Source organism: Senegalimassilia faecalis (assembly GCF_004135645.1).
GTDB lineage: Bacteria > Actinomycetota > Coriobacteriia > Coriobacteriales > Eggerthellaceae > Senegalimassilia > Senegalimassilia faecalis.
Map to the genome: position 1 here is coordinate 2648617 of NZ_SDPW01000001.1, position 96429 is coordinate 2745045.

Annotated in this window: 85 protein-coding genes, 3 rRNA genes and 6 pseudogenes (1 of these 94 only partly in view); 52 read left to right on the forward strand and 42 right to left on the reverse strand. The window is 60.9% G+C overall.

The features are described 5' to 3' along the window. A protein-coding gene (locus ET524_RS11030) for a molybdopterin-dependent oxidoreductase (RefSeq protein ID WP_129425848.1) crosses the window boundary here: on the reverse strand, positions 1–2560 show its 5' portion. It extends 656 nt beyond the left edge of the window; only the first 2560 of its 3216 coding nucleotides appear in the window; its start codon is at positions 2558–2560; the stop codon falls past the left edge of the window. A 201-nt stretch (positions 2561–2761) separates the two neighbouring features. On the opposite strand from ET524_RS11030, the gene ET524_RS11035 reads away from it, so the two are divergent. Beyond that, positions 2762–2956, forward strand: a complete 195-nt coding sequence (locus ET524_RS11035) for a hypothetical protein (RefSeq protein WP_129425850.1) — start codon at positions 2762–2764, stop codon at positions 2954–2956. A gap of 849 nt (positions 2957–3805) precedes the next feature. Here ET524_RS11035 and ET524_RS11040 read toward each other — a convergent pair. Next, positions 3806–6934, reverse strand: coding sequence for an ATP-binding protein (locus ET524_RS11040; RefSeq protein WP_129425852.1), 3129 nt, complete (start codon positions 6932–6934; stop codon positions 3806–3808). A gap of 782 nt (positions 6935–7716) precedes the next feature. Between ET524_RS11040 and ET524_RS11045 the strand changes: the two genes are divergently transcribed. The 6 genes from ET524_RS11045 (at position 7717) to ET524_RS11070 (ending at position 12609) form a co-directional block, all read left to right on the forward strand. After that, complete coding sequence (locus tag ET524_RS11045; RefSeq protein ID WP_129425854.1) at positions 7717–8340, forward strand: hypothetical protein; 624 nt, start codon at positions 7717–7719, stop codon at positions 8338–8340. 368 nt (positions 8341–8708) lie between these two features. Beyond that, positions 8709–9251 carry an antiterminator LoaP gene (gene loaP, locus ET524_RS11050; protein ID WP_161566708.1) on the forward strand — a complete coding sequence of 181 codons (543 nt, stop codon included), beginning with the start codon at positions 8709–8711 and terminating at the stop codon, positions 9249–9251. A gap of 24 nt (positions 9252–9275) precedes the next feature. After that, positions 9276–9971 (forward strand): sugar transferase, encoded by a 696-nt coding sequence (locus ET524_RS11055; protein ID WP_201738793.1) that lies wholly within the window; start codon positions 9276–9278, stop codon positions 9969–9971. A gap of 504 nt (positions 9972–10475) precedes the next feature. Then, the gene (locus ET524_RS11060; protein ID WP_129425859.1) at positions 10476–10982 is read left to right on the forward strand and encodes a DUF6933 domain-containing protein; all 507 of its coding nucleotides are present in this window, start codon (positions 10476–10478) and stop codon (positions 10980–10982) included. 32 nt (positions 10983–11014) lie between these two features. Continuing rightward, positions 11015–11710 carry a hypothetical protein gene (locus ET524_RS11065; protein WP_129425861.1) on the forward strand — a complete coding sequence of 232 codons (696 nt, stop codon included), beginning with the start codon at positions 11015–11017 and terminating at the stop codon, positions 11708–11710. Between the two features lie 2 nt (positions 11711–11712). Beyond that, positions 11713–12609 carry a ComEC/Rec2 family competence protein gene (locus ET524_RS11070; protein ID WP_129425872.1) on the forward strand — a complete coding sequence of 299 codons (897 nt, stop codon included), beginning with the start codon at positions 11713–11715 and terminating at the stop codon, positions 12607–12609. Between the two features lie 63 nt (positions 12610–12672). Here the strand turns inward: ET524_RS11070 and ET524_RS11075 are convergent, their stop codons facing one another. The 3 genes from ET524_RS11075 to ET524_RS11840 form a co-directional block, all read right to left on the reverse strand. Beyond that, complete coding sequence (locus ET524_RS11075) at positions 12673–13584, reverse strand: abortive infection family protein (protein ID WP_201738794.1); 912 nt, start codon at positions 13582–13584, stop codon at positions 12673–12675. A 258-nt stretch (positions 13585–13842) separates the two neighbouring features. Continuing rightward, complete coding sequence (locus ET524_RS11080; RefSeq protein WP_129425874.1) at positions 13843–14808, reverse strand: Abi family protein; 966 nt, start codon at positions 14806–14808, stop codon at positions 13843–13845. A 198-nt stretch (positions 14809–15006) separates the two neighbouring features. After that, complete coding sequence (locus ET524_RS11840) at positions 15007–15216, reverse strand: hypothetical protein (protein WP_201738795.1); 210 nt, start codon at positions 15214–15216, stop codon at positions 15007–15009. Positions 15217–15451: 235 nt separating this feature from the next. Here ET524_RS11840 and ET524_RS11090 point away from each other — a divergent pair, with 235 nt between their 5' ends. The 3 genes from ET524_RS11090 (at position 15452) to ET524_RS11100 (ending at position 18301) form a co-directional block, all read left to right on the forward strand. Next, the gene (locus tag ET524_RS11090) at positions 15452–15676 is read left to right on the forward strand and encodes a glycosyltransferase family protein (protein ID WP_201738796.1); all 225 of its coding nucleotides are present in this window, start codon (positions 15452–15454) and stop codon (positions 15674–15676) included. A 63-nt stretch (positions 15677–15739) separates the two neighbouring features. Further along, positions 15740–16759 (forward strand): dTDP-glucose 4,6-dehydratase, encoded by a 1020-nt coding sequence (gene rfbB, locus ET524_RS11095; RefSeq protein WP_129425876.1) that lies wholly within the window; start codon positions 15740–15742, stop codon positions 16757–16759. A 129-nt stretch (positions 16760–16888) separates the two neighbouring features. Next, positions 16889–18301 carry a hypothetical protein gene (locus ET524_RS11100; protein WP_129425878.1) on the forward strand — a complete coding sequence of 471 codons (1413 nt, stop codon included), beginning with the start codon at positions 16889–16891 and terminating at the stop codon, positions 18299–18301. An 849-nt stretch (positions 18302–19150) separates the two neighbouring features. Here the strand turns inward: ET524_RS11100 and ET524_RS11105 are convergent. The 3 genes from ET524_RS11105 to ET524_RS11115 all read right to left on the reverse strand — a co-directional run bounded on the left by ET524_RS11105 (position 19151) and on the right by ET524_RS11115 (position 22867). Beyond that, a complete protein-coding gene (locus ET524_RS11105) occupies positions 19151–20737 on the reverse strand; it encodes a hypothetical protein (RefSeq protein ID WP_129425880.1) in 1587 nt (528 codons plus the stop codon). 122 nt (positions 20738–20859) lie between these two features. After that, positions 20860–22299 (reverse strand): RNA-binding domain-containing protein, encoded by a 1440-nt coding sequence (locus tag ET524_RS11110; protein ID WP_161566709.1) that lies wholly within the window; start codon positions 22297–22299, stop codon positions 20860–20862. 241 nt (positions 22300–22540) lie between these two features. Next, a complete protein-coding gene (locus tag ET524_RS11115; RefSeq protein WP_129425884.1) occupies positions 22541–22867 on the reverse strand; it encodes a type II toxin-antitoxin system RelB/DinJ family antitoxin in 327 nt (108 codons plus the stop codon). A gap of 171 nt (positions 22868–23038) precedes the next feature. On the opposite strand from ET524_RS11115, the gene istA (ET524_RS11120) reads away from it, so the two are divergent. Beyond that, a complete protein-coding gene (gene istA, locus ET524_RS11120; protein WP_118449093.1) occupies positions 23039–24277 on the forward strand; it encodes an IS21 family transposase in 1239 nt (412 codons plus the stop codon). Beyond that, on the forward strand, positions 24274–25062 hold the full coding sequence (istB, locus tag ET524_RS11125) for an IS21-like element helper ATPase IstB (RefSeq protein WP_129423107.1): 789 nt from the start codon (positions 24274–24276) through the stop codon (positions 25060–25062). The genes istA (ET524_RS11120) and istB (ET524_RS11125) overlap by 4 nt, the downstream gene beginning before the upstream one ends. A 129-nt stretch (positions 25063–25191) precedes the next feature. Here the strand turns inward: istB (ET524_RS11125) and ET524_RS11130 are convergent, their stop codons facing one another. Next, positions 25192–25461: a hypothetical protein gene (locus ET524_RS11130; RefSeq protein WP_129425886.1), complete on the reverse strand. Its 270-nt coding sequence runs from the start codon at positions 25459–25461 to the stop codon at positions 25192–25194. Between the two features lie 1593 nt (positions 25462–27054). Between ET524_RS11130 and ET524_RS11140 the strand changes: the two genes are divergently transcribed. The 7 genes and pseudogenes from ET524_RS11140 to ET524_RS11165 all read left to right on the forward strand — a co-directional run. Continuing rightward, positions 27055–27738, forward strand: coding sequence for an abortive infection family protein (locus ET524_RS11140; RefSeq protein ID WP_161566710.1), 684 nt, complete (start codon positions 27055–27057; stop codon positions 27736–27738). A gap of 144 nt (positions 27739–27882) precedes the next feature. Beyond that, positions 27883–29298 carry a hypothetical protein gene (locus tag ET524_RS11145; RefSeq protein ID WP_129425892.1) on the forward strand — a complete coding sequence of 472 codons (1416 nt, stop codon included), beginning with the start codon at positions 27883–27885 and terminating at the stop codon, positions 29296–29298. Positions 29299–29579: 281 nt separating this feature from the next. Continuing rightward, entirely contained in the window at positions 29580–30392 is an 813-nt protein-coding gene (locus ET524_RS11150; RefSeq protein ID WP_129425894.1) for a DUF6414 family protein, read from the forward strand. A gap of 6 nt (positions 30393–30398) precedes the next feature. After that, the gene (locus tag ET524_RS11155) at positions 30399–31541 is read left to right on the forward strand and encodes an AAA family ATPase (RefSeq protein WP_129425896.1); all 1143 of its coding nucleotides are present in this window, start codon (positions 30399–30401) and stop codon (positions 31539–31541) included. 1 nt (position 31542) lies between these two features. Beyond that, the gene (locus ET524_RS11160) at positions 31543–32223 is read left to right on the forward strand and encodes a hypothetical protein (RefSeq protein WP_129425898.1); all 681 of its coding nucleotides are present in this window, start codon (positions 31543–31545) and stop codon (positions 32221–32223) included. A 217-nt stretch (positions 32224–32440) separates the two neighbouring features. Continuing rightward, positions 32441–32575, forward strand: a complete 135-nt coding sequence (locus ET524_RS12080; protein WP_269089558.1) for a hypothetical protein — start codon at positions 32441–32443, stop codon at positions 32573–32575. 43 nt (positions 32576–32618) lie between these two features. Beyond that, positions 32619–33005: pseudogene (locus tag ET524_RS11165) on the forward strand (Abi family protein); the annotation flags it as partial. A 306-nt stretch (positions 33006–33311) separates the two neighbouring features. On the opposite strand, the gene ET524_RS11170 reads toward ET524_RS11165, so the two are convergent. Continuing rightward, positions 33312–33632: a hypothetical protein gene (locus ET524_RS11170; protein WP_129425902.1), complete on the reverse strand. Its 321-nt coding sequence runs from the start codon at positions 33630–33632 to the stop codon at positions 33312–33314. A gap of 222 nt (positions 33633–33854) precedes the next feature. Here ET524_RS11170 and ET524_RS11175 point away from each other — a divergent pair, with 222 nt between their 5' ends. Then, positions 33855–34940, forward strand: a complete 1086-nt coding sequence (locus ET524_RS11175) for a hypothetical protein (RefSeq protein WP_129425904.1) — start codon at positions 33855–33857, stop codon at positions 34938–34940. 16 nt (positions 34941–34956) lie between these two features. Here the strand turns inward: ET524_RS11175 and ET524_RS11180 are convergent, their stop codons facing one another. Then, entirely contained in the window at positions 34957–35529 is a 573-nt protein-coding gene (locus ET524_RS11180) for a hypothetical protein (protein WP_129425906.1), read from the reverse strand. A 778-nt stretch (positions 35530–36307) separates the two neighbouring features. On the opposite strand from ET524_RS11180, the gene ET524_RS11630 reads away from it, so the two are divergent. Further along, on the forward strand, positions 36308–36508 hold the full coding sequence (locus tag ET524_RS11630) for a hypothetical protein (RefSeq protein ID WP_236648314.1): 201 nt from the start codon (positions 36308–36310) through the stop codon (positions 36506–36508). A 260-nt stretch (positions 36509–36768) separates the two neighbouring features. Then, a pseudogene (locus tag ET524_RS12085) lies at positions 36769–36924 on the forward strand (sugar transferase); the annotation flags it as partial. 18 nt (positions 36925–36942) lie between these two features. Here the strand turns inward: ET524_RS12085 and ET524_RS11195 are convergent. After that, entirely contained in the window at positions 36943–37299 is a 357-nt protein-coding gene (locus ET524_RS11195; RefSeq protein ID WP_129425910.1) for an IS110 family transposase, read from the reverse strand. A gap of 1109 nt (positions 37300–38408) precedes the next feature. Here ET524_RS11195 and ET524_RS11200 point away from each other — a divergent pair. Together ET524_RS11200 and ET524_RS11205 are read left to right on the forward strand one after the other, a co-directional pair. Beyond that, positions 38409–38759 (forward strand): HNH endonuclease, encoded by a 351-nt coding sequence (locus tag ET524_RS11200; protein ID WP_227156057.1) that lies wholly within the window; start codon positions 38409–38411, stop codon positions 38757–38759. Positions 38760–38846: 87 nt separating this feature from the next. Next, a complete protein-coding gene (locus ET524_RS11205; RefSeq protein WP_129425912.1) occupies positions 38847–39635 on the forward strand; it encodes a hypothetical protein in 789 nt (262 codons plus the stop codon). 117 nt (positions 39636–39752) lie between these two features. Here ET524_RS11205 and ET524_RS11210 read toward each other — a convergent pair whose 3' ends face one another. The 4 genes from ET524_RS11210 to ET524_RS11225 all read right to left on the reverse strand — a co-directional run bounded on the left by ET524_RS11210 (position 39753) and on the right by ET524_RS11225 (position 43521). Beyond that, positions 39753–40748: a nucleotidyl transferase AbiEii/AbiGii toxin family protein gene (locus ET524_RS11210; RefSeq protein ID WP_201738797.1), complete on the reverse strand. Its 996-nt coding sequence runs from the start codon at positions 40746–40748 to the stop codon at positions 39753–39755. Further along, the gene (abiEi, locus tag ET524_RS11215; protein WP_114554762.1) at positions 40729–41268 is read right to left on the reverse strand and encodes a type IV toxin-antitoxin system AbiEi family antitoxin; all 540 of its coding nucleotides are present in this window, start codon (positions 41266–41268) and stop codon (positions 40729–40731) included. The genes ET524_RS11210 and abiEi overlap by 20 nt, the downstream gene beginning before the upstream one ends. A 197-nt stretch (positions 41269–41465) precedes the next feature. Beyond that, complete coding sequence (locus ET524_RS11220; RefSeq protein WP_129425914.1) at positions 41466–42185, reverse strand: hypothetical protein; 720 nt, start codon at positions 42183–42185, stop codon at positions 41466–41468. 10 nt (positions 42186–42195) lie between these two features. Continuing rightward, positions 42196–43521 carry a hypothetical protein gene (locus ET524_RS11225; protein ID WP_129425916.1) on the reverse strand — a complete coding sequence of 442 codons (1326 nt, stop codon included), beginning with the start codon at positions 43519–43521 and terminating at the stop codon, positions 42196–42198. Between the two features lie 150 nt (positions 43522–43671). On the opposite strand from ET524_RS11225, the gene ET524_RS11845 reads away from it, so the two are divergent. The 4 genes and pseudogenes from ET524_RS11845 to ET524_RS12090 all read left to right on the forward strand — a co-directional run bounded on the left by ET524_RS11845 (position 43672) and on the right by ET524_RS12090 (position 44377). Next, positions 43672–43947, forward strand: coding sequence for a hypothetical protein (locus ET524_RS11845; protein WP_201738798.1), 276 nt, complete (start codon positions 43672–43674; stop codon positions 43945–43947). Next, positions 43947–44123: a hypothetical protein gene (locus ET524_RS11850; protein WP_201738799.1), complete on the forward strand. Its 177-nt coding sequence runs from the start codon at positions 43947–43949 to the stop codon at positions 44121–44123. Before ET524_RS11845 ends, ET524_RS11850 begins: the two co-directional genes overlap by 1 nt. After that, positions 44111–44245, forward strand: a pseudogene (locus tag ET524_RS12210) (sugar transferase); the annotation flags it as partial. The gene ET524_RS11850 and the pseudogene ET524_RS12210, both read left to right, overlap by 13 nt. Positions 44246–44248: 3 nt before the next feature. Then, positions 44249–44377 (forward strand): hypothetical protein, encoded by a 129-nt coding sequence (locus ET524_RS12090; protein ID WP_269089560.1) that lies wholly within the window; start codon positions 44249–44251, stop codon positions 44375–44377. Between the two features lie 178 nt (positions 44378–44555). Here the strand turns inward: ET524_RS12090 and ET524_RS11240 are convergent, their stop codons facing one another. The 7 genes from ET524_RS11240 to ET524_RS11265 all read right to left on the reverse strand — a co-directional run bounded on the left by ET524_RS11240 (position 44556) and on the right by ET524_RS11265 (position 51208). Beyond that, positions 44556–45755, reverse strand: coding sequence for an IS110 family RNA-guided transposase (locus ET524_RS11240; protein WP_129425920.1), 1200 nt, complete (start codon positions 45753–45755; stop codon positions 44556–44558). 573 nt (positions 45756–46328) lie between these two features. Beyond that, entirely contained in the window at positions 46329–46934 is a 606-nt protein-coding gene (locus tag ET524_RS11245; protein WP_201738800.1) for a hypothetical protein, read from the reverse strand. A 118-nt stretch (positions 46935–47052) separates the two neighbouring features. Next, entirely contained in the window at positions 47053–47841 is a 789-nt protein-coding gene (gene istB, locus ET524_RS11250) for an IS21-like element helper ATPase IstB (RefSeq protein ID WP_129423107.1), read from the reverse strand. After that, positions 47838–49076: an IS21 family transposase gene (gene istA / locus ET524_RS11255; RefSeq protein WP_118449093.1), complete on the reverse strand. Its 1239-nt coding sequence runs from the start codon at positions 49074–49076 to the stop codon at positions 47838–47840. The genes istB (ET524_RS11250) and istA (ET524_RS11255) overlap by 4 nt, the downstream gene beginning before the upstream one ends. A 144-nt stretch (positions 49077–49220) precedes the next feature. After that, on the reverse strand, positions 49221–49373 hold the full coding sequence (locus tag ET524_RS11855) for a hypothetical protein (protein ID WP_201738716.1): 153 nt from the start codon (positions 49371–49373) through the stop codon (positions 49221–49223). Further along, a complete protein-coding gene (locus tag ET524_RS11260; protein ID WP_129424563.1) occupies positions 49357–50346 on the reverse strand; it encodes a hypothetical protein in 990 nt (329 codons plus the stop codon). Before ET524_RS11260 ends, ET524_RS11855 begins: the two co-directional genes overlap by 17 nt. Positions 50347–50608: 262 nt before the next feature. After that, entirely contained in the window at positions 50609–51208 is a 600-nt protein-coding gene (locus ET524_RS11265) for an ATP-binding protein (protein WP_161566628.1), read from the reverse strand. 233 nt (positions 51209–51441) lie between these two features. On the opposite strand from ET524_RS11265, the pseudogene ET524_RS12020 reads away from it, so the two are divergent. From ET524_RS12020 to ET524_RS11295, 7 genes and pseudogenes are all read left to right on the forward strand, one after another. Then, positions 51442–51546 (forward strand): annotated as a pseudogene (locus ET524_RS12020) (sugar transferase); the annotation flags it as partial. 56 nt (positions 51547–51602) lie between these two features. Then, positions 51603–51839: pseudogene (locus ET524_RS12025) on the forward strand (IS3 family transposase); the annotation flags it as partial. After that, complete coding sequence (locus ET524_RS11275) at positions 51791–52510, forward strand: FAD binding domain-containing protein (RefSeq protein WP_161566629.1); 720 nt, start codon at positions 51791–51793, stop codon at positions 52508–52510. The pseudogene ET524_RS12025 and the gene ET524_RS11275, both read left to right, overlap by 49 nt. Then, positions 52511–52984, forward strand: coding sequence for a (2Fe-2S)-binding protein (locus ET524_RS11280; protein WP_129424569.1), 474 nt, complete (start codon positions 52511–52513; stop codon positions 52982–52984). Next, positions 52977–54245, forward strand: a complete 1269-nt coding sequence (locus tag ET524_RS11285) for a xanthine dehydrogenase family protein molybdopterin-binding subunit (protein WP_201738718.1) — start codon at positions 52977–52979, stop codon at positions 54243–54245. Before ET524_RS11280 ends, ET524_RS11285 begins: the two co-directional genes overlap by 8 nt. Before the next feature lie 89 nt (positions 54246–54334). Then, a complete protein-coding gene (gene yqeC, locus ET524_RS11290) occupies positions 54335–54868 on the forward strand; it encodes a selenium cofactor biosynthesis protein YqeC (RefSeq protein ID WP_161566630.1) in 534 nt (177 codons plus the stop codon). A gap of 114 nt (positions 54869–54982) precedes the next feature. Continuing rightward, complete coding sequence (locus ET524_RS11295; protein ID WP_129424575.1) at positions 54983–55531, forward strand: hypothetical protein; 549 nt, start codon at positions 54983–54985, stop codon at positions 55529–55531. Positions 55532–55587: 56 nt separating this feature from the next. Here the strand turns inward: ET524_RS11295 and ET524_RS11300 are convergent, their stop codons facing one another. The 3 genes from ET524_RS11300 to ET524_RS11310 all read right to left on the reverse strand — a co-directional run bounded on the left by ET524_RS11300 (position 55588) and on the right by ET524_RS11310 (position 57587). Then, entirely contained in the window at positions 55588–56310 is a 723-nt protein-coding gene (locus ET524_RS11300) for a TetR/AcrR family transcriptional regulator (protein ID WP_201738719.1), read from the reverse strand. Between the two features lie 63 nt (positions 56311–56373). After that, complete coding sequence (locus ET524_RS11305; RefSeq protein WP_201738720.1) at positions 56374–56610, reverse strand: DUF5692 family protein; 237 nt, start codon at positions 56608–56610, stop codon at positions 56374–56376. Further along, positions 56565–57587 (reverse strand): DUF5692 family protein, encoded by a 1023-nt coding sequence (locus ET524_RS11310; protein WP_129424579.1) that lies wholly within the window; start codon positions 57585–57587, stop codon positions 56565–56567. Before ET524_RS11310 ends, ET524_RS11305 begins: the two co-directional genes overlap by 46 nt. A 489-nt stretch (positions 57588–58076) precedes the next feature. Between ET524_RS11310 and ET524_RS11315 the strand changes: the two genes are divergently transcribed. Both ET524_RS11315 and ET524_RS12215 read left to right on the forward strand, forming a co-directional pair. Beyond that, positions 58077–59342, forward strand: a complete 1266-nt coding sequence (locus tag ET524_RS11315) for a RidA family protein (protein ID WP_129424582.1) — start codon at positions 58077–58079, stop codon at positions 59340–59342. Positions 59343–59541: 199 nt separating this feature from the next. Next, positions 59542–59739 (forward strand): annotated as a pseudogene (locus ET524_RS12215) (substrate-binding domain-containing protein); the annotation flags it as partial. 40 nt (positions 59740–59779) lie between these two features. Here ET524_RS12215 and ET524_RS11325 read toward each other — a convergent pair. Beyond that, positions 59780–60004, reverse strand: coding sequence for an IS3 family transposase (locus tag ET524_RS11325; protein ID WP_129424584.1), 225 nt, complete (start codon positions 60002–60004; stop codon positions 59780–59782). Positions 60005–60012: 8 nt separating this feature from the next. Beyond that, the gene (locus tag ET524_RS11330) at positions 60013–61143 is read right to left on the reverse strand and encodes an IS3 family transposase (RefSeq protein ID WP_129425922.1); all 1131 of its coding nucleotides are present in this window, start codon (positions 61141–61143) and stop codon (positions 60013–60015) included. 161 nt (positions 61144–61304) lie between these two features. On the opposite strand from ET524_RS11330, the gene tsaA reads away from it, so the two are divergent. After that, on the forward strand, positions 61305–62186 hold the full coding sequence (gene tsaA / locus ET524_RS11335) for a tRNA (N6-threonylcarbamoyladenosine(37)-N6)-methyltransferase TrmO (protein ID WP_236648280.1): 882 nt from the start codon (positions 61305–61307) through the stop codon (positions 62184–62186). A 448-nt stretch (positions 62187–62634) separates the two neighbouring features. Here the strand turns inward: tsaA and ET524_RS11340 are convergent, their stop codons facing one another. The 10 genes from ET524_RS11340 to ET524_RS11385 all read right to left on the reverse strand — a co-directional run bounded on the left by ET524_RS11340 (position 62635) and on the right by ET524_RS11385 (position 73085). Continuing rightward, a complete protein-coding gene (locus ET524_RS11340; RefSeq protein ID WP_201738721.1) occupies positions 62635–63621 on the reverse strand; it encodes a DMT family transporter in 987 nt (328 codons plus the stop codon). Between the two features lie 627 nt (positions 63622–64248). Then, positions 64249–64614: a 3-hydroxyisobutyrate dehydrogenase gene (locus ET524_RS11345; protein ID WP_129424590.1), complete on the reverse strand. Its 366-nt coding sequence runs from the start codon at positions 64612–64614 to the stop codon at positions 64249–64251. A gap of 114 nt (positions 64615–64728) precedes the next feature. Beyond that, on the reverse strand, positions 64729–66102 hold the full coding sequence (locus ET524_RS11350; RefSeq protein ID WP_201738722.1) for an MFS transporter: 1374 nt from the start codon (positions 66100–66102) through the stop codon (positions 64729–64731). 254 nt (positions 66103–66356) lie between these two features. Continuing rightward, on the reverse strand, positions 66357–67472 hold the full coding sequence (locus tag ET524_RS11355) for a 5-methyltetrahydropteroyltriglutamate--homocysteine S-methyltransferase (protein WP_201738723.1): 1116 nt from the start codon (positions 67470–67472) through the stop codon (positions 66357–66359). 273 nt (positions 67473–67745) lie between these two features. Beyond that, on the reverse strand, positions 67746–68669 hold the full coding sequence (locus tag ET524_RS11360; RefSeq protein ID WP_129424596.1) for a LysR family transcriptional regulator: 924 nt from the start codon (positions 68667–68669) through the stop codon (positions 67746–67748). Between the two features lie 96 nt (positions 68670–68765). Then, positions 68766–69140: a fluoride efflux transporter FluC gene (locus ET524_RS11365; RefSeq protein WP_129424598.1), complete on the reverse strand. Its 375-nt coding sequence runs from the start codon at positions 69138–69140 to the stop codon at positions 68766–68768. Then, a complete protein-coding gene (locus tag ET524_RS11370) occupies positions 69137–69766 on the reverse strand; it encodes a fluoride efflux transporter FluC (RefSeq protein WP_129424600.1) in 630 nt (209 codons plus the stop codon). The genes ET524_RS11365 and ET524_RS11370 overlap by 4 nt, the downstream gene beginning before the upstream one ends. 29 nt (positions 69767–69795) lie before the next feature. Further along, positions 69796–70962, reverse strand: a complete 1167-nt coding sequence (locus ET524_RS11375; protein ID WP_129424602.1) for a toxic anion resistance protein — start codon at positions 70960–70962, stop codon at positions 69796–69798. A 303-nt stretch (positions 70963–71265) separates the two neighbouring features. Further along, positions 71266–72423 carry a 5-bromo-4-chloroindolyl phosphate hydrolysis family protein gene (locus tag ET524_RS11380; protein WP_129424604.1) on the reverse strand — a complete coding sequence of 386 codons (1158 nt, stop codon included), beginning with the start codon at positions 72421–72423 and terminating at the stop codon, positions 71266–71268. Positions 72424–72776: 353 nt separating this feature from the next. Beyond that, positions 72777–73085: a hypothetical protein gene (locus tag ET524_RS11385; RefSeq protein ID WP_129424606.1), complete on the reverse strand. Its 309-nt coding sequence runs from the start codon at positions 73083–73085 to the stop codon at positions 72777–72779. Between the two features lie 574 nt (positions 73086–73659). Here ET524_RS11385 and ET524_RS11390 point away from each other — a divergent pair. The 5 genes from ET524_RS11390 to ET524_RS11410 all read left to right on the forward strand — a co-directional run bounded on the left by ET524_RS11390 (position 73660) and on the right by ET524_RS11410 (position 81140). Further along, positions 73660–75172 (forward strand): 16S ribosomal RNA (locus tag ET524_RS11390). Between the two features lie 287 nt (positions 75173–75459). After that, positions 75460–78438: ribosomal RNA gene (locus tag ET524_RS11395) — 23S ribosomal RNA — on the forward strand. Positions 78439–78562: 124 nt separating this feature from the next. Continuing rightward, a 5S ribosomal RNA gene (gene rrf, locus ET524_RS11400) occupies positions 78563–78677 on the forward strand. Together the 16S, 23S and 5S rRNA genes form the textbook arrangement of a ribosomal RNA operon. A 314-nt stretch (positions 78678–78991) precedes the next feature. Next, complete coding sequence (locus tag ET524_RS11405) at positions 78992–79609, forward strand: uracil-DNA glycosylase (RefSeq protein ID WP_129424608.1); 618 nt, start codon at positions 78992–78994, stop codon at positions 79607–79609. A 106-nt stretch (positions 79610–79715) separates the two neighbouring features. Continuing rightward, positions 79716–81140 carry a bifunctional folylpolyglutamate synthase/dihydrofolate synthase gene (locus ET524_RS11410; RefSeq protein WP_129424610.1) on the forward strand — a complete coding sequence of 475 codons (1425 nt, stop codon included), beginning with the start codon at positions 79716–79718 and terminating at the stop codon, positions 81138–81140. 234 nt (positions 81141–81374) lie between these two features. Here ET524_RS11410 and ET524_RS11415 read toward each other — a convergent pair whose 3' ends face one another. Both ET524_RS11415 and hpf read right to left on the reverse strand, forming a co-directional pair. Next, on the reverse strand, positions 81375–81593 hold the full coding sequence (locus ET524_RS11415) for an acyl carrier protein (protein WP_129424612.1): 219 nt from the start codon (positions 81591–81593) through the stop codon (positions 81375–81377). 356 nt (positions 81594–81949) lie between these two features. Then, complete coding sequence (gene hpf, locus ET524_RS11420) at positions 81950–82507, reverse strand: ribosome hibernation-promoting factor, HPF/YfiA family (RefSeq protein ID WP_129424614.1); 558 nt, start codon at positions 82505–82507, stop codon at positions 81950–81952. 273 nt (positions 82508–82780) lie between these two features. Between hpf and nhaA the strand changes: the two genes are divergently transcribed. From nhaA to ET524_RS11465, 9 genes are all read left to right on the forward strand, one after another. Further along, positions 82781–84277, forward strand: coding sequence for a Na+/H+ antiporter NhaA (nhaA, locus tag ET524_RS11425; RefSeq protein WP_129425924.1), 1497 nt, complete (start codon positions 82781–82783; stop codon positions 84275–84277). Between the two features lie 292 nt (positions 84278–84569). Beyond that, on the forward strand, positions 84570–85952 hold the full coding sequence (glmU, locus tag ET524_RS11430) for a bifunctional UDP-N-acetylglucosamine diphosphorylase/glucosamine-1-phosphate N-acetyltransferase GlmU (protein ID WP_129424616.1): 1383 nt from the start codon (positions 84570–84572) through the stop codon (positions 85950–85952). 171 nt (positions 85953–86123) lie between these two features. Further along, a complete protein-coding gene (locus ET524_RS11435) occupies positions 86124–87101 on the forward strand; it encodes a ribose-phosphate diphosphokinase (RefSeq protein WP_236648281.1) in 978 nt (325 codons plus the stop codon). Between the two features lie 11 nt (positions 87102–87112). Next, complete coding sequence (gene pth / locus ET524_RS11440) at positions 87113–87670, forward strand: aminoacyl-tRNA hydrolase (protein ID WP_129424618.1); 558 nt, start codon at positions 87113–87115, stop codon at positions 87668–87670. Between the two features lie 84 nt (positions 87671–87754). Beyond that, positions 87755–89128, forward strand: coding sequence for a DHA2 family efflux MFS transporter permease subunit (locus ET524_RS11445; RefSeq protein ID WP_129424620.1), 1374 nt, complete (start codon positions 87755–87757; stop codon positions 89126–89128). Positions 89129–89521: 393 nt separating this feature from the next. Continuing rightward, the gene (locus ET524_RS11450) at positions 89522–90367 is read left to right on the forward strand and encodes a transporter substrate-binding domain-containing protein (RefSeq protein WP_129424622.1); all 846 of its coding nucleotides are present in this window, start codon (positions 89522–89524) and stop codon (positions 90365–90367) included. 183 nt (positions 90368–90550) lie between these two features. Further along, positions 90551–91204, forward strand: a complete 654-nt coding sequence (locus tag ET524_RS11455; protein ID WP_129424624.1) for an amino acid ABC transporter permease — start codon at positions 90551–90553, stop codon at positions 91202–91204. Between the two features lie 239 nt (positions 91205–91443). Further along, positions 91444–92208: an amino acid ABC transporter ATP-binding protein gene (locus ET524_RS11460; RefSeq protein ID WP_129424626.1), complete on the forward strand. Its 765-nt coding sequence runs from the start codon at positions 91444–91446 to the stop codon at positions 92206–92208. 1 nt (position 92209) lies between these two features. Next, positions 92210–92935 carry a histidine phosphatase family protein gene (locus ET524_RS11465; RefSeq protein ID WP_201738726.1) on the forward strand — a complete coding sequence of 242 codons (726 nt, stop codon included), beginning with the start codon at positions 92210–92212 and terminating at the stop codon, positions 92933–92935. 171 nt (positions 92936–93106) lie between these two features. Here ET524_RS11465 and ET524_RS11470 read toward each other — a convergent pair whose 3' ends face one another. Next, positions 93107–95206 (reverse strand): DUF4012 domain-containing protein, encoded by a 2100-nt coding sequence (locus ET524_RS11470; protein WP_129424630.1) that lies wholly within the window; start codon positions 95204–95206, stop codon positions 93107–93109. A 236-nt stretch (positions 95207–95442) separates the two neighbouring features. Then, the coding region (locus ET524_RS11475) for a helicase-related protein (protein WP_269089561.1) at positions 95443–96429 on the reverse strand (987 nt) is incomplete at its 5' end.

Below are 96429 nucleotides of genomic sequence, written 5' to 3' on the forward strand. Positions count from 1 at the left end.
CGCCGTTCCACGTGCACAGCGCCTTCTTCTCGTTCCACGGCTTGCCCTTCGTATCGGAAGACGCGCGGTTGTACAGGATGCGGCGGTTGTTCGGCCAGGCGTAGGACCACTTCGGGTACAGGCCCAGGCCCGTGGGGTCGGTCAGGTCGCGCGAAGCGCACGGCTGCTCGGCGGCGTCAAGCGGCGCCTTGTTGTTGTTCCAGAAGCCGGAGTACACCCACATGCCGCACGCGGTGGTGCCGTCGGCCTCAAGCTCGGAGTAGCCCGCAAGCAGGTCGGTCTTCGGGTTCTTCGAATCGCAGTTGCAATCGGTGTCGGCGATGCGGTAGCCGTTGAGCGCCCAGGCCACGGGGCACGGGTCCATCTTGCCATCGACGTAGTAATCCCACTTCGTGTTCAGGATGGGGTCGGGGTTCGCGCCGCCTTCCTTACGGTACAAATCGCAGATGGCGGTCCAGATGAGGTCGCACATCTCGTAGTCGGGCTTTGCCTGGTCCCACGGCTCGCACGCCTGGAAGCGGTACTGGATCCAGCGGCCGGAGTTCAAGATCATGCCCGGCTTCTCGTAAATAAGCGCGCACGGCAGGTAGTACACCTCGGTCTGGATTTCGGCCGGGTTCATGTCGGGCGCTTTCCAGAAGCACGCGGACTCGGTTTCCACTTGGTCGGCCACCACCAGCCAGTCAAGCTTGGCCATGGAGCGGCGCACGAAGCTGGCGTTCGGGGCGGAGTGGCACGGGTTCATACCCCAGTTGAAGTAGCCCTTCATGATGCCTTTGTCCATCAGCTCGAACGTGGAGATGTGCGTGAAGTCCTGCGCACCCTTGCCCGAGGGGACCTTCGGCCACCAGTCGAAGCCGTAGTCGTTTTCCACGGTTGCCGCGTCGCCGAACCACTCTTTCAGCGCGGAAACCATGAACTTCGGCTTGTTCGTGTAGTAACCGGCCGAGTACGTCTGCGACTCCAGCCACTTGCGCAGCGTGGAACGGTCGGTGGTGTTCGACCACTTCAGGTATCCGGGCTGCTCGTCCACCAGCATGGCCATGTCGGTTGCACCCTGAACGTTCGGCTCGCCGCGCAGCGCGTTCACGCCGCCGCCGGGGACGCCGATGTTGTTCAGCAGCAGCTGCAGGATGGACATGGCGCGCGTGTTCTGGCCGCCGTAGGAGTGCTGCGTCTGGCCCAGCGCGTACAGGATGGTGCCGGATTTGCCGGGCGCGCCGGATTCGCTGTACGTCTTGTACACCAGCTCAAGCGTGTCGTGGTCCATGCCGCAGATGCTGCACACGGTGTCGATGTCGTAGCGCTCGTACTGCTTCTTGAACAGCTGATACACGCAGTTGGGGTCCTGCAGCGTCATGTCGCGCTTCGGCTTGTTGAACGCCGGCGGCGTGAACTCGGGCGTGCCGGGCTTGTTCACCCACGCGTAATCGCCAGTTGCGGACGTGTCCCATTCCTCGACGGATTCCGTCTGGTAGTGCCACGTCTCGTTGTTGTACGTCTTCGTTTCCTCGTCCCAGCCGCTGAACAGGCCCGTTGCAGCGTCGAACTCGAAATCGGGGTTGATGAGGTAGCTGGCGTTCGTGTAGTTGACGAAGTACTCGAAGTTATAGTTCGCAGGGTTGACGCCCGTGCGGTTGTACTCGGCCAGGCCCGGCTCGATGAGGTTCTCGATGATGTAGTGGTACATGCCGCCGTAGAACGCGATGTCGGTGCCGCTGCGCAGCGGGCAGTAGATGTCGGCCTGCTCGGCGGTGCGGGTGTAGCGCGGGTCAACCACGATCCACTTCGCGCCGCGCTCGTGTGCGCGGTGCAGGTGCAAGCTGGAAGTGGGGTGGCTCTCGCAGCTGTTCGAGCCGCAGTGCAGGATGTAGTCGGCGTTGGCCATGTCGGTCCAGTGACTGGTCATCGAGCCGCGGCCGAACGTGGGGGCCAGGCCCACAACGGTGGAGCTGTGGCACACGCGCGCCTGGTTGTCGACGGCAACGATGCCCAGCGAGCGCATCATCTTGAGGATCAGGTACTGCTCTTCGGAGTTTTCCTGGCTGCCGCCCAAGCTGGCCATGGCCGGCGTGTAGTTCACGGTCAGGCCGTCTTCGTTCTTCTCGATGAACGTGGCATCGCGCGTGTTCTTGACGTGGCGCGCGATCTCGGCCACGGCGTCGTCCCAGGAGATGTCCTCCCACTCGCTGGCGCCGGGGCGGCGCACCATCGGGCGCGTGATGCGGTCGGGGTTCTTGATGACCTCGCGCGTTTCGGGGTCAACGATGTTGCGCAGCTGGAGCATCGTGGCGCCCTTCGGGCACAGGCCGCCTTCGTTGATGGGATGCTCGGGGTCGCCCTCAAGGTTGATCAGTTCGCCGTTGCGCGACGAGCACAGGCTGCCGCAACCGCCGGCGCAGTAGCAGCAGATGTTCGTGGCCTCTTCGGTCTTTTCGAGCTTCCATTCCTTTTTCGTCTCTTCGGCGAAGGCGGGAGTGGTTGCGGAAAGCTCGAACGCCAGCGTGGTGGCCAGCGCTCCTCCCGTTGCCTTGAAGAATCCTCTACGTGAAAGGTTCATGGTTGTCCCTCTCGTCTTGTTCCCAAACACGCCGGTGACCAGGCAGTTTGCAAGTGTGAAGGCCGCTTGCAGGTGAGGCGCCGCTGCAGGCCGCCCGTGCGGCCGTGTGCGTGAAGCGCGCGCAATACGCCAGGCTCTTCGCCTTTCCCGCTGCGCGCGCAGATTGCTTTTTGGGCGCAGGCAAAGGATGCAGCAGCGTGTATGGGTTTGTCTCGTTTCGCGTTTCTTAGGCGCGCTCGCCTTCGCGCCAAAGGTTTGCCCGCGCGCTCGTCCTTCGCGCTGGCAAAGTGCAGAATGCTGATGAATGCAAAGGGCTTCACGCAGATTGAAGTCGCCTACATTCAAATGCAGAAGGCGGATCCGGATTTCCGCCGTCCTAAACGTTACTACTGCTAAGCCATGTTTCCGTTTTGCTGCCAGCAAGGGAGTAAATTCTCCGACAAGCGGCATAACCCCAAAGAGGGTGTGCCACCTGAACTGGGCAAACGCCGAAAGTGGTTATATTCTGATACGCAAATGATGCGGAACAAGATGCGTTGAACAGCACCAACGAAAGCCCCCGCAACCCCACCTCGCAGTGTCGAGCGCAAACTCGACACCTACTAGGAAGCGCGAATCGCGCCGCATAATTCAGCACGCTGTATCGTTCTGTGGCAAGAAAAAGGCCTTTCTGTATGTGCACGTGCCTCAAGGGGTGCTCAATGGCAAGAATTGGGGATTCCTGTAGCCGGCGCGCTCCCTACACGGCTCGAATTGGCAAGAATCCGGTGTTTCTGTATCAAGAAGGGGGGTTTGCGCCTACAGAAAGCCCAGATTCTTGCCACGTGGCCGCTGAATTGTGCATGAAGATACAGAAATGGCAGATTCTTGCCATTGCGCAGGACGGGGAGGACCATTGCAAGATAAGAAGTCGGTTCCCAAGGGGGTCAAGGCGCCGCCGCCTTGACTGCAGCCTCGTAACGCTCGCAAGCCATGCGTCGCCACCTGCCGCGCAAATCGAGCCCCCTCGCGGGTCGCGCGTCTGCGCGCCGTCGCCCGCGCGCCCGCCCAACCGCCTGGGTTGTAGTCGAGTCGCAATACCGTCCCACATTGCCCAGGCTGCGACCGAACCGCAGCATCACGCGCCCGGTCGCCCGGCCCGCGGGGGCTCGCGCCGTCGCCCGGCCCGCAAGTCCCGCAAGTCCCGTCGCTCGCGTCCGCCTGGTCGCCCGGCCTGCGGGCCGCACCCAGCTCGTGGGCCGCCCTCTAGCGCCCGTACCTCTTCACGGCGTCGATGAGTGCTCGCATGTCGAGCGGCTTGGACAGGTGCGCGTTCATGCCGGCGGCCTTTGTGCGCTCGCGGTCTTCGTCGAACGCGTTCGCGGTCATGGCGATGATGGGCACGCTTGCCGCATCCGCGCGGTCAAGCGCGCGGATGGCGCGCGTGGCCTCAAGCCCGTCCATCACGGGCATCATCAGGTCCATCAGCACCAGCGAGATCGATCCCGGCGCCGACTTCTCGAACGCGGCCACCGCTTCCTTGCCGTTCCACGCCTTCATCACCACGGCGCCGGCGGCGTCGAGGTAGTATTCCGCAATCTCCATGTTCAGGTCGTTGTCCTCAACCAGCAGCACGCGCTTGCCTTCAAGCGACGCCATGTCCTGTGCCTTGTCCGACCCCGGGCCCTGTGCTTCGCCAGCGTCGTCGATGGTAAACGTCAGCCAGAACGTGATGGTGGTGCCCACGCCCTGCTGGCTTTGCACGTCGATGGTGCCTCCCAAGGCATCTACCAGCGACTTCACGATGGACATGCCCAAGCCCGTGCCGCGATAGTGCGTGCGCGCGCCCAGCTCCTCTTGCGTGAACGGCTTGAACAGCTGCTGGTCCATGAACTGCTGGCTCATGCCGATGCCCGTGTCCTCGATTTTGAACTCAAAGCGCGCCACGCCGCCCGTGCAGCCAAGCTCGGTGGCGTACGTGTTCACCGACCCGCCGGGCTTGTTGTACTTGATGGCGTTGCTGAACAGGTTGAGCATAATCTGCCGCAGCCGCAGGTCGCTGCCAATAAGGTGCGCGTGGCGAATGTTCACGTGATAGCTGCGGTGCGCAATGTTGCTTTCCTGCAGTTGCGCGTCCACCAACGACCGCACATCGGCCATCAGCGCTTCCAAATCGAAGCGCACCTGCTCAAGCACCATCTGCCCCGAGCTGAGCTTGCTCATATCCAGCACGTCGTTGACCAGGTCGAACAAGTGGTTTGCGGACAGCTGGATTTTCTCCAGGCACTCGCGGGTTTTCTCGGGGTCCTGGTTGCTCATACGGATGATTTCCAGCATGCCCAAGATGCCGTTGATGGGCGTGCGGAAGTCGTGGCTCATGCGGTTCATGAACTCGGTTTTCGCCTTGTTCTCCGAGTCGACGGTTTCGAGCGCCTGCTCAAGCCGCTGTTTCTCCTCTTCCTCGTGCTGGTGGAACGCCGAGGTGTTCTTGAGCAGGATGATGCCGCGCACCACGGGCCGGTCGCGCTGCGTTTCGGCGTCGTAGGCGGTGTCGCGCGACATGAGCACGCTTTTCTGCAGCCACATGGTTTGGCCGCCCTTCGTGCGCTCGCGGTACTCGATGGTCACCTCGCTGGCGCCGGCTTCGAAGCGCTTCAACAGCTTCTCGGACGTGTCGATCAGCCGGTAGCTTTGCGCCGTGTCGTCGGCGATAAGCTTCGAGCGGCGTCGGCAGTACGCGTCGTAGGAGCACGGCGGCTCGATGCCCAGGTCAAAGCGCTCTTCGGACGGCTGCGTGAACGCGCGCTCCAGCTCGTCGTCCGTCAGGTTCACCGAATAGGCCGTCTGCGCGGACTCTAGCAACGCGTCCACGTAGTGCGCGTTTTCCATGAACGACTGCTTCATCTGGTCGTAGTAGCGCGACAGCTGCTGCTTTTCCGTGGACTCGATGCTGTGGAACGGCTCGAACCCCACGACGAAGTGGTGCAGCGCGCCGCTTTCGCCGTCAAGGAACACCACGGTCAGCCGGCCGTGGTGCGTGTTCAGGTGATAGGGGGCGGTAAGCGTCGGCGTTTGCTCGCCCAGCGTTTGGCGAAGGTGCTCAAGCTGCAGAAGCTCGCGCAGCCGCGTCCGGTCGTTGTCGGCGGCCAGCTCGGCCGCAATCTGCACCGCCGCGCCCGTGTAGTTGCCGCTGTCGGCTAAAAACGCGTCCGACGAGGCGCGCAGCACGCGGTACTGGTCAAGCAGCGCGTCGCAGTACAGGCAATCGGAGAAACGGTAGCCCATGCTCTCGATGCGCTTGAGCGTCAGGCGGTCGTGCTGCTGCATCTCGGCGGCCTCAGCGCGCTTGGCCCGGTTCTTGTCGATGTACATATTCTTGTCGGCCTCGCGTAACAGCTCGCGCAGCGTAGGCGTGCCGAAATCGCTTGACAGCGCCCAGCCAGCGGCGTAGCTGATGGGCATGGCGGGGTTGGCCTGGGAATACTCCGCGCACAGTGCGCGCAACTTCGCCAGCTGCGCTTCTACGTCGGCATGGCTGGCGTTTTGCATCACGGCGATGAACTCGTCGCCGCCGTCGCGGCCCACGAAGCACGCCGGCCCCGCAATCTTGGCCAGCTGTTCGGCGAACGAGCGGATGTAGGCGTCGCCGGCCTCGTGCCCTAAGTTGTTGTTGATGGTGCGCAGGTTGTTCAGGTCGAACATGCACATGGCCACGGGCGCGTCGGGCGAGGTGGGCGTTTCCCGCCTCAGGATTTCCTCGCATTTGTTCTTGTTCGGCAGACCCGTGGCCTCGTCCAGGTACACCTTTTTTTGCAGCGCGCGGTTTTGCGCGGCTGTGCGGATGGCGCGCGCCAGTTCGATGGCCATGAGCGCGATAAGCCCGGCGATCACGGCGAACACCACGTTTTCCAGCTGGTTGAGCGCGGTGGCCCTTTCTTGCGAGTATTCCTCGGCCAGTTTCGTGGTCGTGTCGCAGATACCGAAGAACTCCTCGCTTTTCGCGATGATGTCGGTATTTTCGTAGCCTACGTCGCGTACGCGGTTGATTTCGTCGCGCAGCGTGGAGAAGTACGCGGCCAACTCGGTCATTTTCGCCTGGTACTCGTCGTCGTTCAGGCTGACCAGGTTCAGCTCGTCGCTGCCGAAACGCAGCCCGTTGATGTAAGAGTCCACGGCCTCAAGCAGCTTGTCCTGGGGCTGACCTGCGTCTTCAAGCTTCACGATACGCTGCGTGGTACCGCGCACCAGGCCGGCGTAGTTCACCACGCGCGCGGTGCCCTGGATGTCGGCCACCAACGACAGGATGTTGAAGAACAGCACGATAAGCACGACGGTAAGCGCCGTCATAAGAATGTGGATGATGCGGTTGCCGTTTTTAGCGGCGGGCTTAGACATTGTTCGGCCTTTTCGGTACGTTGTTTCCCTCGTTCACGCGGCCCGGGGCCACATGCGAAACATTATACCCGCGTCCAACTCCAAGTCAGCGACCAATAACGTCCCATATGCGGAACGCACCGCAATTCGCTTTGGCTTAGATCGTGCGATTGCCGAAGGCTCGCACCCCGCGTTTCGCCAGCACGCTGGGACGGTCTGCCACTTTTGACATGCGGTCGCCGAAGGCTCGTAAGCGCTTAAGCCTTGCAGCCCGATTCCGTAGGGCGAAGCGAAAGCTCCGCCCCAAACAGAAAGCGCCAAAGGCGCGTCACCAAATGAAACGTAACGCCAGCAATCAAGTAACTCGCACGCCCTGGGCCCAGGCACCGCACAAGCCCTGCAAAATCTGGAATACAACTCCAGATTTTACGAACAATGTCTCTCAGAAAGCTGGAAGGACGGCTTTTTGTGCGCATGCGAGCGTGGAGCCCCGCATGCAAAGTCATTTTTGCGTGAGGAGAACCACAAAATCATCAAATAGGTCGTTTCTCCAGGTGAAATGACATTTTTGGAAGGCAGAAAAGTACACTTTTTTGCCACTGGGTTATGAATTGCAAGATTCGCGTAATGAACGCTAACCGACCTGCGGTTATGCAAAAATCGATGTGTATAATGGGGCTAATTTCGAAGTGGCAAAAAAGCGTACTTTTCTGCAACTTGGCGAAGAGACCGCCGCGTCCCTGGTGACGCGGCGCCGTTGCCTTATGCCTGGTTGCAGGCGCGTTTCGGGAAAGGAAGGCGGCATGGCGGCGGCACGGCGAGCAGCGCAAAACGCTAGTGGAAACGCGGCGCGCGCGCAGCGTCAGTCGGCAGCTGCGCCGTTTCCCGCCGGCCGCCGCGTGCCGAAGGGCACGCTGCGCTGGTATCCCGTGCGTGTGCCGGAAGGCCGCGAGGCCGCTGCCGCCGAGCGCCTGCGCAAGCTGGCGTCGGCGGGCGCGCTCGACGACGCCGTCGTCGTGTCGCGCGAGCGCTGGTTCAAGCGCGCCGGCGTGTGGAGCGTGCAAACGCAGCCGCTGTACCGCGGCTACGTGTTCGTCGTGTCGCGCGACGCGGCGGCGCTCGGGCGCGAGCTGGATCGCCTGGGGCTGCACGGCGACGCGCGGCAGGAGGGCGGCCGCCCGGTGCCGCTGGCCGACGACGTGCGGCAGTGGATCGTCGCGTCCATGGACGGCGCGGGCGTGCTGCGCGCCAGCGAGGGCGTCATCGAGGGCGGCAGCCTGCGCGTGACGAAAGGCCCGCTTGCCGGCCAAGAGGCGCGCGTGGCCAAGGTCGACCGGCATCGCCGCGTGTGCGAGGTGCGCGTGGGCCGCGAAGGCGGGCGCGACGTGGTGGAGCGTATGGCGCTCAACGTGCCGGAGAAAAGCTAGCGGCCGGGTTGCTGCCTGCGGTCAGGCCGCGCTTCGGCCGCGAAGGCGGGCGCGGGGCCGGGTGCTCAAGGGCGCGCGGCACCAAGCAGCCGCCACTTGCCGGCCGGCCGCTTCGCCACCCGCAACGCGGCGGCACGCAGCTTCGAAATCGCAGCTTGTTGCGCCGCGGGCGCGCGGGCGGGGCAACCTCCCGTCAGCGCCCGCGGCGCAGGAAACTGCAGTGTTTGGGTTATGAGGACCCGCAGGTGTAAAGCGATGCCGCGTTCGGCGTTCGTACAAGCCTGCGGGAATGAATGCGTTTTCGTTTCGCCATTCCTTGCGGGGGCAGGGGCGAAGCCGTGTCGAGAGGCGAAAGGCGGGTGCGGGCCGTGTGGTACGTGATCCAAGTGATGGCAGGCCGCGAGGAAGCGGTGGCCAAAAAGATCAAGCGCGCGGCCGCGGACTTCGCCGAAGAGCGCGGCATGGCGGCGGCCGACGTGCTGCAAGAGTGCTTCAGCCCGCGCTTCAAGACGAAGGTCCGCCAAGACGGCAAGTGGGTGGACAGCGAGCGTCCGCTGCTGCCGGGCTACCTGGTGGCCGTGACCGGCAGCGCCGCCGTGCTCGACACGGCGCTCAAGCGCGTGCCCGAGCTCACCCGGATCCTGGGAAACGACAACGCATTCATTCCGCTGAAAGACGACGAAGCCGCCTGGATCGACGCGTTCACGCGCAAGGGATACCGGGTGGTGGAGATGTCCGAGGGCTTCAAAGAAGGCGGCAAGGTGACCGTGACCTCCGGCCCGCTGGTGGGCTACGAGGGCGCCATCACCAAGATCGACCGCCGCAAGCACGAGGCATACCTGCAGCTTGAAATCATGGGAAGGAAAAAGGAAGTAAAGGTTGGCTTTAACCTCGTCAGAAAAGCACGATGAACTGGGATTGGGCGTGACGCCGTAGTGGCTAGCGAAGCTGTTGCAGCCAAGGCCGCCGAAGAGCGTGCCGAGCAGGCCGACGCGAAGGTGGTCGACTTCGAGTCCATCGCGCCGAAGAACGCCGCCGCGCGCAACACCGTGCGAAGCGGCGCGGCGTGCGACCTTGACGCCCAGGAGCGCCGCCGCCAGGGCGTCGAGCGCGCAGGGCGGCTGCGCGAGGAGCTGGGCGAGGGGCCGGTGGCCGGCATCGAGGGCCGCCTGGCCTACCGCTTCGCCAAGCGCGCGTTCGACGTGGCGTTCTCGGCCGCGGTGCTGGTGGCGTTCTGCTGGCTGTTCGCGATCATCGCCGCGCTCATCAAGGCCGACGACCCGAAGGCCCCGGTGCTCTTCAAGCAGCGGCGCGTGGGCAAGGGCGGCGAGACGTTTCAGATGTACAAGTTCCGCAGCATGTGCGTGGACGCCGAGGAGCGCCTGGCCGAGCTGCGCGAGCTCAACGAGAAGACCGGACCGGTGTTCAAGATGGCCGAGGACCCGCGCGTCACCCGCGTTGGCAGGTGGCTGCGCAGGCTCAGCCTCGACGAGCTGCCCCAGTTCATCAACGTGCTGGCCGGCGACATGTCCACGGTGGGCCCGCGCCCGGCGCTGCCCGCCGAGGTGGCGACCTACAACGACTACCAGCGCCAGCGCCTGCTGGTCAAGCCCGGCCTGACCTGCTACTGACAGACCCGTCGCAACCGAGACTCTATCACCTTCGACGAGTGGGTCGACCTCGACCTGTGGGCAGGAGCGCAATCCCGCGCTCCCTGACCCAGGGGAGGAAACATGCCCTCATCGCGAGGCTGCCGCAGCAGCTACGACTGCATTGTCAAGATCAAGGGCGTCACCACGCGCCCGATACTGTTCAGCCAGCTCATGTGAAGTGACGGGGAGGGGGTGATGAACCCCGAGGAGCTGTTCGCGGACGATCGCAGCCCCGCCTCCGAGCAGGAGCGCGTCCATGAGGATGAGCTGCATTTGTTAGCGTCAATGCAGTTTTCACCATTTGGGGATGCTGACTTTTTCCGTACGAAAGTGCTCATATCCTCTCCGCGATACCCGAACCGATTCGGTCCAACTATTTGTCCGCATCCCCTACCTCAAAGTGCGCAAATATTTTTCGTTGCCCGAGCACCGGCAGATACCGCGTACAATTCGGTTAAAGGCAATTGCGGATGGGGAAGCATCATGGAGATCGGATTGACTGAGGTCGTCAGGAAGATGGCGTCTGCCGGAACCCTGCCGGCCGCGCAGGAGGGCGAACTGCTCTTCTACTGGGACCTCGCGCGTGTCGATTTCGGGCAGCGCAAGCTGCTCGTCGCGTCGAATGCAGCCACGCGGCTGTGCGCCATCACCAGGATGGCCGCGGCCGACTGGAGGCATATCGACGAAGTAGCCCTCCGGCTCGTCGAGGATGCCGTCAGCTGCGCCGGCCTCGACGCCGCGCGCTACCTCGAGCTCGCAGGGGAGGCGCGCCTCAGCAAGACCCACGGCAGGCGGGCGCTGGGCTGCGTGAACGACCTGTCGCGCATGCTCGACCCCGCCCGCATCGACATGGCCGAGAAGCTGCAGTGGCGCGAGATGGAGCTGCTCAACTGCAAGCTCATATCCAAGTGCGCCGGTCACGAGGGCTACGGTGTCCCCGCCGAGCGCTTCGCCGAGGACCTGCGGGCGCTGATCGATCGCGTAGAATAGCGGCTACTTGTGAAGAAGGTGGACCAAAAGACATGAAAGAAGGCTATAGCGATGAATACAAGTGCACTTGTCTTGCTATTTCGCTGGTCGTCGTGTTGTTCTCGCCGAGGCTAGTGTCTGTCTTGAGCCTTTGGATGCCGCAGTCGGGGTCGCCGCTCGAATCGGTCGCCTGCTACGCTGCATTTCTGGCGCTGTCCTACGTCGTCGGGATTTTGGTTGAAAACACGATTCCCTATTCGATAAAGGACTGGCTTCTGTATCCCGAGATTTGCAGGTGGTCCTTGCAGCGTCCCGGGTGTACGATTTTCACCGAGATCCAGAATGGGGAGCCCGGGGATTTCCGCTTTGACGTGAGCGAGGCTCGCAAGCGATACAGTGTTCAGATTCAAAACGCTCAGGGTAAGGATTCTCGCGAAGCCTCGCGGTATCAGAATGCTGAGTGGTACAAGCTCTATCGAAAGCACAGTTCAAGCGCTTCGGTCAGGTCGAACAACTTGGGGCATCTGTACAGCCGCGATGCTTTCGCGCTCGGCTTTTCAACGTTTTTACTATCCGTTGTATGCAATGTGGCGGGCATGGTGCTTTGCGGGGAGGCCCTTGTTTCATTAACGTCCCTTGCGATAGTGGGGGTATTTGCGGCGGCAAGTTGGCTTTCTGCCCGTTGGAAGGCTAAGCGTCTCGTAACGACGGTCATCGCTTGCGATATCGCAAGCGATGGGAGGGAGTGAACATGGGCAGCGTAATCAAGTCGTTCTCAGTGGGGAATGGCGACACCTGCTACATAAAGCATGGCAGCGACAACTTCAGCATCATCGACTGCAACTTGGTCGATGGTCGCAAGGAGGAAATCGTCGACGAGCTTGAAAGGGAATCCAGAGAAAAGGCCATCACGAGGTTCATCTCGACCCATCCGGACGAGGATCATATTCACGGGCTGCCTTACCTCGATGATCGATTGCGGATAGTGAACTTCTACTGCGTGAAAAACGAGGCGACGGAAGCCGAAGAGACGGAGTCGTTCAGGAGGTATTGCGAGCTCAGGGATTCCGACAAGGCGTTCTACTTGACCGAAGGGTGCTCTCGTCGCTGGATGAACCGAGACGACGACGAGAAGAAGTACGGCAGCTCTGGAATCAATATTTTATGGCCGAAGCCAGGGAATGCGCATTTCAAGGAGGCTCTCAAAAAAGCCTCCGAAGGGTCGTCTCCGAACAACATCTCGCCGATCGTGACCTATTCGCTTGAGAACGGGGTAAGAGCTGTTTGGATGGGCGATTTGGAGAGCGACTTCATGTCCAAGATCGAGGATGATGTCGCGCTGAAGCCCTTCGACATCCTCTTTGCTCCTCATCACGGTCGCTCGTCTGGCAGGCCTCCGAAAAGCTGGATGGAGAAGATGGATCCGGGGCTTGTCGTAATCGGCGAAGCGGATAGCGACGTGCTCGACTACTACAGGGGCTATGTCCACATATGCCAGAACACCGCAAAAGACATAGCCTTCCAATGTGAGGCTGGCTATGTCCACGTGTATGCGGAGAACCCATATGCTATTGATGGGCTGGATGATCTAGGCAGGGGACCTTTCATGGACCTGAGCTATGTTGGAAGCTTGAGAACGAAGGGATGACCCGCCTTTGCCGCGCCAAGGGCAGTATGGAACATTTCACGCTCGAGGAACGGTTTGCTGTTTTCAGGGTTGACCGGTTTTCTCTTCCCGCCGGACCCTGTTCGCCACCGAGAGCATGAAGTCCGCGACGTTGGCCGCAGCGTTCACGGCGAGGCGGGCATGGTAATCCTCGATTCTGACTCTTGCCGCGCCGACTCCGTGCGCGTCACCCTGTTTGTTCCTCATCTGCCCGATGGAATCGACTATCTTGTTGAGGCCGTTGACGAGGTCGCAGATGCGGCGATCCATGGTTGCGTCGGCGTGGATGTTGTAGAGCTTCTTGGCTTGCGCGAACAGTTTTCCCATATCGCCGCTGGTCGAGGGAATCTCTCCTTTGCGCTCTATGACCTGGCAGAAGGTCTCTTCGAGCAGCGTCCTCGCTTTGGTGAGGGCGCTGTCGCAATCGCCTTGCTCGATGTCGCGGTGGGCTCTGTCCGCCATATCCTTTATGTAGGGGCGGTCGATGACCTTGATGGAAGGGGTGTCCATCGTTGGCGAGGCGTCTATCGGGGAAACTGCATATGCGTTTCCGATCCGCCTCAACTCGTGACGCCCGAAAATAAGCTCGCCGTTGATAGCCTCGATCGCGGCTTCGACAATAGCCTCGTGCCGACGTTCGATTTCGTCTGCGCTGAACCCTTGAAGGTCGTCGCGAAAGCGGGAGAGGTCGAAGAAACAGGCAAACATGTCCGAGACCCTGTCGTTGGCGATGCAGTGGTCGAGCAGCTTCTCAACGTATTGCCAACGGCTGCATCCCCCGTAATCGCTGGGTTTGCCGAAGGCGTTCAGGGTTTGTACGAGTTTCGGTCCCGACTGGTAAGGCAGGCTGACTTCTTCGTCGAGCTTACTGGATTTGAAATGCGTGTCCCCATCGAGAATCTCGTAGATGCTTTTTACCCTTAAAAAAGAAAAGGGACTGTTGCTCATTTCCGGCATGGAATATTCCTCTCATGCGGCCCAATGCGATGAGACGATTCTATCAGACTGCTTCTTGCAGCGTTCGAGCTTGTGTAGCTGAACTGGAGTATGGAATCCGTTGCGTGCACCTTGCTTAGGCTTGTCTGTTGTTCCACTATCGGGGGGCATGGTCCTGAAGTAGCGAGGTATCGTTCCTAGATAAAAAACTAGGCGGAACCGCTTTCGCAACTCCGCCTTACAAAACCTGTGGGTTTTTTTATCTGAATCCATTATGCCTTACCGGAACCAGTTGTCAATCAGCTTCGCCAAAAAAGCCACAGTCGACCGGACGACGTCATTGGCGGGCGCAAAGTCGCTCATTTCGAGCAGCCTCTTCTCGAGGCCCGCTAGATTCGATGCCGCGTTTTTCTTTCCGGACCCCTCGGGCACCAGCTGCGCATGCAGGTACATCAACGTGGTGATCTGCCTGATGCGGGGGTTCTTCATCTTGGCCGTCCTGACGCGGTGCGACAGCCCGGCCTCCGCCAAGGCCCTCGTGACGGCCGCGTCGGCGCCGATCCTAGCGTCGACGACGGCGACGCCGTTCAGGACGTCGGACGAGTGGGCGCAGGCGTTCCTCACGGACTTCGCCTGGCGCAGCATGTAGTGCTCGTGGACCATCTCCCGGTCGCCCCAGCGCTCGGCGCAGAAGAGGTAGAGGTCTATGAAGCTCCCAAACGAGAAGAGCTCCATGAGGACCCAGATGGGCATTTCGGCCGGGCCGCCGCCGTACTTCCTGACGAGGTCGCCGCAGAACAGGTCGTTGCCCATCATGTTGACCTCGCCCTCGCGGCGCCGGCGCTCGTTGTGGTTGAGGCCCGCCATGTAGTCGCGCGAGAGGGCGTAGCCGTCCTCGCCATCGCGCTCGGTCGCGATCCGCACCAGCTTCGTGCGCGCCGCGTGCTCCACGTCGAGCGTCAGCGGCAGCAGCGCGTAGCGCAGGTCGCGGTCGAGCGAGGCGAGCGCCCTCAGGTGGCCGAAGTCGAGGTCGATGTACTGGCCGTCGCGCGGCCCGCCGACGCGCTTCTCGAAGAGGGAGCGGTACGCGGCGACCTTGAAGAAGTAGGTTCGCTCGGAGAGGTACTCGGCGGCGTCCTCCTCGGAGCACAGCTCGAACGTGACGCCCTTCGACTTGAGGTGCTCGATCTGCTGCTCGACCGTGAGCAGGGGCTTGTGGTCTTTGATCAGGACAGTCTCCTCCATACGGGCCTCCTTTTGGTTTTGGCGCTCGCTTGATTATACAGGCGCCGCATACCTTCATCTCATCTCGGCAGTTTGCGCGGCCGATTTGCCGGGCGCGCGAGTCGTCGACCCTGTTAGCTCGGCAGGGCCGGAATCGCCCCTGGTTTTCCGTCCGCGCCCTTGGGAGCGGGCGGTGCGATTCGAGGTGGCGCGCTCCCCTCAGTCGTCGAACGGCACGCGCAGCTCGAAGACGACCTGCCCCAGGAACGTGTGCACGAGGCCGTTGGGCGTCACGCACATGTCGGAGCAGTACCACCTCATCTCGCGCTTGAACTCCGGCTCCATCTTCACCACCATGCCGGTGGGGACGCCGGTCTTGGCGGGTGCCTCCTTGTCGATGCCGCACCGCTTCGCCAGGCCGTCGCTCATGCCCGCCCCGGCCACGACCGCCGCTACGCCATCGACTCCACCAAGCTGCAGACGGAGCTCGGCTGGCGCCCGATGCACAACGACTTCGCCGAGGGGCTTCGAGCCACTATCGAGTGGTACCGCGAAAACGAGGCCTGGTGGCGCCCGGCCAAGGTGGCCACCGAGGCAAGGTATAAGGCACAGGGGCGGTAGTACTGTTTTTTGCTTTGAGATGGCGCTAGCGAGGAGAAACGTTGTGGGCGATGACACGGGCACGCCCGAGGGGCTCTTGAAGGCCGCCGAGTACGTGGAGGCTGTGCAGAGTCGCCAGGGCTACTACATCGCCTGCCTCGAGGAGATCGCCTATCGCCGCGGCTTCATCGACGCAGTCGAACTGTGCAAGCTCGGCGAGGGCCTGAAGAAGACGGCCTACGGCAGGTACCTGCTCTCGGTCGCCGCCGAGGCGGGCGGGGAAGGCTAGGGGCCGGGGCTCGGCCGAGCCCTCATTTTGCACATTGGCAGTTTCGACAGGGAGATAAAAGGCATGGAGCAGGTTTTCGAGCCTAGGAACATCATCGTCACGGGCGGCTGCGGCTTCATAGGCAGCAACTTCGTGCACTACGTGGTCGAGAACCACCCCGAGGTGCACGTGACCGTGCTGGACAAGCTGACCTACGCGGGCAACCGCGAGAACATCGCGGGGCTTCCCGCCAACCGCGTCGAGCTCGTGGTCGGTGACATCTGCGACGCGGAGCTGCTAGACAGGATCGTCCCCGGCCACGACGCCATCGTGCAGTACGCGGCGGAGTCCCACAACGACAACTCCATCGCTGACCCCGAGCCGTTCCTCAAGACCAACGTGGAGGGCACCTTCCGGCTGCTGGAGGCCGTGCGCAAGTTCGGCGTCCGCTACCACCACGTCTCGACCGACGAAGTCTACGGCGACCTGGCGCTCGACGACCCGGCGCGCTTCACCGAGGAGACGCCGTACCGCCCGAGCTCTCCGCACTCGTCCACCAAGGCGGCCTCCGACATGCTCGTGCGCGCCTGGACGCGCACCTACGGCCTGCGCACCACGATATCGACCTGCTCGAACAACTACGGCCCCTACCAGCACGTGGAGAAGTTCATCCCCAGGCAGATCACGAACGTAATCGACGGCGTGCGCCCCAAGCTCTACGGCACCGGCGAGAACGTGCGCGACTGGATCCACACCGAGGACCACTCGAGCGCCGTGTGGACGATCCTCACCAAGGGCCGCATCGGCGAGACTTACCTCATCGGCGCCGACGGCGAGAAGGACAACATCGCGGTGCTGCGCATGATCCTCGAGATGATGGGGAAGGACCCCGAGGATTTCGACTGGGTGCGCGACCGCCTCGGCCACGACCGCCGCTACGCCATCGACCCGACCAAGCTGCGCGACGAGCTCGGCTGGCGCCCACAGCACAACGACTTCGCCGAGGGCCTGCGCAAGACCATCGAGTGGTACCGCAAAAATGAGCTCTGGTGGCGCCCGGCCAAGGCGGCCACTGAGGCTAGGTATAAGGAGCAAGGGCGGTAACAAGAAACATTAGAATATATTGTTGCTTTTCAAGACCCGCTGCCAAGCGGGTCTTGTTGTTAGAATGGCTAACAAAGGGATGCGAATTCGTGTTCCGCTTCTACGAAACACTAGCGTGCGAGGTGCGAGTTGACGTTTGATTTAATATGCTTTATTGCATATTTTGCAATTGCCTTGGTTGCTTTACCCGTTGTGAGGAAATTAGGCCCCGTTGCAATTACAAGCTATAAGCTGGAAGAGCGGTATGATTCGGACAATGGGCCCTCGAATGTGATATACCGAGTAGTATCTCCGGTGCTATGTTGCAGCTTCCTGTCACTAGCATTTTCAGCTATTTCATGCTTTTTCTTGCACGTGCAGCCTGAATACCGTTGGCTTCCCGTGCTAATGTATTGGGTGCTGATTGCTGTTAAGAAAAGCGGACTCGGCAAGCTTTCGTATCAAATAAAAATTCTTTTTCTCGAGGCGTTGCTGTCAATTACCTTGGCATTTGCCGTTGACTATTACGTTATGGGAAAGTTTGTTAACTCAGGCGTTGCCGTTTTCGACCAGTCAAATCTCGCATTTCAGCTGGAAGTTGCGCTGTTCTACGTGATTGTCCAGGTCATCGTTTCTTTAACTACACGTCGCAAATATAGGATTTGGCTAACCAACTACCAGCTCCCCAAGGACAAACGCTCTAATTCCTTCGCTTCGTATGCAAAGGTTGATATGAGCGAGAAGAACTTATTTTCTTACGAAAAGCGATTCGGACACTGCCTTCCGGAGCGTTATCAAAACGATATTCTTTTGCGGGCGGTCTTTTTCTCGATAATGGCTATTGAGGACTTTAATCGCCCGGCGGGCGTGCGCATTTTAGAAAGAATCGCTTTCCCTCTTGGCTTAGCGAAAACAACGGGCATTATGCAGCAGCAATCCGACAAAGCGCTGTCGGATGAAGGCAGTGTCGTCTTGGCAGTGAAATACATATCGAAAATGTGGGACGCGTTTCTAATAAAATATGCGCAATCCGAGAAATGCGCCCATGACGAAAGTGGAGTTTGTTTTGCTGGAGAATATTACACGTATGGCTATAAAAAACTTCGCGCCGCAATAAGCAACTCTTTTTCATTTCTGTATGGTGATTATTGCGGAACGTATGTTTTGAATGCAAACAGAGTGTTTAATGCTGTGCTTGCATTCGAAGAGCGTCGTGAATATGGACTCACGCCTGCTGTCGCTGTGGCGCAAGGAAGTCTTTGCTCGCAGCAATTAGCGTGGCTTTCTTCGGCATCTTGCTATTGGGTCGATTCAGTCACAATCGCGGCGGTTGAAAAACCGGTTGGGCAATTTACCAAGATAGCCTATGAAGCAGAAGGGGATGTTGCCAGCGCAGAGGCGATACGGAGGCTGACTGTTCGGCTGAAGAATAGCCATTTGCTCGTATATCAAGTTAGATATATAGAGCACGTCTTTGCTTCGATTGAGTGCTACGGGAGAAAAGGCTGCGAGTGCCCCACATTTGAAAGCTTCGAAATCCGTGGTAGGGGGTTGCGCGACTAATCGAGATGCCGCCGAAGTCGCTATTGAACTTTGCCATTCATCTCCGCACGAATAGGGGGTCGTTCTAATGCTGCGGCCTGTCTTTGCTGTGGGAGACAAACCCAGGGAAGACGAACGATCTTGTTGCGCCTCTTCCAAGGAAGGCATGCGTTTACGCTTTAGACCAGATTCCAGAAAACCAAAGATTCAGGCGGACGTACGATGCCTCTTCGCCATGGATTACCTTGGAGAGCGACGCCCGGTTCTCGAATGATCATCCACATCGTTGGTATTAGTTTGGCATGAGGGCCTGTGACACGTTGTATTGAAAGCTGAGTGCCTACAACGATGGAGGCTAAAATACACGTGGGGGATTCGATAGCACGGTTCCATCGGATTGACTTTAGGGAACCATCCTATCGCACTTTGTATCTGGTTCCTGCAAGGTTGCGGCATACTCTTGCTTAGTGGCGCGCCATCTCCTCGTACTTGTCGGCCATGGCGGTTTCCTTTCCGTTGACGGCGTTTACCGGCATCTTGGGGTTTGTTGCAAAGCGTATGGGCCTATGCGTTGCAATTGTACGAATATTTCAGACATTCGCTACAGCGGATGTGCCTCAAGCGTCAACGACGCGGCATCTTGCTGCGACGGAACAGGGCCTAACAATAACCGTAATTGACTCTTTGTCGATTGAACGAGGCGGCTACATAGCGGCAAGCCAGGCGTCGGGACGTCCGGAGGGGAAGAGTCGGAGAGACGCGCGGGTGGCCTCAAAGATTGATTCTCGTCGGCGATGGGTTCTCGCAACGTAAGCCCTTCTCGCGCGGCGCTGGTCGACTGCGCCAAGAGAGAACAGCGGCGAGATGCCGTCATCCGTTGGCGTGGATTAAGGGAGAGCACAGGGTGGCGATCGCCACGACCAACGATATCAGCGCAACGATTATGGCGACCCTGCTCAAGCGCTCACTTGCAATGTCGGCGCCGATGGAACTCGCGGTGGCGAGAATGTCTCTGTACGTTGAATCCCTCTCCAACAAAAGCTTGAAATTTCTGTTTGCCACGTTCTTAAACTTTCTGAGCAAGTCGACTTCCGAGTTTGATTGGTTGCCATTCTTTGAACGAAGCTCGGGGGATTCGGCCAACCTCAAGTCCTCCAGACCGTTCCATTGTCTCCAAGTTATTTCCCACAGCATGGCGGCATCATGAGACGCCTCTTTTATATCCAGGCTGTCGGTGAGCATTTCGAAGCGAAGCCCCTCTGTTTTCTTGAGGCTGTGACGCTTGTACTCCCTGCAGGCAACGTCTCTGCGCTTGGCATATAACTCCAGCATGTATTTTGAGTAATTGACCATGCAGATTTGAAGCAGGATATCCTGAACATGCTTAGCGTAGTGGTAGGCGATGGCGCGCTCCTCGTTATTCCCGTACAGTGACAGATGCTTTGCAATTGGCTTTATTGCATTTTCTATGTTTCCGACTATGCCGATAAAATCGAAATCGCTATGACGATCATCAAGGGGAATAGCTGCCAAATTTGGCATTTCTGTAGATATCCAATGGAACGTGCTGTCAAGCCCCAACGCTCGGCCAGCATCTCGATAGTCTTTGCCCATTGTCTCTTCTGTGGGGTCAAATCCTTCAAACAGGAGCAAGTCGGCAGCTGGCGTCTTGAGCTCGTTCCTCGAAAAGAACCCTTTGCAGCGCCTCTCTAGCCAATTGCGTGCCTTCTCGTACGCCTCGTTGCGTGCGAGCTGGGTAGCGTGTATGTCGCTTTCCCTGCGGCTTAATGCTCGCGGTCTCTTACCCCGCTGTTTTAGCAGGATAGGCTCGTGCTCTGCGTGCCATTCGGCATCGAGCTTTGTTCTCATCTCTTCGGTTGGCGAGAAAAAAGCCGAGATGACAGTCAGGCTCGAGCCAATCTGTATGGCATTGTATTCAACCGATTCGAACCCATGCGGGAGATCGAGGAATACGGCGTTTGGCGCAAAGCCACGGAATCCCTTGTCGACGTCATGACCCAGACGCCACCACCCGATGTTTTCTTTTGTCCGAGCCTCACGTGCCTTTTCCGAGTTGGGATTTCTGTTTAGTGCGTAAGCGTGGACGCCGTCCCAACCGCTTTTATCAAGTTGCTTAAGGAGGGTATCGCTCAGACTTGATGGGAAGAGCTCTACCAGCCAAAGACCGCCCATGCGTACCCGACAGCCGTCTGGGATTTTTATGTTCTGCTCGAATGGGGACGTATCGGAGCTGATCTGCCGCTCGTGTTCTTCGCAACTTAATACGTCATTGGCCCTTTTCCAGATTGCGTTGCTGACGGGTTTGGGTAGGATTTTCTTTCTCCATGAGCTCCCTAGCCAGAACAGGACCTTTTTCTGAGCATGGAGTCTACGACTGCGCATCATTCTCGATCCATTCCTTTTCTGCATACTCAGCTTTATGATAAAGACGTTCATGAGTGCGTCTCGTTTTCGGCCGGGTGCTGGTGATGGTGCCGTGCTTGCTTGGTCGAAAACGCTTCGAGCGGATTTAGCTACTCCGAAGAACTTCGGAGTAGCTACGAAGAACTTCGGAGTAGCTACGAAGCAGGATGGTCGTCACTTGGAATGCGGTAAAACTGCTTTGGGTCGCGGGCGCTCTTGCCCACCCATTCGAGCAGGCCCCGCTCGGCGAGCCTCTTCAGAGCCGCCGACGAGGCGCGCTTGGTAATCTGCGCACCCTCGGCCAGGACGCTCGTCGACACCGACCCGTTGGCGGCAGCGAGCTCCATGGCCTTGCGTTCGCTTTTTCCCAGGCTGTCAAGCATTGTGCCCCACGAGCCATCGTTAGTGGCGCATGCTGTTTTACCTTCGGAGTTATGGTCATCCCCCGCAACCGTGACCTGCGATCCGGGGCGCCCGAAGACGACGACGGTGCTGTTGACGGTCTGCTCGAAGCGGAACCTCACGCCGGCGGCCTTGCAGGCCTCCTTGATGCGCGGTATGCCCGTGCCGTACTGCTCGATGACGCCGGCGCGGAACAGGGTGCGCGCGATGGCGGGGTTGCGCAGGCCGAACTCGCTGGCGATGCCCGCAAGGTGCCTCTCCGGCGAGTCTCCCTCGGGAAACAGGCCTGGGCTCACGATCTGGACGGTGTCCATGAACACGTTCACCTCGACGGCCGTGCCGGTCGTGTAGTCGCGGTGGCACAGCGCGTTGGCCACCGCCTCTCGAATGGCCTCGGCTGGGATTTCGGGGATCTCCTTGCGGTACATGCCCGTCTCGCCGATGACGAACTCGCGCCTGATGTTCGACGTCACGAAGTACTCGGCGAAGTCGAGCAGCTTGAGCATGGTGCCGCACTCGCGGCGCAAATCGAGGATCTTGGCCTTGGTGTTGCCGCCCAGAAGCCCCAGCTTCATCCTGGGGTAGGTGTCGGACCCCTCGCAGAACAGCTCCACCGCGGCGTTTCTGAGGCTGCCGTCGGGCGCGACGAGGTCGAGCTTGGCCAAGGCGTCCTCCACGCCGGCGAACCCGCCTCCGACGCGCCCGGCCCTGCCGCCGCGCTCGACGAAGTCGCGCACCGCCCGCTCGTCGGCGTCGGAGACGGGCCTGCCGGACGGCTGCGAGTCCCACGGGCTGCGGGCGCGCTCGCGCTTTATGACCATGGCGCTCAGCTCCGAGGCCGACAGCGCTTTGTTCGAAGTCCCCACGCGGGTGAAATAGCGCCCGTCTGCTGAGTAGGGGGCGTCGGCGCCCGAGAAGGCAACTTTGATGTAGCGCAGCTCGTCATCGGCGTCGAGGCGCTCGACTGTCGGGAACACCGCGGGCTCGATCTTGTCGGACACCCACGACGTCACCTGGCGCAGCGTTGCGTCGCTGACATCCTGGCCGATGACATTGCCGTCGTCCTTCACGCCGAAGTAGAGCTCGCCGCGGCCGTGCTTGTTCAGCATGGCGCTGATGGCTTGCAGTGCCTCTTTATGCTCGCCAGTGGACTTCTTGAACTCGACGGTCTCGCTCTCGCTGCCTAGGTTCATTCGGGCTGCCTTCCTATTTCGCGTTCGATGATTCGAATTATACCTTGCCGGGCTTGGGGCCTCGACGTTGCGGCGCCGTCTGTTGCCGCCCTCCACTTCACGCATAATTTTGTTTCCGTTTCGGCAAAAGGGATGCTTGCGTGACGTCCGCACCAGCGCCCTGCCCGCCTCGGGGTGCCGAAGCGGGCAGGGCGCCTCGCCTAGAAAAGGCGCCCAGGGCCTTCCGGGAAGCCGGCGCCCCTCAACTCGCCTCCCGGGGGATGCCGGCGGCGAACGGCATCCCTCCCAGCGCGGTCGTCTGCAGCGCGAGCAGCCTCACGGCCTGCGAGAAGTTCGTGCCCAGGCCCTTGAGCACGGACTCCATCTCGCCGGCGACGTCCTCCGGGATCTTGACCGACGTCACCGCGGTCTTTCCGCCCGCCTCGAAGCCGGCGTCGACGGGGTCGAAGGGGATGCTCCCCTCGAGCACGATCTGGAAGGCGAAGCTCCTCATCGCGCAGGTGGGGTCGACGCCGATGCCCCGCAGCGTGCCCTCGAAGGCCGCCTTCAGGTCGGCGTCGATCCTCACAGACAGCTTCTGTTAGCGCTACTGTAAAAACAACCATTTTGACCAACGCTCAATAACCAATCATGCCAACGCAATCCCGCCATTTGCGCCAACGCATTTTCACCATTTCCACCAACGCCGGGACTTACGCTTCGATCGACGAGCGAACGATGCTTTCGGGAGGAGCGGGCCGTGGCGGAGAAGAACCTGATCGGAGAGTTGGACATGTACAGGGAAGCGGGCATAAAGCCCAACTTCAGCGACATAGCGAAGCGCTACGGCAAGGACAGGCACACCGTGGCGTCGTACTGGAGGGCCGAGGGCGGGCGGCCCCACGACGGGCGCGGCGACAGGGCGGGCTCGTTCGACGCGCACATCGAGGAGGTGGCAGCCAAGGCGCAACTGCCGGGAGTCACCAAGAAGGGCATCCACGAGTGGCTGCTGCACAGGTATCCCGGCGAGGACCTGGCCGGCTACAACGCCTTCACCCAGTTCATGCGCAAGAACGGCATCGCCGTCGGGGCCTCCGGGGGCCCGGAGCCGCACCCGCGCTTCGAGACGCCGCCCGGACTGCAGCTGCAGTTCGACTGGAAGGAGTCCGTCAAGATGGCAAACCGCGACGGCGAGCTGTTCGAGTTCAACGTGTTCGCGGCGACGCTGGGCCATTCCCGCAGGCACATATTCATCCGGTCGAGGACCAGGACGACCGACGACCTGGTCAGGTGCATGTACGCCACGATCGCGAGGCTCGGCGGCGTGCCGCGCGAGTGGGTCACGGACAACATGTCCGCCCTGGTGACGATCAAGGGCGGCAGGCGCCTCAAGGTCCAGCGCGCATACGAGTTCGCCAAGGCCGCCGGCTTCGAGCTGAAGCTGTGCCGCCCGCGCAGCCCCCAGACGAAGGGCAAGGTCGAGTCGTCGAACCGCTTCCTGTCGCGGCTCATGGCCTACCAGGGCGACTTCGACGGCTGGGACGATATCGACGAGATCGTCGCGCGGATCGAGGACGCCAGCAACTCCGAGCCCAACGAGACCACGGGGCTGCCGCCCTCCGCGCTGTTCATGGAGGAGAAGGACGCGCTGCTGCCCGTCGGCAACCTGCGCGCCCTCGAGGAGGCGATGGGCGACGTGGTGCGCGTGGCCAGGGTGCCGGCCACGATGCTGGTGAGCGCGCACGGCGAGCCCATGTCGGTGCCCAGGCGCTGCATCGGCAGGCCCGCCCGCATCGTCTGCATGCCCGGCGGCGCGATGGACTGCTACGTCGGCGGCGAGCTGGTGGCGACGCACGTGGCGGGCGGGCCGGCCTACGACCCGGCGCACTACGCCGAGGCCATGGCCGGCAAGCGGTGGTTCGGCGACGCCGCCGGCGACATCGAGGCGGCCGCCGCGGCCAACCTCGGCCTGCTCGACTCGATAGGGGGCTCGCTGTGAGCGCCGCCGTGCAGGCCAGCCCCCTCAACCGCCTGGCGGCCAACCTCGAGGAGCTGGGGCTCGAGGGCATGGCGTCGTCGGTGCCCGAGTACGTCAGGCTCGTCGCCGACGGGAGGAAGAGCCTGGTCGACGCCATGCTCGAGCTCACCGACGCCCAGATAGCCCTCAAGCGGCGCGCCGACGACGAGCGCCGCACGAGGATGGCCAACTTCCCCTACATAAAGACGCTGGCCGACTTCGACTGGGGCTTCCAGCCGAGCGTGCCGCGCGGGCTGGTCGAGCAGCTGGCCACGCTCGAGTTCATCGACCGCGGCGACAACGTCGTGCTCGTCGGCAGCCCGGGCGTCGGCAAGACCCACCTGTCGATAGCCATAGGCCACGAGGCGGTGATGGCCCGCAAGCAGGTGTACTTCGCCGACTGCTCGAGGCTGGTCGAGGACCTCAAGCACGCCTCGGCGAAGGAGGCGCTGGCGCGCAGGATGCGGTTCTACGAGCACTGCAGCCTGCTGATAATAGACGAGCTCGGCTACCTCGACATCGGCAAGGAGGGCGCCGACCTGCTGTTCCAGCTGGTCAACAGGCGCTACGCGCTCAAGCGGTCGACCATCGTCACGACCAACGTGCCGGTGGGCAGGTGGGGCGACGTGTTCGGCAGCAACGTCACGGCCTCGGCGGTGGCCGACAGGCTTTGCCACCATTGCGCGATGATCAAGATAACGGGACGGTCATATCGCCTGAAGGACGTATCCATCGGCGGTGAGGACGGGAAGGAGGAGGGCGCCTAGACGCCGGAAGCGGCGCATCAGCGTTGGCGAATCCGGCGCATCCGCGTTGGCGCGATTGGCGAAAATACGTTGGTGAAAATGGTGAAAAATATATTGACGCTAACAGCTTCCTCATCTTCGCGCTGCAGCTCATCTTGCGCCCCCTTCCCCAGGGCGCTCGCCTTCCTCGCCGGCCCCGAGGCCGCTCTCCATGAAGGCCTCGAACCGGATCCTCATGGTGTTGACCTTCGCCTCGCGGCTCGCCCTCATGGGCGGCCCGCCCCGGTAGACGAGCTCGTCCATGTACTCCTCGAACGCCTCCGTCGGGGTCATCCCGTGCAGCGCGAGCAGCTCCCTGCTCCTGCGCTTCATGGTCGCGTCAAGCCTGAGCAACGTCGTCTCCTTGGGGTTCGCGTACATCCCCGCCTCCTTTCCTGCGGCGCCTCCGGTGCCGCATTGCTCTCGGCGCACTTGCGTCGGCGCAGCTGCCCGTCCCAAGGCCGTTTTCGGGGCCTTTTGGACAAGCGCGGCCGCGGGCGTGCGGCATGCTCGCCGCGATCTGCCGGCGCGAGTCCTCTGCTCTCGCAAAAGCTTCCGCGAAGCCTTGCAACGCTGCGGGCTTTTGCCTGGGTTCCCCGATCGGCCGCCGATGCAAGGCCCCCTTGCTCGGCTTGTCGGCCGGTATGCCCGGGACGCGGCGCGCAGCGCCGGATTCGCGAAGGCCCGCGAGGGCCGGCATCCCCACCGAATTACCGGCGACGAGCCGATGCCGCCCGGAATTCTGTGGGGATGTCGCGCGTGCGGGGCGCAGCGGCGTGTCCCGGGCAACAGCCCCGCGGCGCTTGAGCGGGCATGCGGCCGGTGGGGTCCCAAGGGGAGGAGGCGGGGAGCGCTCCCCTTGGCCGCCTCGGCGGGTCCAGCCACCTCTGCGCTGGGGGCACGGGAGGCGGCTCGATAACGCCAACGTCCAAGGTGGGCCCTTCCCGGCGGGCTGGCCGGATGGCGCTTTGGGGATGCTCGAGACCTAACGAGGAGCCGTGGCTTTGCGGCGGCCGATCCTGGCGCAAGGCTGCATTTGCCGGCTTCGGTTGTCGAAGTTCATGTAGCCGCGCGTCGCTTGCGGAGAATCATCCCATTGGGAATTCGCCCCAATGGGATGATTCGGCTTAGGGGAGAGAGGCCGTCCTCGGGCTCGACCCGACCCTTCGAATTGTCGTCGGGCGTTTTTATTATGCGCAAAGCGGTAGCTGCGATTCGCCGGCGCAATATGAGCGGCTTGAAGAAGAATTCCGCGAGCGCGTTGTCCCATGGGTTGCTCGGCCGCGACATGGATCGGGCGATCCCATGGGACTCGAGGCAGCACTGGAACGCCCGGAATACATGCTGGCGGTTCTGGTCGGAGCTAGACTGACTTCCGCTTAGCTGTGACCGCGTATTCGCGTTCTGGACGCGTGAATGCCGAACCGTAGCCGTCAACGGCGGTGCGTGAGGCGATCGACTTGGCACGCTGGCGGAGAATGGGAGCTGGTCTTTGACCTGCTTTGCCTCGATTTCTCTACTACCTTTGCTTTTTCGTGGCAGGAGATGGTAATGCCGGTGTCTATCCATTATGCATTGGGTACGAGCAGAAGGCATCAATTCCGTTACCATAAAAGCGTTCGACGATAACAGGCTTGGGATGGCTTTGTTGCCAGGTTGCGGTGATTTAAGGATCGCAAAAGGATTCCGCGAGCTTTATCGCATCCTGAGCAATGAAGCTATAGGGGAAGTCGTTTTGCAGGGAGATTCGGCCAAGCTGGTGTTATAAGCCTTTCTCGGAGGCTTGGCCCTTCAACGGAATAGATGCAGCACAGGAGGAAGATGTTTTCGAAGTTAGAAATGGGCGCGTTCGCACAGCTTTTCAACCGTAGTGGTTATGTCCTCGACTTCAGTACTGCGGACTTTAATGCTTTCACGATGAACAGCATCGGGGTGCCTCTCTGTGGGCATTATGGTCTATCAAAAGGAAAATCAATGCTCGCTTATCTTGATGAAGCCGATCCTATAGATGCGACACGGCTGCTGCTAGATCTCTTTGGGTACTATGAGTTTCATTTCAGGCCGGAGTTCGATTCTGCTGCAGCGGATGAATTCAATTCCTATAAGCATGAGAAAGGCAAGAGGGGCCTGTATGCCAAATGTAAGGAGATTGCAGATTGGGAACGTGCCGGGGCGAGTTACTTGCAACCATCGGTGCGCTATCTCCAAAAGGAATTCTCGAGCGAATTCATGAACGACCGCATCTCCTTGCTCATGGAAATGAGGGAAAGCGACCCGACGGAAGCCATTGGCAAGTCGAAGGAGCTTATCGAGAGTTGCTGCAAAACGATACTTGGGAAGATACAGATATCCGCGGATAAGAATTGGGACCTAAATAAACTCGTAAAAGAGACGATGAAAGCTCTTTCCATTACTACCGAAACCGTTACTGGAAACAATAGGGAGGCCGGTATCGTCAAGCAGATACTTGGAAGCCTCAGCGGTCTTGCGACGGGAGTTGCCGAGTTCCGAAACGAGTACGGGTGCGGTCACGGCAGGGAGGCGGGTTTTCTTGCTTTGCCCGTCAGGCATGCCAAGCTCGCAGTGGGTAGCAGCATCACATTAGTCGAATACCTCTGGGAAACCTACAACTGGCGCTCGGGCGGCAATCAAAGCTGAGTAGTTCACGTGCGTAGACAAACAAGCCCCTAATTGCCGTTTTCATGAGTGATGAATACAGCCATTGTTGCACAAATCGATTAGACTTGTAAGCGTCTTTCAAAGAGATGGCTGCTTCGAGTTTGAGTGTGAAGCAATGTATATTTGGAGGAAGCAATGTTGATGTATTCCACAGTGTTGGATATTGACGAGTCTCTTACTCGCGATGATTTCATACGTCTTGTGATTGAGTGGAATCAGTCGAGCCCACATCAAGATTGCGTGATTCCAGACCTGAAATGGAGCGGGCAGGGCAACATCCGATATGGTGATGGGTCGCTTTGGCTTGGTATTGAGGAATATCGTAACCATAATACCGTTGCAATTCGTTATGAGATGACGAATGCAGAGGGTGTTGTCTGGGATACCGATTTCATCATGAACTTCGATGAAATGAGAATGGCAATTCAGCTCGACCGAAGCCTTACTGAAGGAGCTCAGGTCGAGGACTATCGTTTTTCTGTGCCTTTTTTTGTGACGATGTTAATCAAAGAGGGATATCTAAAAGATGATAACGGTCTCCCTGTTTTGAGAGATCCTATTGATATCACAAGTGACAATGTTGATTTGATTGCTTCAATTGTTAACCATGAGAGACAGTATAGCCTTCCGGTTGTCTATATCTCAAAGACATCAACGAATCATGCTCTGGTGAATGTAAGCAAGCTTTGCAACAGCTTGAAGGGGGTTGCTCATGTTTTGTTGGAACAGGGTTGCCAGCTTGATTTGGCCATAAGAAATGCATGCGGCGACCAGAACGAATACTTAGGCGCAGTTGGCGTTTATTTTCCGAACGGTGACCACAAAAGGCTCCTGCCAAAAAGATATTGCAATGATAGTGGCCTATTCGCTAATAGAATTATTCGAATAGTCCTGCAGTATGCAAATGCGCAAAAGACGGATTTATCGTATACATGGGCTGGCGTGACATATTCTCTTTTGAACGATCGCAAAAGTGCGGCGGATTACGCACGTCAAGTGGCTGAGAATCAGAGGGAAGAGTACGTAGATGCATTTGATCAGGAAAATAAAGAACTCCATCAAAAGGTTGATGAACTGACAGCGAAGAATGCATCATTAGAAGCGGAGGTTCGTGGGCTTAGAAGAAAGCTGAATAATGCTGAAGGGACCCCGCTTCTTGTTTACGGTGAGGAAGAAGAATTCTTTCCAGATGAAATTAAGGAAATGATTCTTGAAGAGCTAGAAAAGCGTGCTAACAACCTTAGCTCTGGGACGCGAAGGTCCGATGTTCTGAATGATGTTTTGGAAGCTAATCCTGTTCAGGGCAGAAGCGATCAGAGGAGATCGAATCTGCGAAACGCACTGACGGATTACAGTAAGATGTTGCCTTCCAAGAAGCGCCAGCTTCAGGATCTTGGATTCGAGATTGACGAAGATGGGAAACACTATAGTCTGTCATATTACGGAGATAGCAGGTACTTCACTACTCTCCCAAAGTCTGGCAGCGATTGGAGGGGAGGCAGAAATTCCGTATCGGAAATCATCCAGAAGCTGATGTAGCCTTCTATGGTGAGGGCCGCTTCCTTTCAAAGCCGTCTTGATTTGTCTTGCTTGCACCAACTTTCCCAAGGCTACTCACTCGGACGCCGCGCGGCGGTAGTGAGCCGGTTGTTGATGGATGCCGTCTCGTTTGAATATCGCCGAAGACGGGGCGGGCGGTGGTTCGCGCCCCGGTGTCATGTATGCGCTCGGGCCGCGGGCGCATGTTTGTTAATGGGCTCGGGCGGATTGCCTCTTCGCCTGAGCGCGCTTTTGCTGGTTAAATCTAAGGAGGTTTGAGCATGGCTGACGAGACGGACTCCGAGAGGAAACTATGCAAAATTGTCTACTTTGACGAGGGGTCTGCCACAGACTTCGTGCAAATTGTACATGGTGGTGGTCTCACGACCACGACTGAATTGTTCGAATCCGGTGAGGACAAGGGCTCTGCCGCTGTTGGTGCCGAGGCGAAAGATGGCCTAAGCGCTTTGCTTCACGGTCTTCTTGGCGCTAAGGCATCGGTTGGCGTGGACGCTTCTCTTTCCGCGTCGTTTGATTCGGGCGAGATGGCGAAGAGCATCATTACGAACACGTTGTTGACGGACTTTCTTGCTTGCGTTTCTCCTTCCGATGATTCGTCGATCCATATTTTCGAGGGCTATGACATTGGTCCCGTCAGCAATTCGATGTCGAGCTTCATGCTCTTGACTCCGTATTTGGGCATGCTGCGCAGCGGGAGTTCGGTCTCGGCCGGGGACTTTGCCATATCTTTGGACCGGATAGACGACGCCATCAAGAAGGGGAAGGGCTACTATGAGTTTCTTGCCGTCAGCAAGAACAATAAGAAGGACAGACGGCTTCTCAGGTTCAACGGATCGGCGCTGAAGAACAATTACAAGCTTCCCGATTTAACTAAGATGGACCTGCTCTTTTACGCCGTAAAGGTGGGGAAGACGCGCATCGCCGATTTGGACGTTGAAAGCGAGCTCGAGTTTGTCGGAAGTTCGGGCATGCCGAAGAATCCGGATTACCCGGTATCGACGCGGCGGCTGACGACGATTCGGCGTCCGATGATGAGGATCTTGACATGTATGATGTTATTTTGGCGGGCGTGAAGAGCGATGATTGATGGAGCCATTCACGTATTCACAGGTAGCGACAAAGATTTTGAGCATTTCATCGGAGAGGGAATCGGCGAGGACGAGGTCACGATTACCTATCTTGAGCTTATCGGCGATTACAACGCGAAGATTCGTGCCGCGTCGGAATATGCGACGAGCGATCTTTCGCATATTCACGATCGGGTCGACAACGTGGTGGTTAGATCCGCCGATTTCGGTTCGGTTGTGAGTCATGTCATCAGCAATTTTGCGCAAATTGCCTCTATGGGATGCGACTTTGGTACCATGTATATCCAGAACCCGCCCCGCCAGACCCTCAAATCGCTTGAGGCGATGTACCCTGGTATGATTGACTACTCGGGGACTGAGTACGTGAAGCTAGGGAAGAATACCGTTCTTGAGGTGCACGATAAGCTTAAGGAGGCTGTGTTCGGGCAGGAGGACTGCAAGGTTGAGCTCGACCTAAGCCTGTATCGGCTTTCCGTGATGGGGGACGAGAAGCCAGTGGTCCTGTTGTTCTACGGCCCTTCCAGCGTTGGCAAGACCGAGACGGCGAAACAGTTGAGCGACGCCATGGGTGGGGGTTTGACTAGAATCCAGTTCTCGATGTTCCAAAACCAGGAGGCGTTCGACTACGTCTTCGGATCGGAGCACTCCAAGGGCAGTTTTGCCCGAGACCTCCTAGGCAGGGAAACGAATGTCGTCCTTCTAGACGAATTCGACAAAGTGAATCACGGATTGTACAACGCCTTCTACGAGCTCTTCGACGAGGGCGTGCTGACCGACACGTACTACAGGGTGGAGATGGGCAATGCACTTTTTGTTCTGACAACGAATTTCGAGTCCGAGAAAGAAATCAAACAAGCATTGGGCCCCGCAATGTTCTCGCGCATAAGTGCGTGCATAAAGTTCAACGATCTGACTGTTGATGAAAAGAGGGCGATTGTTGACAGACACTTCGACTACGTTATCGGCCTTCTCGACGATGACGATGCCAAGGTGGTTAGCGACAGGGATGTACGGGGGTGGTTTCTCCGCAACGCCGCTCACTATGACAACGTGAGAATCATGAAGAACAAGATTGAGCGGGCGGTTTTCGGGGTGCTCACTGAACGGCTCATCAATGGTTTGGGGGATGAGTAGCATGCAGATGTTGAAACCTCTGCGAACAACCGATGGTATCAACAAGGGCAAGCGAGGCCTAGGAAAGGTGTGGCTTGCGAAGGACAAGGCCCACCGTGAGCTTCTGCTCGATTGCGTTCTGAAAGTTAACTACAGTGTCCAGGACTTCAACAAGACTATTGAGAACGGTTTTAGCGCTTCGCCTAAGGACGTTGTCTACCTGATTGTGCTTGCGGATTGGATCAGGGACTCCTATCGACGAATCAAGGATTGTTTGCGCGATGATGTCGCAAACGGGTTCGCTTTCTCTGACGCAGCTCAACTTGGCTGCTATTGGAAATTCTTCAAAGCGATACGTTCTGCGGTTGTGGCGCACCCTGTGGGCTCCAGCCAGCACCGTGACTACGGATTCGATGGTAGTCGCATTTGCGTCGATATCCGTAGTAAGTCGTTTATGGATGCTTTTCCGATGGCGAAATTGTCCCGTCTGCGTATAGACGGAATCGAGGACGCCGAGTACGTACGAGATGAAGATGTCGTGCTGGCGACGTACTCAACCGATTTTGCCGAGGAAGGCAAGCTGCATTTTCAAAGAGTCTGCCTAGATATGGCTGACGTTCGCGATGCTGCGGAACTTTACATTGATGCCCTTTATGAGCTTGACCAATATGTCGCCGGACTGAAGATGAGGGATTTCCAGTAAAACGTCTGTTGCGGTATCGGCAAGATGATTGAAAAGATAGCGTGTCTTAACAAGCCGTGTCCGTTGCCCAATGCTTATCACGAACGTTTTCCGACGCCTTGACGGGGCGCAAGTTTGCGGATAGTATCCTGACGGTGATTAGGGTCCAGAAACTTTCGATGCCTGGAACCGGAGGGGAGCCTGCAGGTTCCCCTTTTGCTTTTCGGGAAGAACGAAGATGCCCAAAGAATTCCTTACCTACCAGCAGCAGATGGAGAAGCTCAGAAGCTCCGGCCTCACAATCGAGGACGAAGGGGCTTGCTGCAGGGTCCTTGCGGACATCGGCTATTTCCCGGTCGTGAACGGATGCTAGTCGTTTTTCCGCGACCCGAGTACCCGGGTATACCGCGAAGGCGAGGATCGCTAAGAGGTTCGGGATCGGAAACCCGAAGGAGCTCTCGTCGTTTATCCGCGTGCTCGCCCTCTACAGGAACGTTTGCGCGCATGGCGAGCGCCTCTTCTCCCACAGGTGCTACGTCGAGATCCCCGATACGGCCCTGCACGCCAAGCTCGGCATCGAGAAGATCGGGCCGGATTACGCTTGCGGCAAGGTGGATGTCTTCTCGGCAGTGATCGCCCTTCGATACCTTCTGCGCGACGACGAGTTCAAGGCATTCAAGGCGAAGCTCGTCAAGTGCGTTAACGGTTATCTGTCATCGGACGAGAGCATCGGCGAGGAGCGTCTCCTTGAAGCCATGGGCTTCCCGGCCGAATGGAAGAAGATAACCAGATATAAATTGTGAGCTCGATTTGCCTAGAACGAGTCGCTGGCTTTGGCAGATTGTTGGCGACGGAGTCGAACGTCAAGCCCTTGGTGCGGACGCGTCGTGGTTTTCGGGGGCTATGCTGGATACGAGGCCGGGGCTCGCCTGGCTCGGGCGCATCCTTAAGAGGAATCAGCGGATTCTTCTTGGCCATGGGCATGGCTAGCGCTGCGATAATGACGGACTTTCTCGTTAGAGGGATTGGTCTAGCGGCTGGGGCGCCTCGGTTCCCGGGGGCACTGCTCATCCAACAGCTACCTATTCCCAGCAGGGCTTCGTGAACGGCTAATCGCAAAGCCTTGCTACCTCGGCTCCGCATTTCGCGCAGCAACCCTCGACGAGCACGCGGCCGTGACGCATGCGCAGCGTGTAGCCGGGCGCGAACTCCGTCGTGCCGCAGCTATAGCAGAACGCGTTGGCGAGCAGCGGCTTGCGGATATGCTCGGGGATCTTCTTCCGCTCCCGCAACGCCTCGATCTCGGTGACGCCCTTGCTGCGGCGGAACTCGTCTTCCTCCATCTCCTCGGCGACGAACCTTGCGATCATCTCCTCGCTGACGCCGTCGGCTCTCATCTGTCGGGCCATCTCCTCGTATTTTGGCTCCATTAATTGCCCTCGTTTCTCGCATGGCTGCCGGTTGGGGGCGGTCAGCTTGCGGTTGGCTACGGTCAGTTCGCTTTAACAGATATTGTTGAATGATATTCCAAATTGGGCGTGCTCCCAGCCGGGGTATTGTTTAGAGTTTGGAGGATTGCCTGGCTGCTTATCTTGTACCAAGGTTAAGCTAGGGCTTCTGTCCGATTGGAAAGAGGGTATCTGAGGTGCAAGATGGAGAGCTCAAATAACAACGGGGCGGGTCTTCTGTCGCTCTTTTTGTACACAATGCAGGAATACGATGGTATTGTATCGAGTGTGCCTTTGCGCACACGTGACGATTTGTGTTCGGACGTGGTTCATTGCACTTCGCGCGACTACGGTTTTGAATATGAAGAAGTAAGCTGGGCGGCAGTAAGCATTCGCATGATGCTTCAGCGAAAGTACTACTCCAACGGAGAAAGCGTGCAACTGAAGAGGCTGCTTGCCATTGCGGAGCGCGATCAAAGGTTTGATGGTGTCAAAGTAGCCGAGATTCGACGAAGGTTAAAGTCGCTTAAACACAGGGAAGTGGAGCTGTCGCTCCCAAACGGTAAGGTTGTATCGGGTCATTTTAAAAATATCGAGGATGTTGTATACGGTGGCCTTCTGCACGCAGATTACGATAAAGCGTTACGCCTGCGTTCCTTTCCGAAGGATGTGAGGTTCTATGCTCTTGCGCCATTTGTCATAGAGCGTGAGCGGCTTATTGTTGATTTTAAGGAGCTGTGCCTTTCTTCAGGGGTGTGCGAAATTGGAACGATTGAAGGTGACAGAGCCCCTATTGCTGGCCTTGATGTTTTACGAGGCGAAGATAGGTTAATTGCGAAATCGCCATATTGGGCGAACGTGGCGGGCCATGATGCAATGGATGAGGAGATCGAAAAGACCGTAGATGCTCTATCGGAAGACGATAAGAACGCCCTATTAGTAGCGATGGACTTTGTGGAAATGCTAAAAAGTGAGCCACTTGATTTAAAAGCGTTAAGAAGTGTTGTGTTGCGTGACTATTGGGCTGATTGGGACGATTTCGGGCAGGCATCGGAGATGATTAAATCGATTCCAGCCCCAGGTGCTTCAACGCATGTGATGCATGAAGGAGGCGCCGAATACGCCCAAGTGAAAATATTACCGAAAGTTTCCCATGCCTGGGTGACGAATACGCCTCAAGTGCTCACGGGTATGTATTTGGTGCTCCTCACAAAACGTTTTGGAATGTGGAAGGTTAACGGGATTATGAATTCTTGTGTCGAGAATGGCGAGGTGGAACGGCGGTCATGATGTTATATATTGGGAACTAGCGGCTCATGAGGCCCACGGAGCGTATGAGGTGCGCCTTTGGAAAGCAAGGGTTGTATTGGGAAAGGCGGATAATCTCGTCCCATGCATTGATGCACTGATCTATCATGCATGTGAAGAAGCCGTCGGAGTCGTCATTTTCGATGTCCGTTAGCTGCAGCAGGAAAGCATAAGAGACCTCGAAGGTTTCCATAAGCGTTTGTGGCCGGAAGAGCGGACTCATGACATTCCGGAAGGCCTCGTTCAAGTCCTGCTCGAACTTGAACGCATCGTGATAGCCAATGTCGCCGTTGCGCTTGTGCCGGTACCAGATGGCGTCGATTTCGGCATTCAGGGCGACTCGTGCGCGGCTGGCGTCGGGCGTGCCGAATCGGCTGGTTATGCGGTGGCGCACGCGTTCGTCCTCATCGATTAGGGCCAGAAGGAACTCGCGTATCTCGCGCTTGGTGAGGTTGCAGATGAACTGTTTGGCCTTGGCTCCTTCGGAGGTTCGGCCGTACCTGCCTGCTTCCGTGCTGGCCTGACGCGCGGGGAAGGGCTCGTGGCGCGAACTCCGTCGTGCCGCAGCCATAGCAGAACGCGTTGGCGAGCAGCAGCCTGCGGATATGCTCGGGGATCTTCTTCCACTCCCGCAACGCCTCGATCTCCGTAACGCCCTTGCCGCGGCGGAATTCGTCTTCCTCCATCTCCTCGTATTTTGACTCCATGAATTGCCCTCGTTTCTCGCGTGGCTGCCGGTTGGGGCGTCCGGCTTGCAGTTAGCTACGGCCAGTTTGAGGTCACCTGAATTACTTGGTGGCGAGCACGGACTCGCCATGCAGGTAGGCCCCGCCGCCCACGAGCGCCACGGCCTCGGCGTAGGCGTCGTAGGGCGTGGGCACCCAGCGCGCGAGCTTGTGCACGCCGCGCCGGCTTCTCGAGCCTGCGCGGCGGTGATTATTCCGTACCCGTCGGCTGCGATGTCGTATATGTCGTCGAAATGTGCCATGTCAAAACCTTGACGCATTCGTAAAGCTTTTGACAGCGTTCGTGGCATTGTCGGGATAGGGGCTTGGCTGCGCGTTGGCTCTCTTTTGCGTCGCTTCCTTTTCTGCTGAATATATGCCTGCTCCGTAGAAATGCGGACTAGCTATATATTTCTACGGAGCAGGCACGCGAGTGGCCATACGGGCTTCCAACGCCTCAAAGGGTCGGTCAGGGGCGTTCCAAACAGCGATGAGCAGACGGTTGCCGAGAAGATGCGGTCTCTGCTGCGCTTCGGCGCCGGATCGATGCGGCATAGGGACGTATTCGACGTCTATTACCACCTTCGAATCAAAGGAATCGACGTCGGGGTTCTGGGTTCCTGCATGGCCAAGGACATCTTCGGAGACGAGTCGATGCGTGAAGAGGGTTGGGCTGATGTGTTCGCTCGTCTTGAAAAGGGCTTCTCGGACAGGCGTTGCGTCCGCCAGCTTTCCAGGGCGAAGGACAATTGGCTGGAGTTTCCCGTTGGAAAGGTGACGGCCGGTATCCTTTCCGAGGCGAAGAAATTTATGACGAAGCGCTAGGGCCCCCTGGTTGAGCGGCGCCATTTGGCTTGATCTGGTTAGGGTTTGTGTAGCTGCAAGCTGTTCGCAAAGAATCGTCCCATTGGGAAAATGCCCCAATGGGACGATTTGCTATCCGATTTAGAGGCAGCTTTTCGGAGCCGGTTCATTGCCAATGAAGGTGGGCATGAGCTGTAAAAGTCTTGAGGCCCAAACTCCAGAAGACAAATAGTTCAACTACCTAGCCGGAGCATTTCTGCAGGTAGGCATGTTTTTTCGTCTTGACAAAAGGGATGAGCGTCGTGGGCCCGCGACCCGCGCTGCCGAACGAGGTGGCAACCTACAACGATTACCAGCGTCAAAGGCTGCTGGTGAAGCCCGGCATGACCTGCTACTGGCAAACCCGTCGCAACCGCGACTCGATTACCTTCGACGAGTGGGTTGACCTTGGCAATTTAGGGCATTTTGGCGAGAACCTGCCGCGCCGCCACCTCGGCGTCGGCCGAATCGCTCTTCGGACGGCCCGGCTTGCGCCTCGCCCTTCCCGGCACCATCACCTCGTACACGCAGTACCCAAGCTCAAGGAGCCTTCGCGTCAAGCCGGCGCCGTACGAGCCGGTCCCCTCGACGCCGACGCCGACGCACGTTGCCGGGCCTCCTATCTTGCCTGCGAGGGCGTCGTAGCCTTTCGCGTCCGCGGCGAACCTGAACGTCCCGATCGCCCTCCCCATGTGGTCGAGGAGGCAGAGGGTGTGGGTGTCTTTGTGGGTGTCGACGCCGGCAAAGACGAGGTCTTTCTCCAACTCGCTCATACGCAGCCCTTCAGATCAACGCTTGCGATACGGTCCGAACCGAAGGCTGGCTAGACAGAACACTGATGGGGGCTGTACCATGCGGGTTGCTAGGTCCACGCGCTCGAGCCCATGCTCCTATTAGGTCATTGGCCGGCCTTGGTCGGGGCCGACGCGAGGCTCTTCGAGTTGAGGCCAGTCGCTGGAATCGACGGCAGTTCTTTAATGGGCCATCGCGTCGGCTCATGCGCATTTTCGCCGATAACCCTCGTCGATAGCGCGATTCCCATTATCAGTGTCCTACCGCACAGATACCCTGGCGATTTCCGACGCGCCCCTCGATATCCGAAAGGCGTGGCCCCTTTACGCCGACCTAGTCGACATCGAAAGACCGTCGACGCGGCCTGTCATCGATCATCGCCTGAAAGGCGAGGGGAACGGGTTCATCAGGTTTCTCACCTTGCTCGAGACGAAACAGCCCGACGGTACCGACCGCAAAGGCCGCCCGGAAGAGGACAGATGGTGCTATCTGGTCGTAAGTTCAGATATCGGCGTCAAGCCCGTGAAAGATCAGATGCGGATAGCGAACCGACTGCTACAGGCATTTGACGGAAGGCTCTTTCGCCCGCGCGTCGCATATTCCGGTGTGAAGATGGCCGAGATCGCGCCCGAGCAAAAGCCTAGAAACATAATGGATGCCATGTGGTTACTTGCCAGAGACCATCCCGACCGCTACCTCCTGACTTGCAGGAGATGTATGCGGACCGTGCTCTCGGGAACCCAGGGCGGCGAGCGTTCATTTTGCAGCAACTCATGCCGTGCGACCTGGAGCAAGGAGCACTCGGCTAAAAAGCGATAGCGGCAGTATCGCAGCTCCGCCGGAAATCGGCGGGGCTCACAACCAAATCGACCCTAGAAAGGCACCCGGACACCGGGTGCCTTTCTAGGGTCGATAAACCTCCAGCTCAACGATTAAATCTTCTCCCCTCCGGGTACAAGATGGGCAATTGTGCACCTGATGGATAGGGGAGGAAATCTATCGTTTCCTCCGCGACCGACAGCCACAGCGCCCGGACACCGGGCGCAACCCGCACGAATAACCGCCACGAAAAGAGAAAGAGGCATCGCAAATGGATGCAATGGTAGAGGCCATGAAGCCGTACATCGGCATGATTTTCGCTATCTGGTTCATATCGGAGGTGATCACCGCCATGTTCCGCCTGCACCGCAAGAAGTCATACCAAGACCGCCGTATGGCCAACGACGCCGAGCATGCCAAGGTGACCCGCGCGATGCACTACGACGTTCTTCACCGCGACGGCTTCCACTGCGTCCGTTGCGGCCGAGGCCGCGAGGATGGCGTGAAGCTCCACGTCGACCATATCGTTCCCGTATCGCGCGGCGGCAAGTCGGTGATGGGCAACCTCCAGACCCTATGTGAGGTCTGCAACTGCGGCAAGGGAAACCGCTACCTGGAATAAACACGCGATAGAATGGCAGAAATACAAGAACTCTATCAATAACTCCATCAATAACTGGCAATTGACTCCCTAGGAAAAGGCAACTCAATGCAAACAGACAAATACGATCGAGAACTCATAGACGCGATTGACAAACGGGAACCCAAATTAGTTGAACAGGTAAAAACGATAGAAAATGAGTGCGGCTTTCCCACTGTAATATACCGTTCGCCAAGCAGGCTCATTAAAGAATGCGAAGATGCGTACGATTGCGGGTGTGTCATAGCTGCCCTTACCTTGGTTTTAACGATTCCGGATGTATGCTCGAGATTGGATGGCACTGATTATCGAACCTGGAGTGCAAGATATCTCCAGCTGAAAAGACCTAAAGGTTCCAAAGAGAAAGAGCGCGCACCGGAGAAAACGCAAAAAGAGGTTGCAGAAGATTTTAAATGCATCGAGAGTGAAGGCATATTCACGGCAGCAGATTTATATCAACTCAGATGCTCGATAGTCCATGCAGGTTCGTCGGTCATAGGCAAAGAAGAAACCAAAGATAAAGACAAAGATAAAGACAAAAAGAAAAAGAAAGATGGAGCCAAATTCAGCCCATACAGAACGATAGGGGTGGGCTTGACGGGAAACCCTGAAAACCTCCTTATCAGTTATGGGCATGATGGAGTAGGCATAGATGAGATGACAAACTGCTCCTATAGTTGCACAGTCAATCTTGAAGGCTTGATTCGTCGAATGGCAAAAGGTGTCGAGAAATTCATTTTGGAAGATCCGACAAGAGATGATGAATACTCATTTGAGAAAGCTGAAAGCATAGAAGATAAGGAAACGCCAGTAACCACCCGTAAAGGAATAGTCGACTATAGAACAATCAGCAATTAAATCGGAAAGTTCCCCGAAAACCGCCCGAACCCCGACGAAAGTAACCCGGCGGCAACCAGAACCGTCTTGGCTACTGGGTTGCACCCGACGAAGTGCGGAAAGCCTCCACCCATCTCTTTAGGAAAGCACAAGATTCCTTTTCGGCATGCCGGCGGCCGAAATCGATCCCGACGATATCTCGGTTGCGAGCCTGCGCCTTGCATGCTCGACCTGATCCGAGATGCCGAGTGAGGCGGCGACGCGGCCGTAGCACCTTTCGACGATAGCGTTGAGGGCATCGCAGTGGTTATCGAAATCGTGCGTACGGTCGAGAACGGCAGGGGATAGGAAACGCTGCATCTGCCCGGTGAATGACCCGTCGGCATAGCAGACGTGCGCTCGTTGCATGCCGATGGCGATCATTCTGGCAAGGGGCACGGGACAGCGGTAGTCATCGTGCTTTGCCGCGACGAGTGCGGCTACGGCAGAAAAGTCGATTTCCTGCGCACGGACGATCCAGGGAATGTCCCAGAGGTCGCGGTGCCTGATATGCGTATCGGTGGCGGAGAATGAGATCAGCTTATCGGCCAAGATTTCCTCGAGTGTCTGGCACCGGATTGTAAGGTCGTCATACATTCCGGCGAGCTCGGAATAATTGACCGCGACGCGGCGGACCGTGGATGTATGCGCCGGAACGGACGCGATCTCGAGCTTGATTCGCTGTTTTGGCAAATCGGGGCGTGCGATGTTGGTGTTTACCGAGACCGTCCATCTCCGCATCCCGACGCCATCGAGATCGTTGACGACCTTTGGTTCCCTGACGCTCACTTCGGTATCGTAGGATTTCAGCAGGTCGCAGCGCAAAGTCCTTGAGAAATCGTCCAAGGGAAGCGAATCGAACTTATCGCCGGCGACAAAATCGAGGTCTTCGCTATATCGTTGCGATCCGTAGCAGAGGCGCAGTGAAGTCCCTCCCTGAAAGGTGATGTCTTGAAGCAGACCGTTCCTCCCGAGGGACCGGATGATCTCGTAATGGACGATTTCTTTTTCGATGACGGGCGTGAGCCCGGCGCCATCGACCTTGCTGGCGATCTCCCCGGCAAGTTTTTCAAGGTCAATCAGCATCCACTTCATCCCAATCGATAAGCTCCAGGCTGCGCTTCCTCGAGACGAGGTCGTGCAGGCAGCGCTCCTCGGTCGCGATCGGCAGCCGATTCCTCGGCATACGGTCGAGTATTCCCCGTTTGACGTCGTTCAAACCATCGTTCGTGTGAACGAACTCGATGGCACCGAAGCGGGTATCGACGAGACCTTCCGCGCCCGTCGTCACGCATGAGATGCGTCCGAGCGGGATCTGCGAGATGAAGCCCCACTGCGATGCTGCGGACTCGAGGCTTTCATAGGTGACCTCGCCGGGGCGCAAGAACGCCGCGATATGGCCGAGCAGGTCGCAGCCGTTGGGGTGGAAAAGCAGGTAGAGGTACGCGTCATGGGCGATGCGCTCGAGGATGCCGTCCGCGGTGAGCCTCTTGATGGTCGAGCGGAGCGTATCGCCGGACTCACCGAAAAGGGCTCCCAGCTCGCGGCTGCGGAAAAGGATCCGGCCCTCCAGGTCGCACCCATGCAGAATCTTGATTGCCTCGACGCTTTTCACAGAAACCCTCCTGTCTCCCTACCGACAACTATACCAATGTGGTCTAAATATAAACCACTCACCCCGAAAATACCATTCCATAAAACCCAACACGATAGCGCCCGCCGGAAACCGGCGGGCGCTGCGCATCACATCGCCACGACCCCGAAAGCGAAAGAAGGCGCCCTCGGAAACCGAGGGCGCCTTACCGACCGCACCTATTGTACCGCACGCCGATTACGCTGAATACCGAGCTCGCGGTAATCGGTACCCGGAGCGCTATTCCCCGCGGCGACCTTTGCTGCGGCAGCTATCGCCGCAGGGCTCTTGCCGCCTTTGACCTTCGCCGGCTTGAAGAACTCCGGCGCAGGTTTCGGCTCGTCGCCATGGTAGAAATGGAGCCCGTTTACGGGCGATCCGTAGCGGACGGCCTGGCTGATCGCGGCGGGCGATACATGCAGAGGGCGGGCCGCGGCCGAGTTGCCCATGAAGGTCTCGCCGGTTTCCAGGCAGACGATGGGGCGGGTCTTCGAATGACGCTCCCTGAAGAACTCGGGCGCGGGTTTCGGCTCGTCGCCGTAATAGAAGTGCAGCCCGCCGCGCTCGACGCCCGTGCTGGCCGATGTGCGCACGCCTCCGGGCGTGATGCCGAACGCGCGGCCCGCCTGGAATGCCGATTCGAACGTCTCCCCGGTATCGAGGCACACCACGGGGCGCGGCGCCCTGTTGGGCGGGATGAAGAACTCCGGTGCCGGCTTGGGCTCGTCGGCATAGTAGAAGTGCAGCCCTTGGGTGCAGGTGCCGCGCTGGATGGAGCGGAAGATGTTGCGCGAGTCGGCGAAGCCGAGCTCCTTGGCCGCCCGGTAGGCGGAGTCGTAGGTCACCCCGGACTCCAGGCACGTGATGGGCCTCTTGCGTTTGGCGTCCCGATTGTCCACGGCGGCACCCCTACTGCTTGATCCCGGCGCCGCGCGCACGGCCGCCGGCGGTCGAGCTGGCCGCGACTGAGGCGCGGTGACCCAGTTCGACGGGATCGGGCTTCACCGCGACGACGGCCTTGGGTTTCTTCTCGGAATGCCCGATGCGCCCTCCGAAGGGATCGGAGAATCCGAAGCAGTCCTGGGGGGTGTACAGGTCGATGCGGTCGGACTTCCACTCGCCGCGCGCGGGTTCCATCATCGTGTACGAGATGTCGTGCGGGTCGATCTCGAAATCCCTGTCGAGCACGGTGCCCATGGTGCCGCCGCACCCGCCGACGGGGTCGTAGATACCGAAGATGGGTTCATGCGTTCCGGGCTTGACCGTGAACGTGCCGGCGCTTTCGCCCTCGCCGCGGCAGATCATCGACAGGCTGGCATCCAGGAACGCGTCGAGCGGCAGCGTCGCGAGGACCGCGAGCCCGACAGGGCGATTCTGCGGCATATTGAAGATATCCTCGCGGAAGCTGCGCTCGAAAGGCGTAACGGGGTCGTTGACGACCTTCTCGATGGTCGTGCCCTGCGAGGCGCACAGCTTATCGAAGATGCTCTCGGGGATGTCAGCGGGACGCGTGAAGGGCCTGTAGTCCTCGGCGGGCTCGTACTCCCACCTGTCGTCCTCGCCCTGGCCGCCCCTATGGCAGACGCATGGGAGGTAATCTTCCTGCCAGTCGCTCGCCGTGTCGATGACGTCGCCCTCGGAATACAGGCCGTTGACGGACAGTATGAGCGAGGTCTTGAAGGAGAGCCCGCTGAAATCGATGTCGTAGGAGAACCCGAACTTATCGGCCAGGTCGTCGCGGAGGCAATCGCCGTCGACGTAGAGTTCGCGCCCGAGGCGCCCCGAGCCGAGCCGCGATTCGATTGCCTGGGCGAACTCATCGGCGATATTCTTGCAATCCGCAAGTCTCGCCTCATCGAGCCCGTCGTTGAACCTGTCCGTGAGCACGCAGGTGACGGCATGCGACAGGTCGCCGGCGGTCAGACCCTTGTGCGTCTTGATCTTATCCGGGTCGATGAGGCCATCGGCCCATGCAAGCGAGGTGTCCGCGAGCAGTTCGCCGCAGATGCGCGCGGCATAGCCGTACTCCCCGTATTCGGGCCAGTAGTCGAGGTGGATATCCCCTCCGTTCCGGATGGCCTTCAAGATTTCCTGCCGGTTGAAACGGTTGCCGACGACATCCGCGAGCATCGCGGCGGCCTCGTCGGCGCCGAACAGGTTCACGACGTCATCGTAGCTGTCGATCTCGAGGTCATCGGTAAGGGTCGCGCTGTCATTAGGGTTGATATCGGCCATGTCGGCACCTCCAGTGAAACGGTTGTCCCCATCGATGCTACCCGCCGAAAACCCGCACGGAAACGCCCCTTCCCGAACGGGAAGGGGCGCCCCTCCATCACCGCACCGAGGGTATCCTTTTGCAAAAAGAGCCGTCAGTTCGGAGCGGACATGACCGTAGAGCGAAAGTTCGATGCGAAGTCGATGCTGGGGATGCTGAGGAGATACGAGGCCACGGTCGGCGACCTTTTCGTCGTCGCGCCTCCCCTGATGTCCCGGGACAGCGTGAAGACCGCCGACATCGACGGGGTGACCCTTAGGCGCATCTCGGTGAAAGACCTGATGGAAGGCATCCTGATGCCGGAGGACAAGGTGGAGGGGGTCGAGCTCATCCGGGTCGATGCGGCCGAGCTGACCGTTACCGCCTGCGTGCGGGCGATATCCTGATGCCGAGGATGCTGCCCAGGCACAAGTACGCGGACTACATGGTGGTGAACGCGGAGCATGCGGAGCAGGACCTTGCCTCGTTCCACAACATGATAACCATACGCCCGCGGGCCGTGGATATGGCCGAAGGGGAGCGCATAGCGTATTCCGAGATGATGGCGACATGGCGCTTATAGGCCCAAGGCCTGAACGCCCGGCTTTTTGCGCCGAGTTCGAGAAGCGCATTCACGGCTGGAACTATCGCGCTCTAGTGAAGCCAGGGCTCAGCGGCCTCGCGCAGGTGAGGGGCGGCTATGGCCTTTTGCCGAAGGAGAAAGTTGCACTCGACTTGTGGCGCGTGGGGCATCCCAGCCTGCGCATCGCGCGCGTCACCGATCCGCCGCACTCCTCGATCATATCGACGGCCCTGCGCTTCTGCTCGTCCGTGTAGCTCGGCATTCGCGAACTCCTAACCGGACCGATTCGGTCCAACTATTTGTCAACCTACCCGTATTTTTTCTCTGAGGAAACAGGGTCCGCTCTGTCACGGGGCGGAATTTGGGCACGCTTACTCCGGCCCCTTGCTACAATGGGGTCGCATCTAACGGCTGGCAGCGGGTGGAATCGGGCTAGCCGTTTTGCTTTTCGTATGCCGTGCCGTCGCGCAGCATCGCGTACATGACATTCAGCCTTCTTCTCGCCAAGGCCATCATGCAGGAACCGTAACTATGCCCCTCGGATCTCTTCCTCTCGTAATAGGCTCTGGACTCCTCGCAGAATTGGACGGATTTGCCCGCCGACAGGACCAGGACCCTCTTGAGGCGTCGGTTCCCCCCGCGCGGCTTGGTCACCGAATGGATGGTCTTGCCCGATTGCCTGACCTTCGGGGCAAGCCCCGCATACGATGCGAGCTTCGACGCGTTGGGGAACCTGGAGATATCCCCGACCTCCGCCAGAAACGTTGCGCAAGTGACCGCCCCGAGCCCAGGGAGGGACATGAGCAGCCTAGCCTCGGGCATCTGGGAGAGCAGCTCGTCCCTGCTCTCCGCGACTTTCTTCCGGGATGCCAGAACGGTCAGCAGGAATGACGCCTCCTGTTTGATGAGTTCCTCGACGTACTCGGATCCCGCGATCGTCACGCTCTGACGCCCGATGGCCTCGAACAGGTCGTCGAGCCTTCTCAGCGCGGCTTCGCCCATGCCCTTCCTGGATCTGAGCCATCGCCTGACGTTTCCCCTTCCTGCCTTCTTGAGCCCCGCCGGCCCGCCGTACCTCGAGAGTACCATCAGGCTGAAATTGCTCTGGACCCTCTTTCCCTCGAGGTGCGTCTCCAGGGCCGGACTGACGGAAAGCAGCAGGTCATGCAGCCTGTTTGTTGCCCGCGTCGACTCCAGGGTGAGCTCCCTGTCGTATGACATGAGCGCTGAGAGCCGCAAGTACAGCGCGCTCTTCTCGCTGACTGGCTTCACGAGTTTCGGAAGGCTCGACGACACCTCCGCTATGACGAGGGCGTTATGGGCGTCCGTCTTGATGTCGCCGCCGTACATCTCAATCGCCTTGGACATGGCCCTCGGGGTGATGAACCCCTTAGCGATGCCCATGTCGTCGCATACGGCGAACAGCAGGGCGGCCATGTTTCCCGGCTGGTCGACGACGACAACCGGGCTCCCGAAGAGGGAGACGCTCAAGAGGGCGTCCCTGATCCCGCTCTCCGACTGCTCGACCTTTCCGTCGAAAACAAGCTCTCCTGTTGCCGGGATGATCGCGGCAAAGTGATGGGACGACTTCCCCACATCGACGCCGCAGCACACGGAATAGGTTCTCTCCATGCTTCGCCTTTCTCTGTTGAGGAGCTGGCATGAGCCGCGGCGCTGACGTTGGCATTACTTTGAGGGAGAGGGCACATCGGAACGCGCCTCGACATCAACCTATCGGCTATGATCGGCGCCTGCGAGCCCGGCGGCATGACATTTTGGATTATCGCAACATCCGCACCTGGCCATACCGGGCTCGTTGGCAACCAGCATCGGACGCATCCTCGGATCAGTTGCCCGATAACCCGATTGTAAGAGTCATCGGGCCGACACCTTGTAAGTAACCCTGTCCGGAGCCGCCGGCGCACAGCGCTGGAGCGTTCCTCGCGATTGGAGCTCCAGCATCACTGATATTAGGATGAAAAGCAATCAAAGTCCGCATCCCCATTTGTCTCGAATGCAACGACGCGATGTCCAGCTATGGCTCAGCCTTCGCAACCTGCCGGACTGCTCAGTAGTGCGCAGTAACTACTTGGTAGATACCCAGTAGCTCCGGTGTGGCGCAGGTAGTCGGCGATGAAAGGCGCGGGGCGCGCCTTGCCGCCCGTCCTAGATGACGCCGCACGGTAGCGCTATCGGGCAGCTGCGCTACCGCAGGTAGACGCTCTTGAGCACCTCGACGACCTGCTGCGCCCCGACGCCCTTGATCTTGAGCGCCTTGGGGTCGACGGGGTCCGACTCGTAGGCCTCCAGGAAGCGTCGCATGTCGGCGCGGACCCCCTCGCTCATGGCGGGGCGCTCGCCGCCCGCGAGCAGCGTGGCGAGGCGGCAAACGTCGTTTCGGTGCTTCTTCACGCTCTTCTCGTCGACGCCCTGGCCGCCCGCCCGCCTGGCGGAAAGGTCGAGCCACGCCTTGGCCTTGAAGGGGATCAGCCCCTCGACCGACAGGACGGCGACGCCGCCGGCCGACGCTCTGTTCTCGACGAGCAGCCGGTAGTACTCTTCGTCAAGCAGAATCGCCGAAAGGCTCGAGACCTCGTCGTCGATGTGGATCGGCATGAGGCCGGACTCCGCGTCGCGCAGGTCGACGTCGGTGCGCGCGAACAGCTCCAGCATGGCGGGGAAGGCCGGGTCCTCCGGCCTGGAGAACCGGTAGAACTGAGGCTTTCCGCCGCTCTTCTGCCGGTTCTCGTACCCGCCTTCCCGGACGAAGTCCCAGAAGACCTGGCCGAACTCGGGCGTCAGCGCCTCCACCAGAAGGACCAGGTGTTAGCGTCAATATATTTTTCACCATTTTCACCAACGTATTTTCGCCAATCGCGCCAACGCGGATGCGCCGGATTCGCCAACGCTGATGCGCCGCTTCCGGCGTCTAGGCGCCCTCCTCCTTCCCGTCCTCACCGCCGATGGATACGTCCTTCAGGCGATATGACCGTCCCGTTATCTTGATCATCGCGCAATGGTGGCAAAGCCTGTCGGCCACCGCCGAGGCCGTGACGTTGCTGCCGAACACGTCGCCCCACCTGCCCACCGGCACGTTGGTCGTGACGATGGTCGACCGCTTGAGCGCGTAGCGCCTGTTGACCAGCTGGAACAGCAGGTCGGCGCCCTCCTTGCCGATGTCGAGGTAGCCGAGCTCGTCTATTATCAGCAGGCTGCAGTGCTCGTAGAACCGCATCCTGCGCGCCAGCGCCTCCTTCGCCGAGGCGTGCTTGAGGTCCTCGACCAGCCTCGAGCAGTCGGCGAAGTACACCTGCTTGCGGGCCATCACCGCCTCGTGGCCTATGGCTATCGACAGGTGGGTCTTGCCGACGCCCGGGCTGCCGACGAGCACGACGTTGTCGCCGCGGTCGATGAACTCGAGCGTGGCCAGCTGCTCGACCAGCCCGCGCGGCACGCTCGGCTGGAAGCCCCAGTCGAAGTCGGCCAGCGTCTTTATGTAGGGGAAGTTGGCCATCCTCGTGCGGCGCTCGTCGTCGGCGCGCCGCTTGAGGGCTATCTGGGCGTCGGTGAGCTCGAGCATGGCGTCGACCAGGCTCTTCCTCCCGTCGGCGACGAGCCTGACGTACTCGGGCACCGACGACGCCATGCCCTCGAGCCCCAGCTCCTCGAGGTTGGCCGCCAGGCGGTTGAGGGGGCTGGCCTGCACGGCGGCGCTCACAGCGAGCCCCCTATCGAGTCGAGCAGGCCGAGGTTGGCCGCGGCGGCCGCCTCGATGTCGCCGGCGGCGTCGCCGAACCACCGCTTGCCGGCCATGGCCTCGGCGTAGTGCGCCGGGTCGTAGGCCGGCCCGCCCGCCACGTGCGTCGCCACCAGCTCGCCGCCGACGTAGCAGTCCATCGCGCCGCCGGGCATGCAGACGATGCGGGCGGGCCTGCCGATGCAGCGCCTGGGCACCGACATGGGCTCGCCGTGCGCGCTCACCAGCATCGTGGCCGGCACCCTGGCCACGCGCACCACGTCGCCCATCGCCTCCTCGAGGGCGCGCAGGTTGCCGACGGGCAGCAGCGCGTCCTTCTCCTCCATGAACAGCGCGGAGGGCGGCAGCCCCGTGGTCTCGTTGGGCTCGGAGTTGCTGGCGTCCTCGATCCGCGCGACGATCTCGTCGATATCGTCCCAGCCGTCGAAGTCGCCCTGGTAGGCCATGAGCCGCGACAGGAAGCGGTTCGACGACTCGACCTTGCCCTTCGTCTGGGGGCTGCGCGGGCGGCACAGCTTCAGCTCGAAGCCGGCGGCCTTGGCGAACTCGTATGCGCGCTGGACCTTGAGGCGCCTGCCGCCCTTGATCGTCACCAGGGCGGACATGTTGTCCGTGACCCACTCGCGCGGCACGCCGCCGAGCCTCGCGATCGTGGCGTACATGCACCTGACCAGGTCGTCGGTCGTCCTGGTCCTCGACCGGATGAATATGTGCCTGCGGGAATGGCCCAGCGTCGCCGCGAACACGTTGAACTCGAACAGCTCGCCGTCGCGGTTTGCCATCTTGACGGACTCCTTCCAGTCGAACTGCAGCTGCAGTCCGGGCGGCGTCTCGAAGCGCGGGTGCGGCTCCGGGCCCCCGGAGGCCCCGACGGCGATGCCGTTCTTGCGCATGAACTGGGTGAAGGCGTTGTAGCCGGCCAGGTCCTCGCCGGGATACCTGTGCAGCAGCCACTCGTGGATGCCCTTCTTGGTGACTCCCGGCAGTTGCGCCTTGGCTGCCACCTCCTCGATGTGCGCGTCGAACGAGCCCGCCCTGTCGCCGCGCCCGTCGTGGGGCCGCCCGCCCTCGGCCCTCCAGTACGACGCCACGGTGTGCCTGTCCTTGCCGTAGCGCTTCGCTATGTCGCTGAAGTTGGGCTTTATGCCCGCTTCCCTGTACATGTCCAACTCTCCGATCAGGTTCTTCTCCGCCACGGCCCGCTCCTCCCGAAAGCATCGTTCGCTCGTCGATCGAAGCGTAAGTCCCGGCGTTGGTGGAAATGGTGAAAATGCGTTGGCGCAAATGGCGGGATTGCGTTGGCATGATTGGTTATTGAGCGTTGGTCAAAATGGTTGTTTTTACAGTAGCGCTAACACCAGGTCGAGGTCCTTGGTGGCCCTGAAGTCCTGCCCGGCCTCGCCGAACAGCAGGTCGCAGGCGCCGCCGCCGATCAGGACGTACTCGCCGTCGTGGCCCGCGAAGCGCTCCTTGAACTTATCGATTCCCCTCATGATCGCCTCCAAGCACCCGGGTCAAAACGTTCTCGATCTCGCCCGCGACGCGCGGGTCGTCCCTCTCGTCGGCGGGAAGGGACAGGATGGCCGAAAGCGGGTCGACCGCGCATCCCGGCGCCGGCACGGGCTCGTAGCGCAGCACCTGCACCACGCACGCGGGATTCTCTGGCTCGTCGAGGCCGGCGTCGCGCGCGCCGGCCGCCAGCCCCAGGGCGCGCTCCTGCGCTTTGGTCGCGGCGAAAGTCGGCCAGGGGTCGTCCTGCAGCATCGAGAGCCCGCACAGCGCCGAGATCCCTCCCAGCGGGAGATCCATGTCGGGCACGCGGCCCAGGCGGTGCTCCCTCGCGACCGGGCTCGACATGCGCGGCTCCAAGCGACGCCACATCGCCATCTTGTCCCTGCCGGGGCGCAGCACCCGCCGCCGACCCTCGGCGGCGACGATCGAGGGGTCGGCGGCCGCGAGCTCGTCGAATGCGCGAGAGGCGGTCATCTTCGCCGCGCCGAGGAGGCCTGCCGCCTGGGTGACGCTGGCGCCGTCGAGGTCGCCGTAGAGCGCCATGAGCGCGAGGCGCTGCGCCTGGGGCGAGAACGTGCCGACGTCTGTCTGCCGCCTGTCGCGCGCGTGGCTGCTTCCGCTGCTCAGCGCGATTCCCAGGAACGGCAGGTACACCTGCTTGTCCGGGGCGATGAAGGGCAGGCCCGCCTCGAGCATCCGCCCGACCCTGTAGCCCGTGGCGTCCTCGAGGGCGAAGGCCACGGGGGTCCCCAGGGCCGCCTCCAGGGCGTCGCGGTGCTTCGCCATGGTCTTCACCGTCGGGCTTTCAGCGGGGGAGGCCACGGCGAACGGCACGCCGAAGGCGGTCCACCGCTCCAGGGAGTACAGCCCCCTCAGGTAGAGGGGGAGCCCCGAGGCGTCGACGGGCTCGCAATCGACTCTCGTGTGCAGCGTCTTCTCAACGTGTTCCCTCATGCTCCGCCTCCTCATGTAACTAAACAATTATCAATGTACCATTATGAATGGTACATAGCAAATCAATTAGTTACATTTAATGACGCCTTGCGGGCCCTCGTGGTCTTTCGGAATCGCGATGCGTCTAGCAGGGCGCTCCGCTCGTTTTTCCCTGCGTTTTCGTCTCGACAAAAGAGATATCTGCTCATGCCCGCGGCATTCGGCAGGCTTGTCGAATGCCGCGGGCAGTAGCGGGCAGTAGCGGGCAGTAGCGGGCAGGCACTTACCTCCCGCTTGCTCGATAGTACCGCCTTGGGTCGTGCTGGTTTGATCCGACCCATTCGAGAAGTCCTTTTTCGGCAAGGCGCTTCAGGGTCTCCGTCGCCTTTACCCTCCCGACCCCCGTTTGCTCCATGAGCTCTTTTCTCGCCACGCAACCCGAGTCGTGCGCAATCTGCATGGCGACCTTCTCGGTTTCGCTGAGTTTTTCGAGGGAACCGGGGGAGGCGGCGTCTGTTGAACTGATGGCCGCGGCGTCACTCGTCTGTGCCCCGGGACGCTCGAAGCGTATTACGGTTGGGTTGACGTCCTGGCGGTAGCTGAATGCCACGCCAGCGGCGTCGCGCGCCCTCTTGATGCGCGGTATGCCGGTGCCGTACTGCTCGATCATGCCCGATCTGAAGAGCACCTGCGCGATGTTCGGGTTGCGCTGCTTGGAGTCGCCGCCCGATCCCTCGAGGTGCCTGTCGGGGGAGTCGCCCTCGGGGAACAGCCCGGGGCTCACTATCTCGATGAAGTCCATGTAGACGTTTACCTGAACGGACGTGCCGGTCGTGTAGTCGCGGTGGCAAAGCGCGTTTGCTTGCCCCTTCCACGTTTTCATGCGCCTTAATGCCCTTTGTGAAGAATCGTCCCATTGGGAAACGGGTCCCAATGGGACGATTTTGGCATCAGGCATAGGGGAAATCGGTGCGTGCCGTGCGTTTGAAGCTATGTGCTATTCCGATTCTCTAATGCGTCCCAGGCGGCTCGAAATGCTCCATCGAAATTGCTGGCAATCCTCTCCACCTGCGCAAAATCCCCGTCCTGCCTTGCGTTTTCGTCTTGGCAAAAGGGATGTCCGTAGTCGGACCGCGCCCCGCGCTGCCTTCTGAGGTTGCAACCTATAACGACTACCAACATCAGCGCTTACTGGTTAAGCCTGGTTTGACTTGCTACTGGCAGACTCGTCGCAATCGCGACTCCATCACCTTCGATGAGTGGGTCGAACTCGACCTTTGGCCAGGTCGATGTCGAAGAAGGGGTGCAGCCCGGACGACTCGGCGATGGAGGGATTCTTCGGCAGGCTCAAGAATGAATTCTTCCACCGTCGGGACTGACCGGGCGCGACGGTACCCGAGTTCTGCCGAATGCTCGACGCCTATCTGAGATGCTGCAACGAGGAGCGGCCGAAAGAGAAGCTGGGATGGCTGAGCCCGATGCAGTACCGCAGAAGCTTAGGGCTGGCCGCATAGCCGGTCCAAAGAAACGTCCGCATCCCCTTACCTTGGACGCTATCGAGGAGACCGACGAGGAATTCCGCATCGGCGCCATGGCCGCCCTGCGCCAGATGGAAACCCACGCCGGCCTTGACGCCTATTCCTGCGGCGCCATCAAGGCGGCGTTCCAAGACATCGTTGGCGTGCAGTTCCGCAACGGCGCTACGCCCGGCGGGAGCCTGTGGCGTCGCATGGGCTTCTCCGACATCGTCACGGCATTTCTTGCCATGGACAGCTACGTCGAGTTGCACGAAGGCGGCATCGTGCCTCTGGAATGGTTTGTGAACATGCCCTACGACAAGGACATCCTCGTGCGCCTCATCGTCAAGAAGCGCGCCGGCGCGTTCGCGTACCGGGCCGTGCGCAAGCAGCGCACCGACCTTCTCACGCTCAACTGCATGGCGGCGAAGCTGGGCGACGAATACCGCGTGACGATGGGCGCTCGCCCGGGTCGTGCCGTGCTTCTGCGCGACGACCAGGACATCCTTGCCGACGGCATCAGCGAGGCAAGCACCGCGGCGTTCGCCGAGCATGCCGCGGGAAGCATCCGCGTTTCCGGGAACATGTGGGGCAGCGTCGAGTATCGCCGCGCGCTCGCGCCCGTGCTCGTGCGCCGCGCCCTGCTGATGTTGGGGGAGGTGCGTTAGATGGAGGTCAAGATCAAGCTGAACAGCAAAACGGTGGTCGACGACGTCTCCGCCGACATGCTGTTCATCGATTTCGTGCGCGCTCACGGGTGCAAAAGCGTCAAGCGCGGCTGCGAGACGTCCGCGTGCGGCTTGTGCACGGTGATGCTCGACGACGTGCCCGCGCTGTCCTGCTCCACGTTAGCCGCCCGCGCCGACGGCCGCAGCGTCTACGCGCTGGAAGGCCTGCAGGCCGAGGCGTCGGAGTTCGTGGGCTTCATCGCCGATCAGGGCACCGAGCAGTGCGGTTTCTGCAACCCCGGCTTCGTTATGAACACCATCGCGCTGCTGCGCGAGAACCCCGATCCCACCGACGACGAGATCTTGGCGTACCTGAGCGGCAACCTGTGCCGTTGCTCGGACTACGTGGGCCAACTGCGCGGCATCCGCGCCTTCTTGGATGAAAAGCACGGCAAGGAGGTCGAGCGTGGATAAGCCTGAATACCGCTCCGTGGGCAAGTCGGTCCGCAAGAAGGACTCGCTGCAGCTTCTGCTGGGCAAGCCCGTCTACACTGAGGACATCGCGCCCGACGCGCTGGTGGTCAAGCTCCTGCGAAGCCCCCATGCCAACGCCATGGCGAAGGCCATCGACACGTCCAAGGCGAAGAAGGTGCCTGGCGTGGTGGACGCGTACACCTGGGAGGACGTGCCCGACCAGCGCTTCTCCAACGCCGGGCAGACCTACCCCGAAACCAGCCCCTACGATCGTCTGGTCATCGATCGGCACGTGCGTTTCGTGGGCGACGTGGTGGCCATCGTGGCAGCCGAGAGCGAGAAGGCGGCGCAAACGGCCCTTTCGCGCATCAAGGTGGAATATGACGTGCTGGAGCCCGTCCTGGATTTCCGCACCGCGAAGGACAACCCCGTGTTGGTGCATCCCGCGTTCGTCACCATGAAGACGGGGCGTCCGGCCCTGTGCGTGTTCTCGCGCAAGGAATCGCAAACCTGCGGGTCGCCGCGCCACGAGATGGAGGTCAAGGTCCGCCTGGGCGCCAACGAAGACGGCCGCATCCGCGCGCTCGAGGTTACCACGCTGTCGAACTCGGGCGCCTACGGCGAGCACGGCTGGGCCACGGTCGGCCTGACCGGCCACAAGTCCATCCCGCTCTACCCCGGCTCGCTCGAGGCGTTCAAGTTCGACGCGAACGTGGTGTACACGAACATGCAGCCGTCCGGCGCGTGCCGCGGCTTCGGTGCCACGCAGGGCCAGTTCGCCGTGGAGAGCGCCGTCAACGAGCTGGCGGCGAAGCTGGGTCGCGACCCGGTGGAGCTGCGCGAGCAGAACATGGTGCGCGAGGGCATGGCGATGCCCGCCTACTTCGGCGAGGTGGCCAACGCCTGCGCCCTGGACCGCCGCATGCAGCATTGCAGCGACATGTTCGGGTGGAAGGAGAAGTTCCCCGTACGCGACATGGGCAACGGCAAGGTGCGCGCCGCCGGCATCGCCATGTCCATGCAAGGTTCGGGTATCTCCGGCATCGACGTGGGCTCGGTCACCGTCAAGCTCAACGACGACGGGGGATACATGCTGCTCATCGCCGCGGCCGACATGGGCACGGGTTGCGACACCATCCTGGCCCAGATGGTCGCCGAGCATATGGAATGCCCCGTGGAGGCCGTGAGCGTGTTCGGTGCGAAGTCCATTAGCGAGATCGTCATGAACACGCCGGCTCCGGCGTTGGCGCAGGCCATCTAACGGGCAACGGGCGTGTGGCATCGCGAGCTGCCCATCCTTCCCGAGCGCATTTTGTTGGCGAAACCTGAGGAGTAAGCATTCTAAGCAGCTTGCTACATATCCAGCGTGGGCTTACGGCCATCATCGGCAGTGGCGGCAAGTCCACGCTTTTGCGCGCCTTGGCCGAGGAGCTGTCGCGCGATGCGCGCGTGATCGTGGCCACCAGCACGAAGATGCACGTGCCCGACTGGTGCCCCGTGGTGCTGGGCGCGTCGCTCGATGACGTGCGGATGGCGCTTTGCGAAGCCTCCATCGTGTGCGCGGGCTCCATCCATCTGCCCATGGGGAAGCTGGCCGAGCCGCGGGCGGCGTTTTCCGACCTGGTCTGTTCGGCGGACTATGTGCTGGTGGAGGCGGACGGGGCGAAAACGCTCCCGCTGAAGGCGCATGCCGAGCACGAGCCGGTCATCCCCGCGTGCGCAGGGCGGACGGTGTGCGTGGTCGGGGTCGACGGCTTAGGCGCCCCCCGTCTTGCAGACGTGCCACCGTCCGCAGCGATTCGCGCAGCTGGCCGGCGTTTCCGTCGACGATGCGGTCACGCCCGAGGCGGTGGCGGCGGTGCTGCGCGCCGAGGGGCTTCATGACGTGGTTTTGATCAACAAGGTGGAGACCGCCGCCGACTGGCGGGCGGCGCAGCGCATCGCGGCGCTATGCGAGACGCCGGTGGTGGCGGGAAACCTTTGGAGGGACGATCTTCGATGTTTGCGGTGATCCGCGGCGCCGGCGATATCGCCGGCGCCATCGCGCCGCGCCTTGTGCGATGCGGCGCTTCCGTGCTTATGACCGAGATAGAGCAGCCTTTGACGGTACGCCGCACCGTTGCCTTCAGCGAAGCTGTTCGCGTGGGGAAAGCCCAGGTGGAAGGTGCGACGGCCGTGCGGGCGCAGGACGTTTCCCATGCCTTGGGGCTGCTTTCCGGCGAAGGGGTCGTCCCCGTTCTGGTGGACCCCGCGTGCGCGTGCGTCAAGGACGTGGCGCCCGACGCGGTGGTCGATGCCGTGTTGGCCAAGCGCAACCTGGGCACTTCCATGGATATGGCGCCCATCGTCGTCGGGGTCGGCCCGGGCTTCACCGCGGGCGTGGATTGCCATGTCGTGGTGGAAATCGTGCGCGGGCATACCCTGGGCCGCACGCATTACGAGGGGTCGGCGTTGTCGAACACCGCGGTCCCCGGCCTTGTGGGCGGCTTTGCGGGTGGCGTGCTTGAGACCATCCTTCATGTAGGCGGAACGTTTTCGGCTCGATAGGGCGTGAGGCGTTAAGCTGCTGCGATGGCCTGCCACAATCTGGCGAAGGCGTCGCGCTAAGCCGCGCCATCGGGAGATGGCGTCGGGCGCGAAGGCGCATCAGGGTGTTCCGGCCATGGCGGCGGATCGATCACCGTCATGTCAAGGCGAAGCGTTTGGGCGATAAGCGTTGCAAGCTCGTCGTCGGTGATGTCGGGCTTGGCCTTCATCATCCCCGCTAACCCGAATATGAGCAGGCCGAACGTTTCGGGGATCAGCTGGATCTCGATGGTTCGGTACGCCATGTACTCGGACACGATGTAGTTCTGGATGCATGTCACCACCTCGCGGACGGCCTGCGTGGCGAAGCGGTCGCGCAGGCCGAGCTCCTCGAGCACGGAGAACATCGGGCGAGGGTCGCCCGATGCGGTGTAGAGCGCGCGTCGCAGCATGGACACGCAGTTTTTCAGTTCCGAGGGGGTTTCGCCGAACGCGCGCAGCTCGTTCCAGGTGGACACGCTTTCGACCAGATCCTCAAGATAGTCCTCGATCACGGCGTCGGTGACGGCTTGCTTGTCGGGGAAGTAATAGTACAGAAGGCTGCGCGCCACGCCGGCCTTGCGTGCGATGGCGGCCATGCTGGTGGCGGCGACCCCTTCGGTTTCGTAAAGCTCGCGCGCCGCCAACATGATGTCGCCGGCGGTGCCTTCAAGTCGTGCGCTTTGCCTGACCTGCCGCGTGACGGGGTGCGGCAGGTCAGGATCGAATCCGGGTAACGGCTTGCTGTCCAGTGCAGACACGGGGCTCCTTCGCATGTTGGGAAGCCGCCGCGCTGCGTGCGCTAAGGCGCGGTTCGCTGTAGATCAGCGGTTTTCCTCGACGACCTCTCGATAGCTCTTCGTGTCATTATAGAGCTCGTCTTTAAGCGGGTTAAGGCGCCGTGCGCGGATTCGGCGTAGCTGGTAGGCGGCAAGGGCCGCATTGGCGATGAGCGCCACCAGGCTGACGGCGAAGAACGCGTTCGGGTTGTGGGTCGTGGGGATCTCGGCGAATGTTACGGGCGCTCCACCAGGGTTTTGACGCGGCCCTTCTCGTCCCATGCGGCCGCGTAGCCGAACTCCTCCAGGTTAGCCAGCGCTGCCTCGCGTTGACCCTCGGGAACGTCGATGCTCTCGAGGTACACCCTGCGGAAGCGCGGGTTGTCGATGTAGAGCTCCTGCTTGAAGGGGTTGCGCTTCTTGCCGAAGATCGTGTAGGCCTGGTAGATGAACACGCCCGCGTTGAAGATGAGCGCGATGACCGAGATGGTCATGTGGGCTGCAGGGTTGTTGGTGGAATGGACCACGAACGCCGGATGCAGGAAGAACCAGGGGATGGTCATGGTGACGATCATGTTCACGGCAAGCGTGCGGACGCGGTGCTGTGCGTAGGCGCCGCGCTTGATGAAGAACGCCGGGATGGTGCAGGCTGCCAGAAGCACCAGGCCGCAGTACATGGAGCGGTCGGAGACGCTGTTGTAGGTGTAGGCGAAGTTCCACAGGTCGTAGCCGATGATCCAGAACCACAGCTGATCGGGCCAGACGTAGTCCTTCTTCTTACCGCGGCTGACGATGATGCCGAAGAAGCCGCAGATGCAGATGGCGTTCAAGATGCCGGCGATGCCGTTCATGACGTTCCACGGGCCGCCGACCACCATGTAGCCGTCAACGATGCCGTTGACGCCCGTGAGCTGGAAGTCGCGGATACATGCCTCAAGGATGTTGATGGCGAAGATGATGGGCGGTATGCAGACGATGTACTTCTTCTGGAAGGCGGGGAAGTAGACGATCAGCCAGCCCAAGACCGCTCCGGCTAAGCACGAGTAGGTCTTCACCCACTGGAACCAGGTGCCGGCGCCCGTGCCCTCGACCGCGGTATGGGGCCAGACGAAGACGGTCAGAACGACCGGTAGCGCGATGAATATGACCGCGCCGACCCATTTGTTCAAGCGCGATAGCTCGTTCATGCCGATCAGAAATGCCAGGTACAGCAAAACGCTCACGCACGCCGTTGCCGATAGCGGCTCGTAGAAAAACATGGTGAATCCCTCCTCCTTGTATGCTTGCAGGCCGTCCGGGGCGCCGTTCGGCACTCTTGCGATGGCGTGCATCCGGCTTCGGCCCGCTCCCTTCGGTGAGAGTGTAGCAAGGGCTTTTTCCGTTGGTTTGACGGTTCGCTCTTGATTCGTCAGGGATGGGCTTCGACGGCAAGCGGCTGTTTTTCGCCGGGAAACGTGATTGACGGAACGGTAACGGTTGGAAAAATCTGTGCAGAAAAAGGCATTGATTGGTATGCGGAATGAACAGGGTTTCGCTGGAAAATACGCGCGAAACATAAGGATTATGGGATCGGGCAATCATTTTTCCGCTTAGATTCCCGGGATTCAACCGATAGAAGCCGGCAACGAATTTGCTGAAAATCGATTGACAATGACAATCGTCGTCACGTTTAATGCGCTGAGACGCAAGTCGTGGGAAAACGTATTTGCGCAACCTCATTGAAGGCTGTCAACAGAAAGGGTATTGCCATGGCGGATAACGTGGTAGTGGCAAGGAACACCGAGAACGCACCGAAGTGCCCGATGTGCTCTCAGACCGTCGCTTTCTCCCATTACAACAACCTCTCGGCCCAGCTGCCCGTCGATCCTAGGACCGGCGCTATCGTCGAGGGCGGTGTCAAGGAGCAGGCAGAGCAGTGCTTCCGCAACATCGCAGCCATCGTTGCGAGCATTGATCATGACCTGAACGACGTCGTTCGTGTCACCATCTTCGTCAAGGACATCATGGACCTCGACGCTGTGGAGAGGGCTTACAAGTCCTTCTTCACCACCTACGTGCCCGCCCGCACCATCGTTGCCGTCAACGATCTGCCCATGGGCGCCCTGGTCCAGGTTGAGGCTCTGCTCACCAACGGCGAAGGCACCATCCCGAACGAGCCTCAGGCCGGCGATCTGGTCAAGTACGCCAACAACACCCACAACGCCCCGTTCGACGCAATGTCCACGCAGTCCGTGGCGTTCTCCCACTACAACAACATCACCGCTCAGCTGCCGATCGATCCGGTTTCCAACCAGATCGTCATGGGCGGCGTGCAGGAGCAGACCGCTCAGTGCCTGAAGAACATCAAGGCCGTCCTGACCGCCATGGATGTTCCGTTCGACGATATCGTCAAGGTCACCGTCTTCCTGAAGGACCTCGGCGACGTCGAGGCCATGAACGAGATCTACAAGCGCTTCTTCCCGGATTCGGGCATCGCCCGCGCCGTCAACTACCTGCCGGCCCGCACCGTGGTCGAGGTCGCCGACCTGCCGCAGCATGCGCTCGTGCAGATCGAGGCCGTGTGCTCCCACGGCGACGGCACCCCGCCGCAGGCCGTCGAGGCCCGTCATGGCCTGATCATCGAGGCCAACAACATCGCCGACGCTCCGAAGGACGAGCTGTCCTCCCAGACCGTGGCGTTCTCCCACTACAACAACATCTCCGCCCAGCTCGGCATCGACCCGGCTACGGGCGCGCTGGTCGCCGGCGGCGTGAAGGCCGAGACCGAGCAGGCTCTCAAGAACATCAAGGCCATCATCGAGAGCGTCGACCATGCCCTGGAGGACTGCGTCAAGGTGAACATCTTCGTGAAGGACATGAACGACATGGACGCCGTCAACGAGGTGTACGCTCGGTTCTTCCCCGAGGGAACCCCCGCTCGTCGCGTGGTCGGCGTTGCGAACCTGCCCATGGGTGCCGCCATCCAGATCGACGCCATCTTCGGCAACTTCGAGGGCACCCCGCCGATCGCCTAACGAATCATCTGCGGATCCTTGTCGATCATCGGTCAACCGATGGTTTTGGAAAGGGAACGGGTTTTCGCCCGTTCCCTTTCTTGCATTTGGGGAAGGTTTGAGCGCGGGCGCGCGTTGCGGCTATGGATGGCTGATAGCTTGAGCGTACGGTGGGGGTGGGGCGGGCGCGGCCGCCTCGGGCGCCGTGCTCGCCTGCGGCGTGCTGGCAGGGTGCTCCTCCGACAAGGGCGAGCAAAAGGCCGAGCAGCCGGAGCAGACCGCTGCAGCCAGCCTTGAGGGCAAAAGCCTCAACATCTATTGCGGCGCCGGCATGACCAAGCCGTTCCAGGAGATTGCGGACGCTTTCAAGGCCGAAACCGGCTGCGAGATGAACATCGCCTTCGCCAACGCCGCGCAGATTCAGACGCAGAGGGGATGCGGACGTTTCTTTGGACCGGCTATGCGGCCAGCCCAAGGCTCCTCCGGTACCGCATCGGGCTCAGCCATCCCAGCTTCTCCTTCGGCCGCTCCTCGTTGTAGTATCTCGGATAGGCGCCGAGCATTCGGCAGAACCCGGGCATCGTCACGCCCGACCAGTCCCGATGGTGGAAGAATTCATTCTTGAGCCTGCCGAAGAATCCCTCCATCGCCGAGTCGTCCGGGCTGCACCCCTTCTTCGACATCGACCTGGTCAGGCGGTTCTTCTCGCAGATCGCGATCCATCCGGGCCAGCGGTAATGGCACCCGCGATCTGAGTGCGCGCGGGGCGCTGCCCTTTGGAAAGGGCGCCGCACGCGGCTTCGAGGCTGCTGTTGGCGAGCTCCGCGTTCGAGCCCGTGCCGACCGACCAGGCGGGCAGGCCGCCGTCGAAGCAGTCGAGGATCGGGGACGGGTGCACCTTGCCGCCCGGCAGCCCGAACTTCGCGATGTCGGTGAGCCGCAGCTCGTTGGGCGCCGCGGCTCGGAAGGCGCGGTTGACCAGGTTCTCGGGCGCATCGGATATCTCGCCCTTGTACGAGCTGTACCTCGCCCTCCTCTTAGCGTACGCGACCGCCAGCCCCTCTTCGCGCATGATGCGGCGCACCGCCTTCTCGGACACCGCGACCGGGTCGTCCCCCGACCGCAGCGCGTGCGTGACGTAGCGGTAGCCGCGCGAGGCGCTCGCGCCCTCGAGCGCCTCGCGCACGCGCGCCCGCAGCCCGGCGCGCTTGTCTGGCCTGCAGAGCGCCGCTCGCTTGTACTCATAGGAGCTCTTCGATATCCTCAAGGAACCGGTGAGCTCTCTCAAGCTTCTCCCCGTCGTCGCCCGCAGCTCGTTTACGGCCAGGGCCTTCTCCCTGTCCGTCATCGCGCTGGGGCTTTCGGCTTTTAAAACCTTCGTCGCCGCCCTCAGGATGTCGTTCTCGAGCTCGAGCTGGCGCACGCGCTCCTCGAGGCTCCCCTCGAAGCCGTCGTACGCCCTGTCCTCGGAGTCTCCCATGGGCTCTATGGGGCCCCTGTCCGCCGCCGGGCTCGGGCCTTCTGCGGCTCTCGCCCAATTGCAGGCCGCCGCGGCGCTCGATACCCCCAGCATCTCGGCGACGTCCTTGCCGGCCATGCCCGACCTCACGAACGCCACGGCCTGCGCCTTCGGCGCCGGATCGTGATGGCTCCAGGGCCTGCCGGATTTCCTTTCGTGCGACGCGTCGCGCCGATTCAGCCAGTGATACAGCGTTTGGCGCGTGGGGTATCCCAGCCTGCGCATCGCGCGCGTCACCGACCCGCCGCACTCCTCGACCGTTTCGACGGCCCTGCGCTTCTGCTCTTCCGCGTAGCTTGGCATTCGCGAACTCCTAACCGGACCGATTCGGTCCAACTATTTGTCCGCATCCCCCAACCCGGCGAGATGGCGAAGAATCGAATCGCGAAAGCGGCGGTGCCGCATTCGCTGACTGTACCGCCGGCTTCTGCGTTGTTCGTGGGCGCGTGGTAGGCCGCGGTACAATGTCGAGTATGGAACCTATCGCACACATTCACACCGACATGCCGCAGAAGTTCGGCATCCCGCGCAACAGCCTTGTTGCCCCGCATCTGCACGGGCGCATCGTGTTCGAACCGGAGTTCTCGTCGAACCTGGCGGTCACGGGCCTGGACGGGTTTTCCCACATCTGGCTTTTGTGGCAGTTCGAGAACCGCGTCCCCGGTGGCACGGCAGGCGACATCGCCGCCGATGCCGCAGCCGCGTCCGTCCCCGACGCAGCTGCGGATTCTAACGCCGCCGCCGATGCCGATGCTGCGGCTGCCCTCGACGCGGCTGCAGCATCTAGCGCCGCGGTCGATGCTGGCGCTCCCAACAGCGCCACAGCTCCCGGCGCTCACCGCCACCCGGCGGCCGACACGTGGTCGCCGACGGTGCGCCCGCCGCGCCTCGGCGGCTCGAAGCGCATGGGCGTGTTCGCCACGCGCAGCCCGTTTCGACCGAACCCCATTGGCCTTTCGTGTGTGAAGCTCGACCGCGTCGAGCTGACCGACGCCGGCCCCATCATCCACGTGTTCGGCGCCGACCTGCGCGACGGCACGCCCATCTACGACATCAAACCCTACATTCCGTTCGCCGATTGCCATCCGGACGCCGCCGCTGGCTTCGTCGACGAGGTGCCGTGGCACGAGCTTTCGGTCGATTTCCCCGATGACCTGGCGAAACAAATCACGCCGGGCAAGCTTGACGGGCTTGTGGAGGTGCTGCGCCAAGACCCGCGCCGCGCCGGCAGCAAGCACGAGCCCAAGCGCGTGTACCGCCTTGCCTACGCGGGTCAAGACATCGGCTTCACTGTCGACGGCGACACGCTCCACGTTGTAGAAATCCGCGAAGGCCGTAACTGGTAGCGCAAATACTTCCGAAGAAGGGCTAACGCGCCAAATTAGGCCCAGTGGCCCTTCTTTCTTGCGTGCGGGCGCGAGCGCCAAAGGCTATACTGCGTTTCCCCAGGTCACCGACGCTGCGAGAATCGGTCTGACCGGTCTTTCATCTGCAGACCTTCAAGCTTTGGGCTTCAACGCCCAAAGCTTTACGAACCCGTTTTCGTTAGAGAGCTTCTCGAGCCCGCCGTTGCACGAAGCGCTGCACCCTTACCGCTTGAGGCAGAGATATCGCGAAAAATCGCTCATGTATGTGATTTGCTGACAGCAGGCGGGCTATTGTCACTAATGGCGTGGCTGTGAACTGGGGAAACGTAACCGTGAATGAAGCGTTTGCTTGCGTCGCCGAGTTAAATCACATACATGAGCGATTTTTCGCGACGCGCGCCCGTCGGCCGCAACTGGTAGTTCGGTCCTACTTTCCCCGTTTCGGCAAAAACTGCAGTTGCGACACGCACACGCCTGCCAGGATGATGCCCACGCCGGCCCACTCCACTGGCCCAATGGGAGAGCCCAGCACCAGCATGGCCACGAACAGCCCCGCTGGCAGTTCGGACGCCGCAAGCACCGTGGACAGGCCCGTGGGCAGATGCGGCGTCCCGATGCTGAACAACAGCACGGGCAGGAAGAACCCGCACGCGCCCGCGATCAGGCCCAACGGCGCGATGCCCTGCACCAGCACGCCGGACACGATGAAGTCGGGGCAAATGAGGTGCGACATCACCACCGCGCCGCCGCAGATGAGAAACCCGCGCTGCGCCTGCGAGCATTCCGGCTGCACATGGCCCGAAAGCGCCATGAACGCCGCGCAACTTACGGCGGCAACCAGCCCCGCGGCAATGCCCCACGGGTTGCAGCTGGAAAGATCGGCGGCGTACAGCCCGCTTGCGAATACCGTTCCGAACACGATGATCAGCGCCGACACCACCTGGCTTGCAGCGGGCGGGCGGCGCGTGATGGCAACCTGGATTACCGTGCCGATCCACGTGAACTGGAACAGCAGCGTCAACGCCAGCGGCACGGGCAGCACGCTCATGGCGTACGTGTAGAAGATGGAGGTGATGCACGTCACGGCGCCGATGCCCACCAGCTTGGCCGTGTTCGCGCGCCCGATGGCGCTCCACCTGCGTCCGCGGGCAAAATCGATGCCTAGCAGCACGGCGAACAGGGCAAACGCAAACCACATCTGCGCGGCAGCAATCTGCGCCGAGCTGAATCCGGCAGCATAGGAGAGCTTGTAGCACGTGGCGTTGAATCCGTAGCACGCGCCGCCGAAGAACACGAGCGCCACAGCGCGCGCACGGGCAGCGGCACCTTCGGTGCGGGTGGTGGCAGAAAGGCCACGCTCCGCTCGCGAATTTGCGCCTGCTGGCCAGTTTGCGCCAGCGAGCCCCTCGGCCATCGCGTCGGCAACCGGTTTACACCGTTCAGCTGGTATAGCCGCTGCATTTTCGCCAGCGCTCGTTGCGAGCGTCACGGGCGATCCTTTTACGCGAGTTTGCCATGTAGGTTGCATTTCTGCGGAACGCAGGGAGGGGGATTGGGCGACAGAAGTTCCTGCAGCAGCAGGGGACAGGGCATGGTTCGACATACGTATGCACGCTCCTTCATGCAATCGGGAAGCTGCGTGGGCGAAAACCCGGCAGCAAAGCGGTTGCGTGGCGAAAAGAAGACGCACAAAGTCTGGAAAAGTCCACGCGCAGTTTATCAGACCTATATTGTATCAACGAAGTCAAGCACAGCGTTGACCTGCGAATTTACCCCTCAAGCGCAAAACACCGCGCGCCCTCGGTTTCCCGAACGCGCGCGGCGCACCATGCAAACCAGCAAGTCCCGCAAACCCGCTAATCCGCAAGCCTCGTGAACCCCACAAAGCCCACGAGCTCGCAAACCCGCGAACCCCGCAAAGCCCACGAACCCACAAGTCCTGCAAACCCGCAAAACTCCGCGACAAGCGCAACAAAAGACTCGTCCGCGATTCGCAAACCCGCAAACCCGCAAACCCCGCAAACCCGCAAAACCCTACGAACTACAGCTCGCAGCGGTCGAACTTCGCCAGAATCTCGGAAGCGGCGGTGCAAGACGGGCAGCCGCACCATTTCGCGCCCTGCTCCTTGCGCTGCTTCTGCTCGGCGGCCATGGCGGCGGCTGTCTCTTCGCCCATCAGCTGCTTCGCCGGGCCCTCGGCAAAGGCGATCACGGCATCGATGGTGTTCGGGCGGCCGTCCAGGTAGTCCACCAGCGTTTTCGTGGCGGCCTCAACGGCGGTATCGTCGGCGCCTTCGACGGCCTGTTTCCACGCGGCAGCGGCGTCCTTGGTCTCCTGCTTGCTCGAATCGGCGGTGGCCAGCACCTCGGCGCGCTCGGCAACGTAATCAAACAGCTCCTTGTCCATGGGGACAGCTCCTTTCACATCGATTTCTTCCGAAACCAAATTATAAGCCGCCCCCGCAGCGCGCCAAGTGCTTACCTTCAAGTAAGCGCCTGCAAACGCCCGCGCCTGCGCCCGTCACTTCGCGCGATACGCCAGCATGCATACCAGCGACACCAGGCAGAACCCGGCCGCACACACCAGCATCTGGAAGAACCCCGCGGCCCCCGGCGAGGCCGTTACGAACCCCAGCAGCACAGCCGGCGCCACCGTCGTGCCCACTTGCCGCACCAGCGCGATCGTGGCAATGGCCGACCCGCTTTCGGCGGGGCTCGTGTTCTCCAGAATCATGTAGTTCGTCGGCGCACCCATCGCAAAACCCATGCCCAGGCCCATGACGGCAAGCCCCGCAATCAGCAGCACGGCGTTCGCGCTGCCCAAGCTTGCCAGCGCCAGCATGAAAAAGCCCACGGTCGCAATGGCCAGGCCGCTCATCAGCACCGGCTTCGGCCCGAACTTGTCGATGAGCTTGCCGCCCAGCGGCGGTCCGAACATGCACATCACGCCCACGGGCAGGATATACAGCCCGCCCGAGCCCACCGGTGCGTCCATGATGAACTCGGCCACCTCGGGGATCAATGTCATGGTGATGGTGACGCAGCCCACGAAAAAGCTCACCACCATCGTCACCACAATGGCGCGGTTGCCCAAATACTCCAGGTGGAACACCGGGCTTTTCGCACGCCGCTCCACCAGCACGAACGCCACCAGGAACACGGCGAAGCCCGCCGCCGGCCCCAGCACAGCTGCCGAGCCAAGCGACGCGGCCAGGTTACCCACGTCGATGCCCTGCAGCGCCAGCAACAGCAGCAGCACGGTTATCACCATCAGCACCGATCCGGCCGCATCAAGCGGCTCGCGGTTATCGACGGTGCGGTTCGGCAGCACGCGCACCCCGGCAATCACCAGCGCTGCGCACACGGGCAGCGCGAAGAAGAACAGCGCCGACCAGTTCTCGTTGCCCACCAGGCCCATGATCAGGCTTCCCGCGGCGGCGCCCAGCACGTTGGCGATGCCTGCCACGGCGGCGGCGATACCCAGCGCCATGCCCTTCTTCTCCTGCGGAAACGTTGAGCCGATTTCCGCATTTGCCACGGGAATGACGCCGCACGCGCCCACGGCTTGCACCAAACGGCCCGCCAGCAGCACCTCGAAACTGCCGGCCATCTGCGACAATCCGCATATCAGCGACCCTGCGCCGAACGTGATCAGGCACCCCAGAAACACCGGCTTGCGCCCGCGCATGTCGGCCAGCTTGCCCACCACAGGGATGCACGCCGCGTAAAACAACGTGTAGATGTTGATCATCCAGATGCCCGTGGCGTCATCGAGGACGAACTGCTCCTGGATGACCAGGCGCACCGGCGCCACCATGCCCACGTACAGCCCGCCTAGCAAAAGCCCCAGCAGGTACACGACGAATATCGACTTCAAATTGTTTTTGCTGCTCAAAACACGCCTCGTCCTTCGCGAATGATTTCGCCATACCATAGCACTCCCGGCGCCCCGCCCGGGCCATCGCCACGCAATCAGGCCATTCGGCAGGGCTCGTGGCAGCCTAGCGTGTGCGTGGGGAAGGGGTTGTGGTTGCCCGCCGCATGGGCAAAGCCATAGTCACTTGCATTTCCCCAAAACAAAAGGTGCCAAGCCATTCCGCTTGGCACCTTCCTCGGCATGTTATGCGTACGTCTCGCGCCCTGCGCGCACTACCCCCACACGCGCTCGGCGATGCGCTTGACCAGCGCGATCTTCGCCCACTGGTCGTCCTCGGTCAGCACGTTGCCTTCCTCGGTGGAGGAGAACCCGCACTGCGTGGACAGGCGCAGCTGCTCAAGCGGCACGTACTGCGCGGCCTCGTGGATGCGCGCGATAACGTCGTCCTCGTTTTCTAGCTCAGGGAACTTCGACGTGATCAGGCCCAACACTACTTTCTGGTCCTTGATGTGCGCAAGCGGTGCGAAGTCGCCCGAGCGGTCGGAATCGTACTCCAGGAAGAACCCGTCGTAGTTCGCGCCGCCGAACAGCACCTCGGCCACCGGCTCGTAGCCGCCCGAAGAGAACCACGTGGAGCGGAAGTTGCCGCGGCAAATGTGCGTGGTGATGGTCATGTCGGCGGGCTTCACCTCAAGGATGCGGTTGATCATGTCAACATAGTTGCGCGCAACCTCGTCAACGTCGATGCCCTCGGCGGCGTACGCCTCGCGCTTGGCCGCATCGCAGAACTCGCCCCAGCTTGTGTCGTCGAACTGCAGGTAGCGGCAGCCGCGGTCGTAGAACGCGCGCACGGCGTCGCGGTACACTTCCACGATGTCGTCGAACAGCACGCGCTCGTCCTGGTAGCGCTCGGTGGGGCGATACGTCGCCTTGCCGCGCACGCACGGGATCAGGTGCAGCATCGACGGGGCGGGGATGGTCAGCTTCGTGGGGTAGTCGCCGGCAATGTCGCGCAGCGCGTCGAAATGGGCCAGGAACGGATGGTCGCCGAACGCGATCTTCCCGCGGAACACCAGCTGCGCGCCCTTGGGCTTGGGGCCCTTGAACTCCACCGACCACGTGTCGGCGTCAACGTGCTCCACGTTCTCAAGCGCCTCAAGGAAGTCGAGGTGCCACATGGCGCGGCGGAACTCGCCGTCGGTGACGGCCTTCAGGCCCGCCTGCTTCTCCTTTTTCACCAGCTCGGCGATGGCCTTGTTCTCGGCGGCGGTCAGCGCCTCGCGCGTGATGGTGCCGGCGGCGAAATCGGCGCGCGCCTGTTTCAGCGCCTCGGGGCGCAGGAAGCTGCCGACGATGTCATAGCTGTAAGGAGGGTTCGTTGCGGTCATGGAGGCCATCCTTTCGTTCGATGTTGCGTACCTCAAGGATGTCACACTGGGCTAAGATAGAAAACTATCCGTTCGTTAGCATTAACCATATCTAAAAGCTATGGAAAGCGAAAGCACCGCACCTGCCGCGTTCAAGTCGCTTGCTCCATGAAGCGCTTCCTCGGCAATCGGCAACGGCAACGGTAAAACCACGTGCCCGACGCCCCGCGCTTGCGCTCGGCAAGGCGCCACGTACCGGCACTTCGCGCGGCCGCCCCCCGTGCGAAGCTTTCGCTATACGCCCTGCTCGTTTTGGTATTCGCGCACGTAATCGCGCAAAAGCTGCAGGTAGCGCTCGGCAATCGACGAAAGCGGCCGGTCGGCGCGCTTCACGTACCCCAGCTCCATGTGCTCGCTGCTTTCAAGCGGAATGGACACGATTTGGCTGCCGTTCAAATCCTCGGACAGGATGCCGCTTGAGATGGTGTACCCGTTCAGGCCAATGACCAGGTTGAACAGCGTGGCGCGATCGGTCACCACAATGCTTTTGTCCACCGCTTCGGCAATGTGCAACTCTTCGGCGAAGTACAGCGAATTGCGAACACCCTGGTCATAGCTCAGTCGCGGGTACGGCGCCAAGTCGGCAAGCGTCACGCTTGGGCGCGCCGCCAGCGGGTTGTCGCGGCTGACGAACACGTGCGGCGAGGCGCAAAACAGCGGCTCGAAATGCAGGTCGGCTGACTTCACGGCGTTCGTGATGACGCTGCCGTTGAAATCGCAGCGGTACAGCACGCCCAGCTCGCTGCGCTGCACGCGCACGTCGTCGATGATGCCGGCCGTGGACGTTTCACGCAGCGAAAACTCGTAGCGGTTCTGGTCGAATTCGCGCACCAGCGACACGAACGCGTTCACCACGAACGCGTAATGCTGCGTGGAGATGCCGAACACGCGTCGCGGCCGGTCCGTGCCCTTGTACTCGCTTTCCAAAAGCTCGGCCTGCTCAACCACCTGCCGCGCGCGCGACAAAAAGCGCATGCCCTCCTCGGTGGGCACCACGCCGGTGCGCGACCGCGTGAAGATGGTGATGTCCATCTCGCGCTCCAGTTCGGATACGGCCTTCGACAAGCTGGGCTGCGCGATGAACAGCCGCTCGGCCGCCGCAGTCAGCGACTCCGACTCGGCAACCTGGATGACGTATTTCAATTGCTGCAGTTTCATAGCCGCTATTCTACCAGCCGGCCCTGCTCCGGCAACTGCCCTTTCGGCACAAGAAACAGGATCGAAGCGGCCCGCCCGCGAACTCCGACGCCGCCCCTACAATAATGCGGATACGCCTGCGAACCCTGCGCCCGCCGCCCCAAGCGTCAACGCGTACGTGGCGGCAACGTAGGCTGCCGCCATGCCGCGCCGCCCTTCGCCCGCCAGGTCAACGGCCTCGCAGTTCATGGTGGAAAGCGTGGAGAACCCGCCAAGAAAACCCATGGTCAGCGCGGTATACGCCATCTGCCCCATGGCAAGGCACCCCGCAAGCGCCGCGCCGGCGATGGTACAGGAAACCAGGTTCACCAGCAGCGTTGACCACGGGAACGGCCCGGCGGCTTTCGGCTTCAAAAACGTCAGAGCCTTGTGTCGGCACAGCGCCCCGCAAGCACCGCCAAGCCCCACCAGCAGAAACGTCGTCAGGCTCATCGTGCATCGCCTACGCTTTCCCCGCGCCCGCGCTCGGGTCCTCCGCTCCGCGTTCGGCCACCATCCCGCTTCGTCACCGAGGCCTCTGGCGCGTTCACCCCTACAGCGTCTTGTTTGCGGTCGTCAGAAAGACAGCGGGAATCGGCCCCGATTTCCGTCTCGCAGCAAGCATGGCGCCCCGGCGCTCCGCCCCTTTCGTGCCGCTTTGCAAGTTTGTCGGCAACCGCCTTTCCCGCCAGCGCGGCCCCGAACGTGGTGGCAACGGTGATTCCCAGATACGCGGCGAACATCCCATAGCGCCCGCTCTGCAAAAACGCCAAGTTCTCGGTCGAAAGCGCGGCGATGGTGGTGAACGCGCCAATCAGTCCCACGCCCATCGACTTCACCAGCGGCGCGGGCAGCTTCGTGCGCCGCGCCACGTACTGGTTGATAATCTCAAGCGTGAAGCAGCCGAAGATGTTCACGGAAAGCGTGGCCACGGGAAACCCGCCGCCTGCTGGCAGCGCTGCTTCCAGCGCATAGCGCAGCGTTGCGCCCAAAAAGCCCATCAACAGCACCAGCGGCGTTAACGACCGCGGGCTGCGCAACGCGTGCTCCACGGAGTCTGCAATGCTCCCGTGCACCATGCCTTCTTCCGGTCGAAATGACAACGACGCTACACGCGAGGAATCTCCAGCATCTTCTGCTTCAGGTCGGCTTCCATGCGGCGCATCTCGGCCTCGGCCTCGGCGCGCTTCTGGCGGCCTTCCGCCTGAATCTGCATAACCTCGTCGAACGTCTTGATAAGCGTCTCGTTCGTGTTCTTCAGGGTTTCGATGTCCACGATGCCGCGCTCGGATTCGCGCGCGATGTCCACGGTGGAGGTGTGCAGCATCTCGGCATTCTTCTTCAGCAGGTCGTTCGTCATGTTCGTGACGGCGTTCTGCGCGCGAGCGGCCTCGGCGGAGTTCGCGATGCCCAGCGCCAGCACCATCTGGCTTTTCCATAGCGGGATGGTGTTCACGATGGTGGTCTGGATTTTCTCCACCAGCACGATCTCGTTGTTCTGCACCAGGCGGATTTGCGGGGCGGTTTGCATGGCGATGGTGCGCGTCAGGTCCAAATCGCCTAGCTTTTTCTCGAAGCGCGTGCACATGGCCTCAAGGTCTTGCGCGGCCTGCGCGTCTTCGGCGCGCCCGGATATGCGCGCTTGCTCCGTCAGTTTCGCCAGGTCACCGCTGCGAACCTCGGCAAGCTTCTTCTTGCCGGCCAGCAGGTACATGGTCAGCTCTTTGAAGTACGTCAGGTTCAGCTCGTACATCTTGTCAAGCGTGGCGGCGTCCTTCATCAGCGTCATCTGATGGCCCTTCAGCGCCTCGACGATCTTGTTGACGTTCGCTTCGGCCTTGTCGTAGCGCGTGCGCAGCGCGTCTACTTTGCTGGCGCCCTTCTTGAAGAAGCCGAACAGGCCCTTCTCCTCGGTGGCGTCGAAGCTGCGCAGCTCGGTGACCACGTCGGTGATAAGCCCGCCCACTTCGCCAAGGTCTTTCGTGCGCACGCCCGAAAGCGCCGTTTCCGAGAAATCGGCCATTTTCTTCTGCGCGCCCGCGCCGTATTGCAGCACCATGGCGGAGTCGCGCACGTCGATTTGCTGGGCGAACGAGTCGACCATCTGCTTTTCCTCGTCGGTCAGCATGCTGTCGTCAAGCTGCGACGTTGCCTGCTCGGGGGCGGACGGGACGGTGGCGGCGGGCTGCGCAACCAGCTCGGGCACCGGCGCGTCGTCAAGCGAAGGCGTCAAGGTGAGCTGGGGTTTTACTTGCTGGTCGTTGGCGTTTGTCATAGCGCTTCCTTTCGTCGTGACTCCATCGTGATCGGTGTCTCGTTTTGAATCATCATTTCATCGGCGAAGCCGATGTCGTTACCGTTCATGCTTCGGTCCCTCTCGACTGTTCAAGCTCCTCATCAAGCCGATGCGTCCCAAGCAGGCTTGGAATCCGAATTCTCATCCCGCGGTTCAAGCCAGAAACCCGAATCGTAAAGCCCAAGGTCATGCACGCTGCGACGAGCAGCCGATTCCGCAGGCGAGGCAGAGTTTCGCAACGCTTCAAACCTCACGCAACATCAAACGCTGCCGTCCTGGCGTTCAGCTGCGTTTGGCGCTATCGAACGGCCCGTCCACCAGGCCTTCTTGCGCCAGCACGGTGTGCAGCACCGAAATGTCGGACGACACGTCTATGGCCATGTCGCGGAACAGCGAGTCAAGCAGCTTCTCGAACGCGGTGTTCAGGCTGCCAAGAGCCCCTTCGATCTCGCGTTTGGACTGCTGGATGCTGCTACTTTGGATAGGCTGCCCGTCAAGCTCGCGGTACGCGTCAAGCAGCTTCACCGTTGTGGGCAGATAGTAGTCCATCAGGCGGTCTAGGTCGTCGATGACCTCGGGATTTTCGGCGGCGCAATCCAAAATGGCGCGAACAACGTGCTCAATCTGGTCAAGCGTGCGCGAAACGTCTTCGCCGGGGATGACCTGGTTGCTCTCGCGAATCTGCGCGATGAACCCTTCGCCGCGCTCGAGAATCTGGCGCTGCTGCGCCGTGGGCTCGGCTTTCGGCTCCGCCGCGCGGGCCGATTCCGCCAAGTCGCGTTGATGCTGCTGGCGCAGCGCCTCGGCGCGTTGGCTTTCGTACTGCTGGTAAGCGCCCGGCGTCATAAGCAGCATGGTTTCGCTATTGTCAAGCGCCGCTTGCCTGAACAGGCCTTTCGCCAGCATCTTCTTCACGTTCTTGCGCACGTTGTCCGCCGTGTCGGCGCATGCCGCGGCCAGCTCTTCGATACTGCAGCGGTCGCGCAGGCCGATGACGTCGCGATATCGCTCGAAGCGCTTCGCCAGCTGCAGCTTGCGCCCGCCCACGGCGGCCATGACGGCGCAGGCGGCGCCCGCAACCAGCGACGTGGCCGCGGCGCCCCAGTTCACCAGCAGCAGCAACCCGCCGCACGCAAGCAGTGGAACGGCCAGCGCGCAGCCCGTTGCCGTCAGCGCCACGCCCGCCCCGCGCTCCGACGAGGGCTTGGCGTACAGGGCATTCATCTGCTCTTCCTGACGTTTGCGCTGTTGAATGGCTGCGTACTGCTCCTGGCCGCGGCGAAACCCGTCGGATGCCTGCGCGATGCCTTTCCCGATGCTTTGCGCGGCAACGTCGATGCTGCGTTCGATGGAGGACTGCAGGTTGCTGAAATCCTTCGAGTTCACGGCGTTTTGCACCGCGTTGGCAATTTGGTCTGCAATGTTGTTTGAGGAAGCCATGGTCGCCTCTCCGGCAAGCGCTGCGCTTGGCCGAGCTGGAAATCCGTTTCTGCGATTTTACCGCAATCGGCAAGGCACGCCTATCGAACAGGCTGCGGTGATATGCCGCGCGTTTCGTATCAATATGGAAACGGTTTGCCCGCAGCTTGCCACGTAAACGAAAGCGCGCCCGTTCGCGATGTCCAGCTGGAACCGCGAACAGCCGCGCAAAGCGAAAACGCGCTCGTCTGCGGTGCCCACCCGGGACTGCAAGTGGCAGCGTAAACAACAAAGCGGTCGATCGCTATTCCAACCAGAACCGCGATCGACCGCATCTACACCTATATAAAGACTACCTACTTGCTTTCACGAGACTACAACGAAAGGGAAGAAGCAGCTTTCACAGCAACTTCGCGTTTCGTCTCGCCCTTCACCGGACGCAAGCGCGTGCCCATCGGACGCGACAGCCGCTTGATAATGAAGCGAATCGCAGCATATAAAGGATAGGCAACCACAGCGAAATCCACCAGGAAGTTCGACACCGCCTGCAAGCCGCCCGCAAACGTGCCGGCCTCAAGCGGCCCGGCAGGCGACCCCGCGGCAATCCACAGCGCGTAACTGACCAGCATAAGCACCGTGTACGATGCCATGTACCACGCAAAATGCATCTGCAAACGTCTCATGCCAACCCCTTCCAACGCACCTTCGCGCTTCGCAAACTCGCCAAACGGCCCCGAGCGAAACGCCTCTTCATGCTCACGTTCAATGTAATACCCCAATGTAAAAACCGCGTACGGCGCGCGTAAGAAAAGAGGTTCAAGTGTGCTAGTAACGCAGGTGCGCGCTTTCGATCGGAAGCGGAGGCGCGCGCAAGACCGAGCGTGACGGCGGGCGCGCGCAGCCCGAGGCGCTCCTCTGTAGGCATGAAGCCAGCATCCCGCCCTAAAACCCAAATATGTAGGAAACGTGGAGAAACCGCCCAGCAGAAAATAGTCCTTGCATCGGGGCGGGGAGGCGCGTATTATTCAATCTTGCGCCAAGCGCGAAAGCGCGAAGGCCGAAAGCCGCGGGGGCGACCCCGCAGGCGGGAACCTTGAGAACCGGATACTGGACAAGAGACGATCACAATAGCCAGTGAAGCCAGCGCAGGCAGGGCCTACCTACTTTGAGCCCGCCTGCCCCGGATTTACAATTTCTTTTAAAGTTTTTCTTTTTATGCCAAAGATCGCGGGGACGGGAGACCGGCCCCGCTCTTCTTCAACGGAGAGTTTGATCCTGGCTCAGGATGAACGCTGGCGGCGTGCCTAACACATGCAAGTCGAGCGATGAAACCGCCTCCGGGCGGACATGAAGCGGCGAACGGGTGAGTAACACGTGACCGACCTGCCCCCCGCCCAGGGACAGCCCCCCGAAAGGGGGATTAATACCTGGTACTCCGGCAAGGACGCATGTCCTGGCCGGGAAAGCCTTGGCGGCGGGGGATGGGGTCGCGGCCCATCAGGTAGACGGCGGGGCAGAGGCCCACCGTGCCGACGACGGGTAGCCGGGTTGAGAGACCGACCGGCCACATTGGGACTGAGATACGGCCCAGACTCCTACGGGAGGCAGCAGTGGGGAATTTTGCGCAATGGGGGCAACCCTGACGCAGCAACGCCGCGTGCGGGACGAAGGCGTCCGCGTCGTAAACCGCTTTCAGCGGGGAACACTTCAACGAGGGTACCCGCAGAAGAAGCCCCGGCTAAATACGTGCCAGCAGCCGCGGTAATACGTATGGGGCGAGCGTTATCCGGATTCATTGGGCGTAAAGCGCGCGTAGGCGGAGCGCTAAGCGGGACCTCTAACCCGAGGGCTCAACCCCCGGCCGGGTCCCGAACTGGCGCTCTCGAGTGCGGTAGGGGAGAGCGGAATTCCCGGTGTAGCGGTGGAATGCGCAGATATCGGGAGGAACACCGACGGCGAAGGCAGCTCTCTGGGCCGAAACTGACGCTGAGGCGCGAAAGCTGGGGGAGCGAACAGGATTAGATACCCTGGTAGTCCCAGCCGTAAACGATGGGCGCTAGGTGTGGGGGATAACATCTTCCGCGCCGCAGCCAACGCGTTAAGCGCCCCGCCTGGGGAGTACGGCCGCAAGGCTAAAACTCAAAGGAATTGACGGGGGCCCGCACAAGCAGCGGAGCATGTGGCTTAATTCGAAGCAACGCGAAGAACCTTACCAGGGCTTGACATCACCGTGAAGCGGCGGAGACGCCGTGGCCGGAAGGAGCGGTGACAGGTGGTGCATGGCTGTCGTCAGCTCGTGCCGTGAGGTGTTGGGTTAAGTCCCGCAACGAGCGCAACCCCTGCCCCGTGTTGCCAGCATTCAGTTGGGGACTCGCGGGGGACCGCCGGCGTCAAGCCGGAGGAAGGCGGGGACGACGTCAAGTCATCATGCCCCTTATGCCCTGGGCCGCACACGTGCTACAATGGCCGGTACAGAGGGTTGCCACCCCGCGAGGGGGAGCGGATCCCGCAAAGCCGGCCCCAGTTCGGATCGGAGGCTGCAACCCGCCTCCGTGAAGCCGGAGTTGCTAGTAATCGCGGATCAGCACGCCGCGGTGAATACGTTCCCGGGCCTTGTACACACCGCCCGTCACACCACCCGAGTCGTCTGCACCCGAAGCCGCCGGCCGAACCCCTCCGGGGGGCGGAGGCGTCGAAGGTGTGGAGGGTGAGGGGGGTGAAGTCGTAACAAGGTAGCCGTACCGGAAGGTGCGGCTGGATCACCTCCTTTCTAGGGAGATTCGACCAATCAAGAGAATCGCTGCCTCACTGGAAGTCTCTTCCATCCAGCATCCGGCTCCCGGGGCTCCCGCCCCGAGGCACCTTGACAGCCGAACAGCGAAGCGAAGCGAAAGCATGACGACGCGGGGCCGGGGCAATCCCCCCGGCCCCCGAGAACGAATTATTTAGAATCGATCCAATTAAGACGATTCGGATTCTTCACGATCGCAACGATCATTCATCTGGTATTCTCTATCGATTTGAACGACCTGTACTAATTCAGTCAGGATCCCTTGGATGGAAGATGTTAAGGGCGCGAGGCGGATGCCTTGGCGCGGGAAGTCGACGAAGGGCGCGGCAAGCTGCGATAAGCCCGGGGGAGGCGCAAACGGCCTTCGATCCCGGGATTCCCGAATGGGGGAACCCAGCGGGGGCAATGCCCCGCTACCGGCGCCTGAATCAAATAGGGCGCCAGGAGGCAACCGGGGGAACTGAAACATCTAAGTACCCCGAGGAAGAGAAATCAACCGAGATCCCGGGAGTAGCGGCGAGCGAAACCGGGCCAGCCCAAACCGGCGCGCGTGTCACAGCGTGCGGGCGCTTCCGCGCCGGGGTTGCTGGGCGGGACGCGAGGGGGCCGCACCCCCCTCCCGCTGTCATAAACCTGCCCCTCAGGGGAACGGCCTGGGAAGGCCGGCGGAACAGGGTGAGAGCCCCGTACCCGAAGAGGCGCAGGCAGCGGGTTCCCGATTCCCAGAGTAGCGCGGGGCACGTGAAACCCCGCGCGAAGCAGGGGGGACCACCCTCCAAGGCTGAACACTCTCCCGCGACCGATAGCGAACCAGTACCGCGAGGGAAAGGTGAAAAGCACCCCGAGAGGGGAGTGAAACAGCGCCTGAAACCTCGCGCCCACGAGCAGCCGGAGCAGCCATCGCGCTGTGACGGCGTGCCTTTTGTAGAATGAGCCAGCGAGTCACCGCGCGCGGCGAGGTTAAGCTATAGAAGCGAGCCGCAGCGAAAGCGAGTCTTTAAGCGGGCGACGTAGTCGCGCGCGGTGGACGCGAAGCCGGGTGAGCTACCCATGGGCAGGCTGAAGCGGGGGTAAGACCCCGTGGAGGGCCGAACCCACTTCGGTTGAAAACGGAGGGGATGACCCGTGGGTAGGGGTGAAAGGCCAATCAAACCCGGAGATATCTCGTTCTCCCCGAAATAGCTTTAGGGCTAGCCCCGGCCGTTTTCCCGCGGCGGTAGAGCACTGGACGGAGGAGGGGGCCTCACCGCCTACCGATGCCGACCAAACTCCGAATGCCGACGGGACGGAAAGGCCGGGAGTCAGAGCATGTGGGCTAAGCTGTGTGCTCGAGAGGGAAACAGCCCAGACCGCCCGCTAAGGCCCCCAAGTCGTCGCTGAGTGGCAAAGGATGTGCCCCTGCCCAGACAACCAGGATGTTGGCTTAGAAGCAGCCATGCATTCAAAGAGTGCGTAACAGCTCACTGGTCGAGTGGGGGCGCGCCGACAATTCACGGGGCTAAGCGACGCGCCGAAGCGGCGGAATGTAGACACATTGGTAGGGGAGCTTCCCCTGGGCGGAGAAGCCGGAGGGCGACCGACGGTGGAGCGCAGGGGAGTGAGGATGCTGGCATGAGTAACGAGAGCGGCGCGGGAAACGCCGCCGCCGTAAGCCCAAGGTTTCCTGGGGAAGGCTAATCCTCCCAGGGTCAGTCGGGAGCTAAGGCGAGGCCGGAAGGCGTAGCCGATGCGCAACAGGCGGACATTCCTGTACCGCCTCTGGACCGCTATTCAGACCGACGGGGCGACGGAGAAGGGTACGCAGGCGGGGTTCTGGACGCCCCCGTGAAAGCGCGTAGGCCGCAGGGCAGGCAAACCCGCCCTGCACGCAAGGCCGAGACGCGAGACGAAGCCGCATGGCGAAGCTGCGGAGCCCACGCTCCCTGGAAAAACCCCTAGGCAGGGACAGAGGCGCCCGTACCAAAACCGACACAGGTGGGCGGGTAGAGCATACCGAGGCGATCGGGGGAACCATGGTCAAGGAACTCGGCATAACCGCTCCGTAACTTCGGGAGAAGGAGCGCCGCCCGGGGTGGAGGGACACGCTCCCCGAGCCCTGGGCGGCCGCAGCGAAACGGCCCAAGCGACTGTTTACCAAAAACACAGGACTCTGCCAACCCGCGAGGGGAAGTATAGGGTCTGACGCCTGCCCGGTGCCGGAAGGTTACGCGGATGCGTTAGCACTCGTGCGAAGCGCTGAAGCCAAGCCCCGGTAAACGGCGGCCGTAACTATAACGGTCCTAAGGTAGCGAAATTCCTTGTCGGGTAAGTTCCGACCTGCACGAACGGCGTAACGACTTGGGCGCTGTCTCGACCATGGACCCGGTGAAATTGCACTATTCGTGAAGATGCGAATTACCTGCGGAAGGACGGAAAGACCCCGTGAACCTTCACTGCAGCTTGGCATTGGCCGTTGGCTCGGCGCGTAGAGGATAGGCAGGAGGCATCGAAACCGGGGCGCCAGCCCCGGCGGAGCCGCCCTTGGAATACTGCCCCCTCCGTTCCGGCGGCCTAACGCGGCGCCCTGACCGGGGCCGCGGACCGTGCCAGGCGGGTAGTTTGACTGGGGCGGTCGCCTCCTAAAGAGTAACGGAGGCGCGCAAAGGTTGGCTCAGGACGGTCGGCAACCGTCCCGAGAGCGCAAGAGTGCAAGCCAGCTTGACTGCGAGGCGGACGGGCCGAGCAGGTGCGAAAGCAGGCTCTAGTGATCCGGCGGCACAGAGTGGAACGGCCGTCGCTCAACGGATAAAAGGTACTCCGGGGATAACAGGCTGATCTTGCCCAAGAGTCCACATCGACGGCAAGGTTTGGCACCTCGATGTCGGCTCATCGCATCCTGGGGCTGAAGTCGGTCCCAAGGGTACGGCTGTTCGCCGTTTAAAGCGGTACGCGAGCTGGGTTCAGAACGTCGTGAGACAGTTCGGTCCCTATCCTCCGCAGGCGCAAGTGGATTGAGGAGGTCTGCCCCTAGTACGAGAGGACCGGGGTGGACGGGCCTCTGGTGCAGCGGTTGTCGACCAACGGCACGGCCGCCTAGCTACGCCCGGCACGGATAACCGCTGAAGGCATCTAAGCGGGAAGCCGTCTCCGAGATGAGTCCACTTTCCGGTAAGGGCCCGGGTAGAACACCCGGTCGACAGGGCGCAGGTGCAAGCGGGGCGACCCGCTCAGCCGAGCGCTGCTGATAGCCCGAGCTCTTCGCATCCTCGTAAGGGATTTTGCGAGGCGTCGATGTGCGGGCAGCTTCCTTCGCTGCACGGCCGCCAGGGTCGCCCCGGAAGGGGACCCGGGCAGGCTCATATCCATGAGCCGCGGGGGAGCGCCCCCCGCGAGCGCGACCACAGAGGCGGGGATCACCCGGTCCCATCCCGAACCCGGCAGTTAAGCCCGCCTTCGCCGAGAGTACTGCAGCGCAAGGCTGCGGGAGGGCAGGGCGTCGCGCTCGCGGAGGGCGCTTTTCTATTGCGCGAGCGGCCGCGGAGGCCGGCAGGGCCCGCGGGGGGATCGTCTCCCCCGCGGGCCCTTCTTGCGTTTTAGGGCGTCTATGAGCGGGTCCCCTTCCGCGCTCTGGGGCCTGCTGCGCGCGGCCTATTCTGCGTTCCGGGGGCGCCTTCTCTTGCGCGCGGGTCTCTTCTGCGTTCTGGGGGATAATGAATGGCTATGAGTCGGCTTTTGCCCTTACCAGTCCTTGATTCTTTGGGGTTTGATTGCTTTCTGTGATAGGCTTTATAGCGTTGACGGTCTGAACAGGGGGTTGTAGTGCCTAAGCCTCATATTCCTTTGGATGAATTGAACTTGCAGGTGAGGGGTTGTCGGCGGTGCCCTCTTGCTGATGGGCGCACGCAAACGGTTTTCGGCACGGGAAACCCCCATGCCCGGGTGTTGTTCGTTGGCGAAGCTCCTGGGAAAAATGAGGACTTGCAGGGCGAGCCTTTTGTGGGGGCTGCCGGGCATTATTTAAATGAACTGCTGGGAGTTGCTGGCTTGCGTCGCGAGGACGTGTTCATCGCGAACGTGTTGAAGTGTCGGCCGCCTTCGAATCGCGACCCTCGTCCTGAGGAGATTGAGGCGTGTACGCCGTTTTTGCGTGAGCAGACGCGAACCATTGATCCCGAGGTCATCGTGACGCTGGGGAAATTCTCAACGCAGTTTATCTTGAAGACGCAGATGGGCATCTCGCGCTTGCATGGGCATGCCTATAAGGCGGGCAAGTTTTTGGTGTTTCCGATATTTCATCCTGCTGCTGCTTTGTATGACGGTGCTAAGCGTGAGGCATTAGAGAATGATTTCGTTACGCTGAAGGAAGTGCTGCAGATGCTTGATGCGGAAAAGATGAAGGCCGCTCAGCAAGGTGATGGTGCTGCGTCTGCTAGCTAACAGCGTTCGCTCTTAGCGTCATGTCCCTTTTGCTGTGGGCATTCTGCTGCTTTTTCTGACTATTCGCATGCTTGCGTAACGCTTGTTGTAGAACTGCTTACGCGTAATGATTGCGTTGTGTGACGCTCACTTAATAGATTGCGGGTTACTGGTGATTTCTGACTCATTTGAAGCGGGGGATTTCGATCCCATTGCGTATATCAACACTCCCTATTGGCAAGCCTCTCGGCTGGGGCTTGACCGTATTCGAGAGCTTCTTGAGCGTTTGGGGCGCCCGCAGGATTCGCTTCGGTTCGTGCACGTTGCGGGCACGAATGGGAAGGGCAGCACGTGTTCGTATATTGCGAGCATACTGCAAGCTGCTGGCTATACCACGGGCTTGTTTACCAGTCCCTTTATCGAACGATTTGAAGAGCGCATTCGCGTGAATGGGCTCGATATCAGCTACGAGGCGCTTACGCGCGTCACGCTTGAGGTTCGCAAGCATGCTGAGGCGATGGCTGCTGAATGCGACGACCATCCCACAGAGTTCGAGCTGATGACGGCTGTCGCGCTGCAATATTTTGCGGAAAGCAAGTGCGACATCGTGGTGCTTGAGGTTGGCCTTGGCGGTCGTTTGGACTCTACGAACGTGATTGATGTGCCCGAGGTTGCGGTTATTGCGCGTATTGGGCTTGATCATACGAACTTGCTGGGCAACACCACGGCCGAGATTGCGGGCGAGAAAGCGGGCATCATCAAGCCTGGTTGCGCGGTGGTGTCTTGGCCTCAAGATGCTGAAGCGATGGCGGTGGTTGATGAGGCTGTGCGAGGTTGCGGCGGTACTGTTTCCTGCCCTGAGTTCTCTTCCTTGAGCGTTGGCGAAATAGTTCATGTTGAGGAAGCTGATGCTGCGGCTGGCCAACCATCGGTGCTTCGCTTCTTTACGTATAAAGGTGTTGCGTATACGACGTCGCTTCTGGGGAGCTACCAGCCGAAAAATGCCGCGCTTGCCCTTGAGGCGGTGTTTGCGCTTCGTTCACGTGGGTGGAATATTTCCGATGACGCTGTGCGTTCTGGTGTTGCCGCTGCCAGGTGGGCGGGCCGGTTCGAGGTGCTGCCGCGTGTGAGCGGGCGGCCGTTGATTGTGGTTGATGGCGGTCACAACCCCCAGGGAGCTCAGGCGCTTGCCGATTCTTTGGCGGATGTTTTCCCTGGCAAGAAAGTCGTTTTGTTTTCAGGCGTTATGGCTGATAAGAACCATGCGGCAATGCTTGCAACCGTACTGCCGTATGCCTGTGCGTTTGTGGCGGTGACGCCTGACAACCCTCGCGCATTGCCGGCACCGGAATATGCCGCCGAGGCGAAACGTGTTGTGGCTGACCTGGCCGACGGAGCGGAGCTGCCGGTGTATGCGGCGTGTGATTACGATGACGGTGCCAAGCGAGCTGGCGAATATGCTGGCACTGATGGCATTATCTGTGCTTTTGGCAGCCTGTACAGCATTCACCAGACGAAAGAGGCGTTTCGGGCTGCGGGTCTGATTGAGTAGCTCCGAGTCGCGCTGCGGTTTTGATTGCGCAGCTGTGTGTTGTTGGTGGTTGAAGGCTGCACGCCCAAACGCGCGATGGCTTGATGCAGCGACAAGCGGATGTGCGCGTTTCGGGTTTGGACGGCTGATATCAGTGCCGTGTCAATCGCTAGAGAGCTTTACGCTTGCTGAATAGAAAGAAGCCGTTCAGACATCTATCCGGACGGCTTCTTTGTTGGTGCTTTGTTTTGCGACTTACAGGTTGTCGATGTACTCGACCAGGTCGCCGACGGTTTCGAGGCCTTCGGGCTCGCCGAAGTCGACGTCGCACTTCTCCTCGAGGTCGCAGATCAGCTCGACCATGTCGAGGGAGTCGATGCCGAGGGACTCGAACGTGGACTCTTCGTTGACGGTTTCGGGCTCGATATCCAGGTTGTCCTGAAGAACTTTTTTGATGGTGTCGATGGTAGCCATAGTGGCGAATCCTTTCTCAAACTAGCAACGCAGGTATGGTAGCACAAACCGCGCGCGGGCTTTGCGGTTCAAGATGAGCCGACACGCACGAATCATACGTGCTGCACAGGTGAAAACAGGGAAAGGGAAGGACTGCGTTTGGATATTGCAGGACAATCAGCTCTGTAATGCTGCAGCGTGTTTGGCGAAATGGTGAAGCGCACTGCGTGTGTTGGCTTCTGCGCTGCAGGCTGTTCGCGGCTTGTTTGTTAGCTGGGGCTGCGGGTCGCTGCGAACGCTGCAGCGAAAGAGGGGTACTTGCAAAACAAAAGTGGCCGCGCAAAGGTGCGCGGCCACGTGGTAACGGTGAATAATCGCTAGTCGACTTGCTTCAGCAGGCCGTAGCCGCCGCCGGTGCGGCGATACAGCACGTTGACCAGGTTCGTGTCGCGATCGATGTACGCGAAGAAGTCGTGACCGAGCAGATCGATCTGCACAAGCGCTTCCTCTTCGGTAAGCGGCTGGAACTGCATTTCCTTCACGCGAACCACTTCTTCGTCGGCGGTGAACTCTGCCATGAGGCTGTCGGGATCGAATTCGCCTACCGGTGCGGCAGCATCGGCGCGAACCTTGCGGTCGAGCACGCGCGTCTTGAACTTGCGAAGCTGGCGAAGAACCTTAGCGGCGGCAACGTCGATGGCGGCGTACATGTCCTCTTCGGATTCCTCGACGCGAACGATGTGGCCCTTCGTGCGCAGCGTAACCTCGCAGATAGCGGGGGTTGCGTTTGCAGGGTTCTTCTCCACGTGCAGGACGACTTCGGCATCAAGCGGATTAATGTCCATGACCTTCATGGAATTGCCGATTTTTTCCTCGGCGTACATGCGCAGCGCGTCGGTTACAGGCATCTTGCGTCCGGTGACGGTAATGCTCATGTCAATCACCTCTTCCTCGCGGCGGATAAAAAAGTTCGACGGGAATCGTGCCTGCTCAAGGCCATAAAAGGCCACTGTGAAGTGCGTTGCAGGTTGACCCCTTTCGTCGAACCGGTACAAACAGCATAGCGCACTTTACGGAGATTTTGCAGCCGAATTTGGCGGTATTTTCGGGTTCGTTCGTAAACGTTTTGAAAACGCCCACGCCACGTTCCCGGGCGTGCCGCATCGCCCGCATGATAGACTGTCCGAACCAAGGGATTAAGGTAGGACATGCACGATAATCGCATTTACATCAAAGAGGTTCAGGGGCATCAGCATCGCTGGCAGAAGCTTATCAACCTGACGCATTCTTCCACGAAGGCCGCCGGTGCCATGCTGCTTGCCGCGGTGGCGGCGCTTGTGGTGGCGAACACGGCCGCGCACGAGCCGTTCCTGGAGTTCTGGCACACGCACATCGGGTTTTTCTTCGGCGACGCCGTGGGCGAGATGTCGCTGGCGCACGTGATCAACGACGTGTTCATGGCGGTGTTTTTCCTGCTGGTGGGCCTGGAAGTGAAGTACGAGCTGACGGTGGGCGAGCTGACGAACATCCGCCAGGCGCTGCTGCCCATCATGGCGGCCGTTGGCGGCGTGCTGGCGCCCATCGGCATCTATCTGTTGTTCAACGCGGGCGACCCCGCCACCGCGGGTGGTTGGGGCGTGCCGACGGCCACCGACATCGCGTTCGCACTGGGCATTCTGGCGCTTCTGGGCAACCGCGTGCCGGCGGGCGTGCGCGTGTTTCTATCTACGCTTGCCGTGGCTGACGACATCATCGCTATTTTGGTCATCGCTATTTTTTACGGACAAAGCCCGTCGCTTGGTTGGCTTGCCGCGGCGGCGGCGGTGCTGGCCGTGCTGGTGGCGCTTAATCGCGGGCATGTGTACTCTCTTGCGCCGTATCTGCTGGTAGGCGCCGTGTTGTGGTACTGCGTGTACATGTCGGGCGTGCATTCCACCATCGCCGGCGTGCTACTGGCGTTCACTATTCCGTCGGGGTCGCGCGTGAACCTGCGCAGTTTCGCCACGTGGTCCGACACGCAGGTGCGCGAGGCCAGCCGCGCGTACGATCCGGACGAGCCGGTGCTGGCGCAAAGCCAGTATGTGAAGACGGTCGAGCATCTGTCGCACGTGGCGCGCCAGGTTGTCCCGCCGGCAACGCGGCTTGAGCACAAGCTGTATCCGTGGGTGTATTTCGGCATTTTGCCGCTGTTCGCGCTGACGAACGCCGACGTGAGCTTCGCGGGCATGGATGTGGGCGCGCTGTTCGGCTCGCCGGTGTTCTTCGGCATCTTCTTCGGCCTGCTGGTGGGCAAGCCGCTTGGCATCATGGCCATGAGCTTTTTGGTGGTGAAGCTGAAGCTGGCGAACTTGCCAGAGAACGTGAACTGGCTGCATATGCTGGGCGCGTCTATTTTGGGCGGCGTTGGCTTCACCATGGCCATTTTCGTGGCGAACCTGGCGTTTACCGACGCGGTGCTGGTTGCCACGGCGAAGCTGGGCATTTTGCTGGCGTCGCTGGCCGCCGGCGTGCTGGGCTTCACGTTCCTGTTGGTGCAGGCGCGCGGCGCGCAGAAGCAGGGCGTGGCGTTCGTGCGCGCGGCCGATGGTGCCGAAGAGGATTTTGCGGCGCTGCCGACCGCCGATCGCGAAGATGCCCGCGAAAGCCGCGAGATGCTGCACGACCTGGGCGAAGGCTACGAGAGCGATCCGCGCGGCTTGGCATAAGCGGCGCGTTGGGTGCTTTGAGACTTGCTGCCGGATGCTTGGCTGCGCTAGATGAGCTGGCGGGTCTTTGGGGATGTGTGGCGCTGCGTGCGTGGCGTTCGCTTCCTGAATTGCGGCGTTGGTAACGCTAGGGTAGTGGCTGTGTGCGCTTGGCGTGCAGGCGGCGGGGCGTCAAGGGGCGTTGCGGTATACTTTTCTGCAGTTCAATCGCTTGCGGCGCGGCGGGTTTCGCCTGCGGCGCTGCGGTGCGCGAAAGTTCGCGCTTTCTTGCCAGCCTACTGAAAGGAACGCCATGGAAGCTGCCGCCATCGTTTTGGCCGCGGGTGCCGGTACCCGCATGAAGTCGAAAAAGCCCAAGGTCGCACACGAGGTCTTGGGCAAGCCGCTCGTGCGCTGGGTTGTTGATGCCGCGCACGCTGCGGGCGTTTCGCAGGTGGCCACGGTAGTGGGCCATGCGCGCGAGCAGGTTATTCCGCTGGTGGAAGGCGATACGCAGGTAGTGGTGCAGGAAGTGCAGAATGGCACGGCCGGCGCGGTGCTGGCTTGCGCCGATGCGTTCGCCGGTTTCGATGGCTCGCTTTCCGTGCTGACGGGCGATTGCCCGCTTATCAAGCCGGAAACCATTGCTCGCCTGGCTCAAGTTCGCGACGAACGCAACGCGGCCGTGGTGGTGCTGACCATGAAGCTTGACGACCCCACCGGTTATGGACGCATCATTCGCGACGAGGCGGGCCAGGTTGAGCGCATCGTCGAACAGAAGGATGCCACGCCCGAGCAGGCCGCCGTCAACGAGTGCAATTCCGGGTTCTATTGCTTCGATGCCCGCGCGCTGTTTGACGCGCTGGCCCAGGTCAGCAACGATAATGCACAGGGCGAGTTTTATCTGACCGACGTGCTGGAGATCTGCCGAAACGCTGGCCGTCCCGTGCTGGCGCTTGCCACCGACGACGCCACCGAGTGCTTGGGCGTGAACTCGCGCATCCAGCTGGCGCAGGTGACGAAGGTCATGCAGCGCCGCATCAACGAGCGCCATATGGCCGCCGGCGTCACCATGGTAGATCCCGATCAGGTATGGATCGGCCCCGATGTGGAAATCGAGCGCGACGTGGAGCTGTTGCCGCAGGTCATGCTCATGGGCGCCACGCGCGTGGGCGAGGACAGCGTCATCGGCCCGAACACGCGCCTGACCGACACGTGCGTCGGCCGCGGCTGCACCATCGAGGAAACCGTTGCCATCGAGGTGCAGATCGACGACGCCGCAACCGCTGGCCCGCGCGCCTACCTGCGTCCCGGCACGCACCTGTGCGAAGGCGCGAAGGCCGGCACGCACGTGGAAATCAAGAAGTCCACCATCGGCCGCGGCAGCAAGGTTCCGCACCTTAGCTACATCGGTGACACCACCATGGGCGAAGGCGTCAACATCGGCGCCGGCTCCATCACGTGCAACTACGATGGCAAGAAGAAGTGGCCCACCACCATCGGCGACAACGCGTTCATCGGCAGCGACACCATGATGGTGGCCCCCGTGACCATCGGCGCCGGCTCCATTATCGGCGCCGGCTCGTGCATCACGAAGGAAGTGCAGCCCGACGCGCTGGCGCTCACGCGTCCCGAGCAGCGCGAGGTTCCCGGCTGGGCGGCAAAGAAGCGCGCCCGCCAGGCCGCCGAGGAATAGGCGGCAGTTTCGCCCTTTGCTTTGAACGCCCCTTCCGAACGCTCGGGAGGGGCGTTTTCGTATGGCGTGAAGTCCTCGTAGAAGGATGGCTTGCTATCTGGCCTTTTCCCACGCGCGCAAGTAGAATAGGCAACAACTGACAATTGCGAAGCGATGCGAAGGAGCACGCGCATGACTGCGGAAATGGAAAAGCGTAAGAGGATGGCAGTGTTTTCGGGTTCTTCCAACCTGGAACTTGCGGACAAGATTGCGCAGGAGCTGGGGATTTCTCTGGGCAACGTGAAGCTGGAGAAGTTCGCGAACGGCGAGATTTACGCTCGCTACCTGGAAAGCGTCCGCGGCGCCGATGTGTTCATCGTGCAGTCCGTGTGCTCAAGCCCGAACGGCTTCGACGTGAACGACAACCTCATGGAGCTGCTCATCATGATCGACGCCGCAAAGCGCGCCTCCGCGCACAGCGTCAGCGCCGTCATCACGCATTACGGCTACGCGCGCCAGGACCGCAAGGCCGCGCCGCGCGAGCCCATCACCGCGAAGCTTGTGGCCGACCTGCTGACCGCCGCCGGTGCCGACAACCTCATCGCCATCGACCTGCATCAGGACGCCATCCAGGGCTTCTTCGACAAGCCGGTGAACCACATGACGGCCATGCCCATCTTCGTGGACTACTTCAAGCAGATGGGCTTCAAGCCCGAGGAGCTGTGCGTCGTGTCCCCCGACGTGGGCCGCGCGAAGGCTGCGAAGAAGTTCTCCACGCTGCTTGATTGCGACATCGCCATCATGCATAAGGATCGCCCGAAGCACAACCAGGCCGAGATTACCGCGCTGATCGGCGACGTGAAGGACAAGACCTGCATCCTGAACGACGACATGATCGACACGGCCGGCAGCCTGGTCGCCGCCGCTACCACGCTGAAGGCCAAGGGCGCGAAGAAGATTTATGCTTGCGCCACGCACGGCCTGTTCAGCGGCCCGGCTTACGAGCGCCTGGAGAATTCCTGCATCGAAGAGGTTGTGGTCACCGACGCCGTGCCCGTGCCGCTTGAGCGCCAGACCGGCAAGATCAAGGTGGTCACGCTGGCTCCGCTGTTCGCGCAAACCATCAAGAACGTGTACAACAACGGTTCCGTGGCTTCGCTGTTCGAATAGGGTGCGGCTGCATGTTTTTGATCGTTGGCCTGGGGAATCCGGGCGAGGAATATGAGCACACGCGGCATAACGCCGGTTTTGACTCGCTTGACTTGGTGGCCGAGGAAGTGGGCGCGCGCTATTGGAAAACCGAGTGCGGCGCGCTTACCGCTAAAGGCGTCTGGCGCGACAACGACGTGGTGCTGGCGAAGCCGCAAAGCTACATGAACACGTCGGGCGGGCCGGTGAAGCAGCTGATGAACGCATACGGCGTGAAGCCTGACCACTTGATCGTCATCCACGACGAGCTTGACATCGACCCGGGCACCATCCGCGTGAAGTTCGGCGGCGGGCACGCGGGTCACAACGGCCTGCGCAGCATCTGCGACAAGCTGGGCACGCGCGATTGGTTCCGCGTGCGCTGCGGCATCGGCCGCCCGCCGGGACGCATGCCGGTGGTGGACTGGGTGCTTGGCCGGCCGAAGAAAGAGCAGGCCGACGACTTCTCCCAGGCAACGCACCTGGCCAGCCAGGCCGCCCTTTCACTCATAACGGACGGTTTGGACAAGACGCAGCAGCGCTTTAACTAGTACAATGGATGCAGGCTGCATCGCATCGGGGACGCCTTTGGGCGTCTCCGTTTTATGTGCGGGGGTACAGAAAGCGGAGCGGATATGTCCTTATCTGAGAAGGGGCGCACGTATGCGCTGTTCACCATTGTTGTGCTGGCCTGCGCGTTGGGGTCGCTTACGCAAACGGTGATGAATTCCATGTTGGGCGGCGTGAGCGCGGATTTCGGCGTCGATGCCAGCGTGGGGCAGTGGCTTACCACCATTTACATGCTTGCGCTGGGCATCACTGTTCCCGCCGTCACGTTCTTGTCGCAAAAGCTGTCTGTGCGCAACGTCGTGTATTTGGCGCTGTGCTTGCTTTTGGCCGGCGGTATCGTCGATGTGCTGGCGCCATCGTTTCCCGTGCTGGTGGCGGGGCGCGTGCTGCAAGCGGTTGGCGCGGGTGTCACGCTTCCCGTGGTGCAGTCCATTGCCATGACGCGCTTCCCTGCGGGGCAAAACGGCACGGCCATGGGCATTGCGGGCATTGCCATGGGCTTTGCGCCGAACATCGGCCCGCTTATCGGCGGCGTGCTGGTGGATTCGTATGGATGGCGAAGCTTCTTCGTGCTGTTCGATGTGGTGGTGGTTGTGCTGATCCTTGCCACAACGGCCCTGGTCAAGCGCGAGGATGCGCCGTGTCGGGACGCGCGTTTCGAGGTGGTTTCGTTTCTGTACTCGACGCTGGGCTTCGGCGGGCTGCTGCTGGCGTTCTCGAATGCGGCAAGCATGGACATCGCTTCCGCGCTGGTGTGGGCGCCCGCGCTTGTGGGCGTTGCGTGCTTGGTGCTGTTCGTGGTGCGCCAGAAGCGCATCGAGCACCCGCTTATCACCATGCAGATTTTCCAGTTCCCGCATTTCCGCATCAGCTTCATTGCGCAGAATTGCCTGTTCGCGTCGTTTATGGGCATCACGTTGATCGTTCCTTTGTATGTGCAGGGGCTTTTGGGTTTGAGTGCCGTTGAGGCGGGGCTCGTGTTCGTGCCCGCCACCATTTTGGCCGTGGTGGTCAATCCGCTTGCGGGTATCCTGTCCGACAAAATCGGCGCGCGCCCGGTTGTGCTGGTGGCATCTACGCTGCTGACGGTGGGGGCCGTTTCCATGGCGTTCACGGACGAAAGCACGCCTTTGTGGTTGCTGACCCTCATGCAGACGGTGCGCGGCATGGGCGTGAGCGCGCTGATCGGCCCGCTGAATTCGTGGGGCATGGGCGGTCTTCCGGGCCAGATCATGATGGACGCCAGCGCGTTTTTCGCGGCGGTGCGCCAGGCGTGCGCGTCGCTTGGCACGGCGGTCATGGTGCTTGCGATCACGGCGCTTTCCGCTGCGGCAGCAACAGGGGCCGTTGGTGCGCAGGTGGCTTATCAGGCGGCGTTCGGCATTTCCGCGGCCCTTGCGGCCTGCGTCTTCGTGGTGGCGGTGACGAAGGTGCGTTAGCGCGCGGCGTGCGTTAACGGGACGTGCAAGTCTGCGGGCCTTGAAATTGACGTTGACGAAGGCCGTGCTTGGGAAGGGCGCGGCCTTTTCGTATGCCTGTTGTGAGTGGCGACGACGCGTGCGGTAACTGGTGTGCGGTCAGCACGTCTGATGGGGGGTGTGCTCGATTCGTTGATGTCTAACGTTTGTGGTTGGCGCGCGCATGGCGCGGAAGGCACGCGGCCCTTGCTGTCGCGTGCAGCGCTTGTGCCGTTCGCGGTCGTTTTCGTCACGATGGTTGCCATGTGCTGCCCGTCTGGTATACTGCACTTCAGCACTCTACTGTAGTAAAGTGAAAGAAACGGGAACGCGCCAGGCGAATCGGCGATGAGCGGGCGCAGAAGGGAAGGCACCATGAAGAAGAAGCTTCTTGGCCTGGTGGCATGCGCCGCCACGCTGGCGCTGTCCGGCGCGCTGCTTGCGGGCTGCGCTGGCTCGGGCAGCAATGACGAGGCTGCTGACAACAACGCCGCATCCACCGACAAGACCACGCTGACCGTGGGCTTCGATCAAAGCTACCCGCCGTACGGCTTCGTGGGCGACGACGGCAAGTACACCGGTTTCGACCTTGACCTGGCCCAGGCCGTGTGCGACAAGAACGGCTGGAGCTTCGAGGCCACGCCGATCGACTGGGATGCCAAAGACGCGCTGCTGTCGCAAGGCAACATCAACTGCATCTGGAACGGCTTCACCATGGAAGGCCGCGAGGATGGGTACACGTTCTCCGACCCGTACATGCTCAACGAGCAGGTGGTGGTTGTGAAGGCCGGCAGCGACATCAGCGATTTCGCGGGCCTGTCCGGCAAGACGGTCATGACGCAGGTTGACTCTGCGGCGCTTGACGTGCTTGAGGGCGACCAGGCTGAGGTTGCCGCCACGTTCAAGGGCGGCGCGGCCCAGACCATCGGCGATTACAACAACGCGTTCATGCAGCTTGATTCCGGCATGATCGACGCCGTTGCGTGCGACCTGTCCATCGCGCAGTACCAGATTTCCGCGAACCCGGGCAAGTACGTGCAGCTGGAAACCCCGCTGTCTACCGAGCACTACGCCGTGGGCTTCAAGAAGGGCAACACCGAGCTGGCCAACCAGGTCACCGAAACGCTGAAGCAGCTTGACGCCGACGGTACCGTGAAGAAGCTGTGCGAGAAGTACGCCAGCTACGGCATCAGCTACGACAACTGGGTGCTGGGCAAGTAAACGGTTTTCCCTGTTCGCAGGGGTAGAAACGGTATTCAACGCTGCGCAGGTCGGGGGTGTGCTTCCGACCTGCGCAGCGGTTTGCATGCGTGTGGGGCACCGTGAACTAAAGTTGCTTCGACGCAAAGAATGCGCAACGGCCGTCGCCTGAGAAGGCGGCGGCTTTCGTGCGAAAGGAGATTCATGGAATTTGGAACCATGATGGGGCTGCTGCTTTCGGGCTTGCAGTTTACGGCCATCATCTTCGTGGTTACGCTCGTAGGCGCGCTGCCGCTTGGCGTGCTGGTGGCGCTTGGCCGCATGAGCAAGTTCAAGCCGCTGTCGCTGTTGGTGCAGTTCTACATTTCGGTCATGCGCGGCACGCCGCTGATGCTGCAGCTGATGATGTGGATGTTCGGCCCGTACTACATTTTCGGCATCTCCATGGGGCCGGATTGGAAGTACGGCGCGTGCTGCATCGGCTTCATCCTGAACTATGCCGCGTACTTCGGCGAGATTTACCGCAGCGGCATCCAGTCCATCCCGCGCGGGCAATACGAGGCCGCCGAGGTGCTGGGGTACTCGCGCACGCAAACGTTCATGAAGATCATCCTGCCGCAGGTGTTTAAGCGCATCCTTCCCGCCATGGGCAACGAGATCATCACGCTGGTGAAGGACACGTCGTTGGCGTTCGTGCTGGGCATCATGGAGATGTTCACGCAGGCGAAGGCCATCGCCGCAGCTCAGACAAGCATGATGCCGTACGTTATCGCCGCGCTCATCTACTGGGTGTTCAACTTCGTGGTGGTGATGGTGCTTAACCGCATCGAGAAGAAGATGGATTACTATCATGACTAGGTGATTCCGTTTTGCCTACGGCAAAACGGAACTGCTCGATGCTGTGGCCGCTTCTGGCACGCCGTCTTGTCTTTCAACTTCACGGGCATGGCCCAAAGGCCAATGCCCGCTCGTTTCAAGGCAATACGACGCACCAGAAGCGCCCTCGCTGACTTTGGTGCTACCTGCGGCGTTTTGACTTTGTGTTGCGGGGTTTTCGCATTCTCGTTTCGTTGTTCCTGCTGATTGGACTATTTATCATGACTAACCCTCTTGTTTCGCTTTCGCATGGTCGTAAGAGTTTCGGCCAGACTGAGGTGCTGAAGGACATCTCGCTGTCTGTTGAGAAGGGGCAGGTTGTTGCCATCATCGGGCCTTCTGGCGGCGGCAAGTCGACGCTGTTGCGTTGCATGACGCTGCTTGAAACGCTTGACGGCGGCAGCTTGTCGTATGGCGACCTTTCAGTGGCAACTGATTCCGGGTCGGGCGCCGTGTATGGCGGCAAGGCCGTGCTTGCGCAGGCGAAAACCCGCTTCGGCCTGGTGTTCCAGAACTTCAACCTGTTCCCGCACTATACGGTGCTGAAAAACGTCATCGATGCGCCGCTTTCGGTGCAGAAGCGCCCGAAGGACGAGGTCTTGGCCCAAGCGCGCGAGCTTCTGGCGAAGATGGGGCTCGCCGGGAAAGAAGATATGGTGCCGTGCGAGCTTTCCGGCGGCCAGCAGCAGCGCGTTGCCATTGCCCGCGCGCTGGCGCTCAACCCCGACGTGCTGTTCTTCGACGAGCCTACCAGCGCGCTTGACCCCGAGCTGACGAAGGGCGTGCTGAAGGTTATCCGCGACTTGGCCGACGAGCACATGACCATGGTCATCGTGACGCACGAGATGTCGTTCGCGCGCGACGTGGCCGACCACATCATCTTCATGGATGGCGGCTACATCGTTGAGGAAGGCCCTGCCGAGCAGGTCATCAACAATCCGCAGCATGACCGCACGAAGGCGTTTTTGGCCAACTACGGGGATTAGCATGGACGTAACGTTTTACATCACGCGGCACGGGCAAACCGTGTACAACGTGGCCAGCCGCGTGCAGGGCTGGTGCGACTCGCAGCTTACCGACGAGGGCATTCGCGTGGCGCGCAAGCTGGGCGAGGGTTTTGCGAACGTCGGGTTTGCGCAGGCGTATTGCAGCGATGCCGGCCGTGCCGTGCAGACGCTCAACACCGTGCTGGCGGCGCGTTCGAAGGCGAACCCTGCGGCGCAGCTGCCGCACATCCACGTGCCCGATCCGCGGCTGCGCGAGTGGTGCTACGGCAACTTGGAAGCGGGCCCGGGCGAGGAATTGCACGCGGCCCTGGCGCGCGGCTTTGGCGAGGATTTGCCGTTCGACGAGCTGAACCGCCGGCTGCCGCAGGTAGCGGGCGTGCTGGCCGACCAGGACACCACGGGCCGCGCCGAGCGTTTCGACCAGGTGCGCGAGCGCCTGACCAGCTTCTTCAACGATGCGGGGCAGCAGGCGCTTGCTGCTGGCGGCGGCAACGTGCTGGTGGTGACGCACTCGTTCGTGGTGCGCAGCGTCATGTATCTGCTGGATTCTTCGCGCGTGAACGACCCGCTGAAAATCAAGAACGCCAGCGTCACGCAGGTAACTTACGACGGCGAAACGTTCACGTTGGGCGAAACGGCTTCCACACGCTGGCTGGGCGAAGAGCCCGAAGAAGCCAACGCCATCCCGTTCGGCTTCAAGATGTAGCGCCGACGCGCGGTTAGTGTAAGGCTGCGTCAAGGAGTCGAAGGTGAGAAGCCGCATTTCGCATCGCATGCACTGCAAGACTGTTGCAGGCGCCGTTTCGCTTCCGCAAACATAAAGAAGGCTCGCATCGGAATATCCGGTGCGAGCCTTCGTGTTTTAGCTTGCGAGCGCCTAGCTCTCGTGGTATTTCGTGAGCGTGGGCGTGGTAACAAGCTGCAGGTCGCCTTGCACGTCGGCGGGCAGCGTTACGGTGTACGTGAACGTTGCCGTGGTGCCGACGGGCAGCGGATTGTTCGGTTTCGCTACCATACCGCCGTCGACATCGCATGTGTACGTGACATCAATGCCCTGGTACGTGGCCTTCCCCAGCGTTGCGCCGTTCGATGCGACCACGTCGGAGATGCTGCCGCCAACAGGCGCATAGAAGTACAAGAATGGGTTCATATTGCCGCGGTTCGAGTCTTCGGACATGATGTAGTCGCCGCCGGCAAGCGCCTCCTGTTCAGTGAGGAAGTTCGTGAGCGTGGTGGTGACGTGGTACGTGCGCGAGCCGTCAGAGCCGGCAACCGGGCCGCTGACCTGCGTGTCCATGCCAAGCCACCAGCCAAGCTTGCTGCCCAGCCAGTAGTTGATGAACACGCCGAGCGTCGGCTGCTTCTGCGTGGCGGCCGTCATGGATCCCGAGTAGCCCATATCCTCGATGTTCTGCTGCTCGGTGGGGTTTGCAAGCCAGATCATGACGCGGCGGTCGTCGAGTCCGCCCATCATGACGTTGACAAGCTTCATGAGCGATGTCGCATTCATGTTGTCAAGCGCGGCGTCAAATGCATATCCAGCTGCTTCGGAGAACAGCGCGTCGACGATGTCGTTGCCATCGGCCATATTCGCGCCGCTGGAAAGGTATTTCCAGTACAGGTCGTGTTGCAGCACCTCAGTGGCATTCGCGCCGTCAATGTAGGTGCCGTCGGACAGCGTGAAGCTTTCGCCTGTTGCGGCAAGCAGGTCCTGCACCATGGTGGGCGTGATAGAGATGACGCCGTCAACGGCCTGGCCGGATTTCTCTTGATAGGCGGTGGCCCAAATGCTGGCAACGCGCGGATAGTCGGGGTTGAAGCCGTTATCCCATGAATACTGCGTGTACCACGGGTAGAACAGGGTGTTTTCCTCGTCGGTGATATTGCACTGCGCTGGCGTGTCTTCGACCATCATGTCGTAGACTTTCGTGAAGTCTCCCAGCTCGATCTGGCCGTTGTCGATGGATAGCGTGCCCATGGAGCCGGGGAAGCCGCCCGATGCGCGAATCTCGGCGCTGTTCTGCGCGGCAAGCAAGTACGTGCGGTTGCCGTCGGCACCAAGCAGCGCGCCGATGATGGGCGCGAACGTGTTCGCCTGCTGGAACGTGGAGTTGATGTTTGCGAGCTTGTCTTTTGCGGGGTTGAGCATCTTCTCAAGCTGCTCGATATGCATGGAGGGCAGCGCATTGAGCTCGTCGGCGCAACGCTGCATGGTCGGCGCGCAGCTTTGGATGGAGCCGAGCAGCGTGGAGATAGCTGCGATGTTCAGCGAGCCGTCTTGGCCGATGCATTCCGAGGGAGGCGTTTGCACCAGGCTTTGCGTCAGTGGCACGATGGCGTTGTCAGAGGCGTCGGTGAGCACGTCTGCGATGGTCTGGGCACTTTTCACGTCTTCGCCGATGACCGGAATCACGCCGGCAACGTTCCATAGGGGCGATGAAAGGGCCTCGTCGAGCGTTTTCGCAGACGCTTGCAACTTGGTTGCGCTTTGGGCGGCGCCGGCGAAGTCCTGACCGGTGATGGCGGTTTGGACTTCGTTGACGGTTGAAAGGATGCCGGAAGCCTGCGCCTTCATGTCCTTCGCCGACAGCGCAAGAGCCGCACCATAGCCGCCAACGCCCACGATAAGGCACACGATGACGACGATGGCAACGATGAGCCCGGTACGCTTCTTCTTGCGCTTCTTCTTCACGCGGATCATGCCGTCGTGGTTGTGGTTGCTCGGCGGCAGGGGTTGGAAGTTGTAGTCCCTGTTTCCGTAGGCGTTGCTGTAACCGCCTTGCGGCGCGCCGAAATTGCCGCCGTAGGGCTGCTGACCGAATTGCTGCGTCGGTTGCTGCGGCTGGTGGGGCCGCTGCTGATGCGGCTGCCCATACGGTTGGTTTTGCTGCGGTCGCGGCGCCCCCGCGCGTGACTGGCCGGGTTGCTGGCCGAAGCCGGGCTGGTTAGGCCGCGAGTGTTTTCCTTGGTTCTGCATTGCACTCCTGACTCGTTTGTGCGTACGGAGTAAAAGTCTAGCACGTTGGACGCAAGGTTCCAGGGGCTTGAAAATGAAGCCATAAGGTTGATTGAACTGCGCGGATAAACGAAGGAATGCATGTAACGTCCGCCGGTGCTGTAGCGTTTTGAGCACGGCGAAACGGCGGCTTGGGACATGAAAAAGCCCGGAAGGCGGTGCCTTCCGGGCTGGTAAGTCAGCGTGCCTTCGACGCGCTACTTCGTGAAGCGGCTGTAGTCGTAGCCGCCTTCGCCGCCGCGCTTTTTCTTGTTAGCGGGCTTGTTCTGCTTGTAGGAGCCGGCCTGTGCCTTGCGCTCCTTCTTGTGCAGGCGCGACTGGGCGTTCTTCGCGTTGCGGCGCGCGCGGTATTCCTCGTCGGAAAGCCACTCGCGGTTGTTGTCGCGGCCGCCGCGGAAGTCGCGGTTGCCGCCCTTGCCGCGCCCGTTGCCGCCGCGGTTGTCGCGGTCATAGCGTCCGCCGCGATCGTTGCGCGAGCCGCGGCCCGGACGGTCGTCGCGACCCGGGCGCCCGCCGCGGAAGTCGCGGTCGTCGCGCTCATAGCGGGGCTTGCGGGCATCGCGGCGCTCGTCGGTGTTCGGACGGCGGCCTTCGCGCTCGGCACGCTCGGCGCGCTTCTCGCCCTGACGGCGTGCGCCGGCCGGCTTGCCGCCGCCGCGACGCGTGCCGCCCTTGCGCTCGCCGCGCTTGGGCTTCTCCAGGATGGACGGGTCGGTCTCGTAGCTTTCGATGGTGGTGAACGGGATGTCCTTGCCGATAAGCTTCTCGATCTCGCGCAGCGTCTTCACCGTTTCGCGCGTGACGAACGAGATGGCGAAGCCCTCTTCGCCGGCGCGGCCCGTGCGGCCGATGCGGTGCACGTAGTCCTCAGCCATGTCGGGCAGGTCGAAGTTGATGACGTAGTTCACGTCGGGCACGTCGATGCCGCGGGCCAGCACGTCGGTGGCAACAAGGATGTCGGTCTTGCCGCGGCGGAAGTTCTCCAGCGCGCGACGGCGGCGGCCCTGGGTTTTGTCGGAGTGGATGGACTCGGCGTGGAAGCCGTCGGCCTCAAGCGCCTCGGCGCATTCCTCGGTGCGGTTCTTCGTGCGGGCGAACACGATGACGCGCTCGTGGCCCTTCTCGTTGAGCACGGCCTCAAGCAGCTCCTGCTTCTTGCGGTTGGCGATGGGCATGATGTATTG

Bases quoted from the DNA above. Each gene is read 5' to 3' on its own strand.
- ET524_RS11035 (WP_129425850.1), top strand. From the start codon at position 2,762: ATGGGTTTGTCTCGTTTCGCGTTTCTTAGGCGCGCTCGCCTTCGCGCC.
- ET524_RS11040 (WP_129425852.1), bottom strand. From the start codon at position 6,934: ATGTCTAAGCCCGCCGCTAAAAACGGCAACCGCATCATCCACATTCTT.
- ET524_RS11045 (WP_129425854.1), top strand. From the start codon at position 7,717: ATGGCGGCGGCACGGCGAGCAGCGCAAAACGCTAGTGGAAACGCGGCG.
- ET524_RS11060 (WP_129425859.1), top strand. From the start codon at position 10,476: ATGGAGATCGGATTGACTGAGGTCGTCAGGAAGATGGCGTCTGCCGGA.
- ET524_RS11065 (WP_129425861.1), top strand. From the start codon at position 11,015: ATGAAAGAAGGCTATAGCGATGAATACAAGTGCACTTGTCTTGCTATT.
- ET524_RS11070 (WP_129425872.1), top strand. From the start codon at position 11,713: ATGGGCAGCGTAATCAAGTCGTTCTCAGTGGGGAATGGCGACACCTGC.
- ET524_RS11075 (WP_201738794.1), bottom strand. From the start codon at position 13,584: ATGCCGGAAATGAGCAACAGTCCCTTTTCTTTTTTAAGGGTAAAAAGC.
- ET524_RS11080 (WP_129425874.1), bottom strand. From the start codon at position 14,808: ATGGAGGAGACTGTCCTGATCAAAGACCACAAGCCCCTGCTCACGGTC.
- ET524_RS11840 (WP_201738795.1), bottom strand. From the start codon at position 15,216: ATGAGCGACGGCCTGGCGAAGCGGTGCGGCATCGACAAGGAGGCACCC.
- rfbB (WP_129425876.1), top strand. From the start codon at position 15,740: ATGGAGCAGGTTTTCGAGCCTAGGAACATCATCGTCACGGGCGGCTGC.
- ET524_RS11105 (WP_129425880.1), bottom strand. From the start codon at position 20,737: ATGAACGTCTTTATCATAAAGCTGAGTATGCAGAAAAGGAATGGATCG.
- ET524_RS11110 (WP_161566709.1), bottom strand. From the start codon at position 22,299: ATGAACCTAGGCAGCGAGAGCGAGACCGTCGAGTTCAAGAAGTCCACT.
- ET524_RS11130 (WP_129425886.1), bottom strand. From the start codon at position 25,461: ATGTACGCGAACCCCAAGGAGACGACGTTGCTCAGGCTTGACGCGACC.
- ET524_RS11140 (WP_161566710.1), top strand. From the start codon at position 27,055: ATGCTCGCTTATCTTGATGAAGCCGATCCTATAGATGCGACACGGCTG.
- ET524_RS11150 (WP_129425894.1), top strand. From the start codon at position 29,580: ATGGCTGACGAGACGGACTCCGAGAGGAAACTATGCAAAATTGTCTAC.
- ET524_RS11155 (WP_129425896.1), top strand. From the start codon at position 30,399: ATGATTGATGGAGCCATTCACGTATTCACAGGTAGCGACAAAGATTTT.
- ET524_RS11160 (WP_129425898.1), top strand. From the start codon at position 31,543: ATGCAGATGTTGAAACCTCTGCGAACAACCGATGGTATCAACAAGGGC.
- ET524_RS12080 (WP_269089558.1), top strand. From the start codon at position 32,441: ATGCCCAAAGAATTCCTTACCTACCAGCAGCAGATGGAGAAGCTCAGA.
- ET524_RS11170 (WP_129425902.1), bottom strand. From the start codon at position 33,632: ATGGAGCCAAAATACGAGGAGATGGCCCGACAGATGAGAGCCGACGGC.
- ET524_RS11175 (WP_129425904.1), top strand. From the start codon at position 33,855: ATGGAGAGCTCAAATAACAACGGGGCGGGTCTTCTGTCGCTCTTTTTG.
- ET524_RS11180 (WP_129425906.1), bottom strand. From the start codon at position 35,529: ATGGCTGCGGCACGACGGAGTTCGCGCCACGAGCCCTTCCCCGCGCGT.
- ET524_RS11630 (WP_236648314.1), top strand. From the start codon at position 36,308: ATGGCCAAGGACATCTTCGGAGACGAGTCGATGCGTGAAGAGGGTTGG.
- ET524_RS11195 (WP_129425910.1), bottom strand. From the start codon at position 37,299: ATGAGCGAGTTGGAGAAAGACCTCGTCTTTGCCGGCGTCGACACCCAC.
- ET524_RS11200 (WP_227156057.1), top strand. From the start codon at position 38,409: ATGGATGCAATGGTAGAGGCCATGAAGCCGTACATCGGCATGATTTTC.
- ET524_RS11205 (WP_129425912.1), top strand. From the start codon at position 38,847: ATGCAAACAGACAAATACGATCGAGAACTCATAGACGCGATTGACAAA.
- ET524_RS11210 (WP_201738797.1), bottom strand. From the start codon at position 40,748: ATGAAGTGGATGCTGATTGACCTTGAAAAACTTGCCGGGGAGATCGCC.
- ET524_RS11225 (WP_129425916.1), bottom strand. From the start codon at position 43,521: ATGGCCGATATCAACCCTAATGACAGCGCGACCCTTACCGATGACCTC.
- ET524_RS11845 (WP_201738798.1), top strand. From the start codon at position 43,672: ATGACCGTAGAGCGAAAGTTCGATGCGAAGTCGATGCTGGGGATGCTG.
- ET524_RS11850 (WP_201738799.1), top strand. From the start codon at position 43,947: ATGCCGAGGATGCTGCCCAGGCACAAGTACGCGGACTACATGGTGGTG.
- ET524_RS11240 (WP_129425920.1), bottom strand. From the start codon at position 45,755: ATGGAGAGAACCTATTCCGTGTGCTGCGGCGTCGATGTGGGGAAGTCG.
- ET524_RS11855 (WP_201738716.1), bottom strand. From the start codon at position 49,373: ATGAGGGGAATCGATAAGTTCAAGGAGCGCTTCGCGGGCCACGACGGC.
- ET524_RS11260 (WP_129424563.1), bottom strand. From the start codon at position 50,346: ATGAGGGAACACGTTGAGAAGACGCTGCACACGAGAGTCGATTGCGAG.
- ET524_RS11265 (WP_161566628.1), bottom strand. From the start codon at position 51,208: ATGAAAACGTGGAAGGGGCAAGCAAACGCGCTTTGCCACCGCGACTAC.
- ET524_RS11275 (WP_161566629.1), top strand. From the start codon at position 51,791: ATGGCTGAGCCCGATGCAGTACCGCAGAAGCTTAGGGCTGGCCGCATA.
- ET524_RS11280 (WP_129424569.1), top strand. From the start codon at position 52,511: ATGGAGGTCAAGATCAAGCTGAACAGCAAAACGGTGGTCGACGACGTC.
- ET524_RS11295 (WP_129424575.1), top strand. From the start codon at position 54,983: ATGTTTGCGGTGATCCGCGGCGCCGGCGATATCGCCGGCGCCATCGCG.
- ET524_RS11305 (WP_201738720.1), bottom strand. From the start codon at position 56,610: ATGGGACGAGAAGGGCCGCGTCAAAACCCTGGTGGAGCGCCCGTAACA.
- ET524_RS11310 (WP_129424579.1), bottom strand. From the start codon at position 57,587: ATGTTTTTCTACGAGCCGCTATCGGCAACGGCGTGCGTGAGCGTTTTG.
- ET524_RS11315 (WP_129424582.1), top strand. From the start codon at position 58,077: ATGGCGGATAACGTGGTAGTGGCAAGGAACACCGAGAACGCACCGAAG.
- ET524_RS11325 (WP_129424584.1), bottom strand. From the start codon at position 60,004: ATGTCGAAGAAGGGGTGCAGCCCGGACGACTCGGCGATGGAGGGATTC.
- ET524_RS11330 (WP_129425922.1), bottom strand. From the start codon at position 61,143: ATGCCAAGCTACGCGGAAGAGCAGAAGCGCAGGGCCGTCGAAACGGTC.
- tsaA (WP_236648280.1), top strand. From the start codon at position 61,305: ATGTCGAGTATGGAACCTATCGCACACATTCACACCGACATGCCGCAG.
- ET524_RS11340 (WP_201738721.1), bottom strand. From the start codon at position 63,621: ATGGCCGAGGGGCTCGCTGGCGCAAACTGGCCAGCAGGCGCAAATTCG.
- ET524_RS11345 (WP_129424590.1), bottom strand. From the start codon at position 64,614: ATGGACAAGGAGCTGTTTGATTACGTTGCCGAGCGCGCCGAGGTGCTG.
- ET524_RS11355 (WP_201738723.1), bottom strand. From the start codon at position 67,472: ATGACCGCAACGAACCCTCCTTACAGCTATGACATCGTCGGCAGCTTC.
- ET524_RS11360 (WP_129424596.1), bottom strand. From the start codon at position 68,669: ATGAAACTGCAGCAATTGAAATACGTCATCCAGGTTGCCGAGTCGGAG.
- ET524_RS11365 (WP_129424598.1), bottom strand. From the start codon at position 69,140: ATGAGCCTGACGACGTTTCTGCTGGTGGGGCTTGGCGGTGCTTGCGGG.
- ET524_RS11370 (WP_129424600.1), bottom strand. From the start codon at position 69,766: ATGGTGCACGGGAGCATTGCAGACTCCGTGGAGCACGCGTTGCGCAGC.
- ET524_RS11375 (WP_129424602.1), bottom strand. From the start codon at position 70,962: ATGACAAACGCCAACGACCAGCAAGTAAAACCCCAGCTCACCTTGACG.
- ET524_RS11380 (WP_129424604.1), bottom strand. From the start codon at position 72,423: ATGGCTTCCTCAAACAACATTGCAGACCAAATTGCCAACGCGGTGCAA.
- ET524_RS11385 (WP_129424606.1), bottom strand. From the start codon at position 73,085: ATGAGACGTTTGCAGATGCATTTTGCGTGGTACATGGCATCGTACACG.
- ET524_RS11410 (WP_129424610.1), top strand. From the start codon at position 79,716: ATGATTGCGTTGTGTGACGCTCACTTAATAGATTGCGGGTTACTGGTG.
- ET524_RS11415 (WP_129424612.1), bottom strand. From the start codon at position 81,593: ATGGCTACCATCGACACCATCAAAAAAGTTCTTCAGGACAACCTGGAT.
- hpf (WP_129424614.1), bottom strand. From the start codon at position 82,507: ATGAGCATTACCGTCACCGGACGCAAGATGCCTGTAACCGACGCGCTG.
- nhaA (WP_129425924.1), top strand. From the start codon at position 82,781: ATGCACGATAATCGCATTTACATCAAAGAGGTTCAGGGGCATCAGCAT.
- glmU (WP_129424616.1), top strand. From the start codon at position 84,570: ATGGAAGCTGCCGCCATCGTTTTGGCCGCGGGTGCCGGTACCCGCATG.
- ET524_RS11435 (WP_236648281.1), top strand. From the start codon at position 86,124: ATGACTGCGGAAATGGAAAAGCGTAAGAGGATGGCAGTGTTTTCGGGT.
- pth (WP_129424618.1), top strand. From the start codon at position 87,113: ATGTTTTTGATCGTTGGCCTGGGGAATCCGGGCGAGGAATATGAGCAC.
- ET524_RS11445 (WP_129424620.1), top strand. From the start codon at position 87,755: ATGTCCTTATCTGAGAAGGGGCGCACGTATGCGCTGTTCACCATTGTT.
- ET524_RS11450 (WP_129424622.1), top strand. From the start codon at position 89,522: ATGAAGAAGAAGCTTCTTGGCCTGGTGGCATGCGCCGCCACGCTGGCG.
- ET524_RS11455 (WP_129424624.1), top strand. From the start codon at position 90,551: ATGGAATTTGGAACCATGATGGGGCTGCTGCTTTCGGGCTTGCAGTTT.
- ET524_RS11460 (WP_129424626.1), top strand. From the start codon at position 91,444: ATGACTAACCCTCTTGTTTCGCTTTCGCATGGTCGTAAGAGTTTCGGC.
- ET524_RS11465 (WP_201738726.1), top strand. From the start codon at position 92,210: ATGGACGTAACGTTTTACATCACGCGGCACGGGCAAACCGTGTACAAC.
- ET524_RS11470 (WP_129424630.1), bottom strand. From the start codon at position 95,206: ATGCAGAACCAAGGAAAACACTCGCGGCCTAACCAGCCCGGCTTCGGC.